Here is a 97,781-nt window from a genome sequence, read left to right on the forward strand (position 1 = left end):
GGGGGGGGGGGGTTGGGGCGGGCGGCCGGGGGCACCGCGGGGGGGGGGGGGGCCACCCGGGGGGGGGGGGCCCCCCCCCGGGGGGGGGCGGGCCCCCCCCCCCGGGGGGCCCCGCCCCCCCTCGTACCCCGTATCAGTCCTTCTTCGGCTCCTCCAGGCGCGGGAACAGCACCGCGCCCTTCGTCACCGTCGCCCCCGCCGGCAGCCGGCCCCAGTCGGCCGCGTCCTGGACGCGCTGGTCGGCGAGCGCGCCGAGACCGGCCGCCTCCGCACCGAGCGAGTCCCACAGCTTCTGGGACGTCTCCGGCATGATCGCGTTCAGCAGGACGGCCATGGCGCGCAGCGACTCGGCCGAGGTGTAGAGGATCGTCGCGAGACGGGCCCGGCCTTCCGCCGAGTCGTCCTTGGCGACCTTCCACGGCTCCTGCTCCGTGATGTAGCCGTTGACCTGCTTCACGAAGTCGAAGATCGCCAGGATGCCGCCCTGGAAGTCCTGCTCGTCGCCGATCAGCCGGTCGGCCTCGGCGACGGCCTTCGCGAGGCCGTCGCGTACCGCCTGCTCGGCGTCGCCGGGGGCGTCCGCCGAGGGCAGCGTGCCGCCGAAGTACTTGCCGACCATGGCGGCCACGCGGGAGGCGAGGTTGCCGTAGTCGTTGGCCAGCTCGGACGTGTAGCGGGCGGAGAAGTCCTCCCACGAGAACGAGCCGTCGCTGCCGAAGGTGATCGCGCGCAGGAAGTACCAGCGGTAGGCGTCCACGCCGAAGTGCGAGGTCAGGTCCTGCGGCTTGATGCCGGTCAGGTTCGACTTCGACATCTTCTCGCCGCCGACCATCAGCCAGCCGTTCGCGACGACCTTGCCGGGCAGCGGGAGGCCCTGCGCCATCAGCATCGCGGGCCAGATCACCGCGTGGAAGCGCAGGATGTCCTTGCCGACGAGGTGCACGTCGGCCGGGAAGACCGACTGGAACTTCTCCTCGTCGAAGCCGTAGCCGGCCGCCGTCGCGTAGTTGAGGAGCGCGTCGACCCACACGTAGATGACGTGCTTGTCGTCCCACGGGACCGGGACGCCCCAGTCGAAGGTGGAGCGGGAGATCGACAGGTCCTGGAGGCCCTGCTTGACGAAGTTCACGACCTCGTTGCGCGCGGACTCCGGCTGGATGAAGCCGGGGTTGGCCTCGTAGAACTCCAGCAGCTTCGGGCCGTACTCGCTCAGCTTGAAGAAGTAGTTCTCCTCCTTGAGGATCTCCACCGGCTTCTTGTGGATGGGACAGAGCTTCGTCCCGTCCTCCGCCTCGATGAGATCGCCCGGGAGCTTGTACTCCTCGCAGCCCACGCAGTACGGGCCCTCGTAGCCGCCCTTGTAGATCTCGCCCTTGTCGTACAGGTCCTGCACGAACTCCTGGACGCGGTCCGTGTGACGCTTCTCCGTCGTCCGGATGAAGTCGTCGTTCGCGATGTTCAGGTGCTCCCAGAGAGGCTTCCAGGCCTCTTCCACGAGCTTGTCGCACCATTCCTGGGGCGTGACCCCGTTCGCCTCGGCAGTGCGCATGATCTTCTGACCGTGCTCGTCCGTGCCGGTGAGGTACCACACCTTCTCGCCGCGCTGACGGTGCCAGCGCGTGAGCACGTCGCCTGCGACGGTCGTGTAGGCGTGGCCCAGGTGAGGAGCGTCGTTGACGTAGTAAATGGGGGTCGTGACGTAGTACGCCGCCGCCCCCTGCTTCTCGATTCCAGTGGCCGCCATGCGGAAATCTTAATCGCCGGTACGGGGCCTCCTCACCCGCATAAAGCCCGAGCGGCCCGCACCGGGCCGTGGCGGGCCGCACACGGGCGGAGGGCCGCCCACCGGGGACGGCCCTCCGTGTGTTCCCGCCGTACGGGTCAGCCCTTGAGCCACTCCGCCGAGCCCGCCAGCAGCCCCTTGTACAGGGCGGCGTCGGTGAGGTCGGCGGGGGCGGGGCCCGCGTGGAAGAAGGCGGCGTTCGGCACGTCCAGCTTGCGCAGGTAGTCGAAGCCCTTGGCGTCGGTGTCGCCGAAGGCCACGAACTGCCAGAACAGCGGCAGCCGGGCCGCCTCCGCCAGTGCGGCGGTCGCGGCGCCCTTGGCCTCCGGCGCCCCGTCCGTCTGGAAGATCACCAGGGCGGGGCCGTCGTACTCGCCCTCCCCCTTGCTCTTCTCGTAGTGCTCGACGATCTCCTCGACGGCCCGGTGGTAGCTGGTGCGCCCCATGTGCCCGAGGCCGGCGTGCAGGGTGTCGATCTTCCCCTCGGCGTCGTCGAGGGTGATCGTGCCGGTGCCGTCGATGTCGGTCGAGAAGAAGACGACCGGTACGACGCCGCTGCCGTCGAGGTGCGCGGAGAGCGCGAGCGCCTGCTCGCCGAGCTTCTGGGCGCTGCCGTCCTTGTAGTACGGACGCATCGACCCGGACCGGTCCAGCACGAGGTACACCCGCGCACGGGCCCCCTCGGCCTCCACCTTCTTGAGCGCGCTCCCGGCGGCCCGGTACGCGGCGGAGATCTTGGCGGTACGGGCCTTGACCTGCGCGGCACTGAAAGCGGGCCCGGCGACGCGGGCAGGTTCCCCGACCGCCTCGGACGCGGCCCCGGCCTCGGCGGCGACGGGCTCCGGCTCGGCCTGGCCAGCCGTCTCGGGCTCAGCGGCCGGCTCGGCCTCGGCGACGGGCTCGGGCTTCGGCTCGGACTCCGCTGCGGGCACGGCCTCGGCGACGGGCTTGGCGTCGGCTGCTGCGACGGGCTCCGGCTCGGGCTCGACGACCGGCTCTGCGACCGGCTCTGCCTCGGCGGCGGCCACGGGCTTCGGCTCGGGCTCCGGCTCGGTGGCGGTGGCCTTCGGCTCGGGCTCCGCCACAGGTGCGGCTTCTGCGGCGGTGGCCTCAGCCTTGGTGCCCTCGGATTCGGGCTCCGTCACGGGTGCGGCTTCGGCGGCCACGGCCTCTGCCGTGGCGCCCTCGGACTCGGAGGCGGCCTGGGCTTCGGCGGTCTCGGGCTCCGCGACGGCCTCGGGCTCCGCGACGGCCTCGGGCTCCACGATGGCCTCGGCGACCGGCTCGGCGGCAGCCTCCGGCTCGGCGGCAGCCTCCCGCTCGGTGGTGGGTTCGGCCAGCGGTTCTGCCTCGGGGGCAGTCGTCGGCTCCGGCGCGGGGGTGGCCGTGTCCTCGGCCTGCTCCGGTGCCCGCTCCTCCGCCTTCGGCGCGGGGGGTTCCGCCACGACCGGGGGCGTCGTTTCCGCGTCCGCTGCCGTCTCCGGCTCAACCTGGCCAGGAATGAGGGCGGTTACCGACTCGACCTGCTCGGCCTGCTCGGTCTGCTCCGCCTTCTTCTCGGCGGTCGACTGGGACGGCACGCTCTTCTCGCGCGGGGCCGGTGCCGACTTCGGCTTGTCGAAGGCCTCGGCCACCAGATCCGCCGCCAGGCTGCCCCGCGACTCGTCCGCCGCCGCGTCCGCATCCTTCTCCGGCTTCGCGGACGGCTTCGAACTCGCCTCCTCCGCACGCGACTTCACCGAATCCGCGCTCTCCGGACGCTCCGCACCCCGGGCGTCGGCCGATTCGGCGGCCCCCTGCGTGCGCTCGGTCTGGGACGGGACCGAGGGAGCTGACGACTCGTTGGTCTGCTCCGAGTTCTGCTCCGACCGGCCGCCAAACACCTTGCGCAGCAAGCTCCGAATGCCCATGGGCGAGGCCTTTCGAGTGAGAGTGAGTGGGGTGCGTTGTATGTCCATGACTGGCGGGATTGATCCCTGACCAGGGGTGACACGTAAGGTTAGCGGCCGCGTTCCACCGGCCGGAGCAGTGGCTTCCGTGGCCCCGGGCATCCACGTTCCCAGCTCCCGATTGCGCCGGACGGGTGGGGTTTGTCCGAAGAACTGCGAATCGGAGTGGCGGTCCGTGCCTTCTCGTGCGTCGTCCGCATCATGAGGAAAGTACGAAAACCGGACATCCCGGAAACCGCTTCGACCCGTTCTCCCGAACGGTCCGACCCACCCGAACCGCATGACCTGCCCGACTCAAGGAGTCCTGCAATGAAGACGATGTGGACCGCTCTGCTCAGCGCGATCGTCGCGCTCCTCGCGACGCTCGGCTTCGCCGCTCCGGCGAACGCCGCCACCGTTCCCGCCGACACCACCACCGGTGGCCCCGCCGACGCCCCGCAGTCGCCGGCCCAGGCCCCGGCGACCCCGTCCCTCCTGGAACGGCTGCTCTCGCCGGGCGGAGGTGCCGCCGAGTCCGCCGTCTCCACACGCTGGTCCGCCGACGGCGTGATGCGCTCCGTGCCGCCGACCATGAAGCAGCGCATCCGCGCCGAGGCGCACGGCGGCTCCCCGTCGGTCCGCCAGGTGCCGGCCCTCGACCGTACGAACTCCCTCGCCCGGGACGCCCTCGGCCGCGACGACTTCGAAACGGCCGCCTGAGCCACCTGGGCACCGGCGTCCGACGCACACCGCGTCAGGGACGCGACACCCAGGAGCCGACGCTCCACGGCCGGACACCCCGTGGCCACGACGGGCATCACGCCCCGCGGCCACCGAGAGACGGTCGCGCAGGACCGAAGAGAACAACCGCAAGACGTCAGGAAAGCGTTCCGAGCCTGTACTCCAGCCCGTCCAGGGTCCGCTGAAGTCCGTAGTCGAACTTCGCGTCCCGGGTCTGTTCGGGACTCCTCCCCCGATGATGGTTCTGCCCTTCGCTGAGCCTCGGATACTCCTCCTTCGAGGCACGTGCGGCAGCGGCGGCCGTCAGACTGTCCACCCATTCCTCCTCGCTGCGGCCACTGCGCGCGATCATCGAGAGATAGGCGGCCTCACTGGTCGCGACCCCGATGACGTACGAGAAGACCGTGCTCATGGCCAGTTCCGTCTCCTCGCCCTCGAAACCGGCCGAGTGGATGACGGCGGCCAGTCGTTCCGAAGTACGCATGACGTTCGGCCCCAGGTGGACCAGACCCACCTGACCCAGTACGGAAGCGATCCACGGGTGGCGGAGCACCATCGCCCGCAGGCTGTAGGCACTGCTCACGGCCGCGGCACGCCACCCCGGCGAAGCGTCCACGTCCGGGACTTCCAGTTCCCCGTAGACCTCGTCCACGACCAGCTCGATGAGCTCGTCCTTGTTGGCGACGTGCCTGTAGAGGGACGTCGCGCCGGCGCCCAGGCGGGTGCCGAGCTTTCGCATGCTCAAGGACTCGATGCCGTCGGCGTCCAGCAGTCGTACCGCCTCCGCGACGATCTGCTCCCGGCTCAGCTGTTCCCGCTGCTTGGTGCGCGGGCGCGTCCACACGGACGCGATCTCCGGGGTCTTCTCGGCCGGGGCCATGGCGGGCCTCCCTCTCCTCGGTGCTTCCCGTTCTGCTGAGCCCCACCGTAGCGCACGCCGTTTGCCCATTGCGCACACCGTGCGCAATGCGTACAGTGTTCGCAACGAGAGTACGCCGTACGCCTCGCCCGGCAGGGCGTCGCACAGGGGAGGTTGGTCATGAAGAACGCAGAGCCGTCCGAGCGGACAGCCGCGGCAGGGACGAGCGCACGGCCGGTCGAGCGCGATCCGCGCCGCTGGATCATCCTGGTGGTGCTGTGCCTGGCCACGCTGGTGCTGGTCATCGACAACATGGCGCTCACCGTCGCCGTCCCGGCCCTCTCCGAGGACCTCGGGGCGAGCCCGCAGCACATCCAGTGGGTGCTGGAGTCCTACATCCTGGTCTTCGCGGGACTGCTCCTCACCTCGGGCAGCCTCTCCGACCGGTTCGGCAGGCGCCGGGTGATGGTGATCGGACTCGCGCTCTTCGGACTCGCCTCACTGGGCGGGGCGTTCGCCACCGAACCGGCCCAACTCATCGCCGCCCGCACGGCGATGGGGATCGGCGGCGCGCTGATCATGCCCAGTACCCTCTCCATCCTGATGACCGTCTTCGCCGCCGACGAACTGCGCAAGGCGATGGCCGTCTGGGGCTCCGTGTCGATGCTCGGCCTGATCGGCGGCCCGGTGCTCGGCGGTGCGCTGGTCACCCACTTCTCGTGGGGCGCGGTCTTCCTGATCAACGTCCCGGTGGCGCTCCTGGCCATCGTCGCCGCGCTCGTCCTGATGCCGGAGTCCAAGGGCCCCTGGAAGAAGGCCGATCCGGTCGGCGCGGTGCTGTCGGTGGTCGGCATGGTGGCACTGGTCTGGACGATCAACGAGCTTCCCAAGGGCGGTCTTTCGCACACCTCCACCCTGGTCTCGCTGGCCGTCGCCGTCGTCACGCTGACCGTGTTCGTCGTCTGGGAGCTGAAGGCCGAGTCGCCGATGGTTCCGCTGCGCCTCTTCAAGGACCGCAACTTCGCGGGCGGCAGCCTCTCGCTCACCCTGGTGCAGGTCGGCAACGGCGGTCTGCTGCTGGTCGTCACCCAGTACGTGCAGTTCGTGCTCGGCTACTCGCCCACCGAGGCAGGCTCCTCCTTCATCCCGATGGCCGTCGCCGCCCTCGCCTGCAACGGCCTCGGCGCCACCCTCGGCCAGCGGATCGGCAACCGGGCCATGGCCGCGATCGGCCTGGTCGTCCTGGCGGGCGGGTTCGTCGCCCTCGCCTCGCTCAACCCCGGTGACAGCTACGCCCTCCTGGCGGGCGGCATGGTCGCCATCGGTGCCGGTGCGGGTCTGGCGATGCCGGCCGCGATCACCGCGCTGATGGGTGCGATTCCGGCCGAGCACGCCGGTGTCGGCTCGGCGCTCAACGACACCATCCAGCAGGCCGGTGCGGCGCTCGGCGTCGCGGCCCTCGGTTCGATCCTGGCCACCGGCTACACCGCCGCGATGCCGGAGGCGGCACCGGAGGCGGCCCGCCACTCGATCAGCGAGGCGCTGGCCCTCGCGGCCCGGAACGGGGACGGCGTGCTGGCCCGGACGGCCCGGGAGGCGTTCACCTCGGGCATGAACACCACGTTCCTGCTCAGCGCGGTGGGTGTGGTCGCGGCCGCGGTACTGGCCTTCGTGATGATGCGGGACGCGAAGAAGGGCCCGGGTCAGGCGGAGCGGGGCGAGGAGCCCGCGCCGGTGGAGGACGCGGACGAGCGGCCGGGGGCGGCGGAGCAGCCGCTGATGAGCACCGCCCGCTGACCCCACGTACCGCCCGTACATCACGTACCGCCCCACACCATCCCATACGCCCCGTACCACCACGTACCGCCCCGCACCACCCCGTACGACCGCTCTCCGCCCCCCGGCTCCCGGACCGTGCCACGGTCCGGGAGCCGGGGGCTTTCGGGTGACCCGGCCGTGCGCGCGTGTGTGCCGGTCGGCTGGACTTCACCCTTCGTTCATCCGCAGTGCCCCGGGTGCGCCCCGTGGGGCACCTAGTGTCACGGCCGAAAGCCAACTGCCCATTTCGTACGTAGGTGCGTACGTATCCGCGGGCAACCCATCCGGAGGGGACCGACCGTGCGCAACCTGCTGCCGCTGCTCAACCCGTCGTCGCACGGGGGCGCGCGCTCCGCGCTGACGTGCCGTTACCGCTGTGGCGACGCCTGCTTCCAGGAAGTCCCGAACACCAGTGACAACGAGTACGTCGGCGATGTCATCGCGGGGGCGCTTTCGCGCCGTTCGATGATGCGCGCGGCGGCCGTCGTCACGGTCGCGGCTGCCGCCGGTACGGCGCTGACGACGGCCCAGGCCCCGGAGGCGGTCGCGGCGGGCCACGGCCACGGCGGCCACGGCCACGGCGGCCACGGCGGCGGGCACGGTTCCAAGGGCAAGGCCGCCCGCGGTCTGCGCTTCACCCCGGTCGCCCCCAACACCGACGACAAGGTCACCGTCCCCGAGGGCTACACCCAGAACGTGGTGATCCGCTGGGGCGACCCGATCCTGCGCGGCGCCCCCGCCTTCGACCCGGAGAACCAGACCGCCAAGGCGCAGGCCGGTCAGTTCGGCTACAACAACGACTTCCTCTCGCTGCTGCCGCTGCGCGGCGAGCGCGGCCGTCAGGTGCTGGTCGCCAACCACGAGTACACCGACGAGAACCTGATGTTCCGCGGGTACGACGCCAAGAACCCGACCCGCGAGCAGGTCGAGATCGGCAAGGCCGCGCACGGCCTGGGCGTCGTGGTCGTCGAGGAGACCCGTCGCGGCAACGGCCTCGTCGCGGTCCCCCGCCACCACCTCAACCGCCGCATCACCGCCGACACCCCGATGCGGCTGACCGGCCCGGCGGCCGGCAGCAAGCTGCTCCGCACCTCGGCCGACCCGACCGGCCGCAAGGTCCTCGGCACCTTCGCCAACTGCGCCGGCGGCACCACCCCGTGGGGCACCACGCTGCACGGCGAGGAGAACTTCAACGGCTACTTCGCCAACGCCGACCACGACGCCAGCCCCACCGACAAGCGCTACGGCATCGGCAAGGGCGAGACCGAGCGCAAGTGGGAGCGGTTCGACAAGCGCTTCGACGTGAAGCAGGAGCCGAACGAGTCGCACCGGCACGGCTGGGTCGTCGAGCTCGACCCGTACGACCCGGACTCCACCCCGCGCAAGCGGACCGCGCTCGGCCGCTTCAAGCACGAGGCCGCGCAGCCCCGGCTGACGGACGACGGCCGCCCCGTCGTCTACATGGGCGACGACGAGCGCTTCGACTACCTCTACAAGTTCGTCTCCTCGAAGCGGATGAAGAAGGGCAGCTCGCGGGCCGCCCGCGAGCACAACCTGACCCTCCTCGACGAGGGCACCCTGTACGTCGCCAAGCTGACCGGCGACTCTCCGACCACCGAGATCGACGGCACCGGCAAGCACCCCTCGGACGGCGAGTTCGACGGCAGCGGCGTATGGATCCCGCTTGCCACCGGTGACAGGTCGCACGTCCCCGGCATGACCGCCGAGGAGGTGTACGTCTTCACGCGCCTCGCGGGCGACAAGGTCGGCGCCACCAAGATGGACCGCCCCGAGGACGTCGAGCCGTCCCCGCGCACGGGCCGCGTGTACGTCGCCCTCACCAACAACACCGACCGCGGCAAGCCCGGCAAGCCCGGCGCGGACGAGGCCAACCCGCGCAACCAGAACAAGCACGGCCAGATCCTCGAACTGGCCGAGCACCGCAACGACCCGGCGCAGACCCGCTTCGCCTGGAGCCTGTTCCTGGTCGCCGGCGACCCGAAGGACCCGGCCACCTACTTCGCGGGCTTCCCCAAGGACCGGGTGTCGCCGATCTCCTGCCCGGACAACGTCGCCTTCGACCCGCACGGCAACCTGTGGATCTCCACCGACGGCAACCAGCTCGGCACCCACGACGGCCTCTTCGGCGTCGCGGTCTCCGGTGAGCGCCGGGGCGAGCTGAAGCAGTTCCTCACCGTGCCGAAGGGTGCGGAGACCTGCGGTCCGCTCATCCAGGACAACCGCGTCCTGGTCGCGGTGCAGCACCCGGGCGAGCTGGACGGCGCCTCCGTCGAGAAGCCGGGCTCCACGTGGCCGGACGGTCCGGGCAAGCTGGTGCGCCCGGCGGTCGTCTCGGTCTGGCGCAAGGACGGCGCCGACATCGGCGTCTGATCCGCCTCCCGAGGTCCCGTAGTGGCCCCGCCCCCTCGTGGGGCGGGGCCGTCGCCCGTTCCGGAACGGGCGGCGCCGCACTCCCCCGCCCCGGGACGAAACCGGCGGAAATACGCCTTCCCGGGGCTGGAAAGGATCACTTCCCCTGTGGGTCCATGGACACCGGAGCACGGGCACGGGCGTTCAGGGGCGGTGGTTCGCGTGGGTGGCTGGACCGACTGGTGGGAGGTTCCGGGGCGGGTGACCGGTTACCCCTCGGCGTGCGCGCGGGCGTACGGCCGGATCGAACTCTTCTCGATCGGCCCCGACTACCTGGCCGTCCGCAAGGCGGACCCGTGGTCGGCCGATCCCTGGGAGAAGCTCGGCGCGCCCGGCTCGCTGGGCATTCCACCGGCCGTGGTCTCGATGCGGCAGGAGAACATCGAGGCCTTCTTCCACTTCGGCCACCGCAACACCTACAACTCCCTCAAGGCCACCCCCTGGAGCGGCTGGTACCCCTTCGACTGCCAGTCGCAGTGGCCGATCGCCGTCTGCTCCTGGGGCCCGAACAGGATGGACCTCTTCAAGGTGGGCACCGGCGACGGACGCGCCCTGGGCCACAAGTGGTTCGAGAACGGCGTCTGGTCGAACGGCTGGGAGAACCTGGGCGGCCAGTTCGGCAACGGCGTCGCCGCCGCGAGCTGGGCACCGGGCCGCATCGACGTCTTCGGCGTCGGGTACGGGAACCGCGCGATCTGGCACAAGTGGTTCGACAACGGCTCCTGGTCCAACGGCTGGGAGGACATGCAGGGAATCACCAACGACGCCCCTTCGGTGGCCAGTTGGGGCCCCGGCCGACTGGACCTCTTCCATACGGGCCTGGACCGCGCGGTGTACCACAAGTGGTTCGCGGGCGGCTGGTCCGGCTGGGAGAACATGGGCGGCATCGCCTGGAGCGGTACGGCGACGGCGGCGCCGGGACCGGGGCGGCTCGCGTTGTTCCACCGGGGGCGGGAGAACACCATCTGGGTACGGAAGTTCGGCTTCTGAGGGCGTGAGCGATTGAGCGCGTGAGGGTGTGAGTGATTGAGGGCGTGAGCGCGTCGGCGCGGTGCGACCGGGGGCGGGCTTCGGCCCGTGCGTTCAGCCCCTCACGCCGGGCACTTCCCCGCCTTCGGGGCGCTGCCCTCGACCAGGACCCGTACCAGGGCGGCCTGGACGCATTCGTTGCCCTGCGTGGTGACGCCGTGGAGGTCGCCGCCGACCTTCAGGAGCGGGGCGTTCAGCCGGGAGGCCACCTTCTCGGCGCCCGCGAGCGGGGTGCGGGGGTCCTTCTCGGTGCTGACGATCAGCGGGCGCGGCCCGGACGGCGCCTTGACGGCCCCGAGCGGCGATCCGGTGCCGGGCCAGGCGGCGCAGGGGGCGAAGTCGGCCGCCACGGAGGGGCCCGCGGGTTCGTTGCGGGCCTTCTCGGCGGTGGCGGCGACCTCGTCGAGCAGGGCCTTGGTGTCCTGCGGCCAGCGGAAGTCGGTGCATTTGTTGGCGAGGTCGAAGGCGAGGCTGTTCGGTACGGGCCTGAGCGCCTGGGCGAGGTCGGCGGGCGCCTTGCGGTCGGCGAACTTCCGCAGGTCGTCGGTGGCACCCGCCGTACTGTCCGAGGCCTTGTCGACGGCGCGCGCGAACCCGGGCCACAGGGCCGGGTCCTGGGACACCGCGTTCACCGACCTGACCAGGTCGGGCGACTTGGCGAACACCGCGGTGACCGCGTCCAGCGGGTTCTCGGCGAGGGCGCACTCGGCGGGCCCCGCCCCCCTGCACCAGGGCAGGAAGCCGCTCAGCGCGGCCCTGACCTGCTCGGCCTGCCGGGTCTTCGCGTTCTTGTCGCGGGCTGAGCCGGCGTCCGCCAGGTCGAGGACGGAGCCGACGGCCTCCGCCGGGCCCGTACGGTCCGGGTCGGCGGTCCCGTCCAGGACGGCGGCGCGCACTCGGTCGGGGTGGGTGGCCAGGTACTGCTGGCCGAGCAGGGTCCCGTACGAGATGCCGAGCAGGCTGATCCGGTCCTCTTCGAGCGCCCTGCGGATCGCCTCCACGTCCTGTGCGGCGGACTTGGTGCCGAGGTGGCCGGTCAGGGGGCCGTACTTCTTCGTGCAGGCAGCCGCGTACTTCTTCACCTCGGCGGTGACGGCGGTGAGGTCCACGGAGGTGGGGACGAGGGTGTTGCCCTCCCTCAGCTTCTCGACGGCCTCGCCGGGCTCGCCGCAGTCGACGTCGGGGGTGGAGGCGTGCGAGCCCCGGCGGTCGAACCCGACGATGTCGAACAGGGCGCGGAACTGGGGCGGCAGCAGGTTGGCCACGGTGTACCGGCCCTGGAGGCCGGGCCCGCCCGGGTCGATCAGCAGTACGCCGATGCGCCGTCGGCGGTCGGTCGCGGGGACGCGGGAGATGGCGAGCGCGGTGCTCCCCGAGTCCGGTTTCGCGGCGTCCACGGGGACCTTGAGGGTGGCGCACTCGCGGGTGGGCTGACCGGTCAGGGGACAGTCGGCCCAGTCGGACTGGAATTCGGGGCGGGGTGGGGCAGGCGGGGGTGGGGGCCCGGTGTTGGTGCTGGTGGCGGTGCCGGTGTGGGTGGGGGAGGGGGGTGTTTCGGGGGTGGGGGTGCTACAGGCGGTGAGGGTGGTGAGGAGGAGGGCGAGGGTGATCAGGAGGGGGCGGGTGAGGGCGCGGTGGGTGTGTGGTGGCACTTTGCCGGGCCCCTTTCCCGCGGGGTGGGTGGTGGTCTCGGTCAGCTTGGGTGGGGTGGGGGTGGGGCGCATCCTGGGTGGGCCGGATGGGTCGGGGGGCGCCCCGTCAGGGGCGCGGGGAACTGCGCGAGCAACCACGCTCCTCCCGCGCGTGCGCACTCTCCCCTGGTGGGCTCGCCACTCGGGGTCCGGGGCGGAGCTCCGGTTTCGGGAAGGGGCGGGGTGGGGTGAGGCTCCGCGCAGCGGGCCACTTGGGTGCGGAGCGGCGGGCCGGGGCCGGGCGGGGCCGGGAATGGGGTTCGGCTCCGCCGGGGGCCGCCCCCTTGCCCGCCCGTTCCGCCCCCGGGGGGCGGCCCCGCCGCCCAAGGGGGCTCGGGCGGGGCGGCACCGCCGCCCAAGGCGGGCTCGGCAGCGGGCGAGTTACGGGGTGTGGAGTTGCAGGTCGGTCAGGAGGGCTCGGTGGTCGGTTTGGGGGAGGTCCAGGAAGCGGACGTTCCGGACGCTGAACTCCCGGCTGACCAGCACATGGTCGATCTGTGTGCCCAGGACGGGCAGGGTCTTCGCCGGCCAGGTCGGGGTACGTGCGGCCCCGGCCGCTGCCGCGCTGTCCCGGAGCCCCGCCCCCGCGTCCAGCACCCGCCGGAACGCGGCGTGGTCCTGCGAGGCGTTGAAGTCGCCCGCGACGAGGGTGGGGCCGCCGCCTCCGGCGACGTACGCCCGGATCGCCTCCAGTTCGGTCCGCCACGTGCCCAGATGCCGGGGTACCGGCGGCAGCGGGTGGGCGAGCTGGACGCGGACCTGCTGACCGCCCACGACGGCCACCGCACCCGGCATGGCGAGGGTCGAGGCGATTCCCTCGGCGGGCTTCAGCGGATACGTGCTGAGGATCGCCGACCCCTCCGCGCCGCCCCGCGCGACGACCTTGCGGTAGGGGTACGCGGCGGCCGGCAGCTCCGTGGCGAGGGAGCGCGCGCAGCCGTGGTCGCACTCCGGGACGAAGACGAGGTCCGGCTTCTCGCTGCGTACGGCGCTGATGAGACCCGGGGTGGCGCGGCCGAACTCGACGTTCGCGGCGAGAACGCGGAGCCGGGCGACCACGGGCCCGTCGTCCACCGCCGCGCCCGCCGGTTCGTACGGCAGCAGGAACCAGCTGTTCACGGCGGCGACGAGGAGGGCCAGACCGATCAGGACGGGCCTTCCGGCGAGCAGGGCGAGGAGCAGCGCGCAGCCGGTGGGGACCAGCAACCAGGGCAGGAAGGCGAGGAGTTGGGGGACGGGGGTGACGGCGTCGATGCCGAGGGCACGGCACCCGACGACGATCCCGGTGCCGGTGAGCAGGAGGGCGGAGGCCCAGCTGAGGAGGGGACGCGGGCGGCGCCCGACGGTAGGGCCCACGCCGCTGTCGCCGTCACTGACGACGGTGCTGCCCCGGCCCGCCCCGGCGCCGCGCGTGTCTGGTGTGTCCATTGGTTCTCCCCCGTGAAGCGCCCCGGAACGCCCGGTATACCGGCCGACACACGGCATCCTCTCGCGCGGACGGCCTCGGCGGGGGCGGTGCGGGCTGCTTCGGCGGCCCGCAGGAGGGCCCGGCTTCGGCGGCCCGCGCGCGACCCGGGGGCCCAGGACCCCGGGCACGGGTGCCCGGCTCATCATTCCGGACCCGTTCCGCTCGCGGGTTGTCCGGGGCTCCTCTTGGGTGGGGGTATGCGTCGCTTCCTGCCCGTCGTGTTCCTCGTCCTGGCGGCACTGCTCCTGCCCTGTGCGGCCGTCGCGGTGTGGGCCGAGCGCGAGATCGACGACACCGGGCGGTTCGTGGCGACCATGGCCCCGCTCGCCGACGACACCGACGTGCAGCAGGCCGTCGCCACCCGCCTCACCACCGAGGTCATGCGGCAGGTCGACCTCGGGCCGCTCCAGGAAGGGGCCGGGCGGATGCTCGGTGAGGCGGTGCGTTCGTTCACCGGCACCGACGCGTACCGCAAGGCGTGGAACACGGTCAGCCGCGTCACCCACGACGCCTTCCGCGACGCCCTCACCGCGCCCCGGGGCAGCGGCGACGCCGTCACCCTCGACCTGGCCCCGGTCACCGAGGAGCTCAAGGCCCGGCTGACCGCCGACAAGGTGCCGCTGGCCGGACAGCTCCCCGTCGTCCACACGGACATCGAACTCGTACGCACCGAAAGCCTCGACGAGTGGCGCGGTGCGTACGAGCGGCTGGGCGCGGCGGCGCGCTGGCTGCCGTGGGCGGTGGCGGCCCTGGTGGTGGCGGCGGTGGTCCTGGCGGTACGGGGGCGGCGCCTGCACACCGTCGCCCTGGCCGGTCTCGCCGTGCTCGTCGGGGCGCTGCTGCTGGCCCTGCTGCTGGCGGTCGCGCACAACCTGGCGCTCTCCGACCTGCCCGACGACCTCAGCCGTCCGGCCGCCGAAGCCCTGTACGCGGCGTTCACCGCGTCGCTGCGGACGGTGGCGTGGGTGGCGGGCGTGGTAGGGCTGGCGGTGGCGGTGGTCGCCGGGGGAGCAGGGTGGCTGACGGGCCGTCGGAAACGGGGCACTCGTTCGGACCACTCGCCTCGCGAGCGGCAGCGGGTGGACACAGGGTGGTCGGCATGAAGATCACCCGCGCTGCCGGCGCCGCCGTACTCGCCTCCCTGCTCGCCTTCTCGGTCTCCGCGTGCGGGGACGGCGACAAGTCACCCTCGGAAGTCGTCTCCAACGCCACGGAGAAGGCGGGCGAGGCCACGAAGAAGGCCGGGGAGATAGGGGAGAAGGCGAAGGAGGCGTACGCGTCGGCGTCCGCGTCCGCGTCGGCCAAGCTCAAGGAGGTCAAGGACGGTATGGACGCCGCGTCCGAGGTCTCGGTGGGCGAGGTGAAGACGGACGAGGACCGGAGTGCGGCCGAGGTGAAGGCCGTCAACAAGCAGGACAAGCAGCAGAGTTACGTGGTGCAGGTGAACTTCCGGGACGACGGCGGGAACCTGCTGGACACGGTCGTGGTGACGGTCAAGGACGTACCGGCGGGCAAGGAGGGCACGGCGGTGGCCCGCAGCAACCGGGCGCTGAAGGGCGGCGTCAAGGCGGAGGTGTCGAAGGCGCTGCGCCACTGAGCGTGGGCCGGCGGGCCGAGGAGTCCGGGGCCCGCGCCCCGTACGGCAGGGCCGCTGCGCGGGGCTTCACCCCACCCCGCCCCTTCCCGAAATGAGTGGCGAGCCCTCCCCGGCGGGGTGCGAATCCGCGGGTGGTACGAGCCCGCTCGCGCAGTTCCCCGCGCCCCTTCAGGGGCGCGGGGAACTGCGCGAGCGACCGGAGAGCCTCTCGCAGGGAATCCACCGGCCCCGCGGCGAGCGGTCTGGGGAAGGGGTGGGGAGGGGCCCAAGCCCGCCGCAGGCGGAGGTGGCGGTGGCTCGACTTGCCGCCGGCACCCCGAGGGTGTGACCTGGGTGGGAGGGGGGAGAGCTCCCACCCCGGGGGCAAGCACGAGAGGTGTCCCCATGGGCGCACACGCAGCGGTACCCGCAAGAGCAACCCACGCATCCCGCGCCGGCTTGGCCATCCCCCTCCTCCTGGGCCTCACCTACGGCATCTACGTAGCCTTCATGGCCCGCGGCGGCAACCCCCTGACCTGGTCGAACGTCTGGTTCGGGGTCCTGTGGGGCGCCGTGCTCGCCGCCGTCGCGTTCCTGGTCGGGCGGACGACCAAGACCCTCGCCCCCGGCATCCGCGCCACCTCGTTCGCCGTGCCCTTCGGCGCCGCGATGGGGTTCCTGCACAGCCTGGGCGGCAGCAGCATCCTCACTTCGGTGGTGATGGGCCTGGCCCTCGCCGCGGGCATGTTCGTCGCCGCGTACTACGCCTTCTACTCGCACAGCGCCTGACGAGCGGCGCCTGACGAGCAGCGCCCGACGAGCGGCGCCTGACGAGCAGCGCCCGACGAGCGGCGCCTGACGAGCGCCTCTCAATAGCCAGCGAGCGCACAGAAAGGGCGGAGCCGTATCGTCCGGCTCCGCCCGATCCCCTGCGCCGACCGCCCTACTCCCCCCGCACCACCGTCACTGGCACCGGCGAGTGCTGCACCACGTGCAGGGACACCGACCCCAGCACGCTCGCCTTCAGCCCGCTGTAGCCCCGCGCACCCACCACCAGCAGGTCCGCGCCCTCGGCGCGGTTGAGCAGGGCCTCGGCGGCGTTGCCCTGCACCGTCTGCTGGGTGACCTTGGCCGCGGCCTCCGCGCCGAGCACCTGCTCGACCGTCTTGGTGAGGATCTCCGCCGCCGCGCGCTCCGGGTCGTACACCGCGGCTTCCGGGGTGAGCCCGGCCCACATCGGGAACTCCCAGCCGGTGACCGCCACGAGCTCGCTTCCGGTCAGTTCCGCCTGCTGCGCGGCCCAGCGCAACGCCCGTACCGAGGGCTCCGAGCCGTCCACGCCCACGACGATCCTGCCTGCCATTTGCGGCCTCCGACCTGTTTGCGTACATTCCGAATTTTTACGAATAGTAGGCCAATTCGACCAAAGCCCGGCGGGGGCCGCCACTCAGGCGACCCCCACCGGGCCCGGTTCCCCGCTCACCTCTCCTGAATCCCCGCTCACTTCACCCGCAGCGCCGCCAACTGCTCCGCGAACGGCACCACGGCCTCCTCCGTCCGGTTCCGGGCTGCTCCGCCCGCACGCCCGGCCATCAGGTCGGCCAGCTCGCCCGCCGCCCGCTCGATGCGGCGCGGCAGCAGCTCCGTGTAGTCGTCGCCGTCCGACCCCCAGTCCTCCGAGGCCGCGAAGACGGCCGTCGGGACGACCTGGGCGCGCAGGTACGCGAAGAGCGGGCGCACCGCGTGTTCCAGGGCGAGGGAGTGGCGGGCGGTGCCGCCGGTGGCGGCGATCAGGGTGGGCTTGGCGGTGAGCGCCCGGTCCACGTCGATCAGGTCGAAGAAGGACTTGAACAGCCCGCTGTAGGAGGCGGTGAAGATCGGGGTGACGGCGATCAGGCCGTCGGCGTTCTCCACCTCCGCCAGGGCGGTGCGCAGCTCCTCGTTGGGGAACCCGGTGACCAGGTGGTGCGCGATCGGCACCGCGAGGTCCCGCAGGTCGATGTGTACGACGTCCGGCTGTACGACGTCCGGGTGCACGGCGTCCGGGTTGCCGGCGCCGCCGCCGGCCAGCCGGGCCCGTACCGCCTCGGTGAGCCGGTCCGCGAGCAGCCGGGTGGAGGACGGGGTGCTCAGTCCCGCCGATACGACCACGAGCTTCACGACGCGTCGACCTCCTTCACGAGCGCTTCCTGTCCTGCCGTCGCCTGCCGCAGCTCCCGCTCCAGCTCCTCCTCCTGCCGCGCCGCCGCGACCCGCGCCGCGTGCGTGGGCGCGTCCGGGACCTGGGCCGGGCGGTTCTTCGCCATCTCCGCGCGGAGCACCGGCACGACCTCCTCGCCGAGCAGGTCCAGCTGTTCGAGGACCGTCTTCAGGGGGAGCCCGGCGTGGTCCATCAGGAAGAGCTGGCGCTGGTAGTCGCCGAAGCTCTCGCGGAAGGTCAGCGTCTTCTCGATGACCTCCTGCGGCGAGCCGACCGTCAGCGGCGTCTCGCGCATGAAGTCCTCCATGGCGGGGCCGTGTCCGTACACCGGCGCGTTGTCGAAGTACGGACGGAACTCGCGCACCGCGTCCTGCGAGTTCTTCCGGATGAAGGCCTGTCCGCCGAGTCCGACGACGGCCTGGTCCGGGGTGCCGTGCCCGTAGTGGGCGTAGCGCTCGCGGTAGAGGTTGATCAGCTTCCGGAAGTGGTCCTTCGGCCAGAAGATGTTGTTCGCGAAGAAGCCGTCGCCGTAGTACGCGGCCTGCTCGGCGATCTCCGGGGAGCGGATCGAGCCGTGCCAGACGAACGGCGCGACACCGTCCAGCGGGCGCGGGGTCGAGGTGAAGGACTGGAGGGGCGTACGGAACTTGCCCTCCCAGTTGACGACGTCCTCGCGCCACAGGCGGTGGAGCAGGGCGTAGTTCTCGACGGCGAGCGAGATGCCGTCGCGGATGTCCTTGCCGAACCACGGGTACACCGGGCCGGTGTTGCCACGCCCCATCATCAGGTCGACGCGCCCGTCGGCCAGGTGCTGGAGCATCGCGTAGTCCTCGGCGATCTTCACCGGGTCGTTCGTGGTGATGAGCGTGGTCGAGGTGGAGAGCAGCAGCTTCTCGGTGCGCGCGGCGACGTAGCCGAGCATCGTGGTCGGGGAGGACGGCACGAAGGGGCGGTTGTGGTGCTCGCCGGTCGCGAAGACGTCGAGACCGACCTCCTCGGCCTTCTGCGCGATGGCGACCATGGCCTTGATGCGCTCGTTCTCGGTCGGGGCGCGGCCGGTCGTCGGGTCGGGGGTGACGTCCCCGACGCTGAAGATCCCGAACTGCATCGCGTTCATCGTGGCCACCTCTGGGCTCTGTCGTACAGAAGGTTGAACATTTAACAACCTCCTCAACGGGAGAGCCCCCCGGCCTATTCCCGATCCGGGAACAGCAGGTGGGAGGGGGTTTCCAGCAGGCGGGAGGGGGTTACTAGGCGTTCAGCCCCGCCTTGATCGCCGAGGTGAACTGCACCACCCGGTGCGCCTGCACCCGGGCCGCGGTCCGTGCCACGTCGTCCACCGGACTGGCGCCCTGCGCGTCCACGTGCGAGGTGCCGTACGGGTTGCCGTCCTCGAACTTGGAGGGCTGGGTGTAGCCGGGCGGGACGATGATGCCGCCGAAGTGGTACGCGCAGTTGTAGAGCGCGAGGAGGGTGGACTCCTGTCCGCCGTGCAGGGTCGCGGACGAGGTGAACCCGCTGTAGACCTTGTCGGCCAGCTTGCCCTGCGCCCACAGCCCGCCGAGGGTGTCGATGAACTGCTTGAGCTGCGCCGACACGTTGCCGTAGCGGGTGGGCGTTCCGAAGATCACGGCGTCCGCCCACTCCATGTCGTCGGGCGCCGCCTCCTCGACGTCGGCGGTGGCGTCCGCGTTGGCGGCCCAGGCCGGGTTGGACTCGATGGCCGCCCGGGGCGCCAGCTCGTGCGCCTTGCGCAGCCGGACCTGGGCGCCGGCCTCCTCGGCCGCGGCGGCGATCTCCTTGGCGAGGGCGGCGATGGTGCCGGTCGACGAGTAGTAGATGACCGCCACGTTGACGCTGGTCGGAGTCGTCATGAGGTGCCTTCCAGGGGACGGGGTGGGGGGCGGATGCGGGCGGCGGCAAGCCGGGCATTCCCGCCATTCATCCCCAAACTAACCCCGCCCGGCGGCCCCCGCCCGGTCTCAGTCCCCGGTGCGGCCGTCCGCCAGCTCCCGCAGGACGTCCAGGTGCCCGTTGTGCCGGGAGGTCTCCTCGATGAGGTGCATCAGCACCCAGCGCAGCGTGGGCCGCGTACCGCGCCCGAGCTCCCGCACGCTGACCGCGTCGAGGTCCGTGGCCGCCACCAGGGCCCGGTACTCCTCGCACTTCGCCTCGTACTCGGCGATCAGCTGGTCGATCGGAGCCGTCGCCCCGAGCCGCATCTCCCGGTCCGGGTCCTCGTCCGTCCAGGGCCACTCGATGTCGTCCTCGCGGCCGAGGAACACCCCCTCGAACCACCACTGCTCCACCCACCTCAGGTGGCTGATGAGCCCGCCCAGGGTCATCAGGGGCGAGCCCGGCAGCGGGGCGTTGCCGATGTGCTCGGCGGCGGCGTCGGCGCACTTGTCGACGGCAACGCCGCGCGCGTAGTCGAGGAAGGTGGTCAGCGAGGAGCGCTCGTCCCAGGCGGGAGGCATGTCTGTTCGAGTCATCGCTGAATGATCAGCGCCCCCGCACCGGATGTCGAACGATTTGGGACGTCCCCCGGAGCGATGAGCCCCGGGGCCGGATTCCGGTTCCCCGAAGGAGTGACCGCTGCCCGAACTTGCCCCGCGCACAACCAACTCGGTGCACGCTGCCGGGATGTCTCCACGCATCGACGTACGGCTGCCGGCCTCCGACCGCGTGCCGGCCCCGCCGCCCATCCCCCCGACCTGCCCCAACTGCCGCCAGGGCGTCCTGTGGAAGGACACCCGCTCCGAGATCCGCGAGACGGACGAGCACCACTGGCGCTGGTGGTGCGGCAATTGCCAGAAACGCTTCCGGCCCACGGAGGAGCACGTCCGCCGCTTCTCCTGACCGGCCGGCCCCCTCGACCGGCCCGGCCGTCCTCACCGTGCCCCGGCCCTCCTGCCGCGACCCGGCAGCCCTCACCGGACCCCGGCCCTCCTCACCTCTTCTCCGCCAGCGACGGCTGCCCGGCCTTCTTGCCGCGCCCCGGCACGAAGCCGTCGTCCACCACCGCGCGCGCCACCACGGTCAGCCGCAGCCCCTGGTTCCGCGCGTGCGACCGCAGCACCGTGAACGCCTCGTCGACACCGACCCGCATCTTCGCGGCCAGTACCCCTTTCGCCTGCTCGATCAGGATGCGGCTGTCCAGTGCCGTCCTGAGCTGGATCGCGGTGATCCGGTGCGAGGTCAGGGTCTGTTCGTGCACGAGTCCGATGGCGGCGGCGTCGGCGAGCGCCTGTCCGAGCCGTACGTCGAAGTCGGACAGCTGCTCCGTGCCTGTACGCAGCAGCAACAGGGCGCCCAGCCGTTCGCCGCGCAGCCGCAGCGGCAGCGCACACGCCCAGGTGTACCCGGCCCGCCGGGCGAGGGGACCGAAGACGGGCCACTTCTCGTCCGCCAGGGTCAGATCGACGCGCGTCAGGTCGGCCCCGTGCGACGCGTCGCCCTGCCCCTGGCCGTCGGCCTGCGGCGATCCGACGTGGCACTCCAGGGCCGGGCCCTCCTCCCCGGCGGCTTCGAGCAGTTCGGAGAGGTGCTCCCCGGGGTCGCAGGGTGCGACGGACCGAAGCGGCTCCCCGTCCGGCGCCAGGAGTACCGCCGCCGCCGACACGTCGAGCAACTGGCGGATGCGTGCGCACAGTTGCTGAAAGAAGTCGATCACGTCGAATTCGTCCACGAGAGTGTCGGCCAGCTCGACGAAGGTGTCGGCCAGCGTCAGTTCACGTTCTCGGTTCATGCTCGATTTCCTTCGTTCCGCAAGTCTCTTCGGTCCTCACTGTTCTCACGGCGTTCCCAGGGGCCGTTCTGGCATTACTGGTGTTTCCGGGCTCGGCGTTGTGCGGTCGTTCTACTGCCGGTCGTCGTTCAGCCGGAGCTTCTTGGCCACGACGTCTTGGGAAACGGCGACAATAGGCCGGTTGTGCGCAAACGCATAAGCGCGCAATCGGTCAAGAGCCGTTGCAAGATCCACGCCAAGATCGACACTCGCCATGCCGGTCGCCTGGTGCACCACGGCCCGGTGAAGCGTGCCGTACGTCTCGCTGCCTGCCCGGACTCCTCCCGTACTGGCGGGACGCGGGGAGAGCAGGTGGTGCGTCAGCGCCTCGCAGAGGGTCAACGCCGTGTAGAGCCCGACCTCGGAGAGGGGGCGTGCTTCGCACCGGTGTCCGGTCAGTGAACCGACCCTTATCGCGCCGAGCCGCAAGGGGAGGGCGAACACCATCCGTATCCCGAGTTCCAGGGCACCGGGGAGGAAAGCCGGCCAGCGGGTCTCGTCCATGCGCCGCAGATCGGTGAGGAGATGCAGCGAACCGTCCCGGGCCGCCTCCAGGCTCGGGCCCTCTCCCAGGGTGAACTGCAGGTCGTCCAGTGGCGCGCTCAACTGTCCGCTGAACCAGAGGAGTTCCGTGGTGGGGACACGGCTGGAGACGGAAATCCCGTCGATCTCCAGCAGCGCGGCACAGTGCGCGGCCCACTTGGAGGAGGGGCCCGGCCCGCCGGACCCCAGCACGCCGACCAGCGCCGACAGCTCTTCGAGTTCTTCAGGCACACGTCATCACCCCGAACGCCGTGGTGGTCCGCGAACGGCTCTTCCTGTGATGCCGCACTGTTCCGAACGGCGCTCTTGATTTCTCAGCCAAGGATGCCAAAGGGAATCTGCCGTTCTCAAGCAGTTGCTGGCATATGCACGCAGTGAGTGACGGTGGATCGGAGGTGGATTCGGGGCCCGGCATCCGTTCCGCTTCGGCTGGAACGGCCGCTAGGCGGCCTTCCGTCTACCCTGCGGCTGCTCGGCGCACCGGCCCCGGACAAGCCCGTGAGCTGGGCTTTCCGCCCGCCGTCCGGGCGAACGGAAGACGGTCTTGCGGCAGGGGTCCTGCTCGTCTGCCGAGGCCGCAGTACGGCCGCCCGTGCGGGTGTACCGGTGAGGGTGGGCCCGCCGCAGTGGGCCGTGTTGACGCGCCGTGTCCTGTTCCGGGCCCGTACGACGCCCCCCGCGTCACCGATCCGTCCCAGGCCGCCGGGCACATTCCTACGACCGTGCGCGGGAGGCGAAGCGGTCGGCGAAATCGATGACGAGTGCACGCAGCTCGGCGGGGCGTTCGACGGTGAACGGGCGGTCCAGTGCGGCGAGCACCGGGGGCAGCCAGTGGAGGTCCTCGACCCGGAGTTCGGCGCGCAGCCAGGGGACGGCCGGAGGGGCTGATTCCGGGTCCGGAACGAGGTGTTCCATGGGCTCCAGCGCCTCCAGGGTCGCCACGGCGGCCGGGAGGTGGATGCGGACGTGCTCGGCTGTGGCCTGGATGCGCAGGGTCACCTCGTGGCGGTACTCCGCCGTGGCGAACCCGGTCAGCACCCGCTGTGCCGGATCGAGGCCGGCGGGTGGCTCGAAGGAGCCGGGCAGCGGCCTGGCGGCCGTGATGCGGTCGAGCCGGAAGGTGCGGTCCTCCCCGATTGCGGGGTCCGTGCCGGTGACGTACCAGCGGCCCGAGTGGGCGACGATGCCGTACGCGTGCAGGGGGCGCTCGCCGGTGCGGCCGTTGCGGTCGGTGTAGCGGACGGTCAGGGGGCGGCGGTGGCGCACCGCGTCGGCGACGACGAGCAGGACCTCGGCGTCCGGGTGCGCGAACGCCGCCGGGGCGGAGGTGAACGCGAGCGAGTCCAGGAGGGCGTCGAGCCTGCGCGCCAGGTGCTGGGGGAGCACCCTGCGGATCTTGGCCGCCGCCGTCTCGCCCGCCGTCGCGTGCGTCGTCCCGGCGGTCGCCGTCAGCCCCGTGCGGCGGCCCGCGAGCAGCCCGAGCAGGGCGGCCAGGGCCTCGTCGTCGGTGAACATCAGCGGCGGCAGCCGGTGGCCGGGGCCGAGCCGGTAGCCGCCGTAGCGGCCCCGTACGGCTTCCACGGGTACGTCGAGGTCGGCCAGCTGCGCGACGTACCGCCGCACGGTCCGGCCGTCGACGCCGAGACGGTCGGCCAGCTCGCCGACGGTCCGGACGCCGCCGGACTGGAGCAGTTCCAGGAGGGTGAGCACGCGCACGGTGGGCCGGGACATGGGGACACGGTAGTCATGAATACCGGGCCGAATGTGTCCTCTATTGCTCCTAGCCTACGGAGAACAGGGCTCACGAGACCCCTCCGACCTGGGAGAACACCATGGACTTCGCTTCGATCCGCATCATCACGGCCGACGTGGCACGGCTCGTCTCCTTCTACGAGAGGGCCACGGGGCTGGCGGCCCACCGGGCCACCGAGGACTTCGCCGAACTCCGTACGCCGTGCGCGACGCTGGCGATTGCCGGGACGCGGACGGTCCCGCTGTTCGCACCGGGGTCCGCCCGCCCGGCGGACAACCACAGCGTGATCGTGGAGTTCCGGGTGCCGGACGTGGACCGCGTGTACGAGTCGCTGTCCGCCACGGACGCGGAGTTCGTGAACGAGCCGACGACGATGCCGTGGGGAAACCGCTCCCTGCTGTTGCGCGACCCCGACGGCAACCTCGTCAACTTCTTCACCCCCGGGGGGTGAGGATCAGCGCGTAGCCGTGTAGGCGAGGAACCCGGCCCACGCGTGGGGCGCGAAGCGGAGCGCGGGGCGGTCGATGTCCTTGGAGTCGCGAACGTGGACGGTGCCGGGGGTGGCCGCGACCTCGACGCAGTCGTTGCCGTCACCGCTGCTGAGGAGTCCGGGCGCGGCCTCCTCCTCGTCGCCTCGCTCTCCGACCGGTGGGGTGTCACTCCCGGCCCCCACCCCTGCAAGACCGTCTGGGCCGAGTGCCGTACCGCCGCCCACCGGTGAGGCGAACGCGCAGGTCGGACCGGGTCGCGGTGCGCCTCGACCCGGTGCACCAGGTCGAGGTGCACCGCGACGCGGTCCCCTTGGACGTACAAAGAACTTCAAGTACTGCGGAACAGAAAGACCTGACCAGACCCCACCGGCTCCCCGCCGGGAGGCCCCGTCACCCACACGAGTGGTTCGGGCCAACTGGGCTGGATTTGGCTCCGGTTGGGTGGCATATGCTCGCCACGATCCACCAGGGATCACCCCACAACTCCAGAAACGCGTCGGCCCCCGGCCGGGACGGCAATCCCGATCGAGGGCCTGACCATAAGAGGAAGCGAACACCTTCCCTATGGATGCCCACGAGCTTAACGCGCCCCCGCGCGCCAGGTCCCGTGGACGCCGGCCTGCCACCCGATCCGGTGGCAGGGGCGTCGTTCACCTGCGGTCCCGTCACCACAACCGGTTCACGGTCGTCGGCGACCACCTCTCCCAGCACGCCGTGCTCGGCCTCACCGCGATGGGCCTCGGCCTGCACATCATGTCGCTGCCCGACGGGGCGAACATCGGGATCAAGTTCCTGAGGCTGCGCTTCCCGCACGAGAGCGAAGCGCGGATCGCCTCCGCACTGCGGCAGTTGGAGACCGCCGGGTACCTCTCCCGCGACCGCGTGCGGCTGCCGAACGGCCAGATCGTCACCCGGACCGTCTTCCGCGACCGCCCCGACGCGCCGCTCGCGCGACAGCACCCCGGTCCGGAGACGGCCCCGCCCCGCCCGGACACCCGGCCCCGCCCGACCCGTGCACCGCACGCCGCCGTCGCCGTGCGTCCCGCCGCGCGGACCCGCCCGGCCCGGCCCGCTGCCGCCGCCGCACTGCCGCCGCTGTGGGCCGGGGAGGACGACGCCGTACCTGCGGAACGGGAGCAGGAGCACCCGTACGAACCCGACCCGCCACACACGCCCGACCCGTCACGCGCACCCGGGCCGGTGCGCCCACCCGAGCCGGTACGAGCCCCTGAGCCGCCACACACCCCCGAGCCGTCACCGGTGCCCGAGCCGAGCACCACCCCGCCCCCCGCCCTCGCCGAGCACCCCGCCGAGCACCCCGCCCCGCCCCGCAGGGACCCGCGTCCGCTGCCCGTGCCCCGGACCTTCGATCCCGAGCGGGACCAGGCCGCCCGCGACCTCCTCGCCGCACTGCGCGAGGACGACACCCGGCTCACCCTCGCCGACCGCGACGTGCACCGGCTGGCCCCCGGTGTGGCCGCCTGGCTGGAGCGGCAGGTGGCGCCGGACGCGGTCCGCCGGGCGCTCACCGAGCGGCTGCCCGACACCCCGCGCAACGCCCGCGCCCTGCTGGCCTACCGGCTCGCGGAGAACATGCCGGGCGCCCTGCCGCCCGCCCCCGTGGTCGTACGGCCCGACCCCTTGCAGGACTGCGACGGCTGCGGACGGGTGTTCCGCGCCCCACGGCCGGGCGCCTGCCGCGACTGCCGAACCGAGGGGCCGGGGGGCACCTAGCATGAGTGGGACGACCCTTCCTGCCCGCAGGTACGGACGACAGGAGCCGCCCGCCATGCCCATCGCCCCGGACGCAGCCCACCCCCACGGCACTGCCCGGTACCGGGACATGCGTGAGGCGATCGACCGGTTGCGGGAAGAACTGCCCGGCAAGTTCGAGGTCACCAAGGAAGGAATCGTCCACGACATGATGTCCCCGGGGGGCCCGCACGAAGTGACGGCCGCGCGCATCAGCCGACGGCTGGAATCCGTGATGCCGGAGAACCTGCTCGCGCACACCGGAACGCCCGACGTGGAACACGAGGCGGAGGGCATCGTGCGCCACCCCGACGTGATCGTCCTCGACTGGGACGACCTGGACGTCGAGACCTCTCTCGCCCCGCACACGCTCCTCGCTGTCGTCGAGGTGGTCTCCCGCTCCAACCCGGACAACGACTGGGTGAGCAAGACGCGGGACTATCCGCTGATGGGCATCCCCGTCTACGCCCTCTTCGACCCCCGCACCGGCACCGGTGCCGTCCTTTCCGGGATCCACTCGACGCCGGACGGCCCCCGCTACGCCGTCCGCGAGGACTTCGTCTACGGCGAGGACGTCACCATCGCCTCCTGGACGATCTCCACCGAGGGACTGCCCCGATACGCCTGAGCCGTGCCCCCGGCGCCTTGCTGCACCCGGGTGATCCGGGCGGCGCGTCCCGGGGGCGGGTTCGCCCGGGGAGTGGGCGGTTGTTGTCACAGTCGGTCAATGCGACGAGTCGAGTTCATGCGAGGGTGCGCGTTGTCGATGGCCGCCTGCCTGCTGGTGGCGGGTGCGGGCAGCAGTGCCCAGGCCGATCCCGTACCGGAAGCGGCCGAGGTGGAGCGGCTGTACCGGGAGGCCAGTACCGCGGTGCAGGCGCACGAGGCCGCGCGCAGGGCGGTGAGCAGGGCGCGGGCCGAGGTGGACCGGCTGCGGGCCGCCGAGGCCGCCGAGAAGGTGCGACTGGAACAACTGCGGGATTCCATGGGGGAGTTGGCGCGCAGTCAGTACCGGGTGGGGGCCGGGTCCCTCACCACCACCGTACGGTTCCTCACCGCGGGCTCCCCCGAGCAGCTGATGCGCCGGATGTCGCTCGCCGGGCGCGGCGGCCACGCCACCGCGTCCCTGCTGACCCGGGTGCGCGAGTCGCAGGCCCGGCTGGCCCGCGACCGGGCCGCGTCCGCGGCGGTACTGGGCGCCCTGAAGGCGGACCTCGTGCGCCAGGCGGCGGCCCGCGGCCAGATCGAGCGGAAGCTCAGGCTGGCTCAGGAGCGGCTGCGGCTTGCCGAGGAGGCCCGCCGGGCGGCCCGCGCCGCGGCCCGGGTGTCCGGGACCGGCTGGAACGCGTCCGCCGCCGGTGCCCCCGGCCCGTCCTGCGGCGGCGGAGGGTCCGCCGAACCGCTCGGCCCGCCGCCCCCGGCCGACCGGGCCGCCGCCCCGCGGTGGGTCAAACCGGTGGACCCCGCGCCGCTGTCCGCCGGTTTCGCCCAGTCCGGCGGGCACTGGAAGCACCGCCACACCGGCCAGGACTTCGCCGTCTTCGACGGCACCGAGGTACGGGCCGTCGGCGCGGGCACCGTCCACTTCATCGGCTGCGGCGACGGCTTCGGGAACCAGGTGATCGTCCGGCACCCGAACGGCTACTTCACCCAGTACGCCCATCTGTCCGTCTTCGGCGTCCGCACCGGCCAGCAGGTCGCGGCGGGCCAGACCATCGCCCTCTCCGGCAGCACCGGCAACATCTCCGGCCCCCATCTGCACTTCGAGGTCCGCGTCACCCCGCAACTGGGCTCCGGAGTCGACCCGTTGCCGTGGCTGCGCGAGCACGGGGTGAAGGTCTGACACCGGCCGGGGGTGTCCGCGAGGGGCGTGCTTTCATACGCGGATGACGACCTCCCCCGCCGTACGGCCCCGCCTGCCCGCGGACCTGCCCGCGCTCGTCCCCGTCCTGCGCGAGGTGCACGAGAAGGACCGCTACCCCCGGAACTGGCCCGCCGCCCCCGAGACCTGGATCGGCGGCGGCCCGTGCCTGGGCGCCTGGGTGGCGGACGGACCCGACGGAGCGCCCGTCGGCCATGCGGCACTGGTCGCGCCCGGGGCGGGCGACGTGGCCCCGGGGCTGACGGCTGGCCCGGTGGCCGTGGTCGCCCGGCTCTTCGTGTCCCCCCGGGCACGCGGCACCGGCACCGGGCGCGCCCTGCTGGCCCACGTGGCCGCCGCCGCCCGCGAACTGGGCCTGCGCGCCGTGCTCGACGTCGTGGCGGCCGACACCGGCTCCGTCGCCTTCTACACCCGTACCGGCTGGGAACCGCTCGGCGGCGGCGAACAGGACTGGGGTGCGGGACAGCTGGTCCCGGTCCGCTCCTTCGGCGCCCCGCCGTTCTGACCGCGCCCCGCTTCCCCCCGCGGGCGCCCGGTACGCACGGAGCCCCGCCCGGACCGGGTGGGTCCGGGCGGGGCTCCGCCGTACAGCCGCTGACCCGCACCGCCCGTGCGGCCGGGTACCGGCGCTGCTAGAGGTCGAACTCGTGCGGCGGCAGGCCCACCGCGAAGCACGCCTCGCGCACCACGGCCTGCTCCGTCTTGTCGAAGTCGCCGTCCGCGCCGCCGATGACGATGCCGATCTGGATGACCGCGCGCGCCTCCGCCGGCTTCTTCTTCGCCTTGGCGATCTCCTGGAGGATGCTCACCTTGCCGAACGCGAAGTCGGCCGTGAGCTTCTCGCAGTACTCGTTGAACCGGCGCTGGAGGTCGTCCGCGGGGAAGTTCTGGAGCACGTCGTTGGTCATGATCAGGGAGGCGACGCGCTGCCGCTCCGACGCGTCGATCGAACCGTCGGCCGCCGCGACCAGGGCGCACATGGCCATGCTGGCGTCCCGGAAGGAGCCGCTCTTCAGCTCGTTCTTCTTCGACTCCAGCTGGGTCTGCATCGTAGAGGCGGTTTCCTTGAGGCGGTCCCACAGGGCCATGAAGTGTCTCCGTCGTCAGGGTCGTCGGCGTGGTCGCCGGTACCACAGTGTTCTACAGCTCTGTAGAACTTAACAGGGTCGGGAGTAAAGACGCCCTAACGGCCCGTCGCCGAGGACTCCGCCGCGATCATCTCCTCCAGCGACGGCGGTCCGGCCGGCGGCTGCTTCCGGCGGCCCTGGAGGCGCATGAACAGCGGTTCCGTCCAGCGCGCGGCCAGCGGGCCGACGATGACCAGGATCAGGACGTACGCCGTCGCCAGCGGACCGATCCTCGGCTCCGTCGCCACCGCGAGACCCGCGATCACTATGGAGAACTCGCCGCGGGCCACCAGAGTTCCGCCCGCGCGCAGCCGGCCCTTGGGCCCGATGCCGGCCCGCCGGGCGGCGTACCAGCCGGTGCCGATCTTGGTGAAGGTGGTGACGAGCGCCAGGATCAGCGCCGGGACCAGCACCGGCGGGATGTCCGACGGCACGGTGGAGAGGCCGAAGAAGACGAAGAACACGGCGGCGAACAGGTCCCGCAGCGGAGCGAGCAGCTTGTGCGCGCCCTCCGCGACCTCGCCGGAGAGCGCGATGCCCACCAGGAAGGCGCCGACCGCGGCCGACACCTGGAGCTGCTGGGCGAGGCCCGCGACCAGGACGGTCAGACCGAGGACGACGAGCAGCAGCATCTCCGGGTTGTCCGAGGAGACCGCCTTGCTGATCACCCGGCCGTGCCGCAGCGCCGCGTACAGGACGAGGCCGACCGTGCCCAGCGAGATCAGGAGCGTGACGCTGCCGCCCGCGAGGCCGACGCCCGCCAGCATGGCGGTGAGCAGCGGCAGGTACACCGCCATCGCCAGGTCCTCCATGACCAGGACGCCCAGGACGACGGGGGTCTCCCGGTTGCCGAGTCTGCCCAGGTCCGTCATGACCTTGGCGATGACGCCGGAGGAGGAGATCCAGGTGACGCCCGCGAGGGCGACCGCGCCGACCGGGCCCCAGCCGAGGACCAGGGCGGCGACGGCGCCGGGGGTGGCGTTGAGGACGAAGTCGACGATGCCCGACGGGTACTGCGTCTTGAGGCTGGTGACCAGTTCGCTCGCGCTGTATTCGAGGCCCAGCAGGAGGAGCAGGAGGATCACGCCGATCTCGGCGCCGACCGCGGTGAACTCCTCGCTCGCGTCGAGGGGTATCAGCCCGCCGTGGCCGAAGGCCAGCCCGGCGAGCAGGTAGAGGGGGATCGGGGACAGACCTATTCGGCCCGCCAGCCGGCCGATGATGCCGAGGGCCAGGATGACGGCGCCGAGTTCGATGAGCAGAGCGGTGGTGTGCACGGTGTTCGAGTCCCTCTGCTCAGTCGTCGGAGAGCGTCGCGCCGGACGAGGTCCCCGCGATGATGTCGGCGAGCGCGTCCACGCCCTGCCTGGTGCCCACCGCGACCAGGGTGTCCCCGATGGCGAGCCGGAAGTCCGGTTCGGGCGACGGGTGCGCGCTGGCCCGGCGCAGTACGGCGACGATCGAGGCGCCGGTGCGGGTGCGGGCCTTGGTGTCCCCGAGGAGCTTGCCGCCGTACGGCGACTTGGAGGTCACCGGGATGCGCTCGGTGACCAGGTCGATGCCGCCGGTCCGGACGGCGTCGGTGGGCGCGGCGTCGAGCAGGTGCGCGAGCGCGGTCGCCTCGTCGGAGGAGAGCGGTACGGCGTGCTGGCAGGCATCCGGGTCGTCCTCGCTGTAGAAGCCGAGGAAGCGGCGGCCGTCGTCGTGGACGACGACGGAGATGTGGCGGCCCCCCTCGGTGGCGAAGTCGTACTGGATGCCTATACCGGGCAAGGTGGAACGGCGGGTCCCCATGGGGTCCTCCATGGCAGGGAAATGAGATCAACTTTAAGTTTCCATTACCCTACTCTGCACCCGAGATGCCCCTGTTTGTCCAGGTGTGTGAAGGTGGAAGGACCGGACGTCATACGGTTTGGCACGTTTCGGGGCGCGCAGTCCGGAGAGGCGAACGGAGCCCACCAAGCAGGCCGGCGAACCGAACGGAACGCATCATGAAGGTCACCGTCACCATCACCGACTGCCCCGCCCGGGACGCCCGCGCGGTCCTCGCCGTACTGGCGGCGGGCTTCCCGTCCTCGGACCGGGGCCCCGGTGACGTACCGCAGGAGACGCCCGGCGCCGGACCGACGGTCTGGACGTCGGTCTTCGACGTGCCGGAGGTCCCGGAGAAGGACGCCGCAGCCCCGGAGCCGCTGTCCGGGCCGGTCACCGTCACCGTGCAGGGCGCGCCCCGGGAGACCGCCCTCGCCCTCGACCTGCTGCGCGGGGCGTTCACGGTGCACGACGAGGGCACGGCGGCCGGTGACCAGGAACAGGAGGTCCGGGTGCGCGTGGCCGACCGCTGACGCGAGGCCGGGGGCCCGTGAGTCGCCTTAGCCGTCCGTCCGCTCCATGATCTCCGCCACCACCTCCGACACCGCCCGCCCGCTGCCGAACGCCAGCGCCCGCACATGGGCCAGCGCCTCCGTGGTGGACGTGCCCAGGCGGGCCGCCAGTACGCCGACGGCCGTGTGCGCGTCCGACCAGTGCGCCCGGATCACGTCCTGCGGCTCCCACACCACCGCGCCGCCGGCCAGTATCCGCTGGTACGTCGACAGCAGCACCAGCGCCGCCGCGCCCGCCGCGTCCCGGCCGCGCCGCACCTCCGCCTCGGTCAGCGTGCCGGGCTCCCGCCGGTAGAGGTCGACCGCGCCGAGCACGTGCGTGCCGAAGGACATCGGGAAGCCGTACACCGCCCCGATGTCCCCCAGCCCCTCGGCCGCCCGGCTGCTGAACACCGGCCAGGGCGTGGGCAGATGGTGGTGCAGGTCGCGGACGATCACCACCTCGTTGGTGGCCGCCGCCGTCACGCAGGGCCCCTCCGCCGTCTCGAACTGCACCTGCTCCAGCCGGAGCGCCGCCTCGTCGGAGGTGCACACCAGCTGCCGGTCCGACGACTCGGTGAAGAAGGACATCGAGGAGCCGTCCACCCCCATGGCCCGCCGGATCGTCCGGCACAGCACCCCCGGGACGCGCGCCGGATCCGTCTCCCGGTCCACGGCCGCCAGCACCTGCCGGGCCGCCGAACCGCCCCGGCCGGCCGGACCGGAGCCCCCGGCATCCCCTGAGTCGCTCATCTCCGCCGCACTCCTCTCCGGTCGACACGGTGGGCGCGGGAACGGCGGGTTCCGTCGGCGTGATCGGTACGCATGGCGCACGGGTTCCCCGCCGGGCGGCGGCCAATCGGAGGGCCTCCGCCGGACGGGCGTACGCCCGCTCGTCCGGGTGGCGCCAGGTGGGCCGATCGGGTCGTCAGCCGAGCGGCAGGTGCACCTCGACGCGCTTGCCGCCCGCCAGCCGCTGGATGTCGTACTTGCTGCACAGCGCCAGCACCAGTTCCAGGCCGTGCTGCCCGATCCGCTCGGGGTCGGGGGCGCCGGGCTGCGGGAGGCTGGTGTCGGTGTCCCACACGGTGATCCGCAGGCTGTCGCGCGCGGGGCGGCCCTCGGGGGCCGTGTGCCCGGGGCCGTCCCGGCCGTCCTGCTCCTCGTCCTCCCGGTCCACCGAGAGGTCCAGCAGGCACGGGCCGGGGGCGTACTTCGCGGCGTTGGTGACCAGCTCACTGACCAGGAGCTTCACCGTGCCGGCCGTCCTCGGGGAGACCGTGACGCCGTGCAGGGCCTCGGCCCGTATCAGGAAGTCCGCCGCGAAGTCCCGCGCCTCACCGATGGTGCCCGGTTCTCCGTCGTACGTCGCACTGGCACTGAAGGGAATGCTCACCGCTACAGCCATCGTCGCTTCCCACACCGCACGCACCGCCCGTCCTGTCTCGTACACCTGACGTCCCCCGTGAAGTCCGGTGCTCTGCTGACGCGCTTTCCCCCTCGGAGCGTTTTCAGTCATGGGAATTGCACGGGAACGCGGGGACACCGGCGGGCGCGGTAACAGTGCAGGTCAGGGGGTGGGGCGGGGGTTGCCGACGGACATTTTCACGCCGTACGGGGGCGTCCGGGGGAGGCACGCGGCCCGTTCGCCGGGGCCGCCCGGAGAGGGCCCGCCGGCCGCCCCCGCGTCAGCTCCCGGCCGGTCGGTGTCGCCCGCAGGAGGGACTCCGCGTTGCTCCGCGTTCCTCCGCGCGCCACGCGGGCACACGGTGGGCATGAACGCTCACCCGGTCCTGGCCGCCGCCGCTGCCGCCACCACGGCCGTCGGCCGCCCCGCCCTGTCCGTCGCCGCGTGGCTGGTGCTGGCCCTCGTCTTCGTCGTGACCGTGCTCAGCGTCGTCGCGCGCTACGCCCGGCCGCCGTCCAAGGGCTGAAGCCGGCCGGGGACCGGATCGGACGAGCCGTTCGTCAGCGCGGCGATCTGGGTGCGCGAGGAGAAGCCCAGCTTGGCGAGGATGTGCTCGACATGGGCGTCGGCGGTCCGCTTGGAGATCACCAGTCGTTCGGAGATCTCGCGGTTGGTCAGACCCGCCGCGATCAGTACCGCGACCTCCCGCTCCCGGCGGGTGAGGTGGTCCACGGACGGCGCGCGCTCGGCCGCCGAGACCGGGCGCGTGGCCCCGGCGAGCGCCAGTTCCACGGCCTGGTCGATCGGGATCTGCGCCCCCTGCTCGAAGAGCAGCTGGTACTCCGACTCGCCCAGCTCCGCCCGCAGGGCCTCCACCACCCGGGCGTGGTCGTCCTCGTAGAGCGGCAGCCCGAACATCGGGGCGCCGATCTTGCTCCACAGCTCGCCGCAGGTGCCCAGCAGCCAGGCCGCCAGCCGTGCCCCGCCGGTCTCGGAGGAGCCCCAGGCCAGCAGTTCCAACGAGTTGGTCGTGGCGTACGAGTCGCGCAGCTCCCGGCCGGCCCGCAGCGACTCGCGGGCGAGCCGCACGCTGTCGGCGGCGTCCCCCCGCGTCCACGCGGCCAGTCCCTTGATGCCGAGCAGCTGCCCGGTGATCATGCACTCGCCGACTCCGCCGCCCGGCGCCTGCGAGATCCGCAGCAGAGCCTCCTCGGCGTGCGCGGTCGACGCGTCGGAGCGGCGTATCAGCGACTGGACGTAACTGCTCTGGTAGTGGTGCACGACCAGGCCGAACGGGTCGCCCATCCGCTGGTGCCCGGCCAGCGCCTCGGCCAGGTTGCGGCGGGCCGTCTCCTCGTCGCCCATCAGATGGGCGATGCCGCCGAGGTAGCCGACGGCCAGGGTCCGGTCCAGCTCCGCGCCGCACTCCCCGGCGACCCTGACGGTCTCCTCGAAGCCCGCGTGCGCCGGGCCCACGTCGCCCTGCATGACGGCGAGCAGGCTCCCCCAGAGCAGCGCCTGCGCACGCTCCTGGGACACCCCGCTGTCCAGGGCGAGCCCCTTCTCCAGCCAGTACCTGCCCTCCTTGAGCAGTCCGGCGGTCGACCAGAAGGGCCACAGCCTGGCCGCCATGAGCAGCGCGGGCCGCACCCCGTCCGGCCGGGACAGCGAGTACTCCAGGGCGCCGCGCAGATCGGCCAGGTCGCGGTGCAACTGCCAGTACAGCGGCACCTGTTCGGCGGTGAGCAGCATGTCGAAGAAGTACGAGGCGCGGCCCAGGTAGTGCTCCCGGTGGCGCCTGCGGCACCGCTCGCGCTCCGCCGGTGCGCACCGGTCGCCGCCGTACTCGCGGATCGTGTCGAGCAGCCGGTAGCGGGCGCCGTCGTCGCCGTCGCGCAGCACGACGGACTTGTCGACGAGCCCTATCAGGTGCTCCAGGATCTCGTCGCGGGCCAGCCCGCCGGTCTCCTTGTCGTCCAAGGCGTCCCGCTGGTCGCCGGAGGCGTCCGGCCGGGCCTGCGGGCCGTGGAGCCCGGCACCTGAGCCGACCCCGCCGGAGGCGTCCGGCCCGCCGTCCCCGCCGTCGAGCGCCCGGTGGCCGTGGCCGGCCGTCAGCTCGGGGAAGCCCGTGCGCGGCTCGTCCTCGTCGTCCGCGCAGACCTCCTCGACGGCCGTCAGGTCGAAGGAGCCCGCGAACACCGACAGCCGCGCCCACAGCAGCCGCTCCTGCGGCGAGCACAGGTCGTAGCTCCAGTCGATGGCGGTACGGAGCGTCTGGTGGCGGGGGAGCGAGGCGCTGCGCCGGCCGCCGGTCAGCACCTGGAAGCGCTGCTCCAGGCGGGCGGCGAGCTGCTCCAGGGGCAGCGCCCGCAGCCGTACCGTGGCCAGTTCGATGGCCAGCGGGATGCCGTCGAGGCGCCTGCACAGGGCGAGTACGTCGCCCCGGTTGCGGGCGTCGACGGTGAAGCCGGGCACGACGGCGGCGGCCCGCTGGCCGAACAGCGCGACGGCGTCCTCGTCGCCCAACGGCGGTACCGGCAGCGTGTGTTCGCCCGGCACGTCCAGCGGCTGGCGGCTGGTGGCCAGCAGGGTGACCCCCGGCGCCTCGCGCAGCAGCAGGTCGGCGAGTGCCGCGCACGCGTCGAGCAGATGCTCGCAGGTGTCCAGGACGAGCAGCACCCGCCGGTTCTCCAGGTGCTCGACGACCACGTCCATCAGCACCCGCGCGGACTGCTCCGGCAGCCCCAGCGCGCTCGCCACCGCGCCCGGCAGCAGCTCCGGATCGTGCAGCGCCGACAGTTCGACGAGCAGCACCCCGTCGTCGTACTCGCCCTTCAGGGAGAGCGCGGTGCGCAGCGCGAGACGGCTCTTGCCGACCCCGCCGGGGCCGATCAGCGTGGCCAGCCGCGCGTTCCGCAGCAGCTCACGAATGCGCTCAAGCTCCGGGAGCCGTCCGACGAAGCCGGTTACCTCGACGGGCAGCGTGCCGGTGCGTCGGGTGTAGCCGAGTGCCATGTCGCCCCCACGCGCGGTTCTCAATGTGCGTACCAGTGTGGCGCGTTAGGGCGGTGCGTGTCAGGGGGCCGAACGGGAAGGTGACAGCTGGTGACGCCCTGGGACATGGCTTACCACGGTGGGTGCATCACTCGAACGGAGTACATGGCGCGGAAGGCGGCCCGAGGAGGGCGCCCGGGTGGTAATAGCCCAGTCGTGGCGCCGATCGGGCGGGTCGGCGGGCCCCCGCCGGGCACGGGCCGACGGGCCGGTGTCGATCACTGCGGTCGCGGACCGGCCGGGGGGCGTGCGCACTGGACGTATGCGCAGAGCACCGCACGGAACGGAACGGTGCTGCGCGAAACGGGAAAAGGAGCGACAAGCCCATGACCTCTCCCCATGTCCACTCCGGCGGCTACACCCCCGAGGAACTGTCCGGCGCCAATGTGGTCGACGCCGAGGGCAACAAGGTCGGAGCCGTGCAGAAGGTCTACCGCGACGACACCACCGGGGAACCGGAGTGGGTCACGGTACGGACCGGGCTGTTCGGCACGAAGGAGACCTTCGTCCCGCTGGCGGGCGCGACCCGCACCGACAACGGTCTGCGGGTCCCGCACGACAAGGAAGTGATCAAGGACGCGCCGAGGATCGACGTCGACGGCCATCTCGACCGGTCCGAGGAGGGCGCCCTCTACCGGCACTACGGCATGTCCGGCCCCGGTGACACCGGGCGCGGCATCGCGGACACGACCGGCACCACCTCGACGGGCCGCCACGCGGCGGGAGCCGCCGGTACGGCCGCCGCGGGCACGGCTGCCGCGGGCACGGCCGCGGCGGCGGCCGGTACGAGCGCGAAGGCCGACACCTCCGCCGGGCGCGTGCAGTCGAACGTCCGCCCGCTGGCCGGTGCGGGCGCGGGCGCGCCGACCCGTGGCGGACCCGACCTAGACATATCCGGCCGGACGGCCGCCGGCACGACCGGCACGAAGGGCCAGACCGAGGAGATGCTGCTCTCCGAGGAGCGGCTGAACGTGGCGACCGAGGAGCGCGAGAGCGGACGTGCGCAGCTCCGCAAGCGCGTGGTCACCGAGGACGTCACCAAGCAGGTCGAGGTGAGCCACGAGGAGGTGCGGGTCACCCGCGTGCCGATCACCGACGAGGAGCGCCGGGCGGGGCGCACGGCGGCGAACATCGGCGAGGGCCAGGTCGAGGTGGTGCTCCACGAGGAGCGCGCGGTCATGAGCAAGGAGACCGTGCCGGTGGAGCGGGTGCGCATGGAGGTCTACAAGGTGACCGAGCAGCAGGAGGTCTCCGGCCAGGTGCGCAAGGAGCAGGTCGAGTTCGACGAGGGAATCCGGGCGAAGCACGCGGGCGGCCGTGACGACCTCGGCGACGGCAGGGGCAAGCGGTAACCCTGCGGGGCAGGTGACGGGCGGGGCGGGAGCGACGACACTGCGGTGCGCTCCCGCCCCGCCCGCGGCGTGTGCCGCGTCGCGCCGCCCGCCGAGTGGCGCCCTCTCCCGGGCCCCGCCCCCGCCCCGTCTCACTCCAGGCCCGACACCCGGAACACCGTGCGGGCCGTTTCGCGGTCGATGCGGTCGGCCAGGTTCTCCAGGGCGGTCTTTCCGCAGCGCAGCGTTCCCCGCGCCACGCACGCGCGTGCGTCCTCGTCGAGCATCCGCCACAGCGCCGGGTTGGCGACCAGCACCCTGGGGTCCAGTTCGGCGCGTTCGCCGTCGGCGTCCCGCAGCACCATGCGCTGTGCCACGCCGTCCGCCCACCGTACGGACACCAGCCGGTCCGTCCGTACGACGTGCGCGCCGAGGACGCCGTGGGTGGCGAGCCAGCCGGGGCCGGCCGTCACCCGCACCGGCACCAGGATGACCAGCAGGACCCCGGCCAGCCCCAGCCACAGCGCCGCGCGCGGCCAACTCGCCGACTCCGCCGCCACGTCGATCACCACCAGCATCACCAGCAGCGTCACCGCGCAGCGCACGGCATGCCGTACGTCCTCGGCCCACTCGGTGTCGTACACCGGGGCCACGGGGCAGTGGTGCCGGTCGGACGGTCCTCCCACGCTTCCCATGCCAGGGAGGCTATGCGCGCTTCGGCGCCCCGGTCGATGGGAGTTGACGTTTCACTGACGTACGACGGGCACTCCTGACGCGAACTTGATGAAGGTTTGGCCTGGGCAAACCCCACCGGCCCCGTACGCCGCAGCGGTCACCCCTCGCCCAGCCGTACGGGCGTCCCCGCGTCCGCGGCGCCCCACTCGCTCCACGAGCCGTCGTACACGGCCACCTCCCGGCGCCCGGCCAGCTCCGCCCCCAGCGCCAGCACGCAGGCCGTCACCCCGGAACCGCAGCTGACCACCAACTGCCTTCCACCGTCCGGGAGTTCGTCGAAGCGGGCCCGCAGTTCGCGCTCCGGCAGCATCCGGCCCGTACCGTCCTGAAGCTCCGTGAACGGCAGGTTCACCGCACCCGGCATGTGGCCCCCGCGCAGTCCCGCGCGCGGCTCCGGCTCCGTACCGGCGAAGCGTCCCCGGCTGCGGGCGTCGAGCACCGTGCGCCCCTCGTCCGCCAGCGCCCGGCGCACCTCGTCGAGCCCCACGAAGGCCCCGCTCCTCGGGCGCGCGGTGAAGTTCCCGCGTCCGTACGAGGACGGGTCCGGCGCCTCCTCGGCCACCGGCAGACCCGCCGCGCGCCACCCCGGAAGGCCGCCGTCCAGCACGGCCACCCGGACGAGGCCCATCGCCCGCAGCATCCACCAGGCGCGGGCGGCGGAGTAGATCCCGGCGGCGTCGTAGACCACCGCGCGGTCGCCGTCGTTTAGCCCCAGCCCCCGTACCGCGGCGGTGAAGCGGTCGGCGTCCGGCATGGTGTGCGGCGGCAGGCCGGGGCCGTGCGCGGACAGCTCCCCGTCGATGTCGAAGAGGCGTGCGCCGGGAATCCACGGCCCGAGCCCCCGCTTCGCCCCCACGGACGCGTCCAGCACCACCACCCCCGGCCGTCCCAGCCGTTCCGCCAGCCACTCGGGCCCGACCAGCGGCCCCGGTACCGTCCCGTCCTGTGCCACCCGTGCGTTCACTGCCCGCTCCCCTCGTCCGCGTCGCTCGTCGACGGGAACCGTATCCGGACGGTCAGACCGCCCGACGGGGGCGGGTTCGGTGCGGCGGCGACGGTCGCCCCGTGGGCGTGGCCGATGGACTCGACGATGGACAGGCCCAGGCCCGCGCCCCCGCCGCCGGTGTGGTGGAACGGTTCGAAGAGCAGCGGGACGGTCTCCTCGGGGACCACCGGGCCGGTGTTGGACACCTCGATGCCGGCGGGTCCGGTACGCACGTCCACCCGGCCGCCGGGCCGGTTGTGGCGGACGGCGTTGGCGAGGAGGTTGTGCAGCAGCCGCTCCAGGAGGACGGCGTCGCCCGCCACCGTCAGCGGCCGGGCGTCGACGGACACCCGCACCCCGCGCTCGGCCGCCTCGGCGGCGAGCCCCTCGGCACCGAGGCGGGCCACCTCGTCCACCCGTACCGGCTCGCGGCGCTCCAGCCCCTGCTCGGAGGCGGCCAGCAGCAACAGGCCGTTGATGATGCGCTCGCTGTTGTCGGCGACGTCGATCAGCTTGGTGCGGATGCGGGCCACCCGCTCCGGGTCCGGGTCGCCCGCGAGCCCGATCTCGGCGGCGGCCCGCTGGACGGCGACCGGGGTGCGCAGCTCGTGCGCGGCGTTCGCCGCGAACCGCTGCTGGGCGGCCACCAGGCGCTGCATCCGCTCCAGCATCGAGTCGAAGGTGTCGGCCAGCCGCTTCAGCTCGCCGGACGGCCCCTTGAGGTCGATGCGGCCCCACGGCTCGCCCGAGGGGGCACCGAGCAGGTTGTCGCCGGACAGCCTGCGGGCGGTGTCGGTGATGACGGCCACCGGCCGAAGCACCCGCCCCGCCATCCACCAGGCGAGCACCACCGAAGCCAGCGCGTACAGCGCGAGCACCCCCAGCGAGACCATCAGCAGCCGGTCCAGCGCGGCCCCCTCGACGGCGTCGCTGAGCTGCTGGGTCACCGCGTACCCCGGCCGGACCGCCTCCGCGGGCATGCCCGAGGGGAACGGCGCCGGGCTCGCGGGCCTGAAGGACGTCCGCGGGGACGGGACGGCCGTCCCGCCCGGGTCCGGGACGGCCTCCAGCACCTTGGCGGGCACGACCGTGGTCACCGCCAGGCTGATCGACGAGTAGAGCCCCTCGCGGACGAGGAGGTAGACCACACCGGTGAGCAGCATTCCGGCGAGCACCAGCAGCCCGCCGTAGAGCGCGGTGAGACGCCCGCGTTCGCTGCGCAGCACCCTCACGACGCGATCCGGTAGCCGACGCCCGGCACCGTCTCCACCACCGGCGGATCGTCCAGCTTGGCGCGCAGCTTGCTCAGGGTGACCCGGACCGCGTTCGTCCGGTAGCTGGTGTGCTCCTCCCAGACCTGCTCGATCAGGTCCTCCCCGCTGACCACCGCCCCGTCCGCCCGCAGCAGCGCCTCCAGTACGGCGAACTCCTTGCGGGACAGGTGCAGCGGGCGGCCGTGCCGGTCGGCCTGGCGGCGCGCGGTGTCCAGCACGATCCCGGCCCGCTCGATGACCGGCGGCAGGGCGGGGCGGGAGCGGCGGCCGAGCGCCAGCACCCGCGCCAGCAGCTCGTCGTACGCGAACGGCTTGGTCAGGTAGTCGTCGGCGCCGATGCCGAGCCCGTCCACCCGGTCCCGTACGGTCCCCGAGGCGGTCAGCATCAGGATGCGGGTCTCCAGACCGAGGCGGACCACCCGGCGGCAGACCTCGTCGCCGTGCACGCCCGGCAGGTCCCGGTCCAGGACCATCACGTCGTACGCCCCGAAGTTCAGCTTCCGCAGGGCCTCGGTGCCGTCGGCCGCGACGTCCACGGCCAGCGCGTCGCGGCGCAGCCCCTCGGCGATCATCTCCGCGAGGAACGCCTCGTCCTCCACCACCAGTACGCGCATGGGGATCTGTGTAACCCACGCGCACCTTTCGTCGGTGTAAAGGCGGGCTTGAGAGAAACGAAACACCCTCCCGCGCCACGCTCCCGGCCATGACAGCCACCAGGACAGCACCCGCGCCGGAAGCCGTGCCCGCCCCCGCCCCCGCGTCGGGGTCCCTGCCGAGGAGGGCCCGGCACCTGCGCCTGGGCACCGCCCTCGCCGTCCTCGCGCTCCTCACCGCCGCCTGCTCCGGCGGCACCGGGGCCAAGGACGACACCGGCGGGTCCGCCGGGAACGAGGGCTCCGGCGCCGCGCACGAGGACGCCGGCAGCGACACGAAGAAGGAGGACCAGGCCCTGGAGTACCGCAAGTGCCTGCGCGACCAGGGCCTGGACGTGCCGGAGCCGAAGCCCGGCCAGGACAGCCGCTCGCTCAGCATCGGCGGCGACCTCGGCAAGGAGCAGATGGAGAAGGCGTTCAAGGCCTGCCGGGGCAAGAGCGGGGGCGCCGGGGCCGGCTCCGGCGAGCCGACGCAGGCCGACAAGGACAAGATGATCAAGTACGCGGCGTGCATGCGGAAGAACGGCGTCAACATGCCCGACCCCAAGTTCGACGGGTCGATGCAGAAGGCCATGCCGATGCCGAAGGCCGGACCCGAGAAGGACACCTTCGACAAGGCCATGAAGGCCTGCGAGGGCGAGGGCCGATGACCCGCCGCCGCCTCGCCGTGGCGATCACCGCCCTCGTCCTGATCGCGGGCGGCGGCGCCGCGGCCGTCGCCGCGTACGGCGCCCCCGACCGGGGCTCCGCCACCGCCGCCGACGACAAACTGCCCCGCCGCACCGCCGCCGTCCAGCGCGGCAGCCTCAGCGACAGCAGCCGGCAGACCGGCACCCTCGGCTACGAACAGGAACGGAAGATCAACGCGGGCCCCGCCTCCGGCACCCTCACCTGGCTCGCGGCCACCGGCTCCACCGTCTCCCGCGACCAGCGGCTGTACGAGATCGACGGCAGGCCGGTGCGCCTGTTCCACGGAAGCGGGCCGATGTACCGCACGCTCAAGCCGGGCGACAAGGGCCGGGACGTCCGGCAGCTGGAGGAGAACCTGCGGGACCTCGGGTTCGGCTCCGCGCTCACCGTCGACGACACGTACACCGAGGGCACGGCGCGGGCGGTCGCCCGCTGGCAGAAGTCCCACGAGCTCAAGCAGACCGGGCGGATCGGCCCCGACCAGGTGACCTTCGCGTCCGGCCCGGTGCGGGTGAAGGAGGCGGGGACGGCCGTCGGCGAGCAGGCGGGACCCGGCAGGCCCGTGCTGACCGTGACCGGCGCCGCCCGCGTGGTGCGCTTCCAGCTGCCCGTCGCGGACGGCTCCCTGGCGAGGACCGGCACGAAGGTCACCGTGGAACTCCCCGACGGCTCGACCGCGCCGGGCCGGGTCACCGGGGTGGGCCGGGTGGCGAGGACGGGCGAGGACCCGAGCGACAAGACCCCGAAGATCGACATCACGGTGTCCTTCGACGACCCGGGCAAGGTCAAGGCCTTCGACCAGTCCCCGGTCACCGTCAACCTCACCGGCCGGACCGTCGAGAACGTACTGTCCGTCCCGGTCGACGCGCTGCTCGCGCTGCCCGGCGGCGGCTTCGGCGTCGAGGTCGTGGAGAACGGCCGCAGCCGGGACGTCAAGGTGGAGCTGGGCATGTTCGCGGACGGCCGGGTGGAAGTCACCGGCGGCGCACTGCGCGAGGGCACGAAGGTCGGGGTGCCTTCGCTGTGAGCGCGGTGGTCGAACTGACCGGGGTCAGCAAGGAGTACGCGGGCGGCGTCAAGGCCCTCGACCGTGTCGAACTCACCATCGCAGAGGGCGAGTTGGTCGGCATCGTCGGGCCTTCCGGATCCGGCAAGTCCACCCTCCTGCACGTCGTGGGAACCCTCGACCGGCCCACCGAGGGCCGGGTGCGGATCGCCGGGCACGACGTGTCGGCGCTCTCCGACCGCCGGCTGTCGGCGCTGCGCGCCCGCCACATCGGCTTCGTCTTCCAGGCCTTCCACCTGGTGCCCGGCGTCAGCGCCCAGGACAACGTCGCCGAGGGCCTCCTCTACTCGGGGCTGCCCAGGTCCCGCCGGCGCAGGATGGCCGCCGAGGCACTCGACCGGGTGGGCCTCGCCGACCGGATGAAGCACCGCCCGCACGAACTGTCCGGCGGCCAGAAGCAGCGCGTCGCGATAGCCAGGGCGGTGGTGGGCCGCCCGGACCTGCTGCTCGCCGACGAACCCACCGGAGCGCTGGACTCCGCGTCCGGTGCAGCGGTCATGGACCTGCTGCGCGACCTGAACGCGGAGGGCGCCACGATCGCGGTCATCACCCACGACACGGAGATCGCCGACCGACTGCCGCGCCAGGTGCGGATGCGGGACGGCCGGGTGGTGAGGGACGCGCGGGGTGGGGTGGACGTACGTGGCGGGGTGGAGGTACGGGGGGACGCGTGGGCGGACGCGCGGGGGGACTCGCCGCCGGGTGCAGCGGGCACGGCGGACACGCGGAGCGCATCCGCCACTTCCGCCACTTCCACCACCTCCGCAACTTCCACCACCTCCACCACCTCCACCACCACACCCGACGCGTCGGACCCCCGGGAGGTGACCGCCTGATGGCCCGTACGCAACTGAGGGCCGCCCGGCTGGGCCCCCGCGACGTACTGCACGTGGGCTCCTCCGGCCTGCGCAGCCGCCCGGTGCGGATCGTGCTGTCCGCGCTCGGCATCGCCATCGGCATCGCGACGATGATCGCGGTCGTCGGCATCTCCGCGTCCAGCCAGGCCCAGCTGCTCCGCCAACTCGACGAGCTCGGCACGAACATGCTGGTGGCGAAGCCGGGAGAGTCGATGTTCACCGGGCAGGACGTCAAACTCCCCAAGGAGTCGCCGGGGATGGTCGGCCGGATCGACGGCGTCGAGCAGGTGGGCGCGACGGGCGACGTGGCGCGGTCGGTGCGCCGCTCCGAGAAGATCCCGCCGGAGGAGACCGCCGGCATCTCCGTCAAGGCCGCCGACCAGGACCTGCTGAAGGTGCTGCGCGGCAGGCTCGCCCGGGGCACCTGGCTCAACGCCGCCAACGGCCGCTACCCGTCGGTGGTCCTCGGCCACGTCGCCGCCGACCGGCTCGGCATCACCGAACCCGGCCGCCGCGTCTGGCTCGACGACCGCTACTTCACCGTCATCGGCATCCTGGCACCGCTGCCGCTCGCCCCGGAGATCGAGCGCTCGGCACTGGTCGGCTGGTCGGCCGCGGAACAGCTCCTCGGCTTCGACGGCCACCCGACGTCCCTCTACGAACGGTCCACCGACGCCTCCGTACAGCGCGTGCGGTCCCTGCTCGCGGCCACCGTCGACCCGCGCAACCCGCAGAACGTCAGCGTGAGCGACCCGTCCTCGGCCCTGCGCGCCAAGGCCGCGACCGAGGGCGCCTTCTCCACCCTGCTGCTCGGCCTCGGCGGCATCGCGCTGCTGGTGGGCGGGGTCGGGGTGGCCAACACCATGATCATTTCGGTGCTGGAGCGCCGCCACGAGATCGGCCTGCGCCGCTCGCTGGGCGCGACCCGGGGCCAGATCAGGATCCAGTTCGTCACGGAGTCCCTGATGCTGTCGGGCCTGGGCGGCCTGGCGGGCGCGGCACTGGGCGCGGCGGCCACGGGCGTGTACGCGACCTCGGGCGGCCTGCCCTGGGTGGTGCCGCTGTGGGCGGTGACCGGTGGCTTCGCGGCCACCTTGGCGATCGGCACGGTGGCGGGCCTCTACCCGGCGGTCCGCGCCTCCCGGCTGTCCCCGACGCTGGCGCTCCAGGCGGGTTAGGAGGTGTGACGGCCCCCACACCAGGGGGCCGATGACTCCCCGCCCCCAAACCGGTCAACACTCCAACACCACGCACCACCCACCACAGAGACGGGGCCCCTCATGACCACTCCCACCAACACCCCCGCCGTGAAGGGCCCCGCCAGCTACTTCCCGTCCATCGAGAAGAAGTACGGCCGCCCGATCGCCGAGTGGAAGACCCTGATCCGCTCCTCGCCGCTGACGAAGCACACGGAACTCGTCGGCTGGCTCAAGACGGAACACGGCCTCGGCCACGGCCACGCCAACGCCCTGGTGGCGCACACGCGCGCGGAGGACACCGCCACCTGACGGACGGCCCCCGCACCGCCTGCCCGGCACGAGGGCCGGCGAAGTGCTCGTACCTTTGTCGCTCCTGCGCTTTCGCGCAGTTCGACAGGGGGACGCGAGAAATGCACACGACCATCAGCCCGTTCACGCTCGCACCGTGGAAGGAACCGCAGCCGTACGGGCACCCCCTGTGCGGCTGGCGGGGTACGTCGCCGGAGTTCGGCGAGATACGGGTGCTGCTCCCGGCGGGCCGCGACGCGCCGAACTCCCTGGCCACGGAGGTGCGCGGCGGCCGGATACCGCCCGCCGTGTTCGAGACGCGGGGCCTGCACACGGAGGTCGTGCGCAGGCCGACGCTCAACCGTTCCACGCTCCGCGTGGGCGACGCGCCGGTACGGATGGACCGCAACAGGTGGGCGCCCACCCGCCGCGGCCGGTCCCTGCGCCTGACGTACCTGGGCGACGCCTACCGCCTCACGGCCCTCGACCGCCGCACGTACGAGCTGGTCAGGGCACCGGACCCGGAGGACCCCGGCGTCCGCGTCACGGTGCGCCGGTCGGGCCTGGGCGGCAGCCGCAGGATCACGGTACGGACGGCCGGCCGCACCCTCCCCGCCGACATCTCCCTCGCGGTCCTCTTCACGGGCGTCGACCGCTCGGTCCTGACGGGCCGGGGCGCGATCCGGGCGGGCCTGTCACGCGTCCTCAACCTGTGGGCGGAGTCGCAGGCTTGAGCGCTGTGCCGGTTGGAGGACTCGCAGGCTTGAGCCTGGTGCCTGCGTGCGGAGTCGCAGGCTCGGCGCCCTGTGCCGGCCACCGTAAATGCTTTGACGCCCCGGGACGGCCTCCTGTTATCTGAAGAAGCCGTTCTCCTGACCTTTGTGTCCTCAGTTCTCGAAAAGGGTGTTTTGATGACCCGGCCCGCGCCGAGTGCGCCTCGCCGTACCGCGTAACCGTCCGCCGCCTTCCGCCGCCCACTGTCCCGGGCGGCTGCCGGACGTGTCCTCCGGTGCCCCGACCTGCCAGTACGCCGTACGACGGCGCTGCCGGGCTCCCCGACGAGGCCACTCGGCCTGCTCTTGCTGATCCGACCCACTTCCCAGCAAGGAGCACCCCGGGTGTCCACCCCGACCAACCACACCCCCACCACCCGCCACACCCCCACCACCCGCCACACCCCCACCACCGGCCTCGCCACCTTGACGTGCGCCTGGTGCGGCCTGACCGTGTCCGCGTACGACGCCGACGGCACCCCGCGCAACCACTGCCCGTCCTGCCTGCGCTCCCGGCACGTCACCGATCACGTCGAGGGCGGCCGGAGCGACTGTGAGGGCCGGATGTCCCCGATCGCCATCGCCGTGCTCCGTACCGGCGACTGGATGGTGATCCACCGCTGCGTACGCTGCGACGAACTCACCTCCAGCCCGGTGTGCGCCGACGACAACCAGCTCGTCCTGATGCGCATGGCGGTCCGCCCGCTGGCCCAACCCCCGTTCCCGCTCGAAGCGTTCGGCAGCCTCTGACCGCCCGCAGGAGAAAGGGAACCCCCATGTCGCGCAACAACAACCACACCCACCGCACCAACAACCGCCGCCGCCCCCAACGCCACAAGGACGTCCTGCACCACCGTGGCGGACACCGCGCCAACGACTTCCGCTGCGTCTCCTGCCGCCTGGACGTCCCGGTGCACGCACCGGGCACCGCCCACCGCAACCACTGCCCCAACTGCCTGGCCAGCCTGCACGTCGACCGCACCACCCCCGGCGACCGCGCCGCGGACTGCCGCGGCCGGATGGAGGCGCTGGGCATGTCGGTGCGCCCGGACGGCGAATGGATGATCATCCACCAGTGCACCGCGTGCGGCGAACTCAGCGCCAACCGCATCGCCGGCGACGACAGCCCACTGGCCCTGGTCCGCCTGGCCCTCCGCCCCCTCACCGACCCAACCCGAGCCCACCAGACCCTCCTGACCCTCTGACCGCCTCAGGCCCACCGGCGGGTGCGATGTGGTCAACAACCGAGCCCCGGGCCGACGGCCCGGGGCTCGGTCGCGGAGCGAGTGACGAGACCCGTGCGGCACGTCCGGATCAGCAGCCCTTCCTGGCGTGCCGGAGGTGGCCCCGCAGGGCCGTTCCGAAGGCCAGTCCGCCGAGGACGAAGAAGCCGTCGACGATGCGCATCGACCACATCGTGTAGGTGGAGGGGTGCGGTTCGCCGTACACGTCTTGGACGGCCATGCCGCTCAGGCCGTTGGCGAGGACCTCGGTGGAGCGCAGGACGTCGTCGACGACGCCGAAGCCACCGCGTGCGACGAGGGCGACGGCGGCCGTCCAGGCCATGGTGAGGAACATCCAGCGGGGCAGCAGGGGCCGTGCGGCGGGGGCCTTGCCCAATTCGTGGGCGACCCAGGCGCCGACGAAGCAGAGCACGGCCACCACCAAGTCGTAGGCCAGCATGCCGCCGGTGAGCCCGGCCTTCACCAGGGCGCCGTCCCCGAGTCCGAAGCTGCCGCCGAGGGCCCAGTAGAAGTGGAAGACGCCGAAGACGACGGACCACACGGTGGCGGCCGTCGCGGCGGCCCGCCCGAGAGGGGCGGCGGCCGGCCGGGAGGTTGTGAGGGGTGCCTGAGAGGTCATGGCATGAGCATGCGTCGGGCGGCCAGGGGCGGGCTTCATCCCGTGGTACCCACGGAGGCGCGCGACCTCCGCCGCGCGGGGGAGGCCGACTGGTCCCGGCGAAGCCGTCGAGTACGGAGGCGGCGGTGATGCCGGTGCGACCGGTACGGCAAGCGCCCGGCTTGTCGGTCCGTCCTGCGCGTTGCGGCAGGACTGCCGGGGATGAGGTGAACGCCAGCCTCTCGGGGCGAAACCGGCTCTCCTGACCGAGCTGCCCACCCGCTGCGTCGGCGCCAACGCTTTTCCGTATCTCGCGCTTCTCGTCTGCGCTTCGACCGCCGGCCTTGGTGCGCGCACCGCATTTCGCCGCGCCGACCTCTTGGAGCGCCTGCGTCGCCGCCGCTGATTCAGAGGGAGACGATGCGTACGCGACCGCCGCACAGCTTCGTCATGTCGTCGCTGTCCGAGGTGAGAAGCGCCACCGGCCCCGGCTGACGCAGGGCCACCTCCGCCACGGTGGCGTCGATGGCGTACTTGTGCCCGTGCAGCCCGCTCTCCTTCAGCAAGTCGGCGGCTGCCTTGGCCGCCTGCTCGGTGACCGGTTCCACCTTGATCCGCGACAAGGCCCAGTTCAGCCGAGGCATGTTGGCCCGCGCATGGCTGACCTCCACGATGGTGTTCGCCCCCACGACCAGGTCCGCACCCATGTCGTGGAACACCCGCAGCATCGTGAGAACCTTCCGGTCCTGCGCGACCCAGGCCGACAAGCCCTCGGAGTCCAGGACCACGGTCTCCACCCGTGCCGTCACGCGGCGCCCGCACGCGCGCCGGAGCCGCCGTCACCGAAGATCTTCGAGTGAGCCTCGGCAAGCTCCTCCTCGGTGAAGCTGCCGTGCTCCTCCTCATGGCGCCGCAGGTCGTCCCCCAGCAGTTGGTGCCGAATCTGCCGGGCCACAGCCTCCGCCACGTACCCGGAGATGTTGTCCGTGAGCTTGCGCAGCTCGGCCACCTGGTCGGCGGGCAGAGTAACGGTGATGCGAGTCGACGAGGACATACCTGAAGCATACTGGAGTATGCGCCCTGCGGGATGCGCCGCGGGCACGGCTCCGAAGGCACTCGTCGTCGCAGAGTCCACCCTCGCTCCTGGGTCTAGGTCCGCGCTGGCGGAGGCAATGCGCCCGATCCCGCATCGACCAGCTCAGCGCAATCCCTAGGAGTACACTTCATAGGAGTACGTTCCTAAGGAGTGCCGTCGTGTCCGGTACCGCACACCCGGCCAAGCCGGCTCATGTCTTCGACCGGAGCGTCGAGTGGCACGCCCTCGCCGCTTTCGTGAGCCGGCCGCTGCCGCACGCCATGCTCGGGATCGTCAGCGGCAGGCGGCGGATGGGCAAGACCTACTTGCTGCGCGCTTTGGTGGAGCAGCAGGGGGGCTTCTATTTCGGAGCCACGGCGGCGACGGAGACGGAATCCCTGCGCCAGTTTGCCGCGGCTCTTGCCGATCATGTGGGGTCGCCGGTTCCGTTCTCCTTTGCCACCTGGGACGACGCGATTTCCTACCTGTTCGGGCTCGCTTCGCCGCGAGGCTCGGAGGCGCCACTGCTTGTGGTCATCGATGAGTTTCCGTACTTGGCGAAGACTGCTCCGGAGCTTCCGTCGATAATCCAGCGGGAGGTCGATCGGTTTCAGGTGGAGCGGAGCCGGATGCGGCTTCTGTTGTGCGGGTCGGCGATGTCCGTCATGGGCGGCCTGCTTGCGAGCACCGCCCCCTTGCGAGGGCGGGCTCAACTGGAGTTGGTCGTAAGGCCCTTCGGGTACCGGGCGGCGGCTGAATTCTGGGGGGTCGCCGACGACCCCGCACTCGCGGCCCGTCTCCACGCCGTGGTCGGCGGCACACCTGCCTACCGGCGGCAGTTCCTCGCGGACGACGTCCCCACCAGGCTGGAGGACTTCGACGACTGGATCTGCCGTACGGTCCTCTCGCCCTTCAGTCCCCTCTTCCGAGAAGCCCGTTACCTGCTCGCCGAGGAAGCGGACATCCGGGACACGGCTTTGTACCACTCGGTCCTTGCTGCGGTGGCGCAAGGGAATTCCACGCGGGGAGGGATCGCCGGGTACATCGGCCGTAAGTCGGTGGACATCTCGCACCCCCTCCACGTCCTGGAGGACAGTCACCTTCTGGCACGGGAAGCGGACGTCTTCCGCGCAGGGAAATCCCAGTACCGAATCACCGAGCCGCTGATCAATTTCTACGAGGCGGTCATGCGGCCCGCCTGGGCACGGCTGGAAAGCGGACAGGCGCGAGAGGTGTGGGCGCAGTCCGCGGAACGCTTCGCGGCGCAGGTGGCCGGACCGCACTTCGAGACGGTATGCCGTGAGTACATCCTCGGGCCGGGCCGGGCTCTGCTCCGCTCCTCCCTGGGGGAGGTGGGCGGTGGCGTGGTGACGGACCCTGTGGCACGGCGGCAGACGCAGATCGACGTGGCCGTGGTGGAACCCGGGTCCGGGGGCAGCAAGCAAGCGGTCCACCTGCTTGGGGAGGCGAAATGGGGAACCGTCATGGGGTTGAGCCACCTGGAGAGGCTGGCTCGGGCACGGGAAGTACTCACCGCACGAGGCATGGACACCAGCCGATGTCAGCTGGCCTGCTTCAGCGCAGCCGGCTTCAGCGACTCGTTGAGGCGTGAGGTGTCGCATGGAGCGCAGGGCGAGGACGGCGTGCTGCTCATCGGTCTCGACGAGCTCTACGGCGGGGCATTCCGCGCACCGCTCCATTGACCGAACGCCGGGTGCGGCGCGGGAAGCGGTTCCTGATCCGATCCAGAGAGCAAAGAACCCCCGGGCCGCTGGCCTGGGGGTTTGCGTTGGAGCGGGTGACGAGAATCGAACTCGCGCTCTGAGCTTGGGAATGACCCTGGACTTCGGCTCGTGAACGGCCTCTGATCTGGGGCGATGGCTGCCTGGGGGTGATTAGCGACAGCGCCGGTGAAGCCCGTGGTGCCCGCTGTTTACCGCCCCTACTGGCACGTTGTGGCACGCCCCTCTGCGTGGTGCCCCGCGTGTGCGGCCCCTGATGGCATTCGTCGTCGTGCAACTCGCCCTCACGCACGAGCCGTAGGTCGGCGCCGGCGGGGCAATGCGCCCGATCTCGCACCGGCCGGCTTCCCGCGCTGACGCTAACGCTTCTTCCGTATCCCGCGCTTCTTCGCCTGAGCCTCCTTCTCCTTGCGCTGGGCCACGCCATAGGCCGACCAAGCACCCTGATGCACAGGGCAACGGGAAGTACCCGTCACGACCTTCCGCTGACAGCGACCGCCTGTCTTGGTACGCGCACCGCATTTCGCCACGCCAACCCCCTGGGGCGAGACCCTTTGCCACCGCTGCGGTGGTTGCGGAGATCGTCCTGCCCCTCGGCCCGGAGGGGAAGCCAAGAACCGGCCGGAGTCGGACCGGCGGTCCCGACAGAGGCCCCAGGCAGCAGTGCTGATGCTTCAGAGGGAGACGATGCGGACGCGACCGCCGCACAACTTCGTCATGTCGTCGGCGTCGGAGGTGAGAAGCGCGACCGGCCCCGGCTGCCGCAGGGCCACCTCCGCCACGGTGGCGTCGATGGCGTACTTGTGGCCGTGCAGCCCGGCCTCCTTCAGCAGTTCGGCGGCTGCCTTGGCCGCCTGCTCGGTGACCGGTTCCACCTTGACCCGCGACAACGTCCAGTTCAGCCGGGGCATGTTGGTGCGCGCATGGCTGACTTCCACGATCGTGTTCGCCCCTACGACCAGATCCGCACCCATGTCATGGAACACCCGCAGTATCGCGAGAATCTTCCGGTCCTGCGCGACCCAGGCCGACAGCCCCTCGGAGTTCAGGACGACTGTCTCGACACGCTCCGTCATGCGGCACTCGACCGCTCGCCGGCGCCAGTGTCACCAAAGATCTTCGAGTGAGCCTCGGCGAGCTGCTCCTCCGTGAAGCCGCCGTGCTCCTCCTCATGTCGCCGCAAGTCATCCCCGAGCAGCTGGTGCCGAATCTGGCGGGCCACTGCTTCCGCCACGTACCCGGAGACGTTGTCCGTGAGCTTGCGGAGCTCAGCCACCTGGTCGCTGGGCAGCGTGACAGTGATGCGAGTCGTTGAAGACATGAGCAGAGCATACCGAAGTATGCGCGTATGTGGGCGTGCCCTCGGCGGCCTGCACCCTGGGTGCGAGGCCGGTTGGAGCCTCCTGTGGAGACCGCAGTGGGCGGCCGACTCCGGGCTGGTCGGGCCAGCTCCATCGAGGAATCGGTAGCGCTGTGTGTAGTGCATTCCACGGAAGGAGTCTGATTAGTACGGTTACAGGCATGGCAAGCGAAGCGCATTCGATCGTCGAAGTCCTGGGGCAAACGCAGCGACGGGCCCTCCGGGAGCGAGGGACGGAGGTGCGCTTTCCCGAAGGGCAGGTCATCTTCTGGGAGGGGCAGCCCTCTCGGTCCGTTCTGGTCATCGAGCACGGCCACGTCAAAGTGACTCAGCGCGCGGCCGACGGTGCTGAAGTGATCCTCGCGGTTCGAGGGCCCGGAGAAGTGATGGGTGACGAAGGTGTACTGATGGGGGAAGTGAGGTCTGCGACCGTCACCACGATCACCGAGGTGAGCGGCGTTGATATCGCCGCAGAAGCTCTCCTCGCCTTCATTGCGGAGGAGCAGCTGTGGCCGGTCATGTACAAGGCTGCGGTCTGGCGTCGGCGCGAATCGGACCAGCAGTCCCTCTTGGCCCGGCTGGGGGTGAAGAACCGGCTCGCTCGCTGGCTGCTTGAGCTGGCGGCTGAGTTCGGCACCCCTAAGGAAGGTGACTGCGTACTCGATGTACCGATCAGCCAGTACGACCTCGCCAACAGGATCGGAGCTTCGCGGGACGCGGTGGCGATTGCACTGCGTCAGCTGCGCCAGCAGGGGCTCGTCAGCACGGGGCGGCGCCAGATCACGCTTCATGACCTAGAGGGACTGCGGAGATTGACGCTGTGAGGACCGTAGACACCCACAGAGGGGTATGGAAAATTACATAGAGAAGCGTTGAGACGTGCTAGGGAGGACAGCATGACACTGCAAATCGTGGGCGCCCTCTGTGTGGTCGTAGCCATCGTGGGAGGCGGGTTAAAGATCAACGAGGTGGAGGTCCCACGCCTGTCGCGGCGGCGGATGGTCACCCTCGTCTTCGCTGGGCTTCTCTTCCTCGGGACGGGGCTTGCGTTCGAGCAGGTGTCCAGTCCACCGGCCTCGGCGGCACCTCTGCATACTGGATCGGCACCATGAGGAACCATGGGGATCAGTCATCACGCCAACGGCACAGAGGGAGGCGTCATGGCGGACGAACTAGGGCCCTTTCAGGGCATGTGGGAAGCCTGGGACGAAGCGCACGACGAGGTAACCCATAAGCCGCTGGCCCATTTCCGCAGAGCTGCGGACATCCAGTTCGACGAACTGGAAGAACACCTCGCGGCCGGCGACAGCAAGGCTGCTGCCCGTGAGGTTGCCGACATCATCAGCATTGCGATCAACACGATGCGCTGGCTCGGGCACACTCCCGAGGAGATCGCCGAGATCGCCCGCGACCGGGCCGAGCAGCGGATGAAGGGGCAGGCCTCCGCCATCCTGGACAAGTACATGGACCAGTACGGCATCTGAACCCCGACGTGAGGTCAGGAGGCCGGAGGGTCGCCCGACGAACATGCATCGGGCACTCGGTGCCTCGTCTGTTCTGGACAACAACAAAGCCCCGGGCCGCTGGCCTGGGGCTTTTCTATGGAGCGGGTGACGAGAATCGAACTCGCGCTCTGAGCTTGGGAATCACCGGTGGGCTACCGCTCAGACAGCCCCTGACCAGCCGAAACGGCTCTAGTGGGAGTCTCCTTGGGCCCGGAGTCTGACCCACATTTACCGCCGCTCCCCGCTGCATCTGGTGCATATCTGGTGCGGCCGTGAGCTGTGCGGTGACCGGCACGAAGCGGGTCCGACGGCCCCTCGCTACCTGCCGATCGGGATCTCGTAGACGATCTCGCACAGCGCACTCGGGATGACGATGTCCGCCGTCTCGACGGGCCGTCCCTGGTCGCTGTAGTACGTCCTCCGGATGTGCGTGACCAGGGCGGCCTTCTGGATGCCCAGCAGCGAAGCCTCCTCCGCAGTCGCCTGCCGTGGTTCGGGACGCTCCACGGCATGGCTGACCGTGATGCCGATCTCCGCCATGCGGTTCACGACCCCCACCCCGGCGTGCGGCCCGCCTTCCGGCAGGACGATGAGAGTGCCGGCCGTGAGGTCGTACGGCTCCCAACTCGTCGACAGTTGAACTGGCTTCCCATCCGCGAGGAACTCGTAGTCACTCCGTACGCACGGCTCCCCTTCAGCGATCCCGAGACGCTCGGCGATCTCGGTCGGAGCGGGCACCTTGGCCTCGGTACGGCTCTCCCAGTCGCCTTGCCTGCCGACGGCCCTCATGTCCGACCGAAACGGTGAGCCCGCGGGCTGCTCGCGGGCAGAGGAACGAACTACTCGCACCCGTTCACGGGGAGCCGCGACGTACGTACCCGAGCCCGCACGCCCTTCCAAAGCGCCTTGAGAGATGAGCAGTTCCTGCGCACGCCGGACGACGTTCTCGCCGACCCCACACTCCTGGGCGATCTGGGCGCGCGAGGGGAGCCGGTCTCCCGGGGCCCACTCGTGATCCGCGATCCGCTGCCGGAGTACGTCAGCGATGCGGAGGTAAGGCGGCTGCTCAGGCATATGGAAAATCTAGTCCACTAGCTCTAATCTAGTTAACTAGCTTAACTCAAAGTGATCGACGAGTTACGGGGGCGGAGCTGTGCCTGATTCAAGTGGAAGGGCCGAGGCGATCGCCGCCCGGCTGTCCGCTCTCGGGCTCACACCGCGCACCGAAGGGCACGCCCGCCACACGTCGATCGAGGTGGAGGTGCCGGACTCGATCTCTGCCGAGTCGTGGCGCGAGGCGCTGGAGGCAGTAGCGGAGGCCGATCGATTCGGGCTCCTCGCGCACAGCTTGAACGGCCGCATGTTGTGGGCCGCCGTACTGACTGGTCCCGCGGCGGGAGATGCCGGGGAGCTTGATGCTCGCGATAGGAGCTGATCAGCGTGTTCATCCGAAAACGCCGTACCGCCTTGCGGACGCGTGGACGCGTGTTGCTGAGGTCTCAGTGATGCGCCCCCGCCGACAGGCTGACGCCACGCACACGGTGACCGCCCCCTACCGATCCAGCGAGTGCCGGATCGGCACCCACCACGAGTGCTCACATGCCGATGCACCTCCGGCGCCCGTGGGAGTGCCCATCGTCTACGAGGCGTGCGCCTGTGCCTGCCACACGACGCCCAGCCGACCTTCATCGGGGGTGCCACAGTGAGAGGTCATGCGCCAATGGGCTTACCGCCCGCGCCGGTGGAGATCACTTCAGTGACCGTGCAACGGGGCGACGTGATCACGGTCGGGGGCCAGCCGTGTCGGGTCGCTGACCTCTTCCAGCTCCCAGGTGGGGCAAAGCGGCTTCGCTTCGAATCGGGCGAACTGCTGACCATGCACTCAAGAACTCGCCTCATTGCCCTCCGGACGCGAAGCAGGCGGTGGTGATGCTCGTGCCGTTCCGCCGACAAGTCATCGCGGACGATCTCCGCAGTCAGATCACGACGGGTCGCCTCCAAGCCGGCGAGCGTCTCCCCTCAGAAGCACAACTCGCTGCCCGCTATGCCGTGAGCACGCCGACACTGCGGAACGCTCTGGCGCTCCTCCAGGCGGAGGGCCTGGTGGAAAAGGTTCACGGCAAGGGCAACTTCGTCGGGCAGCAACGTAGTCGAGTCACCTATCTCGGCGGCGGCCGAACGCTCTTCGCAGACCTTGCAGACGATCCAACCCAGCGCGTCAGCATTCGCTCATCCGCAGTGCAGGCGCATGGACCACTGCCGCCCCTGCTGGAAGTGCCGACGGACAGTCCCCTGATGGAGTACCTCTGCATCCGTCACGTGGGCGGTACTCCGCACAGCCTGGCGAGTATCTACGTCCCTCAGGAACTGGCACCGGAGGTGACGCCCACCGAGGCTCCGTCGTACGCAGAGCTCGAAGGGCAGCTGGCGCGATGCCGACGGGTCGTTGCGATCAGGGAAAGGGTCAGCGCTCGTCTCCCATCGCCAGAGGAAACAGCGGTCCTTCGGATCAACCGGTCTCTTGCCGTCCTTGCGATCGCACGCGCGGCGGTCGACGGCAAGGGGCGAGTGATCGCGGGTGTGCTCCTGGTCCTCCCCGGCGATCGTGCCGATGCGTACTTCATCACTCAACTCACGACGACCGGAGAACAGACGACCAGAGAACAGAGGCGGCAAGGATGACAACGCACGAAGAGATGCGCCTGCTCCCGTGGTCGGGCCCGGACGGCAAGCCCTGTTATCTGAGCTCTGACAACAGCAACAGTTACCTGTCTCGCTTGGCTGACAACACCGAATCAGTTCAGCTGGGCATGGCAGCCGAGCTGCTCAACCACGCGCAAGCGGTGCTTGCTTGCGAGAAGACGGGAGAAGACGACCTGCGGATTCTGGTAGCGGCTCTCACGGGAGCGCTCTTCGACGTGAGGCGGGTTGCGTGGAGTCGCGGTAACCGGATTACATCGCGGGAATCTTCGTAATCAATAACCACTCCGTTTTTCGCATCATCTAGGGAGGCCTTAGTGCTGCGAGGCCTCCCTGCCCTCTTCCGCCCTACTGGCTAAATCTCTTGCAGTTCATCCCAAACGGGTCTGATCAACTTCTTACCGCGTGCTACAGACATCATGTGATGAGGAAGGCCTCTCAGCATGGAGTTAAGATCGGCCTCCACTTCGCTCGTAGCGAAAATAACTTGGCTACCAGCCATGCCGTTTTTCGCAGCTCGATTCAAGAGCTGTTGGAAACTCAATCTTGCCGCCTCTTGCTGCCTTGGTTCATCGAAGATCAGCAATTGAGGATGGTTCGATTCGAACTCTCGGGAGACTTCCATGAACGAGAATAGGTATGCCCAAATCACGCGAATCATATCGCTCGCGGAGAGATCAAAACCGAGATCAAACCCTTCATGGTTTGGCCTGTAAGTTTTTGTGGAGATGTCAATTGAACCTGGTTCCAGGGAACGGAATCCATATGATTCAAGCTGAACGGTCAGTGAGCGCCTGAGCGAGCGAATTTTGGATTCGTCGAGCTCGCTTTGATCACGGCGCCTCAGGGTTGCCAGCCTTTCCTTATTCAGGTGCCAGGTTGTTGCTAGCGAATCCAGTTCATCAATTGCTGAATCGATTGAATCGCGGACTGCGCGCAAGGAGATTAGCTTCTCTTCCGTCCTAAATCGCTGGGCCAGCCTAGCCGCGTCTGGAAGTGAGCTGGGGCTGATTAGCGCATCTTTCTGAGATCGGATCAGCCCACGCAAGTCTTCCATCTCGTGTCGTAGTCTGAACACTCTGACTTGACTGATTTCACCGACTCGATTCGCGTCAAGTTTCATGGACCGAAAAGTCGCAATCTCCTTTTCGAGGTGTGAAATATTATCCTCAATTGTCAAAGGATAGTCTGTGATCTCGAAACCATCAGGGAGGCCTTGTCCGCACGTCGGGCAAATCTCTTCAGTGAAGCCGTAACTTTCGGCAGCACCTAGTCTCTTCAAGAGCGCTGCATCCTTGTGCTTGCGGAGATCCTCCTCCAGAGCTTCGATTCTAAGTTCTAGCGCTTGCTCTTGCTTTTTAGCTTGCTCCCATTCTTCAATTGCTGAGGATAAAACCAAACTGAGCTCTGTAGCCCTGTCCTGGTTTGAGGCCAAGGAGGTCTCGATTTCTGGTGCTGCTTCTCCAATTGAGGAAATGTCCTGAGCCTCTTGTTCCTCCAGGTCATCTACCAGTCGAGAAATTTCACTTTCCAGAGAAGCTAATCCCGAGCCTGAATCGATCTCTAGCTCAACTAGTTCGTCACGCTGCCATGATCCGTTGGGCTTCTTCGGGATACCTTTGACAATAATTCCGGCGCGTGTAGCCAAGTCTGATATGCCCCTGCATACATTCTTCCAGTCTGTCTCAATAAGAGAAATGGATGACTCGATCCGCTGAGACTCTAGAACCATGTCCATGGCATCCAGCGCCAAAATAAATTCGGCGGAACGTTTTGAAACATCCTGAATTCCCAAGTATGTGGGAATGCGAGCCTGTACACCTGACCAGCCGTGCTTTTGTTCCACGAAGAAATAGGGAAACAAGCATTCGAGGTATAGGTTCCCTTCGCTGCCGTCCATGCGGGTGACTTTAGGGAGTTCCCAACCTAGAAACTTGGCTAGTTCATAGTGAAAACCAGCCTCTCGCTGGGCTGACCCTGCCCTCCGGACGAAGTACTCCTTCCGCGTATAACGAGTTCCCGGATCTGAAAGGGCCGGCCCGTTGAGTGTCCTAATTAGAGTTGTATCGAAATGAGAGTCCTTGACGGGGCGGCCGATCGTAAGGATCTCACCCTGCGCATTCTCGATTTCGATCGAAACGCTGGACCTCTCGACGCGGAACTCTTCTCCATCCACCTCCACCCTATCTGTCATGGCGTGAGGAAGAGGGATATCTCGGCTAGGACTCATCATTCCTTCGAGGCCCAACGCGTAAATGATGGATTGAAGACAGGTGGACTTCCCGCTGGAGTTGTCTGCCCGCAGAATATTTAGGCCCGGCCCAAACTCTAGGGTTGTTCCGCACATTGGGCCGTAGGTGCGCACATTAAGAGATAGCTTTCTAATCTTTAGCATCTAAAGCCTCCACTCCAGCAAATCGTCGATCGACTTTTGTGTGATTCGTGCTGGAAGTGTGCTGAGAAATTCTTTCTCGCGTGATAGGACTTCTGTGTTCGCCCAAAGGAGAGTGGCTAAACGTTCTCCCTTGCCAGTTAATGTGATCGAGGCGTTGTCGTTTCTGCTGGCCAAGCCTGCGGCCACCGCCAGGTTGATTGTTCGACTTGTTGCTGGGTCATGCCTAATGATCAGGCCATTAGGTTTGCGACGAGCCGAAAACCAAGTTCTCATTACCTCGCGGCCCTGCGTAGATCGCACGGACCAGGCCAGGACATGGATTTGTTCGAGATTGGCAGTGTTGCCGCGACACCGTTGCAGAATGAGTACAAGTGATGCTAGGCGCCAGCCAGTTCGGAGATCACCAGGGATGGGATCCGGGCGACGTGTAAAGATTACGTTGGTGGAAATATCAGAAAAGGCTTGTTCAAGAACTTTAGTGCTGCTCATTAGTTACTCTCGCTATAGTCGAAATCCAATGGGCATCGCATGAGCCAATCTGCTATAGAGCCCCAAGACATTGCGTCAATAAAAGAGTCATCCAGGGCAGGTGCTTGGCGCGATAGCTCCTCCTTTAGAGACTTCACGATTGACGTTACGTCGGCTGCATTGTTGGTGCTACCTGGGGGATATTCGAGCACTAGCTTGCGCTCTTTGCGTACCTTGCTTCCGGTCGCAGCTTCCCATTGATCTGGGTATTTCTCGCGGAGTCGCGCTAGGGCGTTCTCTGAGTCAAGGAATTGATTTACGAGCTGCTCTAGATAGGTATTAGCATGGCGAGCCGGAAGTCTGAGCTTGGCTAGTTTAGTGAGCGCTGTATCTGCGAGTTGAGAATTTCCTTCCATCCATGTACTCACCACTTCTGGGGGTGTGGGTACGATGTCGACCAGTGAACTTGGCCTCTCAAGGATCTCGTTGCGCTCTTTCGCATAGCTCTTATCAGTTGCGATGGATACTTTGAAGTCTGCGGCGATAAAGGGGAGGTTCTTTCGTCGCACCTCTTCGGCCTTTATGCTGGCGTGTTGGACGAGTTGTGCAGAGTCAAAGATTGGCACAAGAAATACGTAATTACTGATCTTCACGTCACCGAGTAGTCGATGCAGATCTTTTTGCTTAGTTCCGAGCTTACGTAAATCCGTTGAGAGTTTATCGCGCTGCTTTTCGTATCTCTCGGCAGTTGACAGAGGTTCTACCGGCGCATAGCACTGAAAGGCGCGTCCGCAGAAGGTGAATGCCTCAATTCCAAGGTCGCCCCCGTGACGTGCAGGAATCTCCTGCACCTGGTCCGCGCCGTAATGTCGACGGGCGAGCAGAAGGCAATACTGCTCCCACTCGTCACCTGAGTAGTGGTGCGTCGCGGTCAAGCAGGCCCCCCAGCCTCGCGGTCTTCTGGCAAGCAACAGATTGCTGGTGTGCCTCGCGGTCATCTCCGCCCGGTGATGATAGGGATCAATGTTTCCCATGTAGAGCGTTGCGCAATCCTGATGGCTGAAAATCGAGGTTGGCGGAGCGGCTTTGGCCGGTGTCCTGCCCGGTCTGGGGTCGAGCATGATCAGGGGGCCGTACGCTGGCCGGCAACTCGGGCAGGCTGTGCAGCTGCCCGGAATGTGAACGAGTGGCCCCCTGGTCTTGCTCGACGCGGGACCCGAACTGGGGAGGTGGGTAAAGCCGTGGAGCCGACCGCCCCCAGCCACAGAGGGTGTCTCCTCTTCATGCCCGCTGCCGCGAGCGCGCCGCCGGGCGCGGCCAGCCGGGGCGGAGACAGGAGGCAGGCCGCGCCGCAGAGGCGGCGCGCGCCCGCGCCGTGCGCGGGCCTTGATGAAGTAGGGAAAGTTTTATCGCTCTGGGGTCAGGCGCTTGCCGTCGTGGCTGCGGACGTGCGGGCCCGCTCCGTCCAGCGCGTCCAGGAGTCTGATGGAGAAGACCTCGGACATGCGGTCCGCGACCTCGTCGGGCGTCAGCCAGGCAACTGCCGTTGATTCGCTGGACGTTCGCTCCTCGCCCCCGACCGGCTTGCAGCGGAAGACCAGGGCGACGATGCCTCGGGACGTGTTCTTGTAGACCCCGGTGAGTTCGTCCACCTCGACGTGGATACCCGTCTCTTCCCACGTTTCGCGGCGTACGCCGGCCTCGGGGGTCTCGTCGAGTTCGAGGACTCCGCCCGGGAGCTGCCAAGCGCCGTTGTCGGCACGGCGGATCGTGAGGAGCTTGCCGTCCTCGCGGACCACCACTCCGGCCACGGAGACAGAGTGCAGTGGCGTTGACTCGGCTTCCGCGGCGCTGTTACTCATGTACAGGAGCATAGGAGAGTGGGAAAGACTGTGGGAACCGCGGTAGGGAAGGGCAAGTCCGTACCTCGGTACGTGCAGATCGCCGACGAGATCGTGGAGCAGATCAGGGCTGGGGTGCTGAAGCCCGGCGAGATGGTGCCCAGTGAATCCGAGCTGGTCGAGCGTTACGGCGTCGCCGGTGGCACGATCCGGAAGGCCATGGTGGAAGTTCGGGTCAGCGGCTTGGTGGAGACCCGGCACGGCAAGGGCTCGATCGTGAAGGACCGGCCGCCAGTGCGGCATCGGTCGTCCGACCGTTTTCGGCGGTCGCATCGGCGCGGTGGCAAGGCTGCCTACCTGGCGGAGTCCGCACAGTCCGGGGCCACGGCCAAGGTCAGCGTTCTGTACATCGGGCCCATAGAGGCTCCGGCGGACGTCGCGGAGAGGCTCGGGGTGGAGCCTGGGGTTCAGGTCCTGGCTCGGCGGCGGCTGTACTTCCGTAATGGGACCCCGGTCGAGACGGCCAGCTCGTACCTGCCCTGGGACGTCGTGAAGGACATCCCGGAACTGTTCGCCGAGAACCCCGGCGGCGGCGGGATCTACGCCCGACTCGAAGACAACGGGCATGAGTTCGCCGAGTTCGTCGAGACCTTGCAAGCCCGGCCGGCCACCAAGGCCGAGTCCTCGGAGCTGGCGCTCAGCCCCGGCGCCCCCGTGGTGCATCTGGTGCGTGAGGCACTGACGACGGAGGGGCGGGTGGTGGAGGTGTGCGACACCCTCATGGCTGCTGACCAGTTCGTTTTCAGTTATCGGATTCCGGCGGCTGACTGACGCAGCCTCAACTCCCTACAGCCCGCCCCGACTTCTTCGTCCGGGCGGGTTGACTCATATATAGGAGTCATGCACTCTTCTTCATGTCACTCATGTACATGAGTGCAGGAGTTTGGCATCTATAGAGGAGTGATCCGCAGTGCGTCAGATCCCCGTCGACACCTCCGCCGCGACCGTGATGGTCGCCAAGCAGCCGCAGATCAAGCTCAAGGACCGACGTACCGGTGAGGTCGCCGTCGACATCGAGTCCGGTGTGAAGCTGATGACCGTGGACGTGATGTTCGCGGCGAACGACCAGGTGGAGATCCTTTCCGTCGCCGTCCCCGAGACCGGGATCTCCGGTGACCTGAACATGGGCGTTCCGGTAGCGCTGACCGGCCTGGTTGCCCGGCCCTGGGAGAACGAGTTCAACGGGCAGAAGCGGCACGGCATCTCCTTCCGTGCCGTGGCGGTCACCTCGCTCGCGGCCGGTGGGATGCAGGCAGAGGCGGCCTGATCATGGCCCGCCTCTCCGTCTTACTGCTGCTGGTCGTCACCACCGCTCTTGTACTGCGGTGGCGGCGTCCCGCCTGGTACTGGATGACCTTCGGTGTCGTCCTCGCTGTGCTGAGGGTCTCCGTCCGATACGCCTCGGTCATGGACGCGTGTGGACTGACGGTCCCTCCCACTCGCTGGCGACTCGCGTTGTCCCGCATGACGGGGAGCCCGGCACCGGAAGCGCGAGCGCCTGGCATCCGTCGGATGCGGCCGACCCGCACGGGGTTGGTGCTCCGGCTCAAGGTCCGGCCGGGACAGGACGTCTTCGACTTCAGCGCTGCCACCGACCGGTTGAGGCACTCGTTCGGGATGTACGGCGTCACCGCCCGGGAGATCCGCTCCGGCGTCGTCGAGCTGCGGATGACCGGCTACGACGTACTCAAGCGGGTGCAGATGCCGGTCAAGATCGACCACACCCCGATGCGTGTGCCGGTTGCCCTGCGCGAGGACGGGTCGGTGCATTACCGCGACTACCGCCGTGTCCCGCACGGCCTCACGCTCGGCGCCACGGAGTCGGGTAAGTCGGTGTATCAGCGCAACCTCGTGTCCGGCCTGGCCGCCCAACACGTCGCCCTCGTCGGTATCGACTGCAAGCAAGGAGTGGAGCTGTTCCCGCTCGCTCGTCGGTTCTCCGCCCTCGCCGACAACCAGGACACCGCGCTCGAACTGCTCGAAGCTCTGGTCTCGCACATGGAGGCCGTCTACCAGCTCATCCGGGAGCAACAGCGAATCAGCGTGAGCGTGCCGGATGCGGACATCGCTGCTGACATCTGGGACCTGCCCGAGGACCTGCGTCCGCCGCCCGTCGTAGTCCTGGTCGACGAGGTCGCGGAGCTTGCGCTCTTCGCGTCCAAGGAAGAGGAGAAGCGCAGGGACCAGATCATCACTTCGCTCGTGCGGCTTGCTCAGCTCGGCCGTGCTGCCGGGATCTACCTGGAGATCTGCGGGCAGCGCTTCGGGTCCGAGCTCGGCAAGGGGATCACCATGCTCCGGGCCCAGCTAAGTGGCCGTACCGCGCACCGCGTCAACGACGAGACAAGCGCCAACATGGCCTTCGGTGACATCTCTCCGGATGCTGTTCTGGCCGCGATTCAGATTCCCGCGGACTCACCCGGTATCGCTGTCGCCGGTGATTCGACCGGCGGTTGGTCCCGTATACGGGCCCCGCATACCTCGCTTCGCGCAGCGGTCAACATCTGCGCCAAGTACGCGGACCGCACGCCTGATGTTCCTGTACTCGCGCCCTTCCGGCCCGTCGTGGACTCGGTGGCCTCCGGCTCGATGTCGCTGAACAAGGCGTCGACCGCGGCTGCTTGACCCAGTTCCTCAAGTCCGGCGCACCTCAACGTGCCAGTTCCCTACGCCCTCCATGCCTGATTACGGAAGGAGCTTCGACATGGGCCGTATCCGTCTCGACGCCGTCCTCGTCCAGGCCGTCATCGCGGGAGCGCTCTCCTTCGCGCACCTCCACGATTTGGCCGCCGCTGCGGGGCAGGACGGCTGGAAGGCGTGGGCCTATCCGATCAGCGTCGACCTGTTGCTCGTCGCGGCCTGGCGTCGGCTCCGGGAGGACGGGCAGTCCCGGCTCGCCTGGTGCTGGTTCCTCGTCGCCCTGGCTGCCTCGCTCGGCGCGAACGTCGCGACCGCTGGGTTCCTCGACCTCCAACACCCGCCTGGTTGGCTTCGGTTCGGCATCGCGGGTTGGCCCGCACTCGCCTTCCTCGGCGGAACCCTGCTGGCTCACACCCGGGCACCCAGCGAGACGGACGAGATGAGCGTCGCGGCCTCTTTCCCGCCGGACCAGGTACCAGTCACTGAGCCGCAGATACCTGCGGTTGACGTCGCCGATCTGCTCAGCGACGAGTCACCGCGGGCCTTGATCGAGACGGACCCTGCCACCGATGCAGTCCCCACCGTCCCGGCCGCCCTCGTCGTCCACGCCCGCAAAGTCGCCGACGAGCACCACGCCCGTACTGGCACCCGGATCGACACCGACACCTTGCGGTCCCGTCTCGGCGTTCCGGGCCCGCTCGCCGAATCCATCGCCGCCCAACTGACCTGACTCGGAAGGAGAACCACCATGCCCGCTCGCGATCACTTCCACTCCGTCATGCGCATCGGCCCCATACAGATCGGCACCTACCGAGACCGGCACGGCCGAACCAAGCACGCCGCCGTGTGCACCGCCGACCGGTGCGGCTGGTCCGCCGACTTCTCCAGCCGCTCGGCCGCCCAGCTCGCCGCCCGCACCCACCGTTGCACCGTCCGCTGAACGGCAGGAGGCACCCGTGAACGTTCCGCTCTGGCTCGCCCTGATCGTCGTCGGCTACCTCGGCATCAAGCTCATCCGCCCGCCCTGGTGGCTCGTGGCCGTGCTCCTCCTCGGCGGCTACCTCCTCGCCGACAGCCTCTTCGCGACTGCCATCGACTCCGCCGTCAAGTAGCTGCCCCAGCTGAAGGGAGATCCACCATGCTCCGCCCCAAGGTTCCGACCAACCCGACGCCGACGGGATCCATCACTCCGCTGGCCGTGCCTCCGACAGCGCAGCTCTCGCGCACCCAGCCCCCGCCCGCTCCGATGCTCCAGCCCTCGACGCGACCCACGATTCAGCTCACGTCCGGCACGACACTCGCCCTCGTCGGCGGAGGAACGGCCGTCGTCCTTGTCGTCGGCGCCGTGCTGGTCTCGATGCTCCTGGCCGTCGCCCTGACCGGTGTCTCGCTCGCCGTCTGCGCGGTCGTCCTTCGGTCCCTGCTCGCGTCTGAGCGCACCCACCGTTGACCGGCCTCCCGGGCGGCCTCAACCGCCAAGTCTCCGCCGCCCGGGAGCCGTCCTCCTGCCCGAACCACAGATCCGGAAGGAAGCTCCATCATGAACGACCGTCCCGCACACGGGAGGGGGCCCGTGTCCGACCTGCTCCGTGACCCGGTCATCCTCGGCGATCTTCTGAGAGTCGCCGCGGCTCCCGACTTCGACCGCTGGGAGGACCAGGTACGTCGTACCGGCGGTTGCTCCGAGCCGATCCACCTCACGGGCTGGACGCTCGCCAAGGACCGTACGTCGGGGGAGACGCTGCACCACTACTCCACCGAGACCGAGCCGGGAGGACGGCTCCGGCTCGCCTGCGGCAACCGGCGTGCTTCGCGGTGCCCCTCCTGCGCCCGTACCTACAGCGCCGACACGTACCACCTGATCCGCGCGGGGCTGGCCGGAGACGACCGACGCGACATCCCGGCCGCCGTCCGCGACCACCCCCGGGTCTTCGTCACCCTCACCGCTCCCTCCTTCGGTCCCGTGCACAACCGCCCGGACCGTGGTGCCTGCCGCTGTGGGACACAGCACCCGGTTGATGCCCCAGTCCTCGGCACCGCCTTGGACCCGGAGACGTACGACTACGCCGCCGCCGTGCTGTTCAACAACTACGCCGGCGACCTCTAGCAGCGCTTCACCGTCCGGTTGCGTCGGGAACTGGCCTCCCGCGCCGGTCTCCTCCAGAGGGAGTTCAAGGGGTCGGCGCGCCTGTCCTTCGGGAAGGTCGCTGAGTTCCAGAAGAGGGGAGCTCTGCACTTCCACGCGGTGGTGCGCATCGACGGGCCCAAGGGTCCCACCTCAGCCGCTCCGGACTGGGCGAGCGTCGACCTGCTGACCGACTCCGTCCGTGCGGCGGCCTCGCACTCCTACACCTCAGTCACGGCGCCGGCCGCTGACGATCAGCCCGCCCGTACCTTTCGGTGGGGCAAGCAGTTGGACGTGCGACCGATCAATGCCTTCGGCGACGGCTCAGACCTCACCGAGCAAGCGGTAGCGTCGTACGTCGCGAAGTACGCGACCAAAGCTGCGGAGAACACCGGAACCCTTGATCGGCGTATCGGCGAACTCGCGGAGCTGGACCGCCACCAGGTCCCGGATCACACCCGCCGCCTGATCACCGCCTGCAAGGAACTGGACCCGCTCTATCCCGACCGACGCCTGTGGGCCTGGGCGCACATGCTCGGCTTTCGCGGCCACTTCTCCACCAAGTCCCGGTGCTACTCAGTCACCCTCGGCGAACTGCGCGCGGCACGCGCCGACTTCCGCGCCGCCCAGGAGCGTCAGGCCCACGATCTTCCGGAAGCGGACACCGTGCTCGTCCTCGCCGACTGGCAGTACGCGGGCCACGGCCACAGCCCCGGGGAATTCGCACTTGCTGCCAGCATCGCCCGCGGCCTCCAGCTCAACCGGGACACCGCCCGCGAGGCGCTCGCCGAGGAAGGGGGTTGGTCATGACCGATCGACTTCTCACCGTGGTACAGGCCGCCGAACGACTCGGGACCACCACCCGCTTCCCCCGTCGCCTCATCGCTGAACGCCGGATCGCCTTCGTGAAGGTCGGAAGCCACGTGCGGATCAAGGAGAGCGTCCTGACCACGTACATCGACGGGAACACGGTCCAGCCGCTCCGCCGCCGTTCACGGCTCGGGAGGGCCGCCTGATGGGGAACGCGAAGGGCACCCGTCGGCGCTTCGGCGCGGTGCGGCAGTACCGTTCCGGCCGCTGGACTGCGAGCTACTCGGGGCCCGACGGTCAGGAACAACGAGCACCCGAAACCTTCGAGAGCAAGAAGGACGCCGAAGTCTGGCTCTCCCAGATCGAAGCGGACCTCACGCGAGGGAGCTGGCAGGACCCGAACGCCGGATCGGTGAACTTCAAGGTCTACGCACTCCAGTGGGTGGCCGAACGTGGGATCTCCGCCACTACTGACGAGCTGTACCGGCGCCTCCTGCGGCTGCACATCCTGCCTACGTTCGGGGGCCTGGACCTGGTCGAGATCACCGCGCCCCGCGTGCGGACCTGGCGGACGGAACGGCTGGCCTCCACGGGAGCGGCGACGACCGTCGCCAAGTCCTACCGGCTCCTCAAAGCAGTCATGGAGACCGCGGTCGACGACGAACTCATCCGTCGCAACCCCTGCCGCATCCGGGGCGCCGGAAAGGAGGCCGCGGCGGAGCGACAGATCGCCTCCGTCGGCCAGGTCGACGCCCTTGCTGATGCACTGGGCCCGCGCTGGCGGCTGATGGTCTTCCTCGGGGCGTACGGTCCCCTCCGGCCGGAGGAGCAAGCAGAGCTGCGCCGCAAGGACGTAGACCTCGACGAGCTGACCATCCGCGTCCGCATGGCTGCTCCGGAGCTCACGACAGGTCGCCGCGCCCCTGGCGACACCAAGTCGGACGCCGGGAAGCGGCTCGTGGTCCTCCCCGGGTTCTTACGGAGGGACCTGGAGCGTCACCTCGGCTGGTACGCGGAGCAGGGTCCGGACGGGTTGTTGTTCGTGGGGGAGCGGGGCAAGCCGTTCCGGCGCTCCACCTTCGGGCGGAAGTGGCGCAAGGCCCGTGCGGTGGTGGGGCTGCCGGAAGGGTTCCGGTTCTACGATCTCCGGCACACCGGCCACACCCTGGCGACCCGCTCCGGGGCCACCCTCAAGGACACGATGGTGCGGGCCGGCCAGTCGTCCGAGAAGGCAGCGTTGATCTACCAGCACTCCGACCTTGAGCGTCAGCAGGAGGTAGCGAGCGGGCTCGACGATCTTGTGCGGGTCGCACGTGAGAAGTCGCACGGTCGGCGGACGGAGCCTTCTGGTGCGGATCTGGTGCAGGGCTTTTAGAAAGGTCTAGACAACAAAGAACCCCCGGGCCGCTGGCCTGGGGGTTTGCGTTGGAGCGGGTGACGAGAATCGAACTCGCGCTCTGAGCTTGGGAAGCTCATGTTCTACCATTAAACTACACCCGCTTGAGCGGCCGTTGAGCTTCTGCCGCATCGTCGGACACTGTACCCCATGTCGGGATCCAGGTGTCCAGCGGCGGGGAAGCGGAGTACGGAGTGCCGCTTGGAGTGGGGTCCTGTTTATCCCCTAATGTGGCAGCTTCGTCCACGCGTGGTTTGGGGAAGGGACTTGATGGATCGCACCGTCGTCCGCTGTGCCGAGGGGCATGTTTTCAGCACCTCTTCGTTCCCGTTGCAGCAGCTCGGAGCGGAGCGGATCGGGCCCGGACGGCTCATTCGCTGTCCGCGATGTGCTCGGCTGAGGCATGCCGTGCCTGTCGGGGCGCCCAAGCGGTAGCAGTCGTGCCGCGCAGTGAGCGGCAGTAGCAGGGAGTGGTTTCTGGCGCGCGGGTCGTCCGATTGGGGCGGGCCCGCGCGCTCTGCGTATCCTCGGTGGGTGCTTCTCTCAGACAAGGACATCCGGGCCGAGATCGACGCCGGACGCGTACGTATTGATCCGTTCGACGAATCCATGGTGCAGCCGTCGAGTGTCGATGTGCGGCTGGACCGCTACTTCCGGGTGTTCGAGAACCACCGGTATCCGCACATCGACCCCGCCGTGGAGCAGGCCGATCTGACGCGGCTGGTGGAGCCGGAGGGGGACGAGGCGTTCATTCTGCATCCCGGTGAGTTCGTGCTCGCCTCGACGTACGAGACGATCACGCTGCCCGACAATCTCGCCTCCCGGCTGGAGGGCAAGAGCTCGCTCGGGCGGCTCGGGCTGGTGACGCATTCCACCGCAGGGTTTATCGACCCTGGATTTTCCGGACACGTGACCTTGGAATTGTCCAATCTCGCCACGTTGCCCATCAAACTGTGGCCGGGGATGAAGATCGGTCAGCTGTGTCTCTTCCAGCTGAGTTCCTCGGCTGAATTTCCTTACGGGTCCGAGCGGTACGGGTCCCGCTACCAGGGGCAGCGCGGGCCCACGGCCTCGCGCTCCTACCTCAACTTCCATCGGACGCAGGTGTAAGAGCGGTATGAGTGACGTACGAGAGAACCTGACGTACGACGGTTTCGGGCATGCGGTGCGCGAGCTGGCGCAGACGATCGCGGATGACGGGTACGAGCCGGACATCGTGCTCAGCATCGCGCGCGGCGGTGTGTTCGTCGCCGGCGGTCTGGCCTACGCGCTGGACGTGAAGAACATCCACCTGGTGAACGTGGAGTTCTACACCGGGGTCGGTACGACCCTGGAAATGCCCGTCATGCTCGCACCCGTGCCCAATGTGATTGATTTCAGCAATAAGAAGGTTCTTATTGCCGATGACGTCGCCGACACCGGCAAGACGCTGAAGCTGGTGCACGACTTCTGCCTGGAGCACGTCGCCGAGGTGCGCAGCGCGGTGGTGTACGAGAAGTCACATTCGCTCGTGAAGTGCGAGTACGTGTGGAAGCGGACCGACGAGTGGATCAATTTCCCGTGGTCCGTGGAGAAGCCGGTCGTGCGGCGGGCGGGGCAGGTTCTCGACGCGTGAGTGTGTGAGTGCCCGCAGGTGCCAGGTGCCAGGTGCCAGGTGCCAGGTGCCAGGTGCCAGGTGCGAAGTGGCGGGTGTGGGCGCAGGTGCTCTGCGAGATGGCGGAAGGGCCCGGGGGATTCCCCGGGCCCTTCCGTGTGCGTGGTCAGCGGTCAGCGGTCAGTGACCTGCGCCGTGTGCCGTCAGATCGTGCCCAGCTTGATCAGTGACAGCAGGGCCACCAGCTGGATCGCCGAGGCGCCCAGGGCCTTCGGCCACGGCAGGTCGTGGGATTTGCTGACCATCGAGGTGAAGAGGGCGCCGGCGGCCAGCCAGGTCGCCCAGCCGATGATCTGCACCAGGTTGTTGTCGCCGCCCAGGAACAGCGCGAAGAGCAGGCGCGGTGCGTCCGTGAGGGACATGATCAGCATCGAGAGGCCGACCGTGGGCTGCCACGAGCCGTCGCCGCCGAGCTGGCGGGCGAGGGTGTGGGTGACCGCGCCGAGGACCAGGCCGCAGATGATCATCGCGACCGACGTCGTGAGGACGTACGGGATCGCGCTCGCGAAGGTCGAGTTGATCGTCTCCTCGCGGGCCTTGTCGAAGCCGAAGACCGCGAGCAGGCCGTAGAGGAACGTGACGATCAGCGCGGGCGCCCAGACCTGGTGGTCGCGCATCTGCCAGAACGTCGCGCCCGGACGCAGGACGATCCCCGGGATCAGCTGCTTCCAGTGCAGGCGCGGGCCCGCGGGCGGCGCGGGGGTGTTGCCCGCCTGGTAGGTGCTGCCGTCGCCGTACGGGTCCTCGTTGACGCTGAACGCCTGGGTGTGACCCGGGTTGTTGGCGTACGGGTCGTGCTGCGGGCTCTGGCCGTACGGGGGATGGCCGCCGCCCTGCGGGCCGTAGCCGCCCTGGGGGTGCGGGTCGCCGAAGTACTCCGGTTCGTCGGAACCTCTCCCTCCGTATCCGCCGTTGCCACCGTGGCCGCCACCTCCGTACTGGGGGGCCTGCGGCCATTGCTGCTGGCCGTACGGGGGTTGAGGCGATGCCTGCGGTCCTCCGTACGGCTGCTGCCGCTGCGGTTGCTGCTGCGTGCGGTTGTCCCGGCCGCGTCCGATCCTGAATCCAGCCACGCGAACGAACGTACCCGCTCCGGGTGGGCCCATGGTCGGGGGACGGCCGAGCGGGGGCCTTTGCGGCCGACCTGTGACATCCCCTAGGGGAACCCCGGGGGGCTTTCCGCAGGGCGGCCGGAGGGGCGGTGAGGAGGGGGGCCGGGTGGTTGTGAGGGGGGCGGTCGGGGCCCCGTACGCAAGGAGCGGCCGGGCCCGCCCCCGAGGCAGGTCCGGCCGCTCCTTCGCGTGCGTACGCGGTCAACGGCTCCGGTGACGCGCTACGTCACCGGCACCAGCTCCGGCTCCGGTGGCGCGCTACTTCACCGGCTCCGGCTCCGGCGCGTCCTCGGACTCCTCCTCGGAGGCCGGGTCGGCCGGGGTCTTGACCGACTCCAGCAGCAGCTGCGCCACGTCGACGACGGTCAGCGACTCCTTGGCCTTGCCGTCGTTCTTCTTGCCGTTGACCGAGTCGGTGAGCATGACGAGGCAGAACGGGCAGGCCGTGGAGACGATGTCCGGGTTGAGGGACAGGGCCTCGTCGACGCGCTCGGTGTTGATGCGCTTGCCGATCCGCTCCTCCATCCACATCCGCGCGCCGCCGGCGCCGCAGCAGAAGCCGCGCTCCTTGTGGCGGTGCATCTCCTGCTGGCGCAGGCCAGGGACGGCGGACATGATCTCGCGCGGGGGCGTGTAGACCTTGTTGTGGCGGCCCAGGTAGCAGGGGTCGTGGTAGGTGATGAGGCCCTCGACCGGGGTCACCGGGACCAGCTTGCCCTCGTCGATGAGGTGCTGGAGCAGCTGCGTGTGGTGGATGACCTCGAACTCGCCGCCCAGCTGCGGGTACTCGTTGGCGATCGTGTTGAAGCAGTGCGGGCAGGTCGCGACGATCTTCTTCGACGACTTCGGCTTCTTGGTCGACTCGTCCTCGTCGTCCTCGCCGTACGCCATGTTCAGCATCGCGACGTTCTCCGCGCCGAGCTGCTGGAAGAGGGGCTCGTTGCCGAGGCGGCGGGCGGAGTCGCCGGTGCACTTCTCGTCGCCGCCCATGATCGCGAACTTGACGCCCGCCATGTGCAGGAGTTCGGCGAAGGCCTTCGTGGTCTTCTTGGCGCGGTCCTCAAGGGCACCCGCGCAGCCGACCCAGTACAGGTACTCGACCTCGGTGAGGTCGTCGATCGTCTTGCCGACGATCGGGACCTCGAAGTCGACCTCCTTGGTCCACTCGACGCGCGCCTTCTTGGCGAGCCCCCAGGGGTTGCCCTTCTTCTCCAGGTTCTTGAGCATCGTGCCCGCCTCGGACGGGAACGCGGACTCGATCATCACCTGGTAGCGGCGCATGTCGACGATGTGGTCGATGTGCTCGATGTCCACCGGGCACTGCTCGACGCAGGCGCCGCAGGTGGTGCAGGACCACAGGACGTCCGGGTCGATGACGCCGTTCTCCTCGACGGTCCCGATCAGCGGGCGCTCGGCCTCCGCGAGGGCGGCGGCCGGGACGTCCTTCAGCTGCTCCTCGGTGGCCTTCTCCTCGCCCTCCATGTCCTTGCCGCCGCCGGCCAGCAGGTACGGGGCCTTGGCGTGCGCGTGGTCGCGCAGCGACATGATCAGGAGCTTGGGGGAGAGCGGCTTGCCGGTGTTCCAGGCGGGGCACTGCGACTGGCAGCGTCCGCACTCGGTGCAGGTGGAGAAGTCGAGGATGCCCTTCCAGGAGAACTGCTCGACCTGGCTGACGCCGAAGGTCGCGTCCTCGGCCGGGTCCTCCCAGTCGATCTCCTTGCCGCCGGTGGTCATCGGCAGCAGCGCGCCGAGCGCGACGTCGCCGTCCGCCCTGCGCTTGAAGAAGATGTTGGGGAAGGCCAGGAAGCGGTGCCAGGCCACACCCATGTCGGTCTTCAGCGCGACCGTGATCATCCAGATGAACGAGGTCGCGATCTTCAGCGCCGCGAAGAAGTACGTGAGGTTCTGCAGCGTGGAGAGGTCCATGCCGCGGAACCAGGCGACGAAGGGGTACGAGATGAAGAAGGACGCCTCGTAGGAGTTCACGTGGTGCTGGGCGCCCTCCAGGGCGTGCAGCGTGAAGATGCAGATGCCGACGATCAGGATGACGGTCTCGACGAAGTACGCCTGGCCCGCGTTGGAGCCCGCGAAGCGGGACTTGCGGCCCGGCTTGTTCGCCTTGCTCAGCTGGCGGACGACGATCAGCACCAGGATGCCGAGGATCGTCATGGTGCCGATGAACTCGACGAACATGTTGTACGGCGCCCACTCGCCGACGATCGGGAGCATCCAGTCGGCCTTGAAGAGCTGGCCGACGGCGTTCACGATCGTCAGCAGCAGCGAGAAGAAGCCCACCGCCACGAACCAGTGCGCGACGCCGACGACGCCCCACTTGTTCATCCGGGTGTGGCCGAGGAACTCCTTGGCCACGGTGACCGCGCGCTGCCAGGGGTAATCGGTGCGGGTACCGGCGGGCACCGGCTGACCGAGCGTGACGAACCGATAGATCTGGAAGATCGCACGGCCGAACAGCGCGACGCCGACTGCCATGAGGACCAGCGACACGATGATCGCGGCGAGTTGCATTTGGGGGCTCCTCGGGCCTGCGAGGGTGGGTGACGGAGAGCCTGGCGGTCGATCGGGGAGTGCCAGGCGCCATGTGTGATTACTAAGCGGTAACTTATCCAGTCGAGCTGAGATTACCCGCTTGTGTCGTCGCACAGTAGCTTCGCGCCCGGTGATCTGCGTCGCTGAGGCAACCCTCAGTGACGATCATTACGTCGAGGGTCGCGAGGGCCCCCGCGCTCGACGGCCGCCCGCTCGCGAGTGCCCCGTGTCCCTGCGCGAGGGGTGTGCCGGCGGGGCGGGGCGGGGCTCAGTGGGCGGTGCGGGCGTTCAGCACCACGGGGACCGTGCGGGCCAGGATGGCGAGGTCGACGGCCAGGCAGTGCGTGTCCACGTACTCCAGATCGAGCAACTCCCGCTCGTCCCAGGGGAGTTCGGAATCCCGGTGGATCTGCCACAGGCCCGTGATGCCGGGGCGCACCGCGAGGCGGCTGCGGGCGGGGCCCGTGCGGGCGAGGTCCGCCACCGGCTGCGGGCGCGGCCCGACCAGGGACATCTCCCCGCGTACGACATTGATCAGCTGGGGGAGTTCGTCGAGGGCGAAGCGGCGCAGCAGGCGGCCGGCCGCTCCTGCGTCCCTCGTGCGGAACTCCAGCATGGCGAAGGGTTTTCCGCCCAGCCCCGCCCGGGTCCGGCGCAGCAGCGCGTCCCCGGGGGAGGTGGCCGTGAGGACCGCGAAGGCGGCTGCCAGGACCGGGGAGAGGAGGACCAGCAGCAGCGTGCCGCCGGCCAGATCCAGGACTCGTTTCGCGGACGGGGGGCGGATCTCCCGCATGCTCCGCATCCTTTCGTGGGATCTTTGACCGACTTCATGCGAATAGTCGGATTTGTGGAAATGACTCTCGCACGAGGAACTACCGGCGGTGGGTGTGCCACGCATGCCGCTCAGCCGGACGGCAGAGGTCGGAGAGGTGGTTGTGGCATGCGTGCCGTGGTGACAGGAGGGGTCGGGGTCCCGGGCCCCGGTGCGTGCCCGGCGGCTGCCGGTGCGGCGGCTTCGTGTGCGGTGGCCGGAGTTCCGCTGCCGGTGCGGGGGGCCTGAGGGGGTGGTGAGGATGCCGAGACTGCCGAAGCCGTCCCTGCCGGCCCCGCTGGCCGCGCTCGCCTCCCGGGTACGGGCCCGGCGCACGCTCAGGCTGGTGTGCGGCGGGCTCGCCCTGCTGGTCGGGGTGACCGCCGTCGCGGGCTGGCTCGTGTACCGGAAGATCGACGGCAACATCCGTACCGACGAGGCGACCGCGGCGGCACTCGCCGAGCACGGCGCCGAGCGGCCCGAGCGTCATCCCGGCAGGGCGCAGAACATCCTGCTGCTCGGCTCCGACTACCGGAAGGAGGCGGGCAGCGAGCGCTCGGACACCGTGATGCTGCTGCACCTGGCCGCCGACCGGAAGCGGGCCGAGGTGCTGAGCGTGCCGCGCGACCTGCGGGTGGACATGCCGAGCTGTCTGCGGCCGGACGGCGAGTACAGCCTGGCGCAGAACGCCCAGTTCAACTGGGCCTTCCAGTTCGGCGGTGCAGCCTGCACGATCCGGACGCTGGAGCGGCTGACCGGGATCCGGATCGACCACCACCTGACCGTCGACTTCAAGGGCTTCACGAAGATCATCAACGCGGTGGGCGGGGTCGAGGTCGACCTCAAGAAGCCGGAGCACGACCCGAACGTCGGGCTCGACCTCTCCGCGGGCCGGCACGTGCTGCGGGGCGAGACCGCGCTGAGCTACGTACGGGCCCGGCAGTACGTCGGCGACGGCAGCGACCTCAACCGGATCAGCCGCCAGCAGGACTTCGTCAACCGGCTCGCGACCAAGATCCGCACCGACGGCACCCTCACCAACCCGGCCCGGCTCTACCCGGTGCTCGACGCCGCGACCTCCGCACTGACCGCCGACGCCGGGCTGGACTCGCTCGGCGAGCTGTACGAGGTGGTCAGCAGCCTGCGCGCGCTGCCGCCGGGGGCGCTGAGCTTCACCACGCTGCCGCACCACCAGGCGCCCGACCACTGGTACCGGCTCGACCTGGAGCAGCCCGAGGCGCGCCGGGTGTTCGACGCGGTGAAGCAGGACAGGCCGGTGCTCGCCGCGCTGAAGGCGGCCCGGAAGGAGCCGACGGAGGACCCTGCGGAGCCGGAGTTCGAGCCGGTGCACGACGAGTACGAGTAAGGGAGCCGGGAAGAAGCCCCAGGTCAGCGCCGTGCCGCGCGATGTATGAGTGAGATAAGAGCCGAAGAGTTGAGTCCCCTCCACTCAGCTCTGTTGACGCCGTGGGTCTGGTGATGCATCCTTGAGCCAGATCCACTCAAGTACGTAACTGGAGGAATCCGAAATGGCACGTGCGGTCGGCATCGACCTGGGCACGACTAACTCCGTCGTCAGCGTTCTCGAAGGCGGCGAGCCCACCGTCATCACCAACGCAGAGGGCGCCAGGACCACGCCGTCCGTCGTCGCCTTCGCGAAGAACGGCGAGGTCCTCGTAGGTGAGGTCGCCAAGCGTCAGGCGGTCACCAACGTCGACCGGACGATCCGCTCGGTCAAGCGCCACATGGGCACCGACTGGAGCATCGACCTCGACGGCAAGAGCTTCAACCCGCAGCAGATGAGCGCCTTCATCCTGCAGAAGCTCAAGCGCGACGCCGAGTCCTACCTGGGCGAGAAGGTGGCCGACGCGGTCATCACCGTCCCGGCGTACTTCAACGACTCCGAGCGTCAGGCGACGAAGGAGGCCGGTGAGATCGCGGGCCTCAACGTCCTTCGTATTGTCAACGAGCCGACGGCCGCCGCCCTGGCCTACGGTCTCGACAAGGACGACCAGACCATTCTCGTCTTCGACCTCGGTGGCGGCACCTTCGACGTGTCGCTCCTGGAGATCGGCGACGGCGTCGTCGAGGTGAAGGCCACCAACGGTGACAACCACCTCGGTGGTGACGACTGGGACCAGCGCGTCGTCGACTACCTGGTGAAGCAGTTCCAGGGCAACCACGGTGTGGACCTGGGCAAGGACAAGATGGCTCTCCAGCGTCTCCGTGAAGCCGCGGAGAAGGCGAAGATCGAGCTGTCGTCCTCCACCGAGACGTCGATCAACCTCCCGTACATCACGGCCTCCGCCGAGGGCCCGCTGCACCTGGACGAGAAGCTCACGCGCTCGCAGTTCCAGCAGCTGACCTCCGACCTGCTGGAGCGCTGCAAGACGCCGTTCCACAACGTCATCAAGGACGCGGGCATCCAGCTCTCCGAGATCGACCACGTCGTTCTCGTCGGTGGCTCGACCCGTATGCCGGCCGTGGCCGAGCTCGTCAAGGAGCTCACCGGTGGCCGCGAGGCCAACAAGGGTGTCAACCCGGACGAGGTCGTCGCCATCGGCGCCTCGCTCCAGGCCGGTGTCCTCAAGGGTGAGGTCAAGGACGTCCTGCTCCTCGACGTGACCCCGCTGTCCCTCGGCATCGAGACCAAGGGCGGCATCATGACCAAGCTCATCGAGCGGAACACCACGATTCCGACGAAGCGCTCCGAGATCTTCACGACGGCCGAGGACAACCAGCCGTCCGTGCAGATCCAGGTCTACCAGGGCGAGCGCGAGATCGCGGCGTACAACAAGAAGCTCGGGATGTTCGAGCTGACCGGTCTGCCGCCGGCCCCGCGCGGCGTGCCGCAGATCGAGGTCGCCTTCGACATCGACGCCAACGGCATCATGCACGTGGCCGCGAAGGACCTCGGCACCGGCAAGGAGCAGAAGATGACCGTCACCGGCGGCTCCTCGCTGCCGAAGGACGAGGTCAACCGGATGCGTGAGGAGGCCGAGCAGTACGCGGAGGAGGACCACAAGCGCCGCGAGGCCGCCGAGACCCGCAACCAGGCCGAGCAGCTCGTGTACCAGACGGAGAAGTTCCTGAAGGACAACGAGGAGAAGGTCCCGGGCGAGGTCAAGACCGAGGTCGAGACCGCCGTCACCGAGCTGAAGGAAAAGCTCAAGGGCGAGGACACCGCCGAGATCCGCACGGCCACCGAGAAGGTCGCCGCCGTCTCGCAGAAGCTGGGCCAGGCCATGTACGCCGACGCCCAGGGCGCGCAGGCCGCGGGCGCCGAGGGCGCCGCTCCGGGTGCCGGTCAGGCGCAGGCCGAGGACGACGTGGTCGACGCCGAGATCGTCGACGACGAGAAGGACAAGAAGGGCGGCGCTGCCTGATGACGGAGGAGACTCCGGGCTTCGACGAGAAGCCCGACGTCTCTCCCGGCACGGACGACGCCGAGCCGAAGGCCGCCGAGACTTCCTCCAAGGAGGAGGGCTCGGCGGCCCCGGCCCAGGACGCCGGTGCCGCGAAGGACGTCGCACTGACGGCCCAGCTGGACCAGGCCAAGATGGCGCTCAACGAGCGCACGGCCGACCTCCAGCGACTTCAGGCCGAGTACCAGAACTACCGTCGCCGCGTGGAGCGGGACCGGGTCACGGTCAAGGAGATCGCCGCGGCGAACCTCGTGTCCGAACTCCTCCCGACGCTCGACGACATCGGCCGGGCACGGGAGCACGGCGAGCTGGTCGGCGGCTTCAAGTCGGTGGCCGAGTCGCTGGAGACGGTGGCCGCGAAGATGGGCCTCCAGCAGTTCGGCAAGGAGGGCGAGCCCTTCGACCCGACGATCCACGAAGCCCTGATGCACAGCTACGCGCCGGACGTCACCGAGACGACCTGCGTGGCGATCCTGCAGCCCGGTTACCGGATCGGCGAGCGTACGATCCGTCCCGCACGGGTCGCGGTCGCCGAGCCGCAGCCGGGTGTCACGGATCAGAAGTCGGAAGACTCCGATGACAAGGAGAGCGGTGACCCCGAGAAGGGGTAGTACCGCACCTGGGAGTCCGAGAGGAGGGACGTCGAGGAAATGAGCACGAAGGACTTCGTCGAGAAGGACTACTACAAGGTTCTCGGCGTCCCCAAGGACGCCACCGAGGCCGAGATCAAGAAGGCGTACCGGAAGCTCGCCCGCGAGTTCCACCCGGACGCCAACAAGGGCAACACCGAGGCCGAGGAGCGCTTCAAGGAGATCTCCGAGGCGAACGACGTCCTCGGCGACACCAAGAAGCGCAAGGAGTACGACGAGGCCCGCGCGCTCTTCGGGAACGGCGGCTTCCGCCCCGGTCCCGGAGCGGCGGGCGGCGGCTCGTTCAACTTCGACCTCGGCGACCTCTTCGGCGGCGCGGCTGGCGGCAGCGCCCAGACCGGCGGCTTCGGCGGCGGCATAGGGGACGTCTTCGGCGGCCTCTTCAACCGCGGCGGTACGGGCACCCGTACGCAGCCGCGCCGCGGCCAGGACATCGAGTCCGAGGTCACCCTCAGCTTCACCGAGGCCGTCGACGGCGCCACCGTGCCGTTGCGGATGTCCTCCCAGGCCCCCTGCAAGGCCTGTTCCGGCACCGGCGACAAGAACGGCACCCCCAGGGTGTGCCCGACCTGCGTCGGCACCGGCCAGGTCTCGCGGGGCGGCGGCGGAGGCTTCTCCCTCACCGACCCCTGCGTCGACTGCAAGGGCCGCGGCCTGATCGCCGAGACCCCCTGCGACGTCTGCAAGGGCTCGGGCCGGGCCAAGTCCTCCCGCACGATGCAGGTGCGCATCCCCGCCGGTGTCACCGACGGGCAGCGCATCCGGCTGCGCGGCAAGGGCACCCCGGGCGAGCGCGGCGGTCCGGCCGGCGACCTCTACGTCGTCGTCCACGTCGACGCCCACCCGGTGTTCGGCCGCAAGGGCGACAACCTCACCGTCACCGTGCCCGTCACCTTCGCGGAGGCGACGCTCGGCGGCGAGGTGAAGGTGCCCACCCTGGGCGGCCCGCCGGTCACCCTCAAGCTGCCCGCCGGGACGCCCAACGGGCGCACCATGCGGGCCCGCGGCAAGGGCGCGGTCCGCAAGGACGGCACCCGCGGCGACCTGCTGGTCACCGTGGAGGTCGACGTGCCGACCAGGCTCAACGACAAGGCCAGGGAAGCCCTGGAGACATACCGTGAGGCCACCGGGGACGAGGATCCCAGGGCCGCACTCTTCCAGGACGCGAAGGGAGCATAGGAGAGCATGGACGGCCGACGACGGAACCCTTATGAGCTGACCGACGAGTCACCGGTGTACGTCATCTCGGTCGCCGCTCAGCTCTCCGGTCTGCACCCGCAGACCCTGCGCCAGTACGACCGCCTCGGCCTGGTCTCCCCGGACCGCACGGCCGGGCGCGGCCGGCGCTACTCGGCCCGCGACATCGAACTGCTGCGCACCGTCCAGCAGTTGTCGCAGGACGAGGGCATCAACCTGGCCGGCATCAAGCGCATCATCGAGCTGGAGAACCAGGTCGCGGCGCTCCAGTCCCGGGTCGCCGAACTCTCGGCGGCCGTGGACGGGGCCGCCGCCGCCCTCCAGCAGCGCGAGGCCCAGGTGCACGCCTCGTACCGCCGCGACCTGGTCCCGTACCAGGACGTGCAGCAGGCGAGCGCGCTGGTGGTGTGGCGGCCCCGGCGGCCGGGCGAGCCGCAGGGGCAGTAGGCCCCGGAAGAAGCAGGACGGCGAAAGGGCCGGACGGACCTCGGGTCCGTCCGGCCCTTTCGTGTGCCCGCCGCTTGGCACCAAGCGTGTGCCCGCCGCTTGGCACCAAGTTCGCGGCCGGGTGCAACAAGCTGACACCGCAGGCCCTGGAGTGCGTTCCGTGCCGCTGGCAATCTTTGTCCCAGAGCCAAGGACGCGCGAAAGACGCAGGTCGGACGCGTCAGGCACAAGCACTTCGGAGGCAGCGATGAAGATCAACAAGTGTGTCACCAAGGTCACCACGGCCCTGCTCCCCGCGCTGGCCCTCGTCGCCCTCGCGGCGCCCGCGGAGGCGGCGGCGCCCGCCCCGCGGTCCGCCCCGGCGGCCACCGCCCCGGCCGCGGACCCGCAGGCCGCCGCGGCGCCGGCCACGGCCGCGCAGAGCGACACCCCGCCGGTGGTGGGCTGCGTGAAGCCGCTGCCGAAGCCGGTGCGCGAGGCCGTCGGCCATCTCGTGCAGAAGCTGCCGCCGGCCCTGAAGGACGCCATCGCGGGCCCGAAGTGCGGCGTCAACGGCTGGCAGTGACGGGCCGGTGAGCGAGGAGACGTCGTACGAAGCGCTGGTGGTGCGAACCGGCGGCGCGGCGGGGGCCGCCGAGACGGCGGTCATCCGGCTGGTGGCGGGACTTCCGCCCGGCTGGACCTGCACCGAGCAGGTCGGGGAGGGCTGGATCCGGATGTGGATCCGGACCGCGGACGGCGTGCCGGAGGGTGCGGCCCGCGGCTGGCTGGTGCGGGCCCTGGGCGACAGCGCCCTGGCGGGGTGGGGCGAGGGTGCCCCGGCGGGGCGGGGCGAGGATGCCCCGAAGGACTCCCGCCCCGGGAACCGGCGCTAGCGCCAAGCGCCCCGGGAACCGGCGCCGGACCGGGAGGACCGGTCTGGTCCCCGGACCTCGGGCGCTGGTGCCGATGCCGGTGCTAGATCCAGCCCCGTTCGCGGGCGAGCAGGGCGGCGTGGGCGCGGCAGGTGGCGTTCAGGACGCGCAGCAGCTCGGCGATGTGCCGGCGGTAGGTGCGTACGGAGATGTCGAGGTTCCTGGCGCCCGTCTCGTCCTTGCCGACGCGGCACATCTGCTCCAGCACCCGCTGTTCCAGCTCGGAGAGCAGGTGCTGCGGGGCGGTGTCCGGTTCGCCGGACGGGGGCAGTTCGGTGGCGTCGGACCAGATCTTCTCGAAGAGGGCCAGCGCGTTGGAGACCAGACCGGCCTGCTGGGTGACCAGCGCGCCGCGCGAGGTGTCCGCCGGGTCCACCGGAACGAGCGCGGTCCTGCGGTCGTAGACCAGGATCCGCTCGGAGAGGCTGTCCGCGACCCTGATCTCGGCGCCCTGGTCGGCGAGTTCGCGCAGGTAGGCGGCGGTCGGCGGATGGGTCAGCGACTCCTTGAGGATGACGCTGCGGATCCGGACGCCGCGGACCAGGCAACGGGTGTCCAGGGGGCGGGAGTGTTCGATGTTCTCCGCGGTGAGTGCCGCGTAGGGCTCCACCGAGAGGATCTCCTCCCGGGCGAAGAAGGCCAGGTCGTCGATGCGGGTGCGGATCTGGGAGAGGACCTCCATCCGCTCCACGCTCTGCGGCGGGCGGGACCTGACGTCCTGCTCCGCGCGGAGCTCGGCGACCAGCGCCCGGGACCGGGTGACCAGCTGCAGCTGCTCGTGCAGGTCGTGCAGCCGCAGATGGGTGAGCCGCTCGACCGCCTCCTCGGGGTCGGCGGCGGACAGGGTGCCGGTGACCTCCGTACGGCGCAGCAGGCCGAGCTCGGCCAGCCGGCCGTGGGCCTCGCGCACCGTGTCCCGGGGAACGTGCAGCAGGAGATGGACGTCGTCGCACAGCGTGTGCGGATTGCGCAGGAAGTGGCGGTAGAGCTGCTCTTCCGTCGCGTCGAGTCCGAGTGTGAAAAGACTGGCTCCGTTCACGGCTTCCCCCCATGGAACGTTCGGTCGCACTGAAAGGAAACAGTAATGCACGTGTAAAGAGGGGTCGGCGAGGAGTGAACGCATCCGAATGGATCAGAAACCGTCGTTGGGGGAGGCTGCTTTGAGGACTGTGACCGAGAGACACGCGTTGGATTTCTCCACTCTTACGGGCCGGGAGGTGGAGGTGCTCCTGCTGCTTGCTTCGGGGGAGCAGAACCGCTGGCTGGCCCGTCGCCTCGGGATCGCGGAGCGCACCGTGCGTGCGCACACTTCCAGCATCGTCCGAAAGCTGGAACTGAAGTCGCGATTCGAGGCCGCGATCGTCTCCCATCTCTACACGGACGACATCAAGTGCCAAGCAGGTGTGCACAGTTCGGCTGCTTGACGTGTGATGTGCACGAAGAGGCCCCCACCGGTACGGAACCGGTGGGGGCCTTTTCGCCGTGCTTTTCGCCGTGCTTTCGCCCTGCTCTTCGCCCTGCTCTTCGCCGTGCTCTTCGCCTTGCTTTTCGCGCGGCCCTTTTCCGTGGGTCCGGCTGCTACGGCAGCGCGGAGGTGACCGCGTCGACGAGCATCATCCACAGGGGCTGGCCGCCGGTGCCGAAGGCGGAGGCGAGGGCGTAGCCCACGGACGCGTCGGCGGGCCGCACCTCGGCGTCCTCGCGCCACTCCGCGATGACCGTCTCGTCGCCGTCGGAGGAGAAGTCGCCGAGGTGGACGCCGTCGCGGGTGAGCCTGCTGCTCGGTACGGAGTCGGGCTCCAGCCGGTAGTGCGCCCCGTCGTGGACGACGTCGATGCGGTAGGTCTGCCTGCGGAACTTGCCCTTGGCCGGGGTGATCACGGCGTCGGTGCCGTCGACGGTCATGGTCAGGGCGGCCGGGTCGCGGGTGCCGATCGCGATGAGCGGGTCGCTCTCGGACTCGGGGTCGCGCTCCAGGACCACGGTGGGGATGCCGTCGCCCTCGACGGTCAGCCGGTCCTGGTCCTCCAGCCGGACGGCAATCTCACCGAAGAGGGTGTCCACGGTGGGGCCGGGCGGGGTGCCGGGCTCGTCGTCCCCGGTGCCGGCGGGGCCGGCCGTCCCGGCCCCGGTGCGGGCCGCCCGGTCGTCGGCCGTGTCGTCGCCCTCGTGGTCCGCGGGGCGCTTGGCGGTGTCGTTCATGGGGGGTGTCCTTCGGGGCGGTCGGAACGGCGGGTCTGGTCAGGACCGGCGTTCGGGGGGTTACGGGGGTTATGAGGGTCGCGGGTGGTCGGTCGCCGGGCGCCGCGTACGGAGCCGCGGCGTCCGGCGGGGGGTCCCGGCCGGGCTCCCGGGGGAGAGCGGCCGGTCGATCAGTATCGGCGGACAAGGCCGATCATGCGGCGGCCAGTTGGGTCTCGGCCAGTTCGCGGTAGCGGTCGTTGCGCTCCAGGAGTTCCTGGTGGCGGCCGTGGTCGCGGACCTGTCCGTCCGCGAAGAGGATCAGCCGGTCGGCGCCCGCCACGGTGGACAGCCGGTGCGCGATCAGCAGGACGGTGCAGTCCTTGGCGGCCTGCTCGACAGTGCGGCGCAGGGCGACCTCGCTGATGCCGTCGAGGTGCGCGGTGACCTCGTCGAGGAGCAGCACCTGCGGCTTGCGGAGCAACGCCCGTGCGATGGCGAGGCGTTGGCGTTCGCCGCCGGACAGGGCCAGCCCGCGCGAACCGACCTCGGTGTCCAGTCCGTCGGCCAGGCCCGCGACGAAGTCGTCGAGCAGGGTCCTGCGCAGCACGTCGGCGATCTCCGCGTCGGTGGCGCCGGGGGCCGAGTAGAGGAGGTTCTCGCGCAGGGTGCCCGCGAGCATCGGGGAGTCCTGCTCGACATAGGCGATACGTCGCCGCAGGTCGGCCCGGGTGAGGGTGCTGATGTCCGTGGAGTCGAGGTGGATGCTGCCGCCGTCGGGCTCGTAGAAGCGCTGGAGCAGCGAGAACACGGTGGTCTTGCCGGCGCCGGACGAGCCGACGATGGCGGTGATCTTCCCCGCCTCGGCGGTGAAGCTGGCGCCGTTGAGGGTGGGCGTACGGCCCTGGTAGGCGAACTCCACGTCCCGCACGGTGATCCGCGGCGGCGGCCCGGCGGGCAGCGCGGCCGGCACGGTGTCGACGTCGTCCTCGATCTCCATGTGCCGCACCTCCTCGATCCGGGCGAGGGCGCCGAGCCCCTGCTGGAGCGCGGTCGTTCCGCTGACCAGGGAGAGCACCGGCCCGCCGAGGTTGAACAGGTAGAGCAGGAAGCCGATGAGGGCCGCCAGGTCGAGCGCGCCGGTGGCGACCAGCGCCCCGCCGAACCCGATCACCGCGAGGAACGACGCCTGGACGATCAGCCCGGACAGCACCGCGATCATCGCCTGGTAGCGGGCGCCGAGCAGTCCGGTGCGGTAGGCGCGCTCGGCGGCGGCGGTGGCCCGCCCGGTCTCCTTGGCCTCGCCGCCGTTGGCCTTGACGGTCCGGGCCGCGCCCAGCGAGCGGTCCAGGCTGGCGCCGATGTCGCCGACGGACTCCTGGGCCTTCGTGGTGACCCGGCGGATCCTCGGCATGATCACGCCCATCGCGACGCCGACCACGACCAGGACGGCCGAGGTGATGCCCAGCAGCGGCAGGCTGACGACGCCCATCAGCACGATCGTCGCCAGGAGGTGGATCGAGCCGTCGACGAGCTGGATGAGACCGCCGGTCGCCGCGTGCTGCACCAGGGTGCTGTCCGAGGTGACCCGGGTGGTCAGCCCGCCGGGCTCGGTGCGGTCCAGCTCGGCGGTACGGAGCCGGATCAGCCGGGCTATCAGGCCCTTCCTGACGTGCAGCACCACGCGCTCGGCGGTGCGCTCGCTCAGCCAGGACTGGCCCCACATCAGACCGATGGACAGCAGCAGCAGACCGACCAGCAGCGCGATCTCCTCCGCCAGGCTGCTGTCGGTCATCAGCTTGGTGAGAACGGACTGGATGACCAGTGGCTGGGCGAGGCCGGCGGCGCTGCCCAACAGGGTCAGCAGGAGCACCACCGAGAGAATTCCGCGGTGCGGTCGCGCATAGGAGAGCAGCGCGCGCAGCGCGGGCCGCTCGGCCGGGGGCTGTTCTGCGTCGGATGTGTTCACACCCGCATTTCTAGTGCGCTTCGCGCGGGAGCGAAATTGTCACTTGCGGCAATGCGGGGCACGGGCCGGTGCTGCCGGGAAGAGGGGCCGCGCCCGGGTGCGGATCCGCGCGTGCGCACCGTACCGCGCGTGGGTGCGGCAGTGCCGAAACGGCAATGCCGCACGAGGACATGACGGTCGCGGCAATGCCGTACCGGCAATGCCGGAATCGGATCTGACGGTGGCGGCATTGCCGAAATTGCCAATGGTGCGGGGCGGGGCGGCCGGGCCACCATTCACTCGTTCCCAGCGAACACCGGCCGCAATCGGCGGAACCGGAAGTTATTCGCCGGGATTCCCATCGAAGGATTTCATCGTGCAGAAGCTCAACGAGCAGGACCTGTTCGACGGTTACACCGCCTACACCTCGGCCGAGGAGCTGGGTCTGTCGGACGGTCAGCAGGCCGGTCCGGCGTTCTCGCCGACGATTCCGTGGGCGATCCGCGCCACGATCATCACCGCGCGTTCCTCGCAGCAGTGCGCCGCCGCGCTGGGCTCCCTCGCGGCCAAGACCGTCGAGAAGAAGTGCTGACCGGCGCACTCCGCCGCTCCACCCGCGCCACGGCGCACCTCCCCACCCTCCCGCACCGCACCTTCACCGGAAGAGAGATCTGATCATGCAGAAGCTCAACGAGCAGGACCTGTTCGACGGTTACACCGCTTACACCTCGGCCGAGGAGCTGGGTCTGTCGGACGGTCAGCAGGCCGGTCCGGCGTTCTCGCCGACGATTCCGTGGGCGATCCGCGCCACGATCATCACCGCGCGTTCCTCGCAGCAGTGCGCCGCCGCGCTCGGTTCCCTCGCGGCCAAGACCGTCGAGAAGAAGTGCTGATCACGCCCTGAGCCACGGGGCCGGCCGACGTCACGGCGCCATGCCGTCGGCCGGCCCCGGCGGGCCACCACCGGGCCCGTCGCACCCCTTCCCGTTCCCCTTGCCGCACTTCTTCCGCATCCCCCGCCCGTCCTGAGAGGAGGCGTCATGGAAACCCCGGATTCCGGATTCCGCCGTGTACTCGTCGTGGGAACCGGGGCGCTCGGAGTGGCGTTCCTGCCCTTCTGGGTCAACTGGCTGAAGAACTCCTTCCCGGACCTGGACCTGCGGGTCGCGCTGACACGGTCCGCCCATCGCTTCGTGTCGGCCGAGGCCGTCTCCGTGCTGTCCGGCCGTGAGGTCTTCGTCGACGACTGGCACCAGCCGCCCACCGCCGGTGCGGGCACCGCCGTGCCGCACGTCGAACTGGCCGCCTGGCCCGACCTCGTCCTCGTCCACCCGGCCACCCTGAACTTCGTCAGCCGGTACGCGCTCGGCCTGCCCGACACACCGCTGCTGCTCGCCCTCCAGTCCACCCGGGCCCTCGTCGGCGTCGCCCCTTCGCTGCCGCCCGGAGCCCACAAGTCCCCTGTGGCACAAGGCCACTTGGACGTGCTGCGAGCCAGGCCCGGTGTCGTCGTCGCCCCGACCGTCGAGGCGGTCAGCGCGAGTACGGGCGAGTCGGAGGACGGCGGATCCGCCCCGCTCAGCGAGCTGTACGAACTGTGCGTCGCCCACCGGAAGGAGGGGCGCCCATGACGGCCGCTCCGCCCGCTGAACCGGAGGCGCTGGACACCCGCGAACCCGTCGCCGAGTACGTCACGGGCCTCCAGGTCACCCGGGTGCTGCGGGCCCCCGACGGGGACGGCTTCCTGTGGTGGCAGCGGCCCGGCAGCGGCCGTCCGGCACCGCTCGCCGCCCCGGCCGCTCACCTCGTGCCGCACCTCCCGCCGGAGAGCGGCGCCGCACTGCTGGTCACGCCCGAGCGGATCGGGGACGGGCTGCTGCACCGGACCGCCGGAGCGCTGTCCGTCGCGGCCTGGCTGCGCGACTTCCGGCCCGGCGCACGGCAGTTGGCCGCCCACGCGCTGGCCTCGGCGGGCCGGGCCCTGCGCGAGCTGCACCGCGTCACGCCCCCCGGGGACGCGTCGCTCGGGGTGCCGCCGGGGGTGCGCCGGATGCGCGCCTGGGCGTACGGGGACGGCGAGCTGCGGCGCCGGACGCTGGCCTCCTGGGGTGCGGCGCGGTGCGAGCTGCTGCTCGGCTGGGCCGACGACCTGGTGGGGCCGGACACCGGGGAGAGTCCCGCGAGCCCCTCGCCCCCGTACGGGCTCGTGCACGGCTGGGCCTCGGCCGGCGCCCTGATACCGCCCCTGAGCCGGGGCCGGACGGCGCTGCTGACCGGGGAGGACCTGGCCGCCGGGCGGCCGGAGCTCGACCTGGGCTGGCTGCTGGGCGAGCTTGCCGAACTCACCTGGGCGGCCCCCGCGTACGACTGCACGGAGCTGCTGCGGGTGCCGCTCGCCGCGTACGGCCCGGGGCCCGACCCGGTGCGGGTCGGGCGGGCCGCCGTCCTGCGGATCGTCACGCACATGCAGGACTTCGCCACCTTCCAGGGGTGGCACGACGAACTGCTCGACTACATCGCCTTCACGGCCGAGTTGATCGACGAGGAGGGCCGCCGGGCGGTCCCCCGGGGCGATCAGGGAGAACAGGAAGCGCCATGACCAGCATTGCCCCAGAGGCCCCAGAGGCCCCAGAGGCCCCAGAGGCCCCGGAGACCCCGGAGGCCCCGGAGGCCCCGGAGCCCGGCCCGTCCGCCAAGCACGTCCAGAAGCCGGCCCTCGTGCGGTACCGGCCGACCGGTCTCGACACCGCGCCCGAGGTGAACGAGCTGCTCGACCGCCTCGGCCTCGGCCCGCTCCTCCCCGAGGGGCTCACCGGCTTCGGCGGACGCAACGACAACTGGGCCGGTACGACGTCCAGCGGCACCCGCGTCTTCGTGAAGACCGTCGCCCGCACGGCCGACGGCGACAGCCCCGAACTGGCCCGCACGCTCGCCTTCGAGCAGCTCGCCGGGCAGCTCCCGGCCGGCTCCCCGCTCCGTTTCCCCGAGCACCTGGGCAGCGACGTCGCGAACGCGGTCAGCGCCTACCGGCTGCTGCCCGGTGCCCGTTCGGGTGCCGAAGTGGCGCTGGACGGCCACTTCGACGAGGAGCTGTGCCGGCAGGCGGGCCGGGCCGTCGCGACGCTGCACGGACTCGACCCGCACGGCGTCGGGCTCGACTCGGGCGAGGCCCCGCTGCCGCCGCTGTCCTGGCTGGAGGCGTTCCCCTGGAGCCAGCTCCAGGACCGCAGCATGGCGCAGATCGCCGCCTGGAAGCTGGTCCAGGACGACGCGCAGGCGGTGGCCGCGCTGCGGCTGCTGCGCAGCAGGGAGCGGGCGGCGCCGCACACCCCCGCCCACTGCGACCTGCGCTTCGACCAGTTCATCCAGCACGGCGGGCAGCTCTACCTGTGCGACTGGGAGGAGTTCCGGATCGCCGACCCGGCCCGCGACGTCGGCGCCTTCGTCGGCGAGTGGCTGTTCCAGGCCACGTACACCGTCTTCGCGCCCACCGGCGACAAGGACGCCCCGGCCCCCGGCTTCGACCTGGACCACGCCGAGATCGTCGCGCGCGGTGCGGCCGGGCTGCGCCGCCACCTGCCGAAGATCGCCGCCTTCTGGCAGGGGTACCTCGAACTGCGCACCCCGGACGCGGAGCTGCCGGAGCGGGCCGTTGGCTTCGCGGGCTGGCACCTGTACGACCGGCTGATCGCCACCGCGCAGGCGCACGCCACCCTCAGCCCGGTCGCCAGGGCCGCCGCGGGAATCGGCCGCACCCTGCTCCTCAACCCCGCCGGAGCCGTCTCCACGCTCCGCCTCGACCTGCCTTCCGGGAGCCCCCGATGACCGTCGCCGACGCCGGCCCCCACACCGGAACCGCCACGTCCGCCGTGCCGCGGATCGCACCGCGGCTGCTGGCCGCCCTTAGCCGCGTCACGGTGACGAGGGACGGCACCGCCGCCAACGTCTCCGGGCGCGAACTCACCGCGGAGAACGCCCGTGACCTGCGCGGACGCCTCACCAACGCGCTGTACGAGGAGTTCCACGCGGGGCGGGGCGCGCAGCGCGACGAGCAGGGCGACACCGCCCCCCGCCGCGAGCTGCGCGACCCGCACCTGGAGGCCCGCCTCGCGGCCGGGGTCCCGCACACCAGGACCCCCTTCCGGGCCCGTCTGGTGGAGGTGCTGCACCGGCCCGACGGCGACCAGCTCGTCGTACGGCTGCCGGACATCACCGCCAGGATTCCCGCCGACCGGCTGCTCACCGAGGGCGCCCCGGTCCCCGGCGACGTGGTGGAGGTCGCGCTGGAGTCGGCCCGTCCGGCCCTCTCGCCCGGCTTCTTCTACGTGATGGGCTCGCGCGCGCTGCCCGGTCCGGCCGGACCGGTGCGCAGGCTCTTCCTGCACGCCGTGGACGCGGACGGCGCGGTGGCGCTCTGGACGGCGGCGCTCGACGCCCTGGAGCGCGCCGAGGCGCTCTACCACGCCAAGGTGCTGTCCGACCCGGACGACTTCCCGCGCCGGGACGGCCTGGTGGTCTATCTGCACGGCGAGCACGAGCGGGCCGAGCGGGCGGTGGTCGAGGCGGTGCGCTCGCTGACCGGGAACGCCGGGACCGCCGTCGCGGGCGCGGACACCTCGCTGTTCACCGAGCGGCTCGCACCGGGGGTCGCGGCGGCGTGGGACCCGCGCGACCCGCGCCCCGGCCAGGGCTCCATGAGTTTCGGCCAGCACCGCAGCTTCGCCCTGGCCACGGCACTGATCGACCACGCGCTGTCCGGCGAGACCGGTCCGGACGCGCTGGAGGCCCGTGTCGTACGGGAGTTCAGGGCGGCCGGCATCGACCCGCTGCGCCCCGAGAACAACATCCCGGCACCGGGGCCCGCGCCCGGCTCCGGCTCCTCGCCCGGCTCCGCACCCGCACCCGTATCCGCTTCCGCCACGGAGGGCAACTGAGATGACCGAGACCCTGCTGGAAACGCCGACCGCGACCGACACCGCCGACACGGCCGAAGCCACCGAAGCCGCCGAAGCGTTCGCGGGCGGTTTCGGGGCCGCCGTCACCGAGGCGTACAGCGACGCCCTCGCCGAGGTGTACGACGACATCTACCCCAGCACCCCGGACCTGGAGGACATCGGCACCTACCTCCTCACCCTGACCGAGCCCGGCGCCAGCGTCCTCGAACTCGGGGTCGGCACCGGCCGGGTGGCGATCCCGCTCGCCGACCAGGGCTTCGAGGTGCACGGGGTGGAGACCTCGGAGAGGATGCTGGCGCGGCTCGCGCAGAAGGACCCGCAGGGCCGGATCACCCCCGTCCACGGCGACCTCACCACCCTGGACCTGGGCCGCACCTTCGACGTCGTACTCGCCCCGTTCAACGTGCTGTGCTGTGCGATGGCGGTCGACGAGCAGATCGCGATGATGCACGCGCTGGCCCGGAACGTGGCGGCCGACGGCCATGTGGTCGTCGAGACGTTCGACCCCAGCGACTACCACGTGCAGAAGCGCAACGAGCTGACCACCTATCCGCTCGGCGACCGCGGCACCATGATCGAGTCGGTGGGGGTGCTGCCCGCGTCGCAGAACATGATGCTGCAGAACACCCTCTTCCTCGACGGCGGCGTCCCGCGGTCCGCGACCACCGTGATGCGCTACCTGTGGCCGAGCGAGCTGGACCTGCTGGCCGCCATCGCCCGGCTGGAGCTGGTGGGCCGGTACTCCGGCTGGCGCGAGCAGCCCTTCGACGGCGGCGACAGCCGCAAGATGTGCGTCTCCGTCTTCCGGCCGCTGGCATGACCGGGAGCCTCCTCTCCCGCCGGTTCCCGCAGGGGCTGCGGCTGTCGACCGAGCCCCTGCGCGACGGGGGCCGGGGGCTCGTCTCGGTCGCGCTGGCCGTCGCCGCGGGCAGCGACGACGACCCGGCGGGCCTGCACGGCACGGCCCACCTGGTCGAGCACCTGATGTTCCCGCGCGCGGCGGAGGCCGCGGGCACGACGGGTACGGCCGGTACCGCCAATACGGTCGGTACCGTCGGTACGGGAGAAAGCCACGCCGCCCGGATCGCGGGCGTCGGCGGTGTCTGCAACGCCGAGACGCACCGCGACCACACCGTCTTCCACACCACCGTCCCCGCGGAGATGCTCCCCGAGGTACTGGCGTGGGAGGCGCGGCGGCTGCTGACCTTCGACCCGCCCGCCACGGTCCTGCGCACGGAGACCGGGGTGATCGCCGAGGAGATCCGCGGCGCCCCCGCCACCGGCCGCCTCTGGGACACCGCCCTCGCCGCCCTGTACCCGGGCAGCAGGGACAGCTACGGCACCCCGGCCGAACTGGCCGGGGCGACGGCCGCCGACGCACGCGCCTTCTTCCGCCGCCACTACCGGGCGGACCGGACGGCGCTCTCGGTGGTCGGCGACGTGGACCCCGCCGAGGTGTCGGCGCTGGTCGGCGAGCTCTTCGCGGAGCTTCCGCAGGCCGAACCGGAATGCGCCGGGAGCACCGCCGCCCGGACGTCCGCCACCACCGCGCCCCTCCTCGCCCCTGCCTCCGCCACCACCGCGTCCCTCCCCACCCCTGCCTCCGCCACCACCGCGCCCCTCCCCGCCCCCGTACGGCCCGCCGCCGGCACCGTCGTCCGTACGCCGCCGGTGCCCGCCACCGTCGCTGCCGTCGCCGTCGGGCACGCCCTGCCCGACCCGCGCGCCGACCGCCCCGGCTACCTGGCACAGGTGCTCCTCGCCGAGGTGCTCGGCCGGGGCCGGGCCGCCCGTGCGCTGCGCGCGGACCCGCGCCTCACCGCCGCCCGGGTCAGCTGCGGCCTGTACGGGCAGTGGCTCGGCTCCGCGGCCCCGGACCTGACGCTGGTGCTGCTGCGCCGGGCCGCCGGGGCGTCCCCGGACGACGCGGTCCAGGCGTGGCTGGACGCGCTGGCCGAGGTCGCGGAGCACGGCGTACCGCGGGAGGAGCACCGCAGGGCGCTGAACGCGCTGCTCGTGGCCTGCCACCGCGGTGCCGACTCGCTCACCGCCCGCGCCGTCGGCCACGCCCGTACCGCACTGCTCTTCCCGGGCTCCGGCGGCACGGACGCCCTCCCCGGCGAGCTGCGCGCCCTCGCCCCGCAGGACCTCGTACGGGCGGCCCGCGCGCTGCTCGCGGGACCCCGCTCGCAGACCGAACTCGGAGGAACGCCCCGGTGACCAGGGTGACCAGGAAGACCGCCGACACCGTGCTCGGCAACGGCCTGCGGGTCGTGGCCGTACGGACGCCCGGCGCGCCCCTCGCCGAGCTGCGCCTCGTCCTGCCGTACGCGCGCACCGACCCCCGCACCGCCGCCGTGCAGCAGCTGCTCGCCGACCTGCTGACGGCCGCCGTCGGTGACCGGGCCCGGCAGGAGGTCGCCGACCGGGCCGCCGATCTGGGCGCGGAGCTGAGCACCGTCGTCACCGCCGAGTCCCTGATCGTCGCGACGGGCGTACTCGCCGAAGGGCTGCCCGGCGCCCTCGAACTCCTCGCCGACCTGCTGCTGAGACCGGTCTACCCGGAGTCCGAACTCGCCCACGCCGCGGGGCGGTCGGCGGCGGTACGGGACGCGGGCGGCGACCGGCCGCGGCTGCGCCGGGCGCTCCTGGAGCACGCCTTCGGCGCCGGCCACCCGCACCACACCCCGGCCGTCGAGCGCACCGAGCCGGTGCGCACCGAGGAGCTGTACGCGCTGCACGGCCGGGCGGTGGTGCCGCACGGTGCGGTGCTGCTGGTCATGTCGGCGGAGGAACCGGACCGGGTGACCGCGCTCGTCGAGGGGCTGCTCGGCGGCTGGACGGGCGGCCCCTCGGGGCTGGTGCTGCCGCCGTTCGCCCGCAGCACCCCGCGCCCCGGCCGGATCGCACAGGCCCCCGCAGACGGCACCGCCGCGCAGGCGCTCGTCCTCGCGGCGGGCCCCGCGGTGCCGGCCGCCGAACCGGGCCACGCCCCGCTGCACCTCGCGGAGCTGATGCTCGGCGGGTACGCGTCGTCGCTGCTCGCCCGCAGGGTGCGCGACCGGCACGGCCTCGCGTACGCGGTGTCCGCCTCCGTACGGGAGAACCGGGCGGGCAGCTGGCTGGAGATCGAGTCCGCCGGAGCACCCGGCACGGCGGACCGGACCGCCGAGGAGGTCGTCGGCGCTCTGCGGGAGCTGGCCGGGAACGGGCCCGACCCCCGGGAGGTCGAGCGGGCGCGGGCCTACGCGTGCGGGTTCACCCGGTTCGCGCTGGCCACCCGCAGCGAGGAGGCGAGCGCACTCGCGGGCTTCCTGGCGGCGGGGCTCCCGCTGGACTGGCTGGACGGCTACCGGGACACCCTCCGCGAAGTGACGGCCGAGCAGGTCGCGGAAGCGGCACGGCACTTCCTCGACCCGAACGCCTTCCTGATCGCCACCCTCGACACGGTCGAGTCCCCGGCCGTCACTCTCGACGTGGTCGTGCCCCTGGCCGCCACTCTCGACGTGGTCGAGTCCCCGGTCACCACCCGCGCCCCGGACAACCCCCCGGTCGCCACCCCCGACGAGCAGCCGGAGAACCACCGATGAACCACACCCCCGCCACCGACCCTTTCGCCGAAGCACCCGAAGCACCCGAAGCACCCGAAGCACCCGAAGCACCCGAAGCACCCGAAGCACCCGAAGCACCCGAAGCACCCGACGCCCCGGATGCCCCCGGGCCCGCCGACCACGACCTGCACGGACCGGCCGTCCTCTACCCTCTCCAGCCCGACCACCCCCAACTCGTCGCCCCCTTCGCCGCGCTGGTGCAGCGCACCCGCGCGCGCAGGCTCTGGCTGTGCCAGTCGTTCAAGGCCGAGACCCACCAGGTCGCCGCCCACCTCGCCGGCATGGGGCACACCGTCCCCGTCGGCACCAGCGTGACCCTGCTGCCGCTGCGCCACCCGTACGAGGCCGCCGTGCAGGCCAGGTCGCTGGCCCTGCTCACGGACCGGCCGGTCGTCGCCGGATTCGGCATCGGCAACCCGGACTTCGTGGCCGGGCTCACCGGCAGCCCGTACGCCAGCCCGCGCACGGCCGTCCGCGACTACCTCACCTCCGTACGCGCCCTGCTCGACGGGGAGCGGGTCGAGCAGGACGGCCCGTACCACCGGCTCAGCGGTTCCCTCATGCCGTTGGACCACCCCCGGGTCGAGCTGGGGGCCGGTGTGCTGAGGCCCGGCATGGCGCGCACGGCGGGCGGGGCGGCCGACGTGGCGATCACCTGGATGACCCCGCCGTCGTACGTCGCCGGGGTGCTGCGGCCCGCTCTGGAGGAGGGGGCACGGCTGCGCCCGGACCCGCCGCGGATCGCGACCGCCGTGCACGTCGTGGTGGTCCGCCCCGGCCGAGACCCGCGCCGGCTCGCCATCGCCGCGGCCCGGGAGCACCTGCGGGCGCCGCACTACCGGGACATGCTGCACAGGGCCGGTGTCCGCGTCGATCCGCACGATCCGGCCGGGACCGCCGACGCGCTGCTGGACTCCGGCGTCGTCGTCGCCGGGACGCCCGAGGAGATCGCGCTGCGGCTGGCGGACTACTCCCGGGCAGGGGTCGACGAGGTCATGCTCAACCCGTCGGGCGTGCTGCTCACGCAGGGGGTGCGGGCGGCCGTCGCCGACCTGGAGGAGATCTTCGCGGCCTGCCGTGCGGCAGCGGGCACCGCCGGGCGCGCGACACAGGATCCTGCCAGGTCAGGGCAGGAACCTGCCGCCCGAGCCGCTTCAGGGGCGGCAGCGCGACTGCTTGGCTGAGGAGCACCGGCGGGGGCGGACGGAACCCCGCCGGGCGGCGACCAGGCAGGGAGAGGACTCTTGAGCGGAAGCACGGAACGGACCGGTGGGGGCGGCCCCCCGGGGCGGACCTCCGGGGGCGGCTCCCCGGGGCCGGGCGCCCCCAGGCCGGTGGCCTTCGAAGGCATCGGCAAGAAGTTCGGCGGCCACCAGGCGCTGCACGACGTCGGCTTCACCCTGCGGCCCGGCCGGGTGACCGGGCTCCTGGGCCCCAACGGGGCGGGCAAGAGCACCCTGCTGCGCATTCTGCTCGGGCTGGCGCGCCCCGACGAGGGCACCGTCCGCGTTCTGGGCGACGCACCGGGCGCGGGTTCCGGGCACGCCCGCCGGATCGGCGTCGTGATGGACGCGATCGGCTTCCCGCCGCGCATGCGGGTGCGCCGCCAGCTGGAGATCACCGCCCGCTCGCTCGGCCTGCCCGGCACCCGTGTCGACGAGGTGCTGGCACAGGTGGGTCTGGAGGGCGCCGGCCGCAAGCGGGTGCGGGACTGCTCCACCGGTATGCGCCAGCGCCTCGCGCTCGCGGTGGCGCTGCTTCCCGAACCCGAACTGCTCGTGCTGGACGAGCCGTTGAACGGCCTCGACCCGGACGGCATCCGCTGGATGCGCCGGCTGGTCGAGCAGGCCGCGGCGCGCGGCACCACCGTGCTCATCGCCAGCCACATGCTCTCGGAGGTCGAACAGAGCGTGGACGACGTCGTCGTGCTGCGCCGCACGGTCCTGTTCAGCGGCCCGCTCCAGGAGCTGGTCCGGCGCGGCGGCGGCCGTCTGGAGGAGGCGTACTTCGGCCTCGTCGAGGACGCGCCCCGCCCAGGGCTCCGCGAGGGGCTCCGCGAGGGGCTCCGCAAGGAGGTGACGACCCATGCGTAACCCGACGCCCACACGCGACCAGATACGGGCCGAACTGCTCAAGGCACGTTCCGGGGCCGCCCTGCCCGTCCTGCTGCTGGTGGCCCTGGCGCTCGGTGCGCTGGGGCAGGTCGGCGCGGTCTACGGCGAGACGCAGCTCGCCGCGGCCGTGGCGGAGACCTCGCACCGGGTGGTCACCCTCGCCGGGTCGGCGACCCTGTTCGCCACGCTCTTCGGCGCACTCCTGGTGACGTCCGAGTTCCGGTCGGGTGCGATCGGCCGCAGTGTGCTCCACGCACCCGGCCGCGGCGCCGTGGTCGGCGCGAAACTGCTGGTGGCCACGGTGTCCGGGCTGCTCTTCGGGGTGGTGGCGGTACTGGGTGCCCTGGCCGTGGGGGCGGCGGCGCTCGGCGCGCGGGGCGCGTCACTGGTCTTGGACGGCGAGAGCGCGTGGCGGGTGCTCGCGGTGCTGGCGGTGTGCACGCTGGCCGGGCCGTTCGGCGCGGCGGTCGGCTTCGTCGTACGCAACCAGCTCGCGGCGGTGGTGGGTCTGCTGCTGTGGGGGACGGTCGGCCAGCTGATGGTCCTGGGCCAGCTGCCCGAGCTGGGCCGCTTCCTGCCGGACGGGGCGCAGCAGAGCGTGCTGGGCGACCGGCTGACGTTCCCGGACGCGCTGAGCGCCCCGCACGGGCTGCTGCTCCTGGTCGCCTGGGGCGCGGCGACGGCGCTGCTGGCGCGGCGGTTGTTCGTACGGCGGGACGTGTGAGGGGGAGTGGTTGAGGGGGCGGCCGAGGGGGCCTGGCGGACACGTTTCCGCCCGGCCCCCTCGCCGTTGCGGGCCGCGTCAGCGGCGGTCCCGGCCGCCGGGGGCGAGGTGCCGCAGCAGCGCGGCGAGCTGGCGGGGGGTCGCGGTGAGCACGGTCGAGGGATCGTCGCTCTCCCGGAGGCGGAGGGTGCCGTCGGGGGCGGTGGCTATGTTCAGGCAGTTGCCTTCGGCGCCCCCGCTGAACGAGGACTTCTGCCAGTGGAGAGTGGGCATTCTCTGCTTCCTAGACGGTGTAGAGCAGGTGCTGGATCAAGGCCAGCGAGTCCTTGGCCTCGTGGGACGCCGGTGCGGCCTGTGCGTCGATCGGAGCGAGCGCATGCTCAGTCAGAGCATCGAACAGCGTTTCGTACTCGGCAAGGTGGCGAGGCTCCGAGAGATGCAGCGAGGCGATGGGGTGCTCCAGCAGGACCGTGCCGAGAGCCCGCACGGCCGGTGCCGCATGCAGGAAGTTGCCCGTGTAGGCGGCATAGACGCCCGCTTCGAACGGGAAGACCTGGACGGTCACGTGCGGCAGTTGGGCCAGTTCGATGAGGTGGAGCAACTGGGCGCGCATGACGCGTGAGCCGCCGAATCGCATGTGCAGGGCAGCCTCGTGCATCACCGCGTGCACGGTGGGCGGCGCATCGGACGTGAGGATGCGCTGCCGGTCCATCCGGAAGCCGACGGCGTCGTCGACGGAGCCGTGCGCGGGTGTGGCGCTGCCGAGGATCGCGCGGGTGTACTCCTCGGTCTGGAGGAGACCGGGCACGAACAGAGACTCGTGGCAGTGCAGCACGGTGGCCGTGGACTCAAGCTCCGCCAGGTCCAGTGCACCGGGCCCGATGCGGTTCTTGTACGCGCTCCACCAGCCCTTCCCCGTGGACTCCGAGAGTGCGACCAGCGCATCCACATAGGGCTTATTAGTGCACCCGTACGTCTCGCACAGTGCGAGCAGTCGATCCGTGAGGATCGAGGTCTTCGCCGTCTCGATCTGGCTGAGCTGGGCGCGGCCCATGCCGATCCGTGCTGCGGCATCCGCAGCGCTCAAACCGGCCGACTCGCGAAGTCGCTTGAGTTCGAAGCCGAGTCTGCGCTGCCGCTCGCTGATGGTGGTCCGCAGTCCCAAGGGTGTCTCCTCCGACGTTCCGTCAAAGTCTGCCCTGGTCAGAGGAGTTGGTCCATTGAATCTCGCGATCCGGTTGAACAATGTAACCCTTACCGTCTACCGTGAGTATGGCGACGGTCACTCAGTGAGGTCGCCTTCCACTCCCGCACCCGTAAGACGAAAGCGCACCCGGTGGTCCTGATCGGCCGGGCAATGCCATCGCAGGCACGCGGACCACTCACTCCGTACGGAGGGACGCCCGTTCATGGACCAGCGCAATCCCGCGCACCGGGAACTCCAGCTCACCCACGCCTACAGCCTCTTCACCGACGCGGACGCCGTCGCGGTCAAGGTGTGCCGGGACTTCGTACGCGCCGTGCTGCTCGCCCTCGGACGCAACGACGCCGTCGCCTCCGCCGTGCTGTGCACCTCCGAGCTGGTGACCAACGTCCACCTGCACACCAAGGGCGCGGCCATGATCCGCGTCCACGTGGACCCGCTCCGGCTGCGGGTGAGCGTGTACGACGAGGACCCGGTCGTCCCCGCACCCCGCGACCAGGACGGCGAGGCCGACTCCTGGGGGCGCGGCCTGTTCCTGGTGGCCGGCACGGCGGACTCGTGGGGCGTGACGGCGGACCGGGGCGGCCGGTTCGCCAAGGGGGTGTGGTTCGAGCTGGCGGGGTGAGGGGTGTTCGGCCGTACGGCGAAGGGCCGGGCGGCGTGGTCGCGCGGCCCGGCCCCTCGGAGTGCGGGGTGGTGACTAGTAGTGCTTGGTCATGTTGGTGCGGGGTCGGGCATGTTGCGGTGACAGGTGGGGCAGGCGCCGGACCAGATCGCGAGGAGTGACTGCAGCT

Annotated in this window: 104 protein-coding genes, 1 tRNA gene and 2 pseudogenes; 62 read left to right on the top strand and 45 right to left on the bottom strand. The window is 70.5% G+C overall.

The window, feature by feature from the left end:
- Nucleotides 1–133 precede the first annotated feature (133 nt).
- Both metG and ACFYVL_RS32400 read right to left on the bottom strand, forming a co-directional pair.
- Nucleotides 134–1,744, bottom strand: coding sequence for a methionine--tRNA ligase (gene metG / locus ACFYVL_RS32395; protein ID WP_389251228.1), 1,611 nt, complete (start codon nucleotides 1,742–1,744; stop codon nucleotides 134–136).
- A 137-nt stretch (nucleotides 1,745–1,881) separates the two neighbouring features.
- Nucleotides 1,882–3,693 carry a VWA domain-containing protein gene (locus ACFYVL_RS32400; protein ID WP_389251230.1) on the bottom strand — a complete coding sequence of 604 codons (1,812 nt, stop codon included), beginning with the start codon at nucleotides 3,691–3,693 and terminating at the stop codon, nucleotides 1,882–1,884.
- 348 nt (nucleotides 3,694–4,041) lie between these two features.
- Here ACFYVL_RS32400 and ACFYVL_RS32405 point away from each other — a divergent pair, with 348 nt between their 5' ends.
- Nucleotides 4,042–4,431 carry a DUF6344 domain-containing protein gene (locus ACFYVL_RS32405; RefSeq protein WP_389251232.1) on the top strand — a complete coding sequence of 130 codons (390 nt, stop codon included), beginning with the start codon at nucleotides 4,042–4,044 and terminating at the stop codon, nucleotides 4,429–4,431.
- A gap of 157 nt (nucleotides 4,432–4,588) precedes the next feature.
- Here ACFYVL_RS32405 and ACFYVL_RS32410 read toward each other — a convergent pair whose 3' ends face one another.
- Complete coding sequence (locus ACFYVL_RS32410) at nucleotides 4,589–5,332, bottom strand: TetR/AcrR family transcriptional regulator (protein ID WP_389251234.1); 744 nt, start codon at nucleotides 5,330–5,332, stop codon at nucleotides 4,589–4,591.
- 159 nt (nucleotides 5,333–5,491) lie between these two features.
- Between ACFYVL_RS32410 and ACFYVL_RS32415 the strand changes: the two genes are divergently transcribed.
- The 3 genes from ACFYVL_RS32415 (at nucleotide 5,492) to ACFYVL_RS32425 (ending at nucleotide 10,549) form a co-directional block, all read left to right on the top strand.
- On the top strand, nucleotides 5,492–7,108 hold the full coding sequence (locus ACFYVL_RS32415; protein WP_389251236.1) for an MFS transporter: 1,617 nt from the start codon (nucleotides 5,492–5,494) through the stop codon (nucleotides 7,106–7,108).
- A 321-nt stretch (nucleotides 7,109–7,429) separates the two neighbouring features.
- The gene (locus tag ACFYVL_RS32420; RefSeq protein ID WP_389251237.1) at nucleotides 7,430–9,520 is read left to right on the top strand and encodes a PhoX family protein; all 2,091 of its coding nucleotides are present in this window, start codon (nucleotides 7,430–7,432) and stop codon (nucleotides 9,518–9,520) included.
- Between the two features lie 240 nt (nucleotides 9,521–9,760).
- Nucleotides 9,761–10,549, top strand: a complete 789-nt coding sequence (locus ACFYVL_RS32425) for a hypothetical protein (protein WP_389251239.1) — start codon at nucleotides 9,761–9,763, stop codon at nucleotides 10,547–10,549.
- Between the two features lie 101 nt (nucleotides 10,550–10,650).
- On the opposite strand, the gene ACFYVL_RS32430 is transcribed toward ACFYVL_RS32425, so the two are convergent.
- Entirely contained in the window at nucleotides 10,651–12,240 is a 1,590-nt protein-coding gene (locus tag ACFYVL_RS32430; RefSeq protein WP_389251241.1) for an alpha/beta hydrolase, read from the bottom strand.
- 420 nt (nucleotides 12,241–12,660) lie between these two features.
- Entirely contained in the window at nucleotides 12,661–13,707 is a 1,047-nt protein-coding gene (locus ACFYVL_RS32435) for an endonuclease/exonuclease/phosphatase family protein (RefSeq protein WP_389251243.1), read from the bottom strand.
- Between the two features lie 237 nt (nucleotides 13,708–13,944).
- Here ACFYVL_RS32435 and ACFYVL_RS32440 point away from each other — a divergent pair, with 237 nt between their 5' ends.
- The 3 genes from ACFYVL_RS32440 to ACFYVL_RS32450 all read left to right on the top strand — a co-directional run bounded on the left by ACFYVL_RS32440 (nucleotide 13,945) and on the right by ACFYVL_RS32450 (nucleotide 16,112).
- Nucleotides 13,945–14,850 (top strand): hypothetical protein, encoded by a 906-nt coding sequence (locus ACFYVL_RS32440; protein ID WP_389251245.1) that lies wholly within the window; start codon nucleotides 13,945–13,947, stop codon nucleotides 14,848–14,850.
- Nucleotides 14,847–15,344, top strand: a complete 498-nt coding sequence (locus ACFYVL_RS32445) for a hypothetical protein (protein WP_389251247.1) — start codon at nucleotides 14,847–14,849, stop codon at nucleotides 15,342–15,344. Before ACFYVL_RS32440 ends, ACFYVL_RS32445 begins: the two co-directional genes overlap by 4 nt.
- Nucleotides 15,345–15,782: 438 nt before the next feature.
- A complete protein-coding gene (locus tag ACFYVL_RS32450) occupies nucleotides 15,783–16,112 on the top strand; it encodes a hypothetical protein (protein WP_389251249.1) in 330 nt (109 codons plus the stop codon).
- A gap of 154 nt (nucleotides 16,113–16,266) precedes the next feature.
- On the opposite strand, the gene ACFYVL_RS32455 is transcribed toward ACFYVL_RS32450, so the two are convergent.
- The 5 genes from ACFYVL_RS32455 to ACFYVL_RS32475 all read right to left on the bottom strand — a co-directional run bounded on the left by ACFYVL_RS32455 (nucleotide 16,267) and on the right by ACFYVL_RS32475 (nucleotide 20,015).
- A complete protein-coding gene (locus ACFYVL_RS32455; RefSeq protein ID WP_389251251.1) occupies nucleotides 16,267–16,686 on the bottom strand; it encodes a universal stress protein in 420 nt (139 codons plus the stop codon).
- Nucleotides 16,687–16,823: 137 nt separating this feature from the next.
- Entirely contained in the window at nucleotides 16,824–17,483 is a 660-nt protein-coding gene (locus ACFYVL_RS32460) for an FMN reductase (protein ID WP_389251253.1), read from the bottom strand.
- Complete coding sequence (locus tag ACFYVL_RS32465) at nucleotides 17,480–18,631, bottom strand: LLM class flavin-dependent oxidoreductase (RefSeq protein ID WP_389251424.1); 1,152 nt, start codon at nucleotides 18,629–18,631, stop codon at nucleotides 17,480–17,482. The genes ACFYVL_RS32460 and ACFYVL_RS32465 overlap by 4 nt, the downstream gene beginning before the upstream one ends.
- A 142-nt stretch (nucleotides 18,632–18,773) precedes the next feature.
- Complete coding sequence (gene wrbA / locus ACFYVL_RS32470) at nucleotides 18,774–19,397, bottom strand: NAD(P)H:quinone oxidoreductase (RefSeq protein ID WP_389251255.1); 624 nt, start codon at nucleotides 19,395–19,397, stop codon at nucleotides 18,774–18,776.
- Nucleotides 19,398–19,505: 108 nt separating this feature from the next.
- Nucleotides 19,506–20,015 carry a DinB family protein gene (locus tag ACFYVL_RS32475; protein ID WP_389251257.1) on the bottom strand — a complete coding sequence of 170 codons (510 nt, stop codon included), beginning with the start codon at nucleotides 20,013–20,015 and terminating at the stop codon, nucleotides 19,506–19,508.
- 151 nt (nucleotides 20,016–20,166) lie between these two features.
- Between ACFYVL_RS32475 and ACFYVL_RS32480 the strand changes: the two genes are divergently transcribed.
- A complete protein-coding gene (locus ACFYVL_RS32480; RefSeq protein WP_389251260.1) occupies nucleotides 20,167–20,382 on the top strand; it encodes a hypothetical protein in 216 nt (71 codons plus the stop codon).
- Nucleotides 20,383–20,473: 91 nt separating this feature from the next.
- Here the strand turns inward: ACFYVL_RS32480 and ACFYVL_RS32485 are convergent, their stop codons facing one another.
- The 3 genes from ACFYVL_RS32485 to ACFYVL_RS32495 all read right to left on the bottom strand — a co-directional run bounded on the left by ACFYVL_RS32485 (nucleotide 20,474) and on the right by ACFYVL_RS32495 (nucleotide 23,584).
- Nucleotides 20,474–21,271: a GAF and ANTAR domain-containing protein gene (locus ACFYVL_RS32485; RefSeq protein ID WP_389251262.1), complete on the bottom strand. Its 798-nt coding sequence runs from the start codon at nucleotides 21,269–21,271 to the stop codon at nucleotides 20,474–20,476.
- Nucleotides 21,272–21,382: 111 nt separating this feature from the next.
- Nucleotides 21,383–22,084, bottom strand: a complete 702-nt coding sequence (locus ACFYVL_RS32490; RefSeq protein ID WP_389251263.1) for an ANTAR domain-containing protein — start codon at nucleotides 22,082–22,084, stop codon at nucleotides 21,383–21,385.
- Nucleotides 22,085–22,567: 483 nt separating this feature from the next.
- Complete coding sequence (locus ACFYVL_RS32495; protein ID WP_389251266.1) at nucleotides 22,568–23,584, bottom strand: helix-turn-helix transcriptional regulator; 1,017 nt, start codon at nucleotides 23,582–23,584, stop codon at nucleotides 22,568–22,570.
- A gap of 101 nt (nucleotides 23,585–23,685) precedes the next feature.
- Here ACFYVL_RS32495 and ACFYVL_RS32500 point away from each other — a divergent pair, with 101 nt between their 5' ends.
- Nucleotides 23,686–24,057 carry a VOC family protein gene (locus ACFYVL_RS32500; protein ID WP_389251268.1) on the top strand — a complete coding sequence of 124 codons (372 nt, stop codon included), beginning with the start codon at nucleotides 23,686–23,688 and terminating at the stop codon, nucleotides 24,055–24,057.
- Nucleotides 24,058–24,060: 3 nt separating this feature from the next.
- Here ACFYVL_RS32500 and ACFYVL_RS32505 read toward each other — a convergent pair whose 3' ends face one another.
- On the bottom strand, nucleotides 24,061–24,279 hold the full coding sequence (locus tag ACFYVL_RS32505; protein WP_389251270.1) for a DUF397 domain-containing protein: 219 nt from the start codon (nucleotides 24,277–24,279) through the stop codon (nucleotides 24,061–24,063).
- Nucleotides 24,280–24,811: 532 nt separating this feature from the next.
- On the opposite strand from ACFYVL_RS32505, the gene ACFYVL_RS32510 reads away from it, so the two are divergent.
- The 4 genes from ACFYVL_RS32510 (at nucleotide 24,812) to ACFYVL_RS32525 (ending at nucleotide 28,236) form a co-directional block, all read left to right on the top strand.
- Nucleotides 24,812–25,831 (top strand): helix-turn-helix domain-containing protein, encoded by a 1,020-nt coding sequence (locus ACFYVL_RS32510; RefSeq protein WP_389251272.1) that lies wholly within the window; start codon nucleotides 24,812–24,814, stop codon nucleotides 25,829–25,831.
- A gap of 55 nt (nucleotides 25,832–25,886) precedes the next feature.
- Nucleotides 25,887–26,477 (top strand): Uma2 family endonuclease, encoded by a 591-nt coding sequence (locus ACFYVL_RS32515; protein ID WP_389251274.1) that lies wholly within the window; start codon nucleotides 25,887–25,889, stop codon nucleotides 26,475–26,477.
- 99 nt (nucleotides 26,478–26,576) lie between these two features.
- A complete protein-coding gene (locus ACFYVL_RS32520) occupies nucleotides 26,577–27,692 on the top strand; it encodes a M23 family metallopeptidase (protein ID WP_389251276.1) in 1,116 nt (371 codons plus the stop codon).
- A 43-nt stretch (nucleotides 27,693–27,735) separates the two neighbouring features.
- Nucleotides 27,736–28,236 carry a GNAT family N-acetyltransferase gene (locus ACFYVL_RS32525; RefSeq protein WP_389251278.1) on the top strand — a complete coding sequence of 167 codons (501 nt, stop codon included), beginning with the start codon at nucleotides 27,736–27,738 and terminating at the stop codon, nucleotides 28,234–28,236.
- Nucleotides 28,237–28,363: 127 nt separating this feature from the next.
- On the opposite strand, the gene ACFYVL_RS32530 is transcribed toward ACFYVL_RS32525, so the two are convergent.
- The 3 genes from ACFYVL_RS32530 to ACFYVL_RS32540 all read right to left on the bottom strand — a co-directional run bounded on the left by ACFYVL_RS32530 (nucleotide 28,364) and on the right by ACFYVL_RS32540 (nucleotide 30,652).
- Nucleotides 28,364–28,819, bottom strand: coding sequence for a tellurite resistance TerB family protein (locus ACFYVL_RS32530; RefSeq protein WP_389251280.1), 456 nt, complete (start codon nucleotides 28,817–28,819; stop codon nucleotides 28,364–28,366).
- Nucleotides 28,820–28,914: 95 nt separating this feature from the next.
- Complete coding sequence (locus ACFYVL_RS32535) at nucleotides 28,915–30,135, bottom strand: cation:proton antiporter (protein WP_389251282.1); 1,221 nt, start codon at nucleotides 30,133–30,135, stop codon at nucleotides 28,915–28,917.
- 19 nt (nucleotides 30,136–30,154) lie between these two features.
- Entirely contained in the window at nucleotides 30,155–30,652 is a 498-nt protein-coding gene (locus ACFYVL_RS32540) for a cation:proton antiporter regulatory subunit (protein ID WP_389251284.1), read from the bottom strand.
- A 197-nt stretch (nucleotides 30,653–30,849) separates the two neighbouring features.
- Here ACFYVL_RS32540 and ACFYVL_RS32545 point away from each other — a divergent pair, with 197 nt between their 5' ends.
- Nucleotides 30,850–31,203 carry a hypothetical protein gene (locus tag ACFYVL_RS32545; protein ID WP_389251286.1) on the top strand — a complete coding sequence of 118 codons (354 nt, stop codon included), beginning with the start codon at nucleotides 30,850–30,852 and terminating at the stop codon, nucleotides 31,201–31,203.
- Between the two features lie 27 nt (nucleotides 31,204–31,230).
- Here the strand turns inward: ACFYVL_RS32545 and ACFYVL_RS32550 are convergent, their stop codons facing one another.
- Together ACFYVL_RS32550 and ACFYVL_RS32555 are read right to left on the bottom strand one after the other, a co-directional pair.
- Nucleotides 31,231–31,974: a GAF domain-containing protein gene (locus tag ACFYVL_RS32550; RefSeq protein ID WP_389251287.1), complete on the bottom strand. Its 744-nt coding sequence runs from the start codon at nucleotides 31,972–31,974 to the stop codon at nucleotides 31,231–31,233.
- Nucleotides 31,975–32,149: 175 nt separating this feature from the next.
- Entirely contained in the window at nucleotides 32,150–32,617 is a 468-nt protein-coding gene (locus ACFYVL_RS32555; protein WP_389251289.1) for an ATP-binding protein, read from the bottom strand.
- A gap of 379 nt (nucleotides 32,618–32,996) precedes the next feature.
- Between ACFYVL_RS32555 and ACFYVL_RS32560 the strand changes: the two genes are divergently transcribed.
- Entirely contained in the window at nucleotides 32,997–33,155 is a 159-nt protein-coding gene (locus tag ACFYVL_RS32560; RefSeq protein ID WP_389251291.1) for a hypothetical protein, read from the top strand.
- On the opposite strand, the gene ACFYVL_RS32565 is transcribed toward ACFYVL_RS32560, so the two are convergent.
- On the bottom strand, nucleotides 33,128–35,644 hold the full coding sequence (locus tag ACFYVL_RS32565) for an ATP-binding protein (RefSeq protein WP_389251293.1): 2,517 nt from the start codon (nucleotides 35,642–35,644) through the stop codon (nucleotides 33,128–33,130). The genes ACFYVL_RS32560 and ACFYVL_RS32565 overlap by 28 nt on opposite strands.
- 365 nt (nucleotides 35,645–36,009) lie before the next feature.
- Here ACFYVL_RS32565 and ACFYVL_RS32570 point away from each other — a divergent pair, with 365 nt between their 5' ends.
- Nucleotides 36,010–37,035 carry a DUF2382 domain-containing protein gene (locus ACFYVL_RS32570; protein WP_389251294.1) on the top strand — a complete coding sequence of 342 codons (1,026 nt, stop codon included), beginning with the start codon at nucleotides 36,010–36,012 and terminating at the stop codon, nucleotides 37,033–37,035.
- 131 nt (nucleotides 37,036–37,166) lie between these two features.
- Here the strand turns inward: ACFYVL_RS32570 and ACFYVL_RS32575 are convergent, their stop codons facing one another.
- The 4 genes from ACFYVL_RS32575 to ACFYVL_RS32590 form a co-directional block, all read right to left on the bottom strand.
- Complete coding sequence (locus ACFYVL_RS32575; protein WP_389251296.1) at nucleotides 37,167–37,709, bottom strand: hypothetical protein; 543 nt, start codon at nucleotides 37,707–37,709, stop codon at nucleotides 37,167–37,169.
- Nucleotides 37,710–37,846: 137 nt separating this feature from the next.
- Nucleotides 37,847–38,713 (bottom strand): sulfurtransferase, encoded by an 867-nt coding sequence (locus tag ACFYVL_RS32580; protein WP_389251298.1) that lies wholly within the window; start codon nucleotides 38,711–38,713, stop codon nucleotides 37,847–37,849.
- Nucleotides 38,710–39,957: a sensor histidine kinase gene (locus ACFYVL_RS32585; protein ID WP_389251426.1), complete on the bottom strand. Its 1,248-nt coding sequence runs from the start codon at nucleotides 39,955–39,957 to the stop codon at nucleotides 38,710–38,712. The genes ACFYVL_RS32580 and ACFYVL_RS32585 overlap by 4 nt, the downstream gene beginning before the upstream one ends.
- A 5-nt stretch (nucleotides 39,958–39,962) precedes the next feature.
- The gene (locus ACFYVL_RS32590; protein ID WP_389251300.1) at nucleotides 39,963–40,622 is read right to left on the bottom strand and encodes a response regulator transcription factor; all 660 of its coding nucleotides are present in this window, start codon (nucleotides 40,620–40,622) and stop codon (nucleotides 39,963–39,965) included.
- Between the two features lie 89 nt (nucleotides 40,623–40,711).
- Here ACFYVL_RS32590 and ACFYVL_RS32595 point away from each other — a divergent pair, with 89 nt between their 5' ends.
- From ACFYVL_RS32595 to ACFYVL_RS32630, 8 genes are all read left to right on the top strand, one after another.
- Nucleotides 40,712–41,311, top strand: a complete 600-nt coding sequence (locus ACFYVL_RS32595) for a hypothetical protein (protein ID WP_389251302.1) — start codon at nucleotides 40,712–40,714, stop codon at nucleotides 41,309–41,311.
- Entirely contained in the window at nucleotides 41,308–42,378 is a 1,071-nt protein-coding gene (locus tag ACFYVL_RS32600) for an efflux RND transporter periplasmic adaptor subunit (RefSeq protein ID WP_389251304.1), read from the top strand. Before ACFYVL_RS32595 ends, ACFYVL_RS32600 begins: the two co-directional genes overlap by 4 nt.
- Complete coding sequence (locus ACFYVL_RS32605) at nucleotides 42,375–43,253, top strand: ABC transporter ATP-binding protein (protein WP_389251306.1); 879 nt, start codon at nucleotides 42,375–42,377, stop codon at nucleotides 43,251–43,253. The genes ACFYVL_RS32600 and ACFYVL_RS32605 overlap by 4 nt, the downstream gene beginning before the upstream one ends.
- Nucleotides 43,253–44,452: an ABC transporter permease gene (locus ACFYVL_RS32610; protein WP_389251308.1), complete on the top strand. Its 1,200-nt coding sequence runs from the start codon at nucleotides 43,253–43,255 to the stop codon at nucleotides 44,450–44,452. Before ACFYVL_RS32605 ends, ACFYVL_RS32610 begins: the two co-directional genes overlap by 1 nt.
- Before the next feature lie 102 nt (nucleotides 44,453–44,554).
- Entirely contained in the window at nucleotides 44,555–44,782 is a 228-nt protein-coding gene (locus tag ACFYVL_RS32615) for a DUF4287 domain-containing protein (protein WP_389251310.1), read from the top strand.
- Between the two features lie 101 nt (nucleotides 44,783–44,883).
- Nucleotides 44,884–45,495 (top strand): hypothetical protein, encoded by a 612-nt coding sequence (locus ACFYVL_RS32620; RefSeq protein WP_389251312.1) that lies wholly within the window; start codon nucleotides 44,884–44,886, stop codon nucleotides 45,493–45,495.
- A gap of 465 nt (nucleotides 45,496–45,960) precedes the next feature.
- The gene (locus tag ACFYVL_RS32625; protein ID WP_389251427.1) at nucleotides 45,961–46,284 is read left to right on the top strand and encodes an RNHCP domain-containing protein; all 324 of its coding nucleotides are present in this window, start codon (nucleotides 45,961–45,963) and stop codon (nucleotides 46,282–46,284) included.
- 26 nt (nucleotides 46,285–46,310) lie between these two features.
- Nucleotides 46,311–46,739: an RNHCP domain-containing protein gene (locus ACFYVL_RS32630; RefSeq protein WP_389251314.1), complete on the top strand. Its 429-nt coding sequence runs from the start codon at nucleotides 46,311–46,313 to the stop codon at nucleotides 46,737–46,739.
- Between the two features lie 109 nt (nucleotides 46,740–46,848).
- Here the strand turns inward: ACFYVL_RS32630 and ACFYVL_RS32635 are convergent, their stop codons facing one another.
- The 3 genes from ACFYVL_RS32635 to ACFYVL_RS32645 form a co-directional block, all read right to left on the bottom strand.
- Nucleotides 46,849–47,397, bottom strand: coding sequence for a DUF3995 domain-containing protein (locus ACFYVL_RS32635; protein ID WP_389251316.1), 549 nt, complete (start codon nucleotides 47,395–47,397; stop codon nucleotides 46,849–46,851).
- 386 nt (nucleotides 47,398–47,783) lie between these two features.
- A complete protein-coding gene (locus tag ACFYVL_RS32640; RefSeq protein WP_389251318.1) occupies nucleotides 47,784–48,185 on the bottom strand; it encodes a DNA-binding protein in 402 nt (133 codons plus the stop codon).
- Nucleotides 48,182–48,430: a hypothetical protein gene (locus tag ACFYVL_RS32645; RefSeq protein ID WP_389251320.1), complete on the bottom strand. Its 249-nt coding sequence runs from the start codon at nucleotides 48,428–48,430 to the stop codon at nucleotides 48,182–48,184. The genes ACFYVL_RS32640 and ACFYVL_RS32645 overlap by 4 nt, the downstream gene beginning before the upstream one ends.
- 200 nt (nucleotides 48,431–48,630) lie before the next feature.
- Here ACFYVL_RS32645 and ACFYVL_RS32650 point away from each other — a divergent pair, with 200 nt between their 5' ends.
- Nucleotides 48,631–50,154: an ATP-binding protein gene (locus ACFYVL_RS32650; protein WP_389251322.1), complete on the top strand. Its 1,524-nt coding sequence runs from the start codon at nucleotides 48,631–48,633 to the stop codon at nucleotides 50,152–50,154.
- A gap of 398 nt (nucleotides 50,155–50,552) precedes the next feature.
- Here the strand turns inward: ACFYVL_RS32650 and ACFYVL_RS32655 are convergent, their stop codons facing one another.
- From ACFYVL_RS32655 to ACFYVL_RS32665, 3 genes are all read right to left on the bottom strand, one after another.
- Complete coding sequence (locus tag ACFYVL_RS32655; protein ID WP_311772308.1) at nucleotides 50,553–50,723, bottom strand: HGGxSTG domain-containing protein; 171 nt, start codon at nucleotides 50,721–50,723, stop codon at nucleotides 50,553–50,555.
- 144 nt (nucleotides 50,724–50,867) lie between these two features.
- On the bottom strand, nucleotides 50,868–51,269 hold the full coding sequence (locus ACFYVL_RS32660) for a DNA-binding protein (protein ID WP_389251324.1): 402 nt from the start codon (nucleotides 51,267–51,269) through the stop codon (nucleotides 50,868–50,870).
- Nucleotides 51,266–51,514 (bottom strand): hypothetical protein, encoded by a 249-nt coding sequence (locus tag ACFYVL_RS32665; RefSeq protein ID WP_389251326.1) that lies wholly within the window; start codon nucleotides 51,512–51,514, stop codon nucleotides 51,266–51,268. Before ACFYVL_RS32665 ends, ACFYVL_RS32660 begins: the two co-directional genes overlap by 4 nt.
- Nucleotides 51,515–51,714: 200 nt before the next feature.
- On the opposite strand from ACFYVL_RS32665, the gene ACFYVL_RS32670 reads away from it, so the two are divergent.
- Together ACFYVL_RS32670 and ACFYVL_RS32675 are read left to right on the top strand one after the other, a co-directional pair.
- Nucleotides 51,715–52,377, top strand: a complete 663-nt coding sequence (locus ACFYVL_RS32670) for a Crp/Fnr family transcriptional regulator (protein ID WP_389251328.1) — start codon at nucleotides 51,715–51,717, stop codon at nucleotides 52,375–52,377.
- A 336-nt stretch (nucleotides 52,378–52,713) separates the two neighbouring features.
- Complete coding sequence (locus tag ACFYVL_RS32675; protein ID WP_389251330.1) at nucleotides 52,714–53,037, top strand: hypothetical protein; 324 nt, start codon at nucleotides 52,714–52,716, stop codon at nucleotides 53,035–53,037.
- 339 nt (nucleotides 53,038–53,376) lie between these two features.
- Here ACFYVL_RS32675 and ACFYVL_RS32680 read toward each other — a convergent pair whose 3' ends face one another.
- On the bottom strand, nucleotides 53,377–54,132 hold the full coding sequence (locus ACFYVL_RS32680) for a GntR family transcriptional regulator (RefSeq protein WP_389251332.1): 756 nt from the start codon (nucleotides 54,130–54,132) through the stop codon (nucleotides 53,377–53,379).
- Nucleotides 54,133–54,211: 79 nt separating this feature from the next.
- Here ACFYVL_RS32680 and ACFYVL_RS32685 point away from each other — a divergent pair, with 79 nt between their 5' ends.
- Together ACFYVL_RS32685 and ACFYVL_RS32690 are read left to right on the top strand one after the other, a co-directional pair.
- Nucleotides 54,212–54,493, top strand: a complete 282-nt coding sequence (locus tag ACFYVL_RS32685; RefSeq protein ID WP_389251334.1) for a hypothetical protein — start codon at nucleotides 54,212–54,214, stop codon at nucleotides 54,491–54,493.
- Between the two features lie 494 nt (nucleotides 54,494–54,987).
- Nucleotides 54,988–55,740, top strand: coding sequence for a GntR family transcriptional regulator (locus tag ACFYVL_RS32690; RefSeq protein WP_389251429.1), 753 nt, complete (start codon nucleotides 54,988–54,990; stop codon nucleotides 55,738–55,740).
- Nucleotides 55,741–56,113: 373 nt separating this feature from the next.
- Here the strand turns inward: ACFYVL_RS32690 and ACFYVL_RS32695 are convergent, their stop codons facing one another.
- The 5 genes and pseudogenes from ACFYVL_RS32695 to ACFYVL_RS32715 form a co-directional block, all read right to left on the bottom strand.
- Entirely contained in the window at nucleotides 56,114–57,658 is a 1,545-nt protein-coding gene (locus tag ACFYVL_RS32695) for a hypothetical protein (RefSeq protein ID WP_389251435.1), read from the bottom strand.
- Between the two features lie 183 nt (nucleotides 57,659–57,841).
- A pseudogene (locus tag ACFYVL_RS32700) lies at nucleotides 57,842–58,153 on the bottom strand (ATP-binding protein); the annotation flags it as partial.
- Nucleotides 58,154–58,642, bottom strand: coding sequence for a hypothetical protein (locus tag ACFYVL_RS32705; protein ID WP_389251335.1), 489 nt, complete (start codon nucleotides 58,640–58,642; stop codon nucleotides 58,154–58,156).
- Nucleotides 58,642–59,742: a hypothetical protein gene (locus ACFYVL_RS32710; protein WP_389251337.1), complete on the bottom strand. Its 1,101-nt coding sequence runs from the start codon at nucleotides 59,740–59,742 to the stop codon at nucleotides 58,642–58,644. The genes ACFYVL_RS32705 and ACFYVL_RS32710 overlap by 1 nt, the downstream gene beginning before the upstream one ends.
- 285 nt (nucleotides 59,743–60,027) lie before the next feature.
- The gene (locus tag ACFYVL_RS32715) at nucleotides 60,028–60,495 is read right to left on the bottom strand and encodes an NUDIX hydrolase (RefSeq protein ID WP_389251339.1); all 468 of its coding nucleotides are present in this window, start codon (nucleotides 60,493–60,495) and stop codon (nucleotides 60,028–60,030) included.
- 18 nt (nucleotides 60,496–60,513) lie between these two features.
- Between ACFYVL_RS32715 and ACFYVL_RS32720 the strand changes: the two genes are divergently transcribed.
- The 10 genes and pseudogenes from ACFYVL_RS32720 to ACFYVL_RS32765 all read left to right on the top strand — a co-directional run bounded on the left by ACFYVL_RS32720 (nucleotide 60,514) and on the right by ACFYVL_RS32765 (nucleotide 67,472).
- A complete protein-coding gene (locus tag ACFYVL_RS32720) occupies nucleotides 60,514–61,293 on the top strand; it encodes a GntR family transcriptional regulator (protein WP_389251431.1) in 780 nt (259 codons plus the stop codon).
- Between the two features lie 139 nt (nucleotides 61,294–61,432).
- A complete protein-coding gene (locus tag ACFYVL_RS32725) occupies nucleotides 61,433–61,789 on the top strand; it encodes a hypothetical protein (RefSeq protein ID WP_389251341.1) in 357 nt (118 codons plus the stop codon).
- A 2-nt stretch (nucleotides 61,790–61,791) separates the two neighbouring features.
- Complete coding sequence (locus tag ACFYVL_RS32730; RefSeq protein WP_389251343.1) at nucleotides 61,792–63,147, top strand: FtsK/SpoIIIE domain-containing protein; 1,356 nt, start codon at nucleotides 61,792–61,794, stop codon at nucleotides 63,145–63,147.
- A gap of 79 nt (nucleotides 63,148–63,226) precedes the next feature.
- Entirely contained in the window at nucleotides 63,227–63,892 is a 666-nt protein-coding gene (locus tag ACFYVL_RS32735) for a DUF2637 domain-containing protein (protein WP_389251345.1), read from the top strand.
- An 18-nt stretch (nucleotides 63,893–63,910) separates the two neighbouring features.
- On the top strand, nucleotides 63,911–64,102 hold the full coding sequence (locus tag ACFYVL_RS32740; RefSeq protein ID WP_389251347.1) for a mobile element transfer protein: 192 nt from the start codon (nucleotides 63,911–63,913) through the stop codon (nucleotides 64,100–64,102).
- 16 nt (nucleotides 64,103–64,118) lie between these two features.
- Nucleotides 64,119–64,274: a hypothetical protein gene (locus ACFYVL_RS32745; protein ID WP_389251349.1), complete on the top strand. Its 156-nt coding sequence runs from the start codon at nucleotides 64,119–64,121 to the stop codon at nucleotides 64,272–64,274.
- 26 nt (nucleotides 64,275–64,300) lie between these two features.
- Nucleotides 64,301–64,612: a SpdD-like protein gene (locus ACFYVL_RS32750; RefSeq protein ID WP_389251351.1), complete on the top strand. Its 312-nt coding sequence runs from the start codon at nucleotides 64,301–64,303 to the stop codon at nucleotides 64,610–64,612.
- 90 nt (nucleotides 64,613–64,702) lie between these two features.
- Nucleotides 64,703–66,097 (top strand): annotated as a pseudogene (gene repSA, locus ACFYVL_RS32755) (replication initiator protein RepSA).
- Nucleotides 66,094–66,303, top strand: coding sequence for an excisionase family DNA-binding protein (locus ACFYVL_RS32760; RefSeq protein ID WP_389251353.1), 210 nt, complete (start codon nucleotides 66,094–66,096; stop codon nucleotides 66,301–66,303). The pseudogene repSA and the gene ACFYVL_RS32760 overlap by 4 nt, the downstream one beginning before the upstream one ends.
- Nucleotides 66,303–67,472, top strand: coding sequence for a tyrosine-type recombinase/integrase (locus ACFYVL_RS32765; RefSeq protein WP_389251355.1), 1,170 nt, complete (start codon nucleotides 66,303–66,305; stop codon nucleotides 67,470–67,472). Before ACFYVL_RS32760 ends, ACFYVL_RS32765 begins: the two co-directional genes overlap by 1 nt.
- 51 nt (nucleotides 67,473–67,523) lie before the next feature.
- Here the strand turns inward: ACFYVL_RS32765 and ACFYVL_RS32770 are convergent.
- Nucleotides 67,524–67,597, bottom strand: a tRNA-Gly gene (locus ACFYVL_RS32770).
- Between the two features lie 430 nt (nucleotides 67,598–68,027).
- Between ACFYVL_RS32770 and dcd the strand changes: the two genes are divergently transcribed.
- Together dcd and ACFYVL_RS32780 are read left to right on the top strand one after the other, a co-directional pair.
- Nucleotides 68,028–68,603: a dCTP deaminase gene (gene dcd, locus ACFYVL_RS32775; RefSeq protein WP_389251357.1), complete on the top strand. Its 576-nt coding sequence runs from the start codon at nucleotides 68,028–68,030 to the stop codon at nucleotides 68,601–68,603.
- A 7-nt stretch (nucleotides 68,604–68,610) separates the two neighbouring features.
- A complete protein-coding gene (locus ACFYVL_RS32780; RefSeq protein ID WP_389251359.1) occupies nucleotides 68,611–69,108 on the top strand; it encodes a phosphoribosyltransferase in 498 nt (165 codons plus the stop codon).
- A 182-nt stretch (nucleotides 69,109–69,290) separates the two neighbouring features.
- Here ACFYVL_RS32780 and ACFYVL_RS32785 read toward each other — a convergent pair whose 3' ends face one another.
- The 3 genes from ACFYVL_RS32785 to ACFYVL_RS32795 form a co-directional block, all read right to left on the bottom strand.
- A complete protein-coding gene (locus ACFYVL_RS32785) occupies nucleotides 69,291–70,220 on the bottom strand; it encodes a Yip1 family protein (RefSeq protein WP_389251361.1) in 930 nt (309 codons plus the stop codon).
- Nucleotides 70,221–70,517: 297 nt separating this feature from the next.
- Nucleotides 70,518–72,785 carry a (Fe-S)-binding protein gene (locus ACFYVL_RS32790; protein ID WP_389251363.1) on the bottom strand — a complete coding sequence of 756 codons (2,268 nt, stop codon included), beginning with the start codon at nucleotides 72,783–72,785 and terminating at the stop codon, nucleotides 70,518–70,520.
- A 289-nt stretch (nucleotides 72,786–73,074) separates the two neighbouring features.
- Nucleotides 73,075–73,599: a sugar transferase gene (locus ACFYVL_RS32795; protein WP_389251365.1), complete on the bottom strand. Its 525-nt coding sequence runs from the start codon at nucleotides 73,597–73,599 to the stop codon at nucleotides 73,075–73,077.
- Nucleotides 73,600–73,879: 280 nt separating this feature from the next.
- Between ACFYVL_RS32795 and ACFYVL_RS32800 the strand changes: the two genes are divergently transcribed.
- From ACFYVL_RS32800 to ACFYVL_RS32830, 7 genes are all read left to right on the top strand, one after another.
- Nucleotides 73,880–74,983: an LCP family protein gene (locus tag ACFYVL_RS32800; protein WP_389251367.1), complete on the top strand. Its 1,104-nt coding sequence runs from the start codon at nucleotides 73,880–73,882 to the stop codon at nucleotides 74,981–74,983.
- 163 nt (nucleotides 74,984–75,146) lie between these two features.
- On the top strand, nucleotides 75,147–77,003 hold the full coding sequence (gene dnaK, locus ACFYVL_RS32805) for a molecular chaperone DnaK (RefSeq protein WP_389251369.1): 1,857 nt from the start codon (nucleotides 75,147–75,149) through the stop codon (nucleotides 77,001–77,003).
- On the top strand, nucleotides 77,003–77,653 hold the full coding sequence (gene grpE, locus ACFYVL_RS32810) for a nucleotide exchange factor GrpE (RefSeq protein WP_389251371.1): 651 nt from the start codon (nucleotides 77,003–77,005) through the stop codon (nucleotides 77,651–77,653). The genes dnaK and grpE overlap by 1 nt, the downstream gene beginning before the upstream one ends.
- A gap of 39 nt (nucleotides 77,654–77,692) precedes the next feature.
- Nucleotides 77,693–78,871: a molecular chaperone DnaJ gene (gene dnaJ, locus ACFYVL_RS32815; protein WP_389251373.1), complete on the top strand. Its 1,179-nt coding sequence runs from the start codon at nucleotides 77,693–77,695 to the stop codon at nucleotides 78,869–78,871.
- A 6-nt stretch (nucleotides 78,872–78,877) separates the two neighbouring features.
- Nucleotides 78,878–79,336, top strand: a complete 459-nt coding sequence (locus tag ACFYVL_RS32820) for a heat shock protein transcriptional repressor HspR (RefSeq protein WP_389251375.1) — start codon at nucleotides 78,878–78,880, stop codon at nucleotides 79,334–79,336.
- A 247-nt stretch (nucleotides 79,337–79,583) separates the two neighbouring features.
- Nucleotides 79,584–79,901 carry a hypothetical protein gene (locus ACFYVL_RS32825; protein WP_389251377.1) on the top strand — a complete coding sequence of 106 codons (318 nt, stop codon included), beginning with the start codon at nucleotides 79,584–79,586 and terminating at the stop codon, nucleotides 79,899–79,901.
- Between the two features lie 7 nt (nucleotides 79,902–79,908).
- Nucleotides 79,909–80,211 carry a hypothetical protein gene (locus ACFYVL_RS32830; RefSeq protein ID WP_389251379.1) on the top strand — a complete coding sequence of 101 codons (303 nt, stop codon included), beginning with the start codon at nucleotides 79,909–79,911 and terminating at the stop codon, nucleotides 80,209–80,211.
- 82 nt (nucleotides 80,212–80,293) lie between these two features.
- Here ACFYVL_RS32830 and ACFYVL_RS32835 read toward each other — a convergent pair whose 3' ends face one another.
- Nucleotides 80,294–81,289 carry a helix-turn-helix transcriptional regulator gene (locus ACFYVL_RS32835; protein ID WP_389251381.1) on the bottom strand — a complete coding sequence of 332 codons (996 nt, stop codon included), beginning with the start codon at nucleotides 81,287–81,289 and terminating at the stop codon, nucleotides 80,294–80,296.
- Between the two features lie 88 nt (nucleotides 81,290–81,377).
- Here ACFYVL_RS32835 and ACFYVL_RS32840 point away from each other — a divergent pair, with 88 nt between their 5' ends.
- Complete coding sequence (locus tag ACFYVL_RS32840) at nucleotides 81,378–81,674, top strand: helix-turn-helix transcriptional regulator (protein WP_389251383.1); 297 nt, start codon at nucleotides 81,378–81,380, stop codon at nucleotides 81,672–81,674.
- 154 nt (nucleotides 81,675–81,828) lie between these two features.
- Here the strand turns inward: ACFYVL_RS32840 and ACFYVL_RS32845 are convergent, their stop codons facing one another.
- Nucleotides 81,829–82,452: a hypothetical protein gene (locus tag ACFYVL_RS32845; protein WP_389251385.1), complete on the bottom strand. Its 624-nt coding sequence runs from the start codon at nucleotides 82,450–82,452 to the stop codon at nucleotides 81,829–81,831.
- Between the two features lie 193 nt (nucleotides 82,453–82,645).
- Entirely contained in the window at nucleotides 82,646–84,400 is a 1,755-nt protein-coding gene (locus tag ACFYVL_RS32850) for an ABC transporter ATP-binding protein (RefSeq protein WP_389251387.1), read from the bottom strand.
- 355 nt (nucleotides 84,401–84,755) lie between these two features.
- Between ACFYVL_RS32850 and lxmA (ACFYVL_RS32855) the strand changes: the two genes are divergently transcribed.
- From lxmA (ACFYVL_RS32855) to ACFYVL_RS32910, 12 genes are all read left to right on the top strand, one after another.
- The gene (lxmA, locus tag ACFYVL_RS32855) at nucleotides 84,756–84,971 is read left to right on the top strand and encodes a lexapeptide family class V lantibiotic (protein WP_389251389.1); all 216 of its coding nucleotides are present in this window, start codon (nucleotides 84,756–84,758) and stop codon (nucleotides 84,969–84,971) included.
- 85 nt (nucleotides 84,972–85,056) lie between these two features.
- Complete coding sequence (gene lxmA / locus ACFYVL_RS32860; RefSeq protein ID WP_389251389.1) at nucleotides 85,057–85,272, top strand: lexapeptide family class V lantibiotic; 216 nt, start codon at nucleotides 85,057–85,059, stop codon at nucleotides 85,270–85,272.
- A 147-nt stretch (nucleotides 85,273–85,419) separates the two neighbouring features.
- Nucleotides 85,420–86,010, top strand: coding sequence for a flavoprotein (locus ACFYVL_RS32865; RefSeq protein WP_389251391.1), 591 nt, complete (start codon nucleotides 85,420–85,422; stop codon nucleotides 86,008–86,010).
- On the top strand, nucleotides 86,007–86,978 hold the full coding sequence (locus ACFYVL_RS32870) for a hypothetical protein (RefSeq protein WP_389251393.1): 972 nt from the start codon (nucleotides 86,007–86,009) through the stop codon (nucleotides 86,976–86,978). The genes ACFYVL_RS32865 and ACFYVL_RS32870 overlap by 4 nt, the downstream gene beginning before the upstream one ends.
- Complete coding sequence (gene lxmK, locus ACFYVL_RS32875) at nucleotides 86,975–88,204, top strand: class V lanthionine synthetase subunit LxmK (protein ID WP_389251395.1); 1,230 nt, start codon at nucleotides 86,975–86,977, stop codon at nucleotides 88,202–88,204. The genes ACFYVL_RS32870 and lxmK overlap by 4 nt, the downstream gene beginning before the upstream one ends.
- The gene (locus tag ACFYVL_RS32880) at nucleotides 88,201–89,313 is read left to right on the top strand and encodes a T3SS effector HopA1 family protein (protein ID WP_389251397.1); all 1,113 of its coding nucleotides are present in this window, start codon (nucleotides 88,201–88,203) and stop codon (nucleotides 89,311–89,313) included. The genes lxmK and ACFYVL_RS32880 overlap by 4 nt, the downstream gene beginning before the upstream one ends.
- Before the next feature lies 1 nt (nucleotide 89,314).
- Complete coding sequence (locus tag ACFYVL_RS32885) at nucleotides 89,315–90,154, top strand: class I SAM-dependent methyltransferase (RefSeq protein WP_389251399.1); 840 nt, start codon at nucleotides 89,315–89,317, stop codon at nucleotides 90,152–90,154.
- Entirely contained in the window at nucleotides 90,151–91,554 is a 1,404-nt protein-coding gene (locus ACFYVL_RS32890) for a M16 family metallopeptidase (protein ID WP_389251400.1), read from the top strand. The genes ACFYVL_RS32885 and ACFYVL_RS32890 overlap by 4 nt, the downstream gene beginning before the upstream one ends.
- Complete coding sequence (locus ACFYVL_RS32895) at nucleotides 91,551–92,924, top strand: M16 family metallopeptidase (RefSeq protein WP_389251402.1); 1,374 nt, start codon at nucleotides 91,551–91,553, stop codon at nucleotides 92,922–92,924. Before ACFYVL_RS32890 ends, ACFYVL_RS32895 begins: the two co-directional genes overlap by 4 nt.
- 146 nt (nucleotides 92,925–93,070) lie before the next feature.
- Entirely contained in the window at nucleotides 93,071–94,129 is a 1,059-nt protein-coding gene (gene lxmJ / locus ACFYVL_RS32900) for a F420-dependent peptide dehydroalanine reductase LxmJ (RefSeq protein ID WP_389251433.1), read from the top strand.
- 60 nt (nucleotides 94,130–94,189) lie between these two features.
- Entirely contained in the window at nucleotides 94,190–95,038 is an 849-nt protein-coding gene (locus tag ACFYVL_RS32905; protein ID WP_389251404.1) for an ABC transporter ATP-binding protein, read from the top strand.
- The gene (locus ACFYVL_RS32910) at nucleotides 95,031–95,783 is read left to right on the top strand and encodes an ABC transporter permease (protein ID WP_389251406.1); all 753 of its coding nucleotides are present in this window, start codon (nucleotides 95,031–95,033) and stop codon (nucleotides 95,781–95,783) included. The genes ACFYVL_RS32905 and ACFYVL_RS32910 overlap by 8 nt, the downstream gene beginning before the upstream one ends.
- Nucleotides 95,784–95,861: 78 nt before the next feature.
- Here ACFYVL_RS32910 and ACFYVL_RS32915 read toward each other — a convergent pair whose 3' ends face one another.
- Together ACFYVL_RS32915 and ACFYVL_RS32920 are read right to left on the bottom strand one after the other, a co-directional pair.
- Entirely contained in the window at nucleotides 95,862–96,056 is a 195-nt protein-coding gene (locus ACFYVL_RS32915) for a DUF397 domain-containing protein (RefSeq protein WP_389251408.1), read from the bottom strand.
- Between the two features lie 10 nt (nucleotides 96,057–96,066).
- Nucleotides 96,067–96,948, bottom strand: a complete 882-nt coding sequence (locus ACFYVL_RS32920) for a helix-turn-helix domain-containing protein (RefSeq protein ID WP_389251410.1) — start codon at nucleotides 96,946–96,948, stop codon at nucleotides 96,067–96,069.
- 244 nt (nucleotides 96,949–97,192) lie between these two features.
- On the opposite strand from ACFYVL_RS32920, the gene ACFYVL_RS32925 reads away from it, so the two are divergent.
- Complete coding sequence (locus tag ACFYVL_RS32925) at nucleotides 97,193–97,612, top strand: ATP-binding protein (RefSeq protein ID WP_389251413.1); 420 nt, start codon at nucleotides 97,193–97,195, stop codon at nucleotides 97,610–97,612.
- Nucleotides 97,613–97,781: the final 169 nt, after the last annotated feature.

It is taken from the genome of Streptomyces sp. NPDC004111, assembly GCF_042874215.1.
Classification (GTDB): domain Bacteria; phylum Actinomycetota; class Actinomycetes; order Streptomycetales; family Streptomycetaceae; genus Streptomyces.

Bases quoted from the DNA above. Each gene is read 5' to 3' on its own strand.
- metG (WP_389251228.1), bottom strand. From the start codon at position 1,744: ATGGCGGCCACTGGAATCGAGAAGCAGGGGGCGGCGGCGTACTACGTC.
- ACFYVL_RS32400 (WP_389251230.1), bottom strand. From the start codon at position 3,693: ATGGGCATTCGGAGCTTGCTGCGCAAGGTGTTTGGCGGCCGGTCGGAG.
- ACFYVL_RS32405 (WP_389251232.1), top strand. From the start codon at position 4,042: ATGAAGACGATGTGGACCGCTCTGCTCAGCGCGATCGTCGCGCTCCTC.
- ACFYVL_RS32410 (WP_389251234.1), bottom strand. From the start codon at position 5,332: ATGGCCCCGGCCGAGAAGACCCCGGAGATCGCGTCCGTGTGGACGCGC.
- ACFYVL_RS32415 (WP_389251236.1), top strand. From the start codon at position 5,492: ATGAAGAACGCAGAGCCGTCCGAGCGGACAGCCGCGGCAGGGACGAGC.
- ACFYVL_RS32435 (WP_389251243.1), bottom strand. From the start codon at position 13,707: ATGGACACACCAGACACGCGCGGCGCCGGGGCGGGCCGGGGCAGCACC.
- ACFYVL_RS32440 (WP_389251245.1), top strand. From the start codon at position 13,945: ATGCGTCGCTTCCTGCCCGTCGTGTTCCTCGTCCTGGCGGCACTGCTC.
- ACFYVL_RS32445 (WP_389251247.1), top strand. From the start codon at position 14,847: ATGAAGATCACCCGCGCTGCCGGCGCCGCCGTACTCGCCTCCCTGCTC.
- ACFYVL_RS32455 (WP_389251251.1), bottom strand. From the start codon at position 16,686: ATGGCAGGCAGGATCGTCGTGGGCGTGGACGGCTCGGAGCCCTCGGTA.
- ACFYVL_RS32465 (WP_389251424.1), bottom strand. From the start codon at position 18,631: ATGCAGTTCGGGATCTTCAGCGTCGGGGACGTCACCCCCGACCCGACG.
- wrbA (WP_389251255.1), bottom strand. From the start codon at position 19,397: ATGACGACTCCGACCAGCGTCAACGTGGCGGTCATCTACTACTCGTCG.
- ACFYVL_RS32475 (WP_389251257.1), bottom strand. From the start codon at position 20,015: ATGACTCGAACAGACATGCCTCCCGCCTGGGACGAGCGCTCCTCGCTG.
- ACFYVL_RS32480 (WP_389251260.1), top strand. From the start codon at position 20,167: ATGTCTCCACGCATCGACGTACGGCTGCCGGCCTCCGACCGCGTGCCG.
- ACFYVL_RS32485 (WP_389251262.1), bottom strand. From the start codon at position 21,271: ATGAACCGAGAACGTGAACTGACGCTGGCCGACACCTTCGTCGAGCTG.
- ACFYVL_RS32495 (WP_389251266.1), bottom strand. From the start codon at position 23,584: ATGTCCCGGCCCACCGTGCGCGTGCTCACCCTCCTGGAACTGCTCCAG.
- ACFYVL_RS32500 (WP_389251268.1), top strand. From the start codon at position 23,686: ATGGACTTCGCTTCGATCCGCATCATCACGGCCGACGTGGCACGGCTC.
- ACFYVL_RS32515 (WP_389251274.1), top strand. From the start codon at position 25,887: ATGCCCATCGCCCCGGACGCAGCCCACCCCCACGGCACTGCCCGGTAC.
- ACFYVL_RS32520 (WP_389251276.1), top strand. From the start codon at position 26,577: ATGCGACGAGTCGAGTTCATGCGAGGGTGCGCGTTGTCGATGGCCGCC.
- ACFYVL_RS32525 (WP_389251278.1), top strand. From the start codon at position 27,736: ATGACGACCTCCCCCGCCGTACGGCCCCGCCTGCCCGCGGACCTGCCC.
- ACFYVL_RS32530 (WP_389251280.1), bottom strand. From the start codon at position 28,819: ATGGCCCTGTGGGACCGCCTCAAGGAAACCGCCTCTACGATGCAGACC.
- ACFYVL_RS32540 (WP_389251284.1), bottom strand. From the start codon at position 30,652: ATGGGGACCCGCCGTTCCACCTTGCCCGGTATAGGCATCCAGTACGAC.
- ACFYVL_RS32545 (WP_389251286.1), top strand. From the start codon at position 30,850: ATGAAGGTCACCGTCACCATCACCGACTGCCCCGCCCGGGACGCCCGC.
- ACFYVL_RS32550 (WP_389251287.1), bottom strand. From the start codon at position 31,974: ATGAGCGACTCAGGGGATGCCGGGGGCTCCGGTCCGGCCGGCCGGGGC.
- ACFYVL_RS32560 (WP_389251291.1), top strand. From the start codon at position 32,997: ATGAACGCTCACCCGGTCCTGGCCGCCGCCGCTGCCGCCACCACGGCC.
- ACFYVL_RS32565 (WP_389251293.1), bottom strand. From the start codon at position 35,644: ATGGCACTCGGCTACACCCGACGCACCGGCACGCTGCCCGTCGAGGTA.
- ACFYVL_RS32570 (WP_389251294.1), top strand. From the start codon at position 36,010: ATGACCTCTCCCCATGTCCACTCCGGCGGCTACACCCCCGAGGAACTG.
- ACFYVL_RS32575 (WP_389251296.1), bottom strand. From the start codon at position 37,709: ATGGGAAGCGTGGGAGGACCGTCCGACCGGCACCACTGCCCCGTGGCC.
- ACFYVL_RS32590 (WP_389251300.1), bottom strand. From the start codon at position 40,622: ATGCGCGTACTGGTGGTGGAGGACGAGGCGTTCCTCGCGGAGATGATC.
- ACFYVL_RS32595 (WP_389251302.1), top strand. From the start codon at position 40,712: ATGACAGCCACCAGGACAGCACCCGCGCCGGAAGCCGTGCCCGCCCCC.
- ACFYVL_RS32600 (WP_389251304.1), top strand. From the start codon at position 41,308: ATGACCCGCCGCCGCCTCGCCGTGGCGATCACCGCCCTCGTCCTGATC.
- ACFYVL_RS32610 (WP_389251308.1), top strand. From the start codon at position 43,253: ATGGCCCGTACGCAACTGAGGGCCGCCCGGCTGGGCCCCCGCGACGTA.
- ACFYVL_RS32615 (WP_389251310.1), top strand. From the start codon at position 44,555: ATGACCACTCCCACCAACACCCCCGCCGTGAAGGGCCCCGCCAGCTAC.
- ACFYVL_RS32620 (WP_389251312.1), top strand. From the start codon at position 44,884: ATGCACACGACCATCAGCCCGTTCACGCTCGCACCGTGGAAGGAACCG.
- ACFYVL_RS32630 (WP_389251314.1), top strand. From the start codon at position 46,311: ATGTCGCGCAACAACAACCACACCCACCGCACCAACAACCGCCGCCGC.
- ACFYVL_RS32635 (WP_389251316.1), bottom strand. From the start codon at position 47,397: ATGACCTCTCAGGCACCCCTCACAACCTCCCGGCCGGCCGCCGCCCCT.
- ACFYVL_RS32645 (WP_389251320.1), bottom strand. From the start codon at position 48,430: ATGTCCTCGTCGACTCGCATCACCGTTACTCTGCCCGCCGACCAGGTG.
- ACFYVL_RS32660 (WP_389251324.1), bottom strand. From the start codon at position 51,269: ATGACGGAGCGTGTCGAGACAGTCGTCCTGAACTCCGAGGGGCTGTCG.
- ACFYVL_RS32665 (WP_389251326.1), bottom strand. From the start codon at position 51,514: ATGTCTTCAACGACTCGCATCACTGTCACGCTGCCCAGCGACCAGGTG.
- ACFYVL_RS32670 (WP_389251328.1), top strand. From the start codon at position 51,715: ATGGCAAGCGAAGCGCATTCGATCGTCGAAGTCCTGGGGCAAACGCAG.
- ACFYVL_RS32675 (WP_389251330.1), top strand. From the start codon at position 52,714: ATGGCGGACGAACTAGGGCCCTTTCAGGGCATGTGGGAAGCCTGGGAC.
- ACFYVL_RS32680 (WP_389251332.1), bottom strand. From the start codon at position 54,132: ATGCCTGAGCAGCCGCCTTACCTCCGCATCGCTGACGTACTCCGGCAG.
- ACFYVL_RS32690 (WP_389251429.1), top strand. From the start codon at position 54,988: ATGCTCGTGCCGTTCCGCCGACAAGTCATCGCGGACGATCTCCGCAGT.
- ACFYVL_RS32695 (WP_389251435.1), bottom strand. From the start codon at position 57,658: ATGGACGGCAGCGAAGGGAACCTATACCTCGAATGCTTGTTTCCCTAT.
- ACFYVL_RS32705 (WP_389251335.1), bottom strand. From the start codon at position 58,642: ATGAGCAGCACTAAAGTTCTTGAACAAGCCTTTTCTGATATTTCCACC.
- ACFYVL_RS32710 (WP_389251337.1), bottom strand. From the start codon at position 59,742: ATGCTCGACCCCAGACCGGGCAGGACACCGGCCAAAGCCGCTCCGCCA.
- ACFYVL_RS32715 (WP_389251339.1), bottom strand. From the start codon at position 60,495: ATGCTCCTGTACATGAGTAACAGCGCCGCGGAAGCCGAGTCAACGCCA.
- ACFYVL_RS32730 (WP_389251343.1), top strand. From the start codon at position 61,792: ATGGCCCGCCTCTCCGTCTTACTGCTGCTGGTCGTCACCACCGCTCTT.
- ACFYVL_RS32735 (WP_389251345.1), top strand. From the start codon at position 63,227: ATGGGCCGTATCCGTCTCGACGCCGTCCTCGTCCAGGCCGTCATCGCG.
- ACFYVL_RS32740 (WP_389251347.1), top strand. From the start codon at position 63,911: ATGCCCGCTCGCGATCACTTCCACTCCGTCATGCGCATCGGCCCCATA.
- ACFYVL_RS32750 (WP_389251351.1), top strand. From the start codon at position 64,301: ATGCTCCGCCCCAAGGTTCCGACCAACCCGACGCCGACGGGATCCATC.
- ACFYVL_RS32760 (WP_389251353.1), top strand. From the start codon at position 66,094: ATGACCGATCGACTTCTCACCGTGGTACAGGCCGCCGAACGACTCGGG.
- ACFYVL_RS32765 (WP_389251355.1), top strand. From the start codon at position 66,303: ATGGGGAACGCGAAGGGCACCCGTCGGCGCTTCGGCGCGGTGCGGCAG.
- ACFYVL_RS32780 (WP_389251359.1), top strand. From the start codon at position 68,611: ATGAGTGACGTACGAGAGAACCTGACGTACGACGGTTTCGGGCATGCG.
- ACFYVL_RS32790 (WP_389251363.1), bottom strand. From the start codon at position 72,785: ATGCAACTCGCCGCGATCATCGTGTCGCTGGTCCTCATGGCAGTCGGC.
- ACFYVL_RS32795 (WP_389251365.1), bottom strand. From the start codon at position 73,599: ATGCGGGAGATCCGCCCCCCGTCCGCGAAACGAGTCCTGGATCTGGCC.
- ACFYVL_RS32800 (WP_389251367.1), top strand. From the start codon at position 73,880: ATGCCGAGACTGCCGAAGCCGTCCCTGCCGGCCCCGCTGGCCGCGCTC.
- dnaK (WP_389251369.1), top strand. From the start codon at position 75,147: ATGGCACGTGCGGTCGGCATCGACCTGGGCACGACTAACTCCGTCGTC.
- grpE (WP_389251371.1), top strand. From the start codon at position 77,003: ATGACGGAGGAGACTCCGGGCTTCGACGAGAAGCCCGACGTCTCTCCC.
- dnaJ (WP_389251373.1), top strand. From the start codon at position 77,693: ATGAGCACGAAGGACTTCGTCGAGAAGGACTACTACAAGGTTCTCGGC.
- ACFYVL_RS32820 (WP_389251375.1), top strand. From the start codon at position 78,878: ATGGACGGCCGACGACGGAACCCTTATGAGCTGACCGACGAGTCACCG.
- ACFYVL_RS32825 (WP_389251377.1), top strand. From the start codon at position 79,584: ATGAAGATCAACAAGTGTGTCACCAAGGTCACCACGGCCCTGCTCCCC.
- ACFYVL_RS32840 (WP_389251383.1), top strand. From the start codon at position 81,378: ATGGATCAGAAACCGTCGTTGGGGGAGGCTGCTTTGAGGACTGTGACC.
- ACFYVL_RS32845 (WP_389251385.1), bottom strand. From the start codon at position 82,452: ATGAACGACACCGCCAAGCGCCCCGCGGACCACGAGGGCGACGACACG.
- lxmA (WP_389251389.1), top strand. From the start codon at position 85,057: ATGCAGAAGCTCAACGAGCAGGACCTGTTCGACGGTTACACCGCTTAC.
- ACFYVL_RS32865 (WP_389251391.1), top strand. From the start codon at position 85,420: ATGGAAACCCCGGATTCCGGATTCCGCCGTGTACTCGTCGTGGGAACC.
- ACFYVL_RS32870 (WP_389251393.1), top strand. From the start codon at position 86,007: ATGACGGCCGCTCCGCCCGCTGAACCGGAGGCGCTGGACACCCGCGAA.
- lxmK (WP_389251395.1), top strand. From the start codon at position 86,975: ATGACCAGCATTGCCCCAGAGGCCCCAGAGGCCCCAGAGGCCCCAGAG.
- ACFYVL_RS32880 (WP_389251397.1), top strand. From the start codon at position 88,201: ATGACCGTCGCCGACGCCGGCCCCCACACCGGAACCGCCACGTCCGCC.
- ACFYVL_RS32885 (WP_389251399.1), top strand. From the start codon at position 89,315: ATGACCGAGACCCTGCTGGAAACGCCGACCGCGACCGACACCGCCGAC.
- ACFYVL_RS32890 (WP_389251400.1), top strand. From the start codon at position 90,151: ATGACCGGGAGCCTCCTCTCCCGCCGGTTCCCGCAGGGGCTGCGGCTG.
- ACFYVL_RS32910 (WP_389251406.1), top strand. From the start codon at position 95,031: ATGCGTAACCCGACGCCCACACGCGACCAGATACGGGCCGAACTGCTC.
- ACFYVL_RS32915 (WP_389251408.1), bottom strand. From the start codon at position 96,056: ATGCCCACTCTCCACTGGCAGAAGTCCTCGTTCAGCGGGGGCGCCGAA.
- ACFYVL_RS32925 (WP_389251413.1), top strand. From the start codon at position 97,193: ATGGACCAGCGCAATCCCGCGCACCGGGAACTCCAGCTCACCCACGCC.